Source organism: Nonomuraea sp. NPDC049421, assembly GCF_040677005.1.
GTDB lineage: Bacteria > Actinomycetota > Actinomycetes > Streptosporangiales > Streptosporangiaceae > Nonomuraea > Nonomuraea salmonea.
Genome location: NZ_JBFAQA010000001.1, coordinates 642,501 through 757,262 on the forward strand (window position 1 = coordinate 642,501; position 114,762 = coordinate 757,262).

Annotated in this window: 99 protein-coding genes and 1 tRNA gene (2 of these 100 running past the window's edge); 52 read left to right on the top strand and 48 right to left on the bottom strand. The window is 71.3% G+C overall.

Going from position 1 to position 114,762, the window contains the following annotated elements:
• Positions 1 to 556, top strand: the 3' portion of a protein-coding gene (locus AB0K18_RS02965; RefSeq protein ID WP_364908896.1) for a hypothetical protein. Its footprint begins 185 nt before the window's first position; only the last 556 of its 741 coding nucleotides appear in the window; the start codon falls outside the window, past its left edge; the stop codon is at positions 554 to 556.
• Positions 556 to 1,146, top strand: a complete 591-nt coding sequence (locus AB0K18_RS02970; RefSeq protein WP_364908899.1) for a hypothetical protein — start codon at positions 556 to 558, stop codon at positions 1,144 to 1,146. Before AB0K18_RS02965 ends, AB0K18_RS02970 begins: the two co-directional genes overlap by 1 nt.
• Before the next feature lie 408 nt (positions 1,147 to 1,554).
• Here the strand turns inward: AB0K18_RS02970 and AB0K18_RS02975 are convergent, their stop codons facing one another.
• A complete protein-coding gene (locus AB0K18_RS02975) occupies positions 1,555 to 3,099 on the bottom strand; it encodes a bis-aminopropyl spermidine synthase family protein (protein WP_364908901.1) in 1,545 nt (514 codons plus the stop codon).
• A 702-nt stretch (positions 3,100 to 3,801) separates the two neighbouring features.
• Here AB0K18_RS02975 and gltB point away from each other — a divergent pair.
• The 7 genes from gltB (at position 3,802) to pyk (ending at position 15,642) form a co-directional block, all read left to right on the top strand.
• On the top strand, positions 3,802 to 8,307 hold the full coding sequence (gene gltB / locus AB0K18_RS02980; protein ID WP_364908904.1) for a glutamate synthase large subunit: 4,506 nt from the start codon (positions 3,802 to 3,804) through the stop codon (positions 8,305 to 8,307).
• A 13-nt stretch (positions 8,308 to 8,320) separates the two neighbouring features.
• Entirely contained in the window at positions 8,321 to 9,799 is a 1,479-nt protein-coding gene (locus AB0K18_RS02985; RefSeq protein ID WP_364908906.1) for a glutamate synthase subunit beta, read from the top strand.
• 103 nt (positions 9,800 to 9,902) lie between these two features.
• Complete coding sequence (locus AB0K18_RS02990; protein ID WP_364908909.1) at positions 9,903 to 10,484, top strand: helix-turn-helix domain-containing protein; 582 nt, start codon at positions 9,903 to 9,905, stop codon at positions 10,482 to 10,484.
• Between the two features lie 150 nt (positions 10,485 to 10,634).
• On the top strand, positions 10,635 to 12,044 hold the full coding sequence (locus AB0K18_RS02995; protein WP_364908911.1) for an MDR family MFS transporter: 1,410 nt from the start codon (positions 10,635 to 10,637) through the stop codon (positions 12,042 to 12,044).
• A 141-nt stretch (positions 12,045 to 12,185) separates the two neighbouring features.
• On the top strand, positions 12,186 to 13,829 hold the full coding sequence (locus AB0K18_RS03000) for a S8 family serine peptidase (RefSeq protein ID WP_364908914.1): 1,644 nt from the start codon (positions 12,186 to 12,188) through the stop codon (positions 13,827 to 13,829).
• Complete coding sequence (locus AB0K18_RS03005; protein WP_364908917.1) at positions 13,826 to 14,176, top strand: DUF2784 domain-containing protein; 351 nt, start codon at positions 13,826 to 13,828, stop codon at positions 14,174 to 14,176. Before AB0K18_RS03000 ends, AB0K18_RS03005 begins: the two co-directional genes overlap by 4 nt.
• Before the next feature lie 35 nt (positions 14,177 to 14,211).
• Complete coding sequence (gene pyk / locus AB0K18_RS03010) at positions 14,212 to 15,642, top strand: pyruvate kinase (RefSeq protein ID WP_364366196.1); 1,431 nt, start codon at positions 14,212 to 14,214, stop codon at positions 15,640 to 15,642.
• Between the two features lie 110 nt (positions 15,643 to 15,752).
• Here the strand turns inward: pyk and dapD are convergent, their stop codons facing one another.
• The 4 genes from dapD to AB0K18_RS03030 all read right to left on the bottom strand — a co-directional run bounded on the left by dapD (position 15,753) and on the right by AB0K18_RS03030 (position 18,208).
• Complete coding sequence (gene dapD / locus AB0K18_RS03015) at positions 15,753 to 16,718, bottom strand: 2,3,4,5-tetrahydropyridine-2,6-dicarboxylate N-succinyltransferase (protein ID WP_355427818.1); 966 nt, start codon at positions 16,716 to 16,718, stop codon at positions 15,753 to 15,755.
• A 25-nt stretch (positions 16,719 to 16,743) separates the two neighbouring features.
• Positions 16,744 to 17,166 (bottom strand): pyridoxamine 5'-phosphate oxidase family protein, encoded by a 423-nt coding sequence (locus AB0K18_RS03020; RefSeq protein WP_364908920.1) that lies wholly within the window; start codon positions 17,164 to 17,166, stop codon positions 16,744 to 16,746.
• 134 nt (positions 17,167 to 17,300) lie between these two features.
• Complete coding sequence (locus AB0K18_RS03025) at positions 17,301 to 18,071, bottom strand: helix-turn-helix domain-containing protein (protein WP_364908923.1); 771 nt, start codon at positions 18,069 to 18,071, stop codon at positions 17,301 to 17,303.
• Positions 18,072 to 18,134: 63 nt separating this feature from the next.
• A tRNA-Leu gene (locus AB0K18_RS03030) sits at positions 18,135 to 18,208 on the bottom strand.
• Between the two features lie 117 nt (positions 18,209 to 18,325).
• Here AB0K18_RS03030 and AB0K18_RS03035 point away from each other — a divergent pair.
• Positions 18,326 to 18,910, top strand: coding sequence for a response regulator (locus tag AB0K18_RS03035; RefSeq protein ID WP_364908926.1), 585 nt, complete (start codon positions 18,326 to 18,328; stop codon positions 18,908 to 18,910).
• Positions 18,911 to 19,505: 595 nt separating this feature from the next.
• A complete protein-coding gene (locus AB0K18_RS03040; RefSeq protein ID WP_364908929.1) occupies positions 19,506 to 20,807 on the top strand; it encodes an ABC transporter substrate-binding protein in 1,302 nt (433 codons plus the stop codon).
• A 125-nt stretch (positions 20,808 to 20,932) separates the two neighbouring features.
• Here AB0K18_RS03040 and AB0K18_RS03045 read toward each other — a convergent pair whose 3' ends face one another.
• Positions 20,933 to 21,799 carry a hypothetical protein gene (locus tag AB0K18_RS03045; RefSeq protein ID WP_364908931.1) on the bottom strand — a complete coding sequence of 289 codons (867 nt, stop codon included), beginning with the start codon at positions 21,797 to 21,799 and terminating at the stop codon, positions 20,933 to 20,935.
• A 188-nt stretch (positions 21,800 to 21,987) separates the two neighbouring features.
• Between AB0K18_RS03045 and AB0K18_RS03050 the strand changes: the two genes are divergently transcribed.
• Positions 21,988 to 23,280: an ABC transporter substrate-binding protein gene (locus AB0K18_RS03050; protein WP_364908934.1), complete on the top strand. Its 1,293-nt coding sequence runs from the start codon at positions 21,988 to 21,990 to the stop codon at positions 23,278 to 23,280.
• 61 nt (positions 23,281 to 23,341) lie between these two features.
• Here the strand turns inward: AB0K18_RS03050 and AB0K18_RS03055 are convergent, their stop codons facing one another.
• The 6 genes from AB0K18_RS03055 to AB0K18_RS03080 all read right to left on the bottom strand — a co-directional run bounded on the left by AB0K18_RS03055 (position 23,342) and on the right by AB0K18_RS03080 (position 28,703).
• Positions 23,342 to 23,743, bottom strand: a complete 402-nt coding sequence (locus AB0K18_RS03055; RefSeq protein ID WP_364908937.1) for a hypothetical protein — start codon at positions 23,741 to 23,743, stop codon at positions 23,342 to 23,344.
• A 65-nt stretch (positions 23,744 to 23,808) separates the two neighbouring features.
• Positions 23,809 to 24,543 (bottom strand): ABC transporter ATP-binding protein, encoded by a 735-nt coding sequence (locus AB0K18_RS03060; RefSeq protein ID WP_364565006.1) that lies wholly within the window; start codon positions 24,541 to 24,543, stop codon positions 23,809 to 23,811.
• A 107-nt stretch (positions 24,544 to 24,650) separates the two neighbouring features.
• Positions 24,651 to 25,595: an ABC transporter ATP-binding protein gene (locus tag AB0K18_RS03065; protein WP_364908940.1), complete on the bottom strand. Its 945-nt coding sequence runs from the start codon at positions 25,593 to 25,595 to the stop codon at positions 24,651 to 24,653.
• Complete coding sequence (locus AB0K18_RS03070; RefSeq protein WP_364908942.1) at positions 25,585 to 26,583, bottom strand: branched-chain amino acid ABC transporter permease; 999 nt, start codon at positions 26,581 to 26,583, stop codon at positions 25,585 to 25,587. Before AB0K18_RS03070 ends, AB0K18_RS03065 begins: the two co-directional genes overlap by 11 nt.
• Positions 26,584 to 26,599: 16 nt before the next feature.
• A complete protein-coding gene (locus AB0K18_RS03075; protein WP_364908945.1) occupies positions 26,600 to 27,742 on the bottom strand; it encodes a branched-chain amino acid ABC transporter permease in 1,143 nt (380 codons plus the stop codon).
• A 589-nt stretch (positions 27,743 to 28,331) separates the two neighbouring features.
• Entirely contained in the window at positions 28,332 to 28,703 is a 372-nt protein-coding gene (locus tag AB0K18_RS03080; protein ID WP_345401541.1) for a hotdog fold thioesterase, read from the bottom strand.
• Positions 28,704 to 28,807: 104 nt separating this feature from the next.
• Here AB0K18_RS03080 and polA point away from each other — a divergent pair, with 104 nt between their 5' ends.
• The 8 genes from polA (at position 28,808) to AB0K18_RS03120 (ending at position 40,684) form a co-directional block, all read left to right on the top strand.
• On the top strand, positions 28,808 to 31,498 hold the full coding sequence (polA, locus tag AB0K18_RS03085) for a DNA polymerase I (RefSeq protein WP_364908948.1): 2,691 nt from the start codon (positions 28,808 to 28,810) through the stop codon (positions 31,496 to 31,498).
• Between the two features lie 72 nt (positions 31,499 to 31,570).
• A complete protein-coding gene (locus tag AB0K18_RS03090; protein WP_364908950.1) occupies positions 31,571 to 32,665 on the top strand; it encodes a polysaccharide deacetylase family protein in 1,095 nt (364 codons plus the stop codon).
• A gap of 192 nt (positions 32,666 to 32,857) precedes the next feature.
• The gene (gene rpsA, locus AB0K18_RS03095) at positions 32,858 to 34,339 is read left to right on the top strand and encodes a 30S ribosomal protein S1 (protein WP_355427943.1); all 1,482 of its coding nucleotides are present in this window, start codon (positions 32,858 to 32,860) and stop codon (positions 34,337 to 34,339) included.
• Positions 34,340 to 34,667: 328 nt separating this feature from the next.
• The gene (locus AB0K18_RS03100; protein ID WP_364908953.1) at positions 34,668 to 35,822 is read left to right on the top strand and encodes an epoxide hydrolase family protein; all 1,155 of its coding nucleotides are present in this window, start codon (positions 34,668 to 34,670) and stop codon (positions 35,820 to 35,822) included.
• A 92-nt stretch (positions 35,823 to 35,914) separates the two neighbouring features.
• On the top strand, positions 35,915 to 38,008 hold the full coding sequence (locus AB0K18_RS03105; protein ID WP_364909188.1) for an alpha/beta hydrolase: 2,094 nt from the start codon (positions 35,915 to 35,917) through the stop codon (positions 38,006 to 38,008).
• A 13-nt stretch (positions 38,009 to 38,021) separates the two neighbouring features.
• Positions 38,022 to 38,486 carry a GNAT family N-acetyltransferase gene (locus AB0K18_RS03110; RefSeq protein WP_364909191.1) on the top strand — a complete coding sequence of 155 codons (465 nt, stop codon included), beginning with the start codon at positions 38,022 to 38,024 and terminating at the stop codon, positions 38,484 to 38,486.
• A gap of 135 nt (positions 38,487 to 38,621) precedes the next feature.
• The gene (coaE, locus tag AB0K18_RS03115; protein ID WP_364908955.1) at positions 38,622 to 39,224 is read left to right on the top strand and encodes a dephospho-CoA kinase; all 603 of its coding nucleotides are present in this window, start codon (positions 38,622 to 38,624) and stop codon (positions 39,222 to 39,224) included.
• 53 nt (positions 39,225 to 39,277) lie between these two features.
• Positions 39,278 to 40,684 (top strand): glycoside hydrolase family 43 protein, encoded by a 1,407-nt coding sequence (locus AB0K18_RS03120; protein WP_364908958.1) that lies wholly within the window; start codon positions 39,278 to 39,280, stop codon positions 40,682 to 40,684.
• Here the strand turns inward: AB0K18_RS03120 and AB0K18_RS03125 are convergent.
• Positions 40,681 to 46,248: a TIR domain-containing protein gene (locus AB0K18_RS03125; RefSeq protein ID WP_364908960.1), complete on the bottom strand. Its 5,568-nt coding sequence runs from the start codon at positions 46,246 to 46,248 to the stop codon at positions 40,681 to 40,683. The genes AB0K18_RS03120 and AB0K18_RS03125 overlap by 4 nt on opposite strands.
• Before the next feature lie 57 nt (positions 46,249 to 46,305).
• On the opposite strand from AB0K18_RS03125, the gene AB0K18_RS03130 reads away from it, so the two are divergent.
• Positions 46,306 to 47,478, top strand: coding sequence for an SLC13 family permease (locus AB0K18_RS03130; RefSeq protein WP_364908963.1), 1,173 nt, complete (start codon positions 46,306 to 46,308; stop codon positions 47,476 to 47,478).
• Between the two features lie 4 nt (positions 47,479 to 47,482).
• Here the strand turns inward: AB0K18_RS03130 and AB0K18_RS03135 are convergent, their stop codons facing one another.
• From AB0K18_RS03135 to AB0K18_RS03165, 7 genes are all read right to left on the bottom strand, one after another.
• Positions 47,483 to 47,725 carry a hypothetical protein gene (locus AB0K18_RS03135; RefSeq protein WP_364908965.1) on the bottom strand — a complete coding sequence of 81 codons (243 nt, stop codon included), beginning with the start codon at positions 47,723 to 47,725 and terminating at the stop codon, positions 47,483 to 47,485.
• A gap of 106 nt (positions 47,726 to 47,831) precedes the next feature.
• Positions 47,832 to 48,632 (bottom strand): inositol monophosphatase family protein, encoded by an 801-nt coding sequence (locus AB0K18_RS03140; RefSeq protein ID WP_364908967.1) that lies wholly within the window; start codon positions 48,630 to 48,632, stop codon positions 47,832 to 47,834.
• A gap of 13 nt (positions 48,633 to 48,645) precedes the next feature.
• A complete protein-coding gene (locus AB0K18_RS03145) occupies positions 48,646 to 49,263 on the bottom strand; it encodes a hypothetical protein (RefSeq protein WP_364908970.1) in 618 nt (205 codons plus the stop codon).
• Positions 49,260 to 50,297: a hypothetical protein gene (locus AB0K18_RS03150; RefSeq protein WP_364908972.1), complete on the bottom strand. Its 1,038-nt coding sequence runs from the start codon at positions 50,295 to 50,297 to the stop codon at positions 49,260 to 49,262. Before AB0K18_RS03150 ends, AB0K18_RS03145 begins: the two co-directional genes overlap by 4 nt.
• Positions 50,298 to 50,765: 468 nt before the next feature.
• On the bottom strand, positions 50,766 to 51,539 hold the full coding sequence (locus tag AB0K18_RS03155) for a sporulation protein (RefSeq protein WP_364908975.1): 774 nt from the start codon (positions 51,537 to 51,539) through the stop codon (positions 50,766 to 50,768).
• A gap of 9 nt (positions 51,540 to 51,548) precedes the next feature.
• Positions 51,549 to 52,790: an SPFH domain-containing protein gene (locus AB0K18_RS03160; RefSeq protein WP_364908978.1), complete on the bottom strand. Its 1,242-nt coding sequence runs from the start codon at positions 52,788 to 52,790 to the stop codon at positions 51,549 to 51,551.
• Complete coding sequence (locus AB0K18_RS03165; RefSeq protein ID WP_364908981.1) at positions 52,790 to 54,436, bottom strand: SPFH domain-containing protein; 1,647 nt, start codon at positions 54,434 to 54,436, stop codon at positions 52,790 to 52,792. The genes AB0K18_RS03160 and AB0K18_RS03165 overlap by 1 nt, the downstream gene beginning before the upstream one ends.
• 233 nt (positions 54,437 to 54,669) lie before the next feature.
• Between AB0K18_RS03165 and uvrB the strand changes: the two genes are divergently transcribed.
• A complete protein-coding gene (gene uvrB, locus AB0K18_RS03170; RefSeq protein ID WP_364908984.1) occupies positions 54,670 to 56,778 on the top strand; it encodes an excinuclease ABC subunit UvrB in 2,109 nt (702 codons plus the stop codon).
• Between the two features lie 330 nt (positions 56,779 to 57,108).
• The gene (locus tag AB0K18_RS03175; protein ID WP_364908987.1) at positions 57,109 to 57,753 is read left to right on the top strand and encodes a PepSY domain-containing protein; all 645 of its coding nucleotides are present in this window, start codon (positions 57,109 to 57,111) and stop codon (positions 57,751 to 57,753) included.
• Between the two features lie 36 nt (positions 57,754 to 57,789).
• Here AB0K18_RS03175 and AB0K18_RS03180 read toward each other — a convergent pair whose 3' ends face one another.
• Positions 57,790 to 58,332, bottom strand: a complete 543-nt coding sequence (locus tag AB0K18_RS03180; RefSeq protein ID WP_364908990.1) for a PadR family transcriptional regulator — start codon at positions 58,330 to 58,332, stop codon at positions 57,790 to 57,792.
• A gap of 59 nt (positions 58,333 to 58,391) precedes the next feature.
• Between AB0K18_RS03180 and AB0K18_RS03185 the strand changes: the two genes are divergently transcribed.
• A complete protein-coding gene (locus AB0K18_RS03185; protein ID WP_364908993.1) occupies positions 58,392 to 59,156 on the top strand; it encodes an alpha/beta hydrolase in 765 nt (254 codons plus the stop codon).
• A 113-nt stretch (positions 59,157 to 59,269) separates the two neighbouring features.
• Here AB0K18_RS03185 and AB0K18_RS03190 read toward each other — a convergent pair whose 3' ends face one another.
• Positions 59,270 to 59,875, bottom strand: a complete 606-nt coding sequence (locus tag AB0K18_RS03190; protein ID WP_364564493.1) for a hypothetical protein — start codon at positions 59,873 to 59,875, stop codon at positions 59,270 to 59,272.
• Positions 59,876 to 59,977: 102 nt separating this feature from the next.
• Between AB0K18_RS03190 and AB0K18_RS03195 the strand changes: the two genes are divergently transcribed.
• Together AB0K18_RS03195 and AB0K18_RS03200 are read left to right on the top strand one after the other, a co-directional pair.
• The gene (locus AB0K18_RS03195) at positions 59,978 to 60,772 is read left to right on the top strand and encodes a glucose 1-dehydrogenase (protein ID WP_364908995.1); all 795 of its coding nucleotides are present in this window, start codon (positions 59,978 to 59,980) and stop codon (positions 60,770 to 60,772) included.
• A complete protein-coding gene (locus AB0K18_RS03200) occupies positions 60,773 to 61,573 on the top strand; it encodes an alpha/beta hydrolase (protein WP_364908998.1) in 801 nt (266 codons plus the stop codon).
• Positions 61,574 to 61,614: 41 nt separating this feature from the next.
• On the opposite strand, the gene AB0K18_RS03205 is transcribed toward AB0K18_RS03200, so the two are convergent.
• Both AB0K18_RS03205 and AB0K18_RS03210 read right to left on the bottom strand, forming a co-directional pair.
• Entirely contained in the window at positions 61,615 to 62,220 is a 606-nt protein-coding gene (locus tag AB0K18_RS03205; RefSeq protein WP_364909001.1) for a DUF4126 domain-containing protein, read from the bottom strand.
• 15 nt (positions 62,221 to 62,235) lie between these two features.
• Complete coding sequence (locus AB0K18_RS03210; RefSeq protein ID WP_364909003.1) at positions 62,236 to 63,141, bottom strand: phosphotransferase; 906 nt, start codon at positions 63,139 to 63,141, stop codon at positions 62,236 to 62,238.
• Between the two features lie 68 nt (positions 63,142 to 63,209).
• On the opposite strand from AB0K18_RS03210, the gene AB0K18_RS03215 reads away from it, so the two are divergent.
• Positions 63,210 to 65,579, top strand: coding sequence for an FAD-dependent oxidoreductase (locus AB0K18_RS03215; protein ID WP_364909006.1), 2,370 nt, complete (start codon positions 63,210 to 63,212; stop codon positions 65,577 to 65,579).
• On the opposite strand, the gene AB0K18_RS03220 is transcribed toward AB0K18_RS03215, so the two are convergent.
• The 3 genes from AB0K18_RS03220 to AB0K18_RS03230 form a co-directional block, all read right to left on the bottom strand.
• The gene (locus AB0K18_RS03220) at positions 65,557 to 66,327 is read right to left on the bottom strand and encodes a GntR family transcriptional regulator (RefSeq protein ID WP_364909007.1); all 771 of its coding nucleotides are present in this window, start codon (positions 66,325 to 66,327) and stop codon (positions 65,557 to 65,559) included. The two genes, AB0K18_RS03215 and AB0K18_RS03220, sit on opposite strands and share 23 nt — an antisense overlap.
• A gap of 142 nt (positions 66,328 to 66,469) precedes the next feature.
• Entirely contained in the window at positions 66,470 to 67,597 is a 1,128-nt protein-coding gene (locus tag AB0K18_RS03225; protein WP_364909009.1) for a nitronate monooxygenase family protein, read from the bottom strand.
• Between the two features lie 158 nt (positions 67,598 to 67,755).
• Positions 67,756 to 68,370: an acyltransferase gene (locus AB0K18_RS03230; RefSeq protein ID WP_364909012.1), complete on the bottom strand. Its 615-nt coding sequence runs from the start codon at positions 68,368 to 68,370 to the stop codon at positions 67,756 to 67,758.
• 140 nt (positions 68,371 to 68,510) lie between these two features.
• On the opposite strand from AB0K18_RS03230, the gene AB0K18_RS03235 reads away from it, so the two are divergent.
• From AB0K18_RS03235 to AB0K18_RS03275, 9 genes are all read left to right on the top strand, one after another.
• Positions 68,511 to 70,178, top strand: coding sequence for a CTP synthase (locus AB0K18_RS03235; protein ID WP_364909014.1), 1,668 nt, complete (start codon positions 68,511 to 68,513; stop codon positions 70,176 to 70,178).
• On the top strand, positions 70,175 to 70,834 hold the full coding sequence (locus tag AB0K18_RS03240) for an NUDIX hydrolase (RefSeq protein ID WP_364909017.1): 660 nt from the start codon (positions 70,175 to 70,177) through the stop codon (positions 70,832 to 70,834). Before AB0K18_RS03235 ends, AB0K18_RS03240 begins: the two co-directional genes overlap by 4 nt.
• Positions 70,835 to 70,849: 15 nt before the next feature.
• Positions 70,850 to 71,755: a site-specific tyrosine recombinase XerD gene (locus AB0K18_RS03245; protein WP_345401636.1), complete on the top strand. Its 906-nt coding sequence runs from the start codon at positions 70,850 to 70,852 to the stop codon at positions 71,753 to 71,755.
• Positions 71,756 to 71,872: 117 nt separating this feature from the next.
• The gene (locus AB0K18_RS03250; RefSeq protein ID WP_185073132.1) at positions 71,873 to 72,814 is read left to right on the top strand and encodes a ParA family protein; all 942 of its coding nucleotides are present in this window, start codon (positions 71,873 to 71,875) and stop codon (positions 72,812 to 72,814) included.
• Complete coding sequence (locus AB0K18_RS03255; protein WP_364366270.1) at positions 72,811 to 73,629, top strand: segregation/condensation protein A; 819 nt, start codon at positions 72,811 to 72,813, stop codon at positions 73,627 to 73,629. The genes AB0K18_RS03250 and AB0K18_RS03255 overlap by 4 nt, the downstream gene beginning before the upstream one ends.
• Positions 73,630 to 74,059: 430 nt before the next feature.
• Positions 74,060 to 74,593: an SMC-Scp complex subunit ScpB gene (gene scpB / locus AB0K18_RS03260; RefSeq protein ID WP_355432868.1), complete on the top strand. Its 534-nt coding sequence runs from the start codon at positions 74,060 to 74,062 to the stop codon at positions 74,591 to 74,593.
• A complete protein-coding gene (locus AB0K18_RS03265) occupies positions 74,590 to 76,590 on the top strand; it encodes a pseudouridine synthase (RefSeq protein WP_364909021.1) in 2,001 nt (666 codons plus the stop codon). Before scpB ends, AB0K18_RS03265 begins: the two co-directional genes overlap by 4 nt.
• A 70-nt stretch (positions 76,591 to 76,660) precedes the next feature.
• Entirely contained in the window at positions 76,661 to 77,020 is a 360-nt protein-coding gene (gene aroH / locus AB0K18_RS03270) for a chorismate mutase (RefSeq protein WP_364909023.1), read from the top strand.
• 83 nt (positions 77,021 to 77,103) lie between these two features.
• On the top strand, positions 77,104 to 78,189 hold the full coding sequence (locus AB0K18_RS03275; protein WP_364909026.1) for a prephenate dehydrogenase: 1,086 nt from the start codon (positions 77,104 to 77,106) through the stop codon (positions 78,187 to 78,189).
• A 90-nt stretch (positions 78,190 to 78,279) separates the two neighbouring features.
• Here AB0K18_RS03275 and AB0K18_RS03280 read toward each other — a convergent pair whose 3' ends face one another.
• Both AB0K18_RS03280 and AB0K18_RS03285 read right to left on the bottom strand, forming a co-directional pair.
• A complete protein-coding gene (locus tag AB0K18_RS03280; protein ID WP_355421464.1) occupies positions 78,280 to 78,474 on the bottom strand; it encodes a DUF2795 domain-containing protein in 195 nt (64 codons plus the stop codon).
• Between the two features lie 20 nt (positions 78,475 to 78,494).
• Positions 78,495 to 79,346: a glycosyltransferase gene (locus AB0K18_RS03285; protein WP_364909029.1), complete on the bottom strand. Its 852-nt coding sequence runs from the start codon at positions 79,344 to 79,346 to the stop codon at positions 78,495 to 78,497.
• A gap of 103 nt (positions 79,347 to 79,449) precedes the next feature.
• Between AB0K18_RS03285 and AB0K18_RS03290 the strand changes: the two genes are divergently transcribed.
• From AB0K18_RS03290 to aspS, 5 genes are all read left to right on the top strand, one after another.
• A complete protein-coding gene (locus AB0K18_RS03290; RefSeq protein WP_364909032.1) occupies positions 79,450 to 80,070 on the top strand; it encodes a TetR/AcrR family transcriptional regulator in 621 nt (206 codons plus the stop codon).
• A 15-nt stretch (positions 80,071 to 80,085) separates the two neighbouring features.
• Positions 80,086 to 81,450, top strand: coding sequence for a carotenoid oxygenase family protein (locus AB0K18_RS03295; RefSeq protein ID WP_364909035.1), 1,365 nt, complete (start codon positions 80,086 to 80,088; stop codon positions 81,448 to 81,450).
• A gap of 53 nt (positions 81,451 to 81,503) precedes the next feature.
• A complete protein-coding gene (gene cmk, locus AB0K18_RS03300; protein ID WP_364909037.1) occupies positions 81,504 to 82,160 on the top strand; it encodes a (d)CMP kinase in 657 nt (218 codons plus the stop codon).
• A 39-nt stretch (positions 82,161 to 82,199) separates the two neighbouring features.
• Entirely contained in the window at positions 82,200 to 83,591 is a 1,392-nt protein-coding gene (gene der, locus AB0K18_RS03305) for a ribosome biogenesis GTPase Der (protein WP_364909039.1), read from the top strand.
• 266 nt (positions 83,592 to 83,857) lie between these two features.
• Positions 83,858 to 85,126, top strand: coding sequence for an aspartate--tRNA(Asn) ligase (aspS, locus tag AB0K18_RS03310; RefSeq protein ID WP_364909042.1), 1,269 nt, complete (start codon positions 83,858 to 83,860; stop codon positions 85,124 to 85,126).
• A gap of 39 nt (positions 85,127 to 85,165) precedes the next feature.
• On the opposite strand, the gene AB0K18_RS03315 is transcribed toward aspS, so the two are convergent.
• From AB0K18_RS03315 to AB0K18_RS03325, 3 genes are all read right to left on the bottom strand, one after another.
• Positions 85,166 to 86,836 carry an MFS transporter gene (locus AB0K18_RS03315; RefSeq protein ID WP_364909045.1) on the bottom strand — a complete coding sequence of 557 codons (1,671 nt, stop codon included), beginning with the start codon at positions 86,834 to 86,836 and terminating at the stop codon, positions 85,166 to 85,168.
• Positions 86,837 to 86,934: 98 nt separating this feature from the next.
• Positions 86,935 to 87,582, bottom strand: coding sequence for an LppX_LprAFG lipoprotein (locus AB0K18_RS03320; protein ID WP_364909048.1), 648 nt, complete (start codon positions 87,580 to 87,582; stop codon positions 86,935 to 86,937).
• 59 nt (positions 87,583 to 87,641) lie between these two features.
• A complete protein-coding gene (locus tag AB0K18_RS03325; protein ID WP_364909051.1) occupies positions 87,642 to 88,100 on the bottom strand; it encodes a MarR family transcriptional regulator in 459 nt (152 codons plus the stop codon).
• 34 nt (positions 88,101 to 88,134) lie between these two features.
• On the opposite strand from AB0K18_RS03325, the gene AB0K18_RS03330 reads away from it, so the two are divergent.
• Positions 88,135 to 89,058: a cation diffusion facilitator family transporter gene (locus AB0K18_RS03330; RefSeq protein ID WP_364909054.1), complete on the top strand. Its 924-nt coding sequence runs from the start codon at positions 88,135 to 88,137 to the stop codon at positions 89,056 to 89,058.
• Here AB0K18_RS03330 and AB0K18_RS03335 read toward each other — a convergent pair whose 3' ends face one another.
• The 10 genes from AB0K18_RS03335 to AB0K18_RS03380 form a co-directional block, all read right to left on the bottom strand.
• Positions 89,059 to 89,889, bottom strand: coding sequence for a hypothetical protein (locus AB0K18_RS03335; protein WP_364909056.1), 831 nt, complete (start codon positions 89,887 to 89,889; stop codon positions 89,059 to 89,061).
• 9 nt (positions 89,890 to 89,898) lie between these two features.
• A complete protein-coding gene (locus tag AB0K18_RS03340; RefSeq protein WP_364909059.1) occupies positions 89,899 to 91,218 on the bottom strand; it encodes an MCE family protein in 1,320 nt (439 codons plus the stop codon).
• A complete protein-coding gene (locus AB0K18_RS03345; RefSeq protein ID WP_364909062.1) occupies positions 91,215 to 92,210 on the bottom strand; it encodes an MCE family protein in 996 nt (331 codons plus the stop codon). Before AB0K18_RS03345 ends, AB0K18_RS03340 begins: the two co-directional genes overlap by 4 nt.
• Positions 92,207 to 93,232 (bottom strand): MCE family protein, encoded by a 1,026-nt coding sequence (locus tag AB0K18_RS03350; protein ID WP_364909065.1) that lies wholly within the window; start codon positions 93,230 to 93,232, stop codon positions 92,207 to 92,209. Before AB0K18_RS03350 ends, AB0K18_RS03345 begins: the two co-directional genes overlap by 4 nt.
• Positions 93,229 to 94,266 carry an MCE family protein gene (locus AB0K18_RS03355; RefSeq protein WP_364909067.1) on the bottom strand — a complete coding sequence of 346 codons (1,038 nt, stop codon included), beginning with the start codon at positions 94,264 to 94,266 and terminating at the stop codon, positions 93,229 to 93,231. Before AB0K18_RS03355 ends, AB0K18_RS03350 begins: the two co-directional genes overlap by 4 nt.
• Entirely contained in the window at positions 94,266 to 95,309 is a 1,044-nt protein-coding gene (locus AB0K18_RS03360; RefSeq protein WP_364909068.1) for an MlaD family protein, read from the bottom strand. The genes AB0K18_RS03355 and AB0K18_RS03360 overlap by 1 nt, the downstream gene beginning before the upstream one ends.
• Entirely contained in the window at positions 95,309 to 96,328 is a 1,020-nt protein-coding gene (locus AB0K18_RS03365; protein WP_364909071.1) for an MlaD family protein, read from the bottom strand. Before AB0K18_RS03365 ends, AB0K18_RS03360 begins: the two co-directional genes overlap by 1 nt.
• Positions 96,329 to 96,332: 4 nt before the next feature.
• A complete protein-coding gene (locus tag AB0K18_RS03370; RefSeq protein WP_364909074.1) occupies positions 96,333 to 97,157 on the bottom strand; it encodes an ABC transporter permease in 825 nt (274 codons plus the stop codon).
• Entirely contained in the window at positions 97,154 to 97,945 is a 792-nt protein-coding gene (locus AB0K18_RS03375; protein ID WP_364909076.1) for an ABC transporter permease, read from the bottom strand. Before AB0K18_RS03375 ends, AB0K18_RS03370 begins: the two co-directional genes overlap by 4 nt.
• 136 nt (positions 97,946 to 98,081) lie before the next feature.
• Positions 98,082 to 99,473 carry an aminopeptidase P family protein gene (locus AB0K18_RS03380; RefSeq protein ID WP_364909078.1) on the bottom strand — a complete coding sequence of 464 codons (1,392 nt, stop codon included), beginning with the start codon at positions 99,471 to 99,473 and terminating at the stop codon, positions 98,082 to 98,084.
• Positions 99,474 to 99,601: 128 nt separating this feature from the next.
• Here AB0K18_RS03380 and AB0K18_RS03385 point away from each other — a divergent pair, with 128 nt between their 5' ends.
• From AB0K18_RS03385 to AB0K18_RS03400, 4 genes are all read left to right on the top strand, one after another.
• A complete protein-coding gene (locus AB0K18_RS03385; RefSeq protein ID WP_364909079.1) occupies positions 99,602 to 100,030 on the top strand; it encodes a CBS domain-containing protein in 429 nt (142 codons plus the stop codon).
• A gap of 47 nt (positions 100,031 to 100,077) precedes the next feature.
• A complete protein-coding gene (locus AB0K18_RS03390; protein ID WP_364909081.1) occupies positions 100,078 to 100,731 on the top strand; it encodes a hypothetical protein in 654 nt (217 codons plus the stop codon).
• A gap of 65 nt (positions 100,732 to 100,796) precedes the next feature.
• Positions 100,797 to 101,570, top strand: coding sequence for a cyclase family protein (locus tag AB0K18_RS03395; RefSeq protein WP_364909082.1), 774 nt, complete (start codon positions 100,797 to 100,799; stop codon positions 101,568 to 101,570).
• Positions 101,567 to 103,261, top strand: a complete 1,695-nt coding sequence (locus AB0K18_RS03400) for a thiamine pyrophosphate-binding protein (protein WP_364909085.1) — start codon at positions 101,567 to 101,569, stop codon at positions 103,259 to 103,261. Before AB0K18_RS03395 ends, AB0K18_RS03400 begins: the two co-directional genes overlap by 4 nt.
• Positions 103,262 to 103,311: 50 nt before the next feature.
• Here the strand turns inward: AB0K18_RS03400 and AB0K18_RS03405 are convergent, their stop codons facing one another.
• The 3 genes from AB0K18_RS03405 to dhaK all read right to left on the bottom strand — a co-directional run bounded on the left by AB0K18_RS03405 (position 103,312) and on the right by dhaK (position 105,357).
• Positions 103,312 to 103,686, bottom strand: coding sequence for a phosphoenolpyruvate--protein phosphotransferase (locus AB0K18_RS03405; RefSeq protein WP_364909088.1), 375 nt, complete (start codon positions 103,684 to 103,686; stop codon positions 103,312 to 103,314).
• Positions 103,687 to 103,756: 70 nt separating this feature from the next.
• Positions 103,757 to 104,380 (bottom strand): dihydroxyacetone kinase subunit DhaL, encoded by a 624-nt coding sequence (gene dhaL, locus AB0K18_RS03410; protein WP_364909090.1) that lies wholly within the window; start codon positions 104,378 to 104,380, stop codon positions 103,757 to 103,759.
• On the bottom strand, positions 104,377 to 105,357 hold the full coding sequence (gene dhaK, locus AB0K18_RS03415) for a dihydroxyacetone kinase subunit DhaK (RefSeq protein ID WP_364909093.1): 981 nt from the start codon (positions 105,355 to 105,357) through the stop codon (positions 104,377 to 104,379). The genes dhaL and dhaK overlap by 4 nt, the downstream gene beginning before the upstream one ends.
• A gap of 54 nt (positions 105,358 to 105,411) precedes the next feature.
• Between dhaK and AB0K18_RS03420 the strand changes: the two genes are divergently transcribed.
• The 5 genes from AB0K18_RS03420 (at position 105,412) to AB0K18_RS03440 (ending at position 110,985) form a co-directional block, all read left to right on the top strand.
• Positions 105,412 to 106,578, top strand: coding sequence for a cytochrome P450 (locus AB0K18_RS03420; RefSeq protein WP_364909096.1), 1,167 nt, complete (start codon positions 105,412 to 105,414; stop codon positions 106,576 to 106,578).
• 18 nt (positions 106,579 to 106,596) lie between these two features.
• Positions 106,597 to 107,346: a lysophospholipid acyltransferase family protein gene (locus AB0K18_RS03425; protein ID WP_364909099.1), complete on the top strand. Its 750-nt coding sequence runs from the start codon at positions 106,597 to 106,599 to the stop codon at positions 107,344 to 107,346.
• Positions 107,347 to 107,423: 77 nt separating this feature from the next.
• Complete coding sequence (locus AB0K18_RS03430; protein ID WP_364909102.1) at positions 107,424 to 107,636, top strand: hypothetical protein; 213 nt, start codon at positions 107,424 to 107,426, stop codon at positions 107,634 to 107,636.
• A gap of 44 nt (positions 107,637 to 107,680) precedes the next feature.
• Entirely contained in the window at positions 107,681 to 107,995 is a 315-nt protein-coding gene (locus AB0K18_RS03435; RefSeq protein ID WP_364909104.1) for a CU044_2847 family protein, read from the top strand.
• Positions 107,992 to 110,985: a trypsin-like peptidase domain-containing protein gene (locus AB0K18_RS03440; protein WP_364909106.1), complete on the top strand. Its 2,994-nt coding sequence runs from the start codon at positions 107,992 to 107,994 to the stop codon at positions 110,983 to 110,985. The genes AB0K18_RS03435 and AB0K18_RS03440 overlap by 4 nt, the downstream gene beginning before the upstream one ends.
• Before the next feature lie 183 nt (positions 110,986 to 111,168).
• On the opposite strand, the gene AB0K18_RS03445 is transcribed toward AB0K18_RS03440, so the two are convergent.
• On the bottom strand, positions 111,169 to 111,975 hold the full coding sequence (locus AB0K18_RS03445) for a serine/threonine-protein kinase (RefSeq protein ID WP_355421554.1): 807 nt from the start codon (positions 111,973 to 111,975) through the stop codon (positions 111,169 to 111,171).
• A gap of 56 nt (positions 111,976 to 112,031) precedes the next feature.
• Complete coding sequence (locus AB0K18_RS03450; RefSeq protein WP_364909109.1) at positions 112,032 to 113,279, bottom strand: MFS transporter; 1,248 nt, start codon at positions 113,277 to 113,279, stop codon at positions 112,032 to 112,034.
• Between the two features lie 66 nt (positions 113,280 to 113,345).
• On the opposite strand from AB0K18_RS03450, the gene AB0K18_RS03455 reads away from it, so the two are divergent.
• A complete protein-coding gene (locus AB0K18_RS03455; protein WP_364909111.1) occupies positions 113,346 to 114,209 on the top strand; it encodes a helix-turn-helix domain-containing protein in 864 nt (287 codons plus the stop codon).
• 76 nt (positions 114,210 to 114,285) lie between these two features.
• Here the strand turns inward: AB0K18_RS03455 and AB0K18_RS03460 are convergent, their stop codons facing one another.
• A protein-coding gene (locus tag AB0K18_RS03460; protein ID WP_364909114.1) for a DJ-1/PfpI family protein crosses the window boundary here: on the bottom strand, positions 114,286 to 114,762 show its 3' portion. It continues 156 nt past the right edge of the window; the window shows 477 of its 633 coding nt (coding positions 157-633); the start codon falls outside the window, past its right edge; the stop codon is at positions 114,286 to 114,288.

Consider the following 114,762-nt stretch of genomic DNA (forward strand, 5'->3'; position numbering starts at 1 on the left):
CTCGCCCAAGCTGTTCGACCCCGTCGCCGAGCGTACGAAGGACGGGAAGGCGCTGACGGAGAAGGAGGTGTTCAGCCAGAAGGAGCTGACCGTCTCCAAGAAGCTCAAGCTGAAGCTCGCCGCCAAGAAGCTCGACCGCGACTGCTCGCAGGCGTTGCAGGGCGCGGAACTCATCGAGCTGGCTACCGAAGCGGGCTGTACGCAGACCGCCCGCGGCCTCTACCTCAGCTCCGACGGCCGCTACGTGGGCCAGTACACGCTGCTCAACCTCAAGGACGCCCAGTCGGCGGGCGACCTCGTGGAGCAGCTGAAGGTGCTCTACCGGGGCGGCTGGGTGCAGCCCCTGACCTCCGGCAAGGCCGCCTTCCCGCCCGGCGGCTACTCCGAGGCGGGCGGCTACGCGCTCGGCCACTATGTCGGCCTGGTGTGGCTGGGCCGGGTGGACGGCGCCGAGCCCACCCCCAAGGACGACTACGTCTCGCTGACCCTCGCCCTGCGCGGGGCCGAGAAGGCGGTCTACCGTCGTGTCGTGTCGATCACGGGGCCGTCGTCCTGATGTCCCGGCGCGTGTTCCTGTCGCTGATGGCCGCTGTGCTGGTCGTGGCCGTCGCCGTGGGCGGATGGATGTGGCTGGGCAGGGAGACGCCCCGGCCGTCCGCCCTGCGTACCGAAGCGACCTCCGCCTTCTACGCGGCCATCGACAGCCGCCAGAACGACGCCATCCCGCTCACCGCCGACGAGGTCTTCCCCTCCTCCGCCGCGGCCCTGGGCACCCTGCGCCGGGTCGCGGCCGACGTGTTCACCGACTGCTCCGAGCTCCTCTCGGGCACCACGGCCGAGGGGTGCACGCAGGCGTTGCGGGCGACGTACCAGGGCGGGTCGGTGGCGGGCCAGTTCGTCATCTTCAACCTGGGCGACGGGCAGGCGGCCGACGCGCTGATGACGGAGCTGCGCAAGGACGCGTTCGTACGGCAGGACATCCCCTTCGAGGTCGCCGGCAGCAGTGCCCAGGTCCGTGCGATGGGGCATTACGTGACGGTGAGCTGGGTGGGCGGGAAGGCGTCCGCGCAGGACCTGGTCACCGCCCTCATCGCCCTGGATGGATTGGGACGGGTGGTCCAGAGCCGCATCGTGGCGGCGACGTAGGACCTGCCGGCTTCCGCCCGCACGCGCGGCTCGGGTCCGCCTGCCCGCTGCGCAATGGGCGATGGACGGGCCAGGCGGAAATGAGGCGGTGTGGGTGTGCCGCGCGATGAGGGCAGGGCAGGGCATGGCCGGTGCCGCACCGGGCGGACGGCGCTGGATGCTCAGGCCGGGGTGGCGGAGTGCTCGTCTGCTGCGTGACGGGTGCCGGGCCAGCAGCGGGGTGTCGGCGTAGCTCCGACGTGTGCCGGGCCAGCTCCGACGTGTGCCGGGCCAGACCCGGCGGGTGCCCGGCCGGGCGCGATGGGTGCCGGGTTGCTCGGGGCGGGCGTGGTGGGTGCGTCCCTTAGGGCAGGCTTGATCGCAGGTTGAGCTGTGGGTGTCCCCATGCGTGGAGTTCGGGCGGGCGGGTCAGGTTGTGGTGGTGAGGGCGGTGACCGTGGTGGTGACGGCCGATGGCAGCGCGGAGAGGTGGTGCAGCGGGGTTTCGAGGGGGGTCAGGGCGTCGGACCAGTCGGCGGCCTCGCGGATCAGGGCGCGGGCTTCGTTCTTGGTGAGGGTGGTGCCCTGGGCGCGGGCGACGGCGATCAGAGCCTCGCGCCACGTGTTCGCGATCTTGGCGTGTCCGTTGTCGAGGATCCTGCGCAGCACCGCCTCGGCCTCGGCGGTGGGCTGGGGGCGGCGTACGGCGTCGTAGGCGGTCTCGCTCGCGTCGCGGACGTCGTACACGGTGGTGAGGACTTCCGGCAGGGGCGGCAGAGCCGCGCCTATGACGCGGACGTGAGCGGCACGGGTGGCCAGCAGCAGGCGCGGGATCGCGGCCTCCAGGCCGGGTGGCACGGAGACGGCCACCCGGGTCGGCGCGGTGGCGTGGGGCCTGGCCAGCCAGGTCGAGAGCCTGACACGGGGCTGGATGAGGTCCTTCGGCCACTCGCCGACCAGCAGGTCGGGCTCGAAGCCGGCGAGTGACTCGGCCGGCGCCACCGACGGGCCCGCGCTCTCGATCGACTGCGGGCCCTGCGTGTAGATGGCGGTGGACTGGCGGGACAGCCGCGACTGCACGGCGGGGCGGGTCTTGCTGGTGGGGCGCAGGAGGTAGAGGTCGGCGGCCGAGCCGATGGCCTCCGCGCCGAAGTAGCGGTTGAAGTCGGGGTAAACCGCCTCGTAGGCGAGGTTGAGCTCGGTCAGCTCCTGCTGGACCTTGAACGCCAGCATCGGGGTGCGCTCGCTCGCCCCGTACGCCAGCAACACCCGCCCCTCGTCCCGCAGTCCCTCCACCGCGCACGCCACGAACAGGCCGATGCCCTCCGGCGTGTACGGCGGGTCGGTGAGCGCCAGGTCGTGGTCACGAGCCGAGGCGGGCAGGCCGAGCCGGAGGTCGGCCCAGCGCGTACGGACGCCGAGGCGCTGCTCGTCGATGTAGGCCAGGATGCGCTCGTCCACGTCGACCACCGTCACGTCCGTCTCCGGATGCACCAGCTTGACGGCCAGCGAGGTCAGGTCATGGTCGCCCACGCACAGCAGCCGGGTGCCGGGCAGCCAGAAGCGGGCCCCTAGCAGCAGCGCGCGCCGCAGCACGGTCTCGGGCGTGGCGGAGACGTGGTCGAGGACGTGGCGGGCGCGCGGCGCCTTGGCCACGAGGTCGGTGAGGCGGTCGAGCACGTGGACGTAGTGGGGGACGAGATGCGCCACCGGGTCCTCCGGGGGCGGCGCCACGGCGATGAGGTCCTGGTAGGCGGGCGTGTCGATGGGAGGGACGCGCATCCGGTCGCCGTCGTGCTCCAGCGTGAGCTCGCGGAGCAGGGCCTCGATGGTACGCCGCGACGTCGCGGTCTCCCTCACCAGGGCCGCCAGCGTCCACCACTGGCCGTCGCACAGCAGGGCCAGGGCGTGCCGCAGCCGCCTGCTGTCGGCCCTGGCCTCGGTGAGCAGCCGTTCCACCCCGTCACGCTCCATGACCGAACCCTATCGGTGCACCACCCCCAAGATCCCGCCCACCGCCGCCCGCCGGGTCGGAGATGGGCCGGTGAACGGGGCCGCGAGGGCTGGGCGCAAAGCGGCCCCCACAGGAAGGCCCCCGGCAGGGCGGCCCCCACAGGGGCCCGCGCTGCACGTGCGCCGCAGCGGCGACTGCGGCGCTGCTGAGGCGTGGGTGATCGGTGGCCCCCAAAGGCGGCCACCGGTGGCACGCGCGCCATACCTGTGACGGTGGTGCGCGTGGGGCGTGGGGTGGTGGGGGCCTTCCGCAGGGCGGCCACCGGTGGCAGGTGTGTCCTCGCCTGTGACGGTGGTGCCGGTGGGGCGTGGGTGGCCGGTGATGAGGTTTCGGGCTTGGGTAAGGCTGGGGCCGGAAGTGGGGGCGAAGGGACCCGTGGGGGGTTTGGGGCGCTGGGTGGGGGAGGGGGATGGGCGGGTGGGTAAGGGAAGTCGATTCGGGTGGCGGAAAACCGTGGGCTGAGCGGGAATTTCGCGGGCGGTGTCCGGGGTTTGGGATAGCGAGTTCGGATGTCGGGACGGCTCCCAAGGTTCGCAATGCGGACGCGGCGGGCACCATTCCGGCAGGGTGAGGTAACCTCTACCCACGATATGCAGCAGGGCCAACGTCGTCCCTCGCCTGTGCAGGAGTTTCAGACAGACGAAGACGACGGGAGGGATTCAATGCCTGCTGCCCACCTCGGGTTCCCCGAGCCTCAGGGTCTTTACCACCCCGCCAACGAGCACGACGCCTGCGGTGTCGCCATGGTCGCCGACGTCGCCGGTCGGCGTGATCACGGCATTGTGGTCAAGGCGCTGACGGCGCTGTGCAATCTCGATCACCGGGGGGCCAAGGGTAGCGAGCCGGACACCGGCGACGGAGCCGGGATCCTGACGCAGATCCCCGATGAGTTCTACCGGGCGAGCGTGCCGTTCACGCTGCCCGCGGCCGGTTCGTACGCGACCGGCATCGGCTTCCTGCCGTTCGACTCCGAGGCCAGGGCGGTCGCCGTCCGCCTGATCGAGGAGATCGCGGCCGAGGAGGGCCTGAGCGTGCTCGGCTGGCGTGAGCTGCCGGTCGACCGCGACCTGCCCGGCCCGAGCGCGCGGGCGGTGATGCCGCACTTCGCCCAGCTGTTCGTCGCCGGCCAGGACGGCCGTGCCGGGCTCGAGCTCGACCGGCTGGCGTTCTGCCTGCGCAAGCGGGCCGAGCACGAGGCCGACGTCTACTTCCCCTCGCTGTCCTCGCGGACGATCGTCTACAAGGGCATGCTGACGCCCGACCAGGTCGAGCCGTTCTTCCCCGACCTGAGCGACGAGCGTTACGCGACGGCGATCGCGCTGGTCCACTCGCGGTTCTCCACCAACACGTTCCCGAGCTGGCCGCTGGCCCACCCCTACCGCTACATCGCCCACAACGGCGAGATCAACACGGTCAAGGGCAACCGCAACTGGATGCGGGCGCGCGAGGCGATGCTCGCCTCCGCCCACATTCCGGGCGATATTTCGCGACTTTTCCCCATCTGCGACCCGGATGGCAGCGACACCGCCAGCTTCGACGAGGCACTCGAGCTGCTCCACATGGGCGGCCGCAGCCTGCCCCACGCCGTGCTCATGATGATCCCGGAGGCGTGGGAGAACCACACGGAGATGGACCCGGCGCGGCGGGCGTTCTACGAGTTCCACTCCACGATGATGGAGGCCTGGGACGGCCCCGCCTCGATCACCTTCACCGACGGCACCGTCGCCGGCGCCGTGCTCGACCGCAACGGCCTGCGTCCAGGACGCTTCTGGGTGACCGCCGACGGCCTGGTCGTGCTGGCCTCCGAGGCCGGCGTGCTGGACATCGCGCCGGAGGACGTCGTCCGCAAGGGCCGTCTGCAGCCGGGCCGGATGTTCCTCATCGACACCGCCCGCGGCAAGATCATCGAGGACGACGAGATCAAGGCCGAGCTCGCCGCCGAGCTCCCCTACGCAGACTGGCTGCACGCCGGGCTCGTCCGCTTCGAGGAGCTGCCCGCCCGCCAGCGCGAGATCCCCACCCACGAGGCGCTCGTCAAGCGGCAGCAGACCTTCGGCTACACCGAGGAAGAGCTGCGCATCATCCTGTCGCCGATGGCGCGCACCGGCCAGGAGCCGATCGGCTCCATGGGCACCGACACGCCCGTGGCCGTGCTGAGCGAGAAGCCGCGGCTGCTGTTCGACTACTTCACCCAGCTGTTCGCGCAGGTCACCAACCCGCCGCTGGACGCCATCAGGGAAGAGCTGGTCACCTCGCTGGCCAGCACGCTCGGGCCCGAGGGCAACCTGCTCGACCCGGGGCCCAGCTCCTGCAGGCAGCTCGTGCTGCCGTACCCGGTGATCGACAACGACGAGCTCGCCAAGATCATCCACATCAACGACGAGCACGACCTGCCGGGCTTCCACCCCTACGTGATCAGCGGCCTGTACGACGTCGCCGGCGGCGGCGAGGCCCTGCTGCGGCGGCTGGAGGAGATCAGGGCCGAGGCGTCCAGGGCGATCGCCGACGGCGCCCGCATCATCGTGCTGAGCGACCGCGGCTCCTCCGAGGAGCGGGCGCCGATCCCGTCGCTGCTGCTGACGGGCGCGGTGCACCACCACCTCATCCAGGAGAAGACCCGCACCAAGATCGGCCTGGTCATCGAGACCGGCGAGGCCCGCGAGTGCCACCACATGGCGCTGCTCATCGGCTACGGCGCCGCCGCGATCAACCCCTACCTGGCGATCGAGACCATCGAGGACCTCGTCGACAGCGGGGCGCTTCAGGCCGACAAGCACAAGGCCGTGCGCAACCTCATCAAGGCGTACGGCAAGGGCGTCATCAAGGTCATGTCCAAGATGGGCGTCTCCACGGTGGCCTCCTACACCGGCTCGCAGATCTTCGAGGCGCTCGGCCTGAGCCAGGAGGTCATCGACTCCTGCTTCGCCGGCACCACCTCCCGCCTCGGCGGCGTCGGCTTCGACGTGCTGGCCGAGGAGGTCGCGCAGCGCCACCGCCACGCCTACCCGCGGGTGGAGAACCCGCACCGCAAGCTCCAGGTCGGCGGCGAATACCAGTGGCGGCGCGAGGGCGAGCCGCACCTGTTCAACCCCGAGACCGTCTTCAAGCTGCAACACGCCACCAGGACCCGCCGCTACGAGATCTTCAAGGAGTACACGAACCTCGTGGACTCCCAGGCGGAGCGGCTGATGACCCTGCGCGGCCTGTTCAAGCTGCGCAAGGGCACGCCGATCCCCATCGAGGAGGTCGAGCCGGTCGAGAGCATCGTCAAGCGGTTCTCCACCGGCGCGATGTCGTACGGCTCCATCTCCATGGAGGCGCACGAGACGCTCGCCATCGCGATGAACAGGCTCGGCGGCAAGTCCAACACCGGCGAGGGCGGCGAGGACCCCGAGCGCCTGTACGACCCGGCCCGCAGGTCGGCGATCAAGCAGGTGGCGTCGGGCCGGTTCGGCGTCACCTCCGAATACCTGGTCAACGCCGACGACCTGCAGATCAAGATGGCGCAGGGCGCCAAGCCAGGCGAGGGCGGCCAGCTGCCCGGCCACAAGGTCTACCCGTGGATCGCGAAGACCCGCCACTCCACGCCCGGCGTCGGCCTCATCTCGCCGCCGCCGCACCACGACATCTACTCCATCGAGGACCTCGCCCAGCTCATCCACGACCTGAAGAACTCCAACCCGCGTTCCAGGGTCCACGTGAAGCTGGTCGCCGAGGTCGGGGTCGGCACGGTCGCGGCCGGTGTGTCGAAGGCGCACGCCGACGTGGTGCTCATCTCCGGCCACGACGGCGGCACCGGCGCCTCGCCGCTGACCTCGCTCAAGCACGCGGGCGCGCCGTGGGAGCTCGGCCTGGCCGAGACCCAGCAGACGCTGCTGCTCAACGACCTGCGCGACCGCATCGTGGTGCAGGTGGACGGCCAGCTCAAGACGGGCCGCGACGTCGTCATCGCCGCGCTGCTCGGCGCGGAGGAGTACGGCTTCGCCACCGCCCCGCTGGTCGTCTCCGGCTGCGTCATGATGCGGGTCTGCCACCTCGACACCTGCCCGGTGGGCGTCGCCACGCAGAACCCCGAGCTGCGCAAGCGCTTCACCGGCAAGCCGGAGTTCGTGGTCAACTTCTTCGAGTTCATCGCGGAGGAGATCCGCGAATACCTCGCCGAGCTGGGCTTCCGCTCGCTCGACGAGGCGATCGGGCACGTCGAGTTGCTCGACACGACGGCGGCCGAGGAGCACTGGAAGGCCAGTGGCCTCGACCTGTCGCCGATCCTGCACCGGCCCGAGCTGCCCGCCGGCACCGCGCTGCGCCGGCTCGTCGAGCAGGACCACGGGCTGGAGCACGCGCTCGACAACACGCTCATCCAGCTCGCCGAGGGCGCCATCGACGACGGCACCCCGGTGACGCTCGAGCTGCCCATCCGCAACGTCAACCGCACGGTCGGCACCATGCTCGGCTACCAGGTGACCAAGCGGCACGGCGGCAAGGGGCTGCCCGACAACACCATCGACATCTCCTTCACCGGCTCGGCGGGCAACTCGTTCGGCGCGTTCGTGCCGCGCGGGGTCACGCTGCGGCTGACCGGCGACGCCAACGACTACGTCGGCAAGGGCCTGTCGGGCGGGCGCATCACGGTGCGGCCGCACGACGAGGCGCCGCTCGACGGCCACATCATCGCCGGCAACGTCGCCCTCTACGGCGCCACCTCCGGCGAGGTGTTCATCCGCGGCGTCGTGGGCGAGCGGTTCTGCGTGCGCAACTCGGGCGCGACGGCGGTCGTCGAGGGCGTGGGTGACCACGGCTGCGAGTACATGACCGGCGGCAAGGCCGTGGTGCTCGGCCCGACCGGGCGCAACTTCGCGGCCGGCATGTCGGGCGGCATCGCGTACCTGCTGGATCTCAAGCCCGAGCGGGTCAACCGCGAGATGGTCGCCATCGAGGCGCTCACCGAGGAGGACGCCGAGTTCCTCAAGGAGACCGTCGAGAAGCATTTCGCGGAGACCGGTTCGCCGGTCGCCAAGCAGCTGCTGGCCGACTGGGACGCGGCGCTGGCCAGGTTCGGCAAGATCATGCCGACCGACTACAAGAGGGTGCTGGAGGCCGCCGAGGCCGCCCGCATCGAAGGCAGGGACATCGACGAGGCCGTCATGGCGGCCGCGGTTCAGGGTTAAGGGAGGCGTACCGATGGCTGACCCGAAGGGTTTTCTCACGCACGACCGGGAGCTGCCGGCGCGCCGTCCCGTGGACGTCCGCATCAGCGACTGGCGCGAGGTCTACCAGGACTTCTCCCAGGAGAAGCTGACCAAGCAGGCGGCCCGCTGCATGGACTGCGGCATCCCGTTCTGCCACAACGGCTGCCCGCTGGGCAACCTCATCCCCGAGTGGAACGACCTGGTCTACCGCACCGACTGGCAGGAGGCCATCGAGCGGCTGCACGCCACCAACAACTTCCCCGAGTTCACCGGCCGGCTCTGCCCGGCTCCGTGTGAGGCGGCGTGCGTGCTCGGCATCAACTCCGACCCGGTGGCGATCAAGCGGGTCGAGGTCGAGATCATCGACCGCGCGTTCGCCGAGGGCTGGGTGCGCCCGCAGCCGCCGGCCGTCAAGACCGGCAAGAAGGTCGCGGTCGTCGGCTCAGGACCGGCGGGCCTGGCCGCCGCCCAGCAGCTCACCAGGGCGGGGCACGACGTGGTGGTGTTCGAGCGGGCCGACCGCATCGGCGGTCTGCTGCGCTACGGCATCCCCGAGTTCAAGATGGAGAAGCGGCACATCGAGCGCCGGCTCGAGCAGATGCGGGCCGAGGGCACCGAGTTCCGCACCTCCGTCAACGTCGGCGTCGACATCACCGCCGCCGAGCTGCGCGAGCGGTTCGACGCCGTGGTGCTGTCGGGCGGCGCCACCCAGTGGCGCGACCTGCCGGTGGCCGGGCGCCGGCTCAAGGGCGTCTACCAGGCGATGGAATACCTGCCGCTGTCCAACAAGGTCCAGGAGGGCGACTTCCCCGCATCGCCCATCTCGGCCGAGGGCAAGCACGTGGTGGTGATCGGCGGCGGCGACACCGGCGCCGACTGCATCGGCACCGCGATCCGGCAGGGCGCCGCGTCCGTCACGCAGCTGGAGATCATGCCGCAGCCGCCCGCCACGCGGCCGGCCGGCCAGCCGTGGCCGACCTACCCGATGCTGTTCAAGATGGAGAGCGCCCACGAGGAGCTGGCCGAGGGCGGGGGAGCGCGCGTCTACGCGGTCTCCACCACCGAGTTCGTCGGCGACGACGACGGCAACGTGCGGGCCCTGCGCCTGGTCGAGGTCGAGGGGCCGCAGAACGGCTTCAAGCCGATCCCCGGCACCGAGCGGGAGATCCCGGCCGAGCTGGTCACGCTGTCCATGGGCTTCCTCGGGCCGGAGAAGGGCTCGCTGCTGCAGGACCTGGCCGAGGTCGCCGGTGACGGCTTCTACGACGCCAGGGGCAACGTGGCGCGCGACAAGACGTACATGTCGAAGGTCGACGGCGTCTTCGTGGCGGGCGACATGGGCCGCGGCCAGTCGCTCATCGTGTGGGCCATCGCCGAGGGGCGGGCCGCCGCCTCCGGCGTCGACCGGTTCCTGACCGGGGACACGGCGCTGCCGTACCCGATCCTGCCGACCGCGCGTCCGCTGGTCTGACCTGCTCGTCTCTTCGGAGCGCCCGCCCTCGTGGCGGGCGCTCTGCTTTTTGCACACTCTGCATGACTTGCAGAGTGTGCAAAAAATGCGTACTGTGCAAGGCATGGAGAGTCCGCAGGAGCGGCGTGAGCGCCGCCGGGCCGAGAAGCGGCAGGCCATCAGGGTGGCCGCCGTCCGCCTCGCGCTCGACCAGGGGCTCGAAGCCGCCACCGTGGAGGCGATCAGCGCGGCGGCCGACATCTCGCCGCGCACCTTCTTCAACTACTTCGCCTCCAAGGAGGAGGCGCTCGCCCCCGGCCCCATGTGGACGCCCGAGGAGTTCATCGGGCTGCTGCGGGAAAGGCCGGCGGACGAGCCCGCCTTCGAGTCGCTCAAAGTCGTGGCGCGTACGCTCGCCGCGCGGCTGCGGCCGATCATGGCCGACATGAAGCCGTTCGCCGAGCTGCGCAGGCGCCACCCCGAGCTGGCCGCCAAGGCCAGGGCCGTGGACGAGACGAAGCTGATGGAGAGCCTCTTCGGCGCCGTCAGCGGCCGTCCCGGCGTCACCAGCGCCGTGCACGCCAGGCTGCTCGTCATCGCCACCTTCGGCGCGGCCATCTCGGCCGTGCAGGAGTCGCTGGCCGGCGGCGGAGCGGTGGAGGACCTGCTCGAGGAGGCGTACACGCTGCTCGAAAACGGACTCTGACTCTCCTGAGGAAAGACAAGCGGCGACCGGGGTGGCACCCCCGATCGCCGCGGATCACTCCTGCCCTCTCGCGAAAAAGAAGCAAGGAGTCGACTCATGGTAGCGACAATCCCCCAGCGGTCCACCCCGAGACGAACACTCTGGGTCAGCATGGGGTCACTCATCATCACCCTGTTCCTGGCCGCGCTCGACCAGACCGTCGTGGCCACCGCCATGCCCACCATCGTGGGGGAGCTGCACGGGCTTGAGAGCCTGTCCTGGCTGGTCACGGCGTTCGCCCTGACCTCCGGCATCGCCACCCCGCTGTTCGGCAAGCTCAGCGACATGTACGGCCGCCGCACCCTCTACCTCGCGGCCATCGTCCTGTTCGTCATCGGCTCGGCCCTGTGCGGCGTCGCCCAGTCGATGGGCCAGCTCATCGCCTTCCGCGCCTTCCAGGGCATCGGCGCGGGCGGCCTCATGGTGCTGACCATGACCATCGCCGCCGACCTCGCCACCCCCCGCGAGCGCGCCCGCTTCCAGGGCCTGTTCGGCGGCGTCTTCGGGCTGGCCTCCATCGCGGGGCCGCTCGTCGGCGGCTACCTCACCCAGCACGTCTCCTGGCGCTGGATCTTCTACATCAACCTGCCGCTCGGCGCCGTCGCCCTGGCCGTCGCCTTCGCCGTGCTCAAGCTGCCCCGCCGCACCTCGCCGCACCGCGTCGACTGGCTCGGCGCCGCGCTCATCGCCGGGCTGCTGACCTGCCTGACCCTGCTCGCCTCCTGGGGCGGCACCGTGCACGCCTGGACCTCGCCCGTCATCATCGGGCTCGGCGCCGGCGCGGTGCTGCTGGCCCTGCTGTTCGTCCTCGCGGAACGCGCGGCGGAGGAGCCCATCCTGCCGCTGCGGCTGTTCCGCTCGGCCTCCTTCACCCTGCCCATCGTCACCGTCGTGCTCATGGCCACCGCGATGCTCGGCCTGGCGACCTTCCTGCCCATGTTCCTGCAGCTCGCGCGCGGCGCCGGGGCGGCCGACTCCGGGCTGCTGCTGCTCCCGCTCATGGGCGGCATGATCGTCGCCTCCACGTTCGGCGGGCAGCTGGTGACCAGGCTCGGCCGGTACAAGTGGCTCATCGTGGGCGGGGCCGTCTGCGCCGGGATCTCCGGGCTGCTGTTCGCCACCATGGACCTCGGCACCGGGGCGGTCGCGTCGGGGGCGTACATGGTGCTGTGCGGGCTCGGGCTTGGTGTGATGGGGCAGAACCTGCTGCTCGCCGTCCAGACCACCACGCCCGCGGCCGACCGGGGCGCGGCCACCTCGGCCGTCACGTTCGCCCGTGGCGTCGGCGGCGCGGTGGGCGTGTCGGTGCTCGGCGGCGTCTTCGCCGCCGGCCTCGCGCCGGGGCAGGCCGCGCTCACCCCCGCCGCCGTCCAGGCGCTGCCCGAGGCCGTACGGCACGCCACGCAGCTGGCCTTCGCGGACGCGATCACCGGGGTGTTCGCGTGGACCGGGCCGATCCTGCTGGCCGCCGCGGTGCTGCTGGCCTGGCTTCCCGACGTACGGCTGAGCCACCGCGACTGACACGCGCCTGAAGGGGCGAAGCGGGCTGGGGGATAGTGGTCCGCTTCGTCCACCATCAACCGAAATTTCACCACTCGGTGGCATCACTGGTTGACTGTCGGGAACATTCAGATTCTGCGGCATTCAGGCGTAGGGGGAACTATGCGGCGGCTCGCCTCTGGCATGACGGCGCTGGCCGCCGCGCTCACAATCGCGGCCTGCTCGGCCACCGCCCCCCAGCCCGGCGAGGCCGCCCGCAAACCCACCCCGCAAGGCCAGGGACAGCCCGAATACCTCGTCTTCTACGAGCACGGCCGGGGGCGTGCGGCCAAGGCCGCCGTCGAACGCGCCGGCGGCACCACCGTCGCCGACGACACCAAGCTCGGCTACCTCCTCGCCGCCGGCGGCGACGGCTTCCAGGCGGCCGTGGGCGGCGACCCCGCCGTCGTCGGGGTCAGCCCCGACCGCAGCATCGGACGTACGGCATCGAAGCCCGTCACGCGAGCACTCCCCGACGAGCAGGCGTTCACCAAGCGGGCCGGCGAACCCCTCGCCCCCCGCCAGTGGGACATGCGCATGATCGGCGCCGACCGCGCCAACGCCAAGGTCCCCGGCAGCAAGAAGGTCCTCGTCGGCGTCATCGACACCGGCGTGGACGGCAAGCATCCCGACATCGCCCCCAACTTCAACCGCGAGCTCAGCCGCAACTTCGTCACCGACCGCCCCAAGGACGACTACGGCGAGACCCTCGACGGCCCCTGCGAGGCCAAGAACTGCAAGGACCCCGTGGACGCCGACGACGACGGCCACGGCACCCACGTCGCCAGCACCATCGCCTCGCCCATCAACGGCATCGGCATCGCCGGCGTCGCGCCCGGCGTCCAGATCGTCAACATCAGGGCAGGCCAGGACTCCGGCTTCTTCTTCCTCAAGCCCAGCCTCGACGCCCTCACCTACGCCGCCGACATCGGCGTCGACGTCGTCAACATGAGCTACTACGTCGACCCCTGGCTGTTCAACTGCCGCGCCAACAAGTCCGACACCAAGAAACAGCAGCTCGAACAGCGCGCCATCATCACCGGCATGCAGCGCGCACTCGACTACGCGCGCAAGCGCGGCGTCACCCTCATCTCCGCCCTCGGCAACGGCTCCACCGACCTCGGCAACCCCAAGATCGACAAGCAGAGCCCCGGCTACCCCAAAGGCGACGAGAAGGAACGCAAGATCGACAACTCCTGCATCAACGTGCCGGCCGAGTCCAAAGGCGTCATCTCCGTCTCCGCGCTCGGCCCCTCCGGCCGCAAGGCCGCCTACAGCGACTACGGCGTCGAGCAGACCGACGTCTCGGCCCCCGGCGGCGACGTGCTCGACGGGCAGGGGGTCAACGTCACCAGGTCCATCCTCGCCGCCGCCCCGGAACACGTGCTGCGCGCCGCAGGCCGCGTCGGCAAGGACGGCAAGCCCAAGGGCGCCGACGTCGTACGCGACTGCACCGGCGGCACCTGCTCCTACTACCAGTACCTCGAAGGCACCTCCATGGCCGCGCCGCACGCCACCGGTGTCGCCGCCATCCTCATCAGCCGCTTCGGCAAGCCCGGCAAGGGCGGGCTCGAACTCGCCCCCGACACCGTCCAGGACCTGCTCTACAAGACCGCCACCCCCAAGGCCTGCCCCAGCCCGCGCGAGTACACCTACAACGCCTTCGGCACCAGCGAGAAACACCTGTGCCAGGGCGACACCGACGACAACGGCTTCTACGGTCACGGCATCGTGAACGCCTGGAAGGCGGCGACCGCGCAGCCATGATGCACCGCCTCCTCGCCGACGCCGCGATGGGGGTACATTTCGCCTTTCTCGCCTACCTGGCCTTAGGCGGCTTCCTCGCCTGGCGCTGGCGCCGCACGATCTGGATCCACCTCGCCGTCGCGGCCTGGGGAGTGCTGTCCGTCGTGACCGGCGTCGAATGCCCGCTCACACTCGTGGAAGACTGGGCACGTCGCCACGCGGGCGAGGCAGGACTGCCCGCGAGCGGCTTCATCGACCACTACATCGAAGGCGTGATCTACCCGGAGGAGTACACGAACGTGGCGCGACTGGCGGTCGCCGTTCTCGTTCTGTTCTCATACGTCGGGTACGTTCTCCGTCGTCAGTGACTGCCAAGTGGTCTGTACCAATTAAGGTAGGACTCGTGACTCGTCGCGCGAAAATCGTCTGCACCCTAGGCCCCGCCACATCGTCCAAGGAACGCCTCCGCGAGCTCATCGCGGCGGGCATGGACGTAGCACGGTTCAACCTCAGCCATGGCAACCATGACATGCACAGAGAGGTGTACGACCGGGTCAGGGAGGTGGCGGCCGACCTCGGCCGCGGTGTAGGCGTCCTCGCCGACCTGCAGGGCCCCAAGATCCGAGTCGGCACCTTCGAGGAAGGCCCCGTCAGGCTCGGCTTCGGCGACGTCTTCACCATCACCGGCGAAGACGTCCCAGGAGACCGCGAACAGGTCTCCACCACCTACAAGGGACTGCCCAACGACGTCAGCCCCGGCGACACCATCCTCGTCGACGACGGCCGCCTCGTGCTCGAGGTCACCCGCGTCGACGGCGACCGCGTCATCACCCGGGTCGTCATCGGCGGCATGATCTCCGACAACAAGGGCCTCAACCTGCCCGGCGTCAACGTCAGCGCCCCCGCGCTGACCGACAAGGACGAAGCCGACCTGCGCTGGGCGCTGCGCACGGGCTTCGACATGATCGCCCTGTCGTTCGTCCGCCGCCCGTCCGACGCCGACGTGGTGCGCAACATCATGGAGCAGGAGGCCGTACGCCTGCCGCTGCTCGCCAAGATCGAGAAGCCGCAGGCCGTCGACCGCCTCCCCGAGATCGTCGACGCCTTCGACGGCATCATGGTCGCCCGCGGCGACCTCGGCGTCGAGCTGCCCCTCGAGCAGGTGCCGATCGTCCAGCGCCGCATCATCGAGCTGTGCCGCGAGAAGGCCCACCCCGTCATCGTGGCCACCCAGATGCTCGACTCCATGATGAACTCCCCGCGCCCCACCCGCGCCGAGACCTCCGACGTCGCCTACGCCGTCATGGACGGCGCCGACGCGGTCATGCTGTCCGGTGAGACCTCCGTCGGCAACTACCCGATCGAAGCCGTCTCCACGATGGACCGCATCGCCTGCGCCGCCGAGAAGTCCTCGCTGCACGCCACCCACACCCTCGAGCGCATGCCCGAGACCACCGGTGGCGCCATCGCCAGGGCCGCCGCCGAGGTGGGCGCCATCGTCGGCGCCAAGGCGCTCATCGCCTTCACCATGTCCGGCGAGACCGCGCGCCGCCTGGCCCGCTACCGCTCGCCCATCCCGCTGCTGGCCTTCACCAGCGCGCCCCACGTACGCGGGCAGCTCTCGCTGACCTGGGGGGTGGAGACCTTCCACGTGCCGTTCGTGCACCACACCGACGACATGGTGCGGCAGGTGGAGGCGTCGCTGCTGTCGCTCGGACGGCTGGAGAAGGGCGACAAGGTCGTCATCGTGGCCGGCTCGCCTCCCGGCACCCCCGGCTCCACCAACGCCCTGCGCGTCCACACCATCGGCTCAGCGGTCTCCCACGCCCACTGACCCCCACCCACCCAGCCCCGCGGCCTGCCGCCCGGGGTTCACGGCGGCCGTTGCCGTCACGCATCGTGGTGGGCCGCCCGTTCGGCGGCCCACCAGTCATGGGCAGGGTGTCAGTCGTTGGCGTGCAGGGCCGCGTTGAGCTCGACCTTCCCGCCCTGGCGCGGCAGCGCCTCCACCGCGCCCGTCTGCGAGTTGCGCCGCAGCAGGATGCCGTTGGAGCCCGACAGCTCGGCCGCCTTCACCACGGTGCCGTCGGGCAGGGTCACCCGCGTGCCCGCCGTGACATAGAGGCCGGCCTCCACCACGCAGTCGTCACCCAGCGAGATGCCGAGCCCGGCGTTCGCGCCCAGCAGGCAGCGCTCACCGATCGAGATGACCTGCTTGCCGCCGCCCGACAGCGTCCCCATGATCGAGGCGCCGCCGCCCACGTCGGAGCCGTCACCGACGACCACGCCGGCCGACACCCGGCCCTCGATCATCGACGCGCCCAGCGTGCCGGCGTTGAAGTTCACGAAGCCCTCGTGCATCACCGTCGTGCCGGACGCCAGATGCGCACCCAGCCGCACCCGGTCGGCGTCGGCGATGCGCACCCCGGAAGGCAGCACGTAGTCGACCATCCGCGGGAACTTGTCCACGCCGTACACCGTCACCGGCCCCCGCCCGCGCAACCGCAGCCGCGTCCGCTCGAAGTCCGCCACCGGGCACGGCCCGAAGTTGGTCCACACCACGTTCGCCAGCAGACCGAACACGCCGTCGAGGTTCACCCCATGAGGGCGCACCAGACGCGCGGACAGCAGATGCAGGCGCAGGTAGACGTCGTGCGCGTCGGCCGGCGGCTCGGAGAGCTTGGCGATGCCGGTGCGCACCGCCACCACCTCCACGCCGCGCGCCGCGTCGGGGCCGGTCAGCTCGGCCAGCTCCCCGGCCTCATCGCCGGACAGCCGCCGCGTCCCCGCGGCCGGCGCGTCGCCCAGCTCGGGAGCGGGAAACCAGGTGTCGAGTACGGTGCCGTCAGCGGCGATGGTCGCCAGGCCGGTGCCGAAGGCACCGATCGAGGTCGGGTCGATAGCAGTCACGGGCCCAAAAATACCGTTCTTGAGCTCAGCCCAGAGCGCCCAGGTCGGCCGACAGCCAATGTTCGGGCCGCATCCTGAACGTCACCAGCACATTGAGATCGGAACCCTGCACATACCCCGACACGGCGTCGGGCGGCAGATAACGGGACGAGATGCGGGTCAGATCCTCCAGCGTCGTCGGCCCCGACCGCACCACAGGGCCCTCCACCGACACATACCGGTAGGTCGGGCTCGACCGCTGCACCAGCAGCGAGAACCGCCCCGCCTTCGCGATCAGCCTGGCCTTGATCGAGTCGCCGTCGGTCAGGAACCTGACCTCGCCGCCCGGGAGATAGTCGTACCAGACGGGCACCGTCAGCGGTCCCCGCCCGTCACCCGACTCGACGGCCAGACTCGCGATGTGCGCCTCCGCCAGGAACGCCTCCCGATCCGCCAGACTCAACGGCATCCCACCCCACCCCCGTATTTCATCGATCGTGCAACGGCTATTCCCGCTGGGCGGGATCCCGAAAAGTCACGACCCCACCATGCTTCACCCTTCCCTCCCTGACGCCTCCCACCCCAGGAACCCCACAGGAACGATCAGTATTTGGGCCCGACGTACCGATCGAGCACCTCCACCGCCTCCCGCCGTGCGACCGACAGCTCGTTGCGCTTGTTGTGGCGCCAGGCGACCCCGAGCAGGTCGAGCGCCGCACCGCACAGGGCGAGAATGTCCGCCGACTCGTTCCTGAACAGGTAGCGCGGGTATGCGTAGCAGCGGACGCCGCCGGGCAGTTCGCGCCGGACGCGGTTGAGCCCCCGGTAGCCGTCGGCATGCATGAGCCCGCGCACGAAACGCCCGGGATGGGTGGCGACGATCTCCTGCTGCCAGGGCATGAGGGTGATCGCGCGCTCGTGCTTCTTGCCGGGACCGTGCTGGGGGAACAGGTGCGGCCAGTGCTTGGAGTAGGAGTTGACCTCGCTGCACCCCTGCCGCTGCAGCACCCGGACCTTGTTGGTCGGCCGGATCGCCCGCATCGCCTCGACGCATTCGCCCACAAGCCCGGGCCAGCTGTCGGCGCACATGATGCGCAGGGACCAGACGCGCTTGGCGCGGTCTCCGACCCAGGAGATGCAGCCGTCGCCGAGGTAGAGGCCGAGCAGGTAGGCGTAGGTGTCGGCAGGGGCGGGGAGGTGGGGGATTGTGGCGCAGCGGGGGCACGTGCCGGTCATGAGGGAGTCTGATGCCGGACGGTCGCGCCACTCCTTGATGGCGGCGCGGCTGACTCCGGTCTGGCGGCTCGCCTCGCTTATGCTGAGCCCGGAGGCGAGCAGCCGGAGAGCCTGCTCACGGACTGCGAGATCGTACATGCGGAGAGTGTCGCAGTCATCTACGACAAAACCGCCCGGCCGGTAGCCAGGCGGTCGTGTCAGTGCCCCGGGTGGGATTCGAACCCACACTGTGCGGGTTTTGAATCCGCCTTCTCTGCCAATTGGAATACCGGGGCTGAGATCCGGGAATGTCCGGACGCATGGGGGTCCTGCGCGTTCGAATCCTAGCCTAACCAGAGGCCGGATCGATCCAGCGTGGATCTAATCTACCGGACGTCTGTACTCTTCTGCTCGTGAGTACGCAGCGGCGAGTAGTGATCGCGGAAGACGAGGCCCTGATCCGCCTCGACCTCAAGGAGATGCTCCAGGAGGACGGCTACGTCGTCGTGGGCGAGGCCGGTGACGGTGAGCAGGCGATCCGGCTGGCCGCCGAGCTGAAACCCGACCTCGTCATCCTCGACGTGAAGATGCCCGTGCTCGACGGCATCTCGGCGGCCGAGCGGATCACCGAGATGCGCATCGCCCCCTGTCTCATCCTGACCGCGTTCTCCCAGCGTGATCTGGTGGAGCGGGCCAGGGACGCGGGGGCGATGGCCTATCTGGTCAAGCCGTTCACGAAGGCGGATCTGGTGCCGGCGATCGAGATGGCGGTCAGCAGGCATGACGAGATGGTGGCGCTGGCGGCCGAGGTGTCGAGCCTGTCCGAGCGGCTGGAGACGCGCAAGCTGGTCGAGCGGGCCAAGGGTCAGTTGATGGCGCAGCATGGGTGGACGGAGCCGCAGGCGTTCCGGTGGATCCAGAAGGCGTCGATGGATCGGCGGCTGAGCATGCGTGAGGTCGCTCAGATCGTCATCGCGGACGCGGCGGACCGCTCCTGAGGCCGGAGCACCTGGGGCCGGAGCACCTGGGGCCGGAGCTCCCGGGGTCGGAGCTCCCGGGGCCGGAACTTCCCAGGTCGGAGCTCCCAAGGTCGGAGTTTCTGAGGCGGGCGTCGGTCGGGCTCCGGCGTTCCTGAGTCCGGGTCGTCCTGGTCCCGGGCGTCCAGTTGCTCGGGTCTTCCTGGTCCCGAGCGTCCAGTAGGTCCGGGCCTTCCGTGCGTCCGGGTTCCAAGCGTGCTGGAGTCGGAGGGTGCGAGGGTTCCTGCCGGTGTCCGGTGGGGGCGTTCCGTGTGGGTTTCGGGTTGCTTCCGGGTGGGTTTCGGCTGGGCGAAGCTGGGTGCCCGGGAATTGGGATGTAAGGGGCTCGTGGGGTGTTTTTGGTCTGTGTCCGGAAATATCGTCGCTCAGACCTGCCTAGCGAGTCATGTCCGTAACTCTGCTGAAACAAACCATTACTATCAGTGTTTGCGACATTACGAATTGGCATAAAAGTATCGGAAGAACTCCCCATTTCACCCCACAACGGGCAAGCTGAGCCCGGTAAACCCAGCGAAGGCGATCGTCCCTTCGTTGAGATAGGGGGAGTCTCATCTTGATGAACCGCATTGCTCCGGCCGGCCGCGTCCTGGCGGTCGCGGCCGCGGCGAGCCTGGCATTGACGGCATGTGGCAGTGACGGCGGCGACACGGCCGCGCAGGAGTCCGCCGCCCCCGCGACCTCGGCGGCCTCCTCGGCGCCGGCGGCGAAGGGCGACGGCACGCTGACGCTCGGCACGGTCCTGCCCCAGACCGGTTCGCTGGCCTTCCTCGGCCCGCCCGAGTTCGCGGGCGTGGACGCGGCGGTGAAGGAGATCAACGAGGCCGGCGGGGTGCTCGGCAAGCCGATCGACGTGGTGCACACCGACTCGGGCGACACCAGCACGAACATCGCCTCGCAGTCGGTGGACAAGCTGATCGCGCAGAAGGCGGACGCCATCATCGGCGCCGCGTCCTCGTCGGTGTCGGAGTCGATCATCGACAAGATCACGGGTGCGGGCATGGTGCAGTTCTCGCCGGCCAACACCTCGGACAAGTTCACCACGATCAAGGACGACGGCCTGTACTTCCGTACGGCGCCGCCGGACAAGCTGCAGGGCCGGGTGCTCGGTGACCTGATCGCGGCCGACGGCAACGACACGGTCGGCATCCTCGCGATGCAGGACTCGTACGGCTCGGGCCTGGCCGACCAGGTGACGGCGACGGCCGAGGCGGCGGGCGCGAGCGTGGTGGAGCGGGTCGACTACGACCCGAAGGCCGCGGACTTCTCGGCCGACGTCGCCAAGATCAAGGCGAAGAACCCGAAGGCGGTCGTGCTGATCGGCTTCGAGGAAGGCGCCAAGGTCGTCGCGGAGCTGGTCAAGCAGGGCCTGACCGCGGACAAGGTGAAGTGGTACATGGTGGACGGCAACATGTCGAACACCAACTACGAGAAGATGCCGAAGGGCACCCTGAAGGGCGTCAAGGGCACGATCCCGGGCGCCGAGGCGCCGGACGCGTTCAGGGACAAGCTCAAGGAGATCAACAAGGATCTCGACGACTTCACCTACGCCGCCGAGTCGTACGACGCGGCGAACCTGATCGCCCTGGCCGCGGAGGCCGCCAAGGACGACAGCGGCCGTTCCATCGCCTCGAAGCTGGCCGAGGTCAGCAAGGGCGGCGAGAAGTGCAAGAGCTTCAAGGAGTGCGTCGAGCTGCTGAAGGCCGGCAAGGACATCGACTATGACGGTGTCAGCGGTCCGGTCGAGTTCGACGACAACGGTGACCCGCAGGTGGCCACGATCGGCGTCTACCAGTACGGGGACGACAACAAGTACCCGAGCAAGGCGATCGAGTACCGTACGGGCAACATCGCCGGCTGACCCCCCGGTTGACCGCCTCCCCCGCGTCGCGCCCGCGGGAGGGGCGGTTTTTCCTTGCGGTTCCCACTGCCGGTTCCCACTGCCGGTTCTCACTGCCGGTTCAACTGCCGGTTCAACTGCCGGTTTCACTGCTGGGGCAGTCCGCAGGCGCGGGCGGCGTACTGGATGAGCCTGTCCTGCAGGGGTTTGGGCGGTGTGACGATGACGACGCGTTCGTCGCCGCCGTCGAGGGTGACGCGTACGGGGAACAGGAACGCCTTCTTGGCCTCGGCGAAGGCGTGGGCGTCGCAGCGGCCGGGGGTGAGGCGGATCGGCAGCCGCACCTGCCGCGCCTCCGCGTCGAGTGTGCCGAGCGGCTCTGCGTGTTCGACGATGTAGTGGGTGGTGCCGCCCATGGAGGTGAGGCGGACGAGGCCGGGCCCGCGCCGGGTGACGACGAGGTCGCCGCGCATGACCGCGTCCGGGCCTGATCCGGTCTGTCTCCACTCGGGGCCGAACTCGATGGTCACGGTCTGCTTGACCAGGTATTCCGCGCATTCGTCGCGCAGCAGCCTGGCCAGGAGGGGGTCGGGGTGCGGCACGGGGAAGGCGACGGCGCGCGGCGGCTCGCCGCCGGTGCTGACGCGGGCGACGACGGTGGCGGGCGCCACCTCGGGCAGGCGCGTGGGCAGGCCCGTGGGCAGGCAGGTGGCGGGGCCGTAGGTGAGGGGCAGGTCGGTGCGCGCGGTCTTGCGGATGGTGGCGTCGGCGCGCTGCGGCGGCAGGGTCTTGAAGGACGCCGTGACAAGTTGGACATCAGCGAAATAAACCGGTGTTTCATGAGTATTTCGGACGGCCACTTGAAGGACGTGCACCGGCTCGTCCGAACGGTATTGGGCCAGCGAGACCGTGACCCCCGGCGGCGGTGCGGCCGGCCGCGGGGAAGCCGGCGCGGCGCCGGTGCAGCCCGCCGCGAGGAGCGCCGTCACGAGGGCGGGGGTTATGCGCTTCACCAGATGCACATTAAGCATCCTTATGCAGGTCCCGTAAGTTGAGGAGTGATTACGACTCCGCATCCAAGTGCCGACAGTTCCTCGGCGCATCTGGTTGGAGCATGCGACGATTTTGTACGTTTCCTGCATTCGATCGGGAACGCTCGGCGGTGCTGACGGATCCCGGCCTGGAATGAAGGAGACACTTCATGATCCGCATTGCTCCCGTGGGACGGGCGCTGGCTGTCGTGGCTGCCACCAGCCTGGCCCTGACAGCCTGCGGTGGTGGCGGTGACACCGCCACGCAGACTTCCGAGAGTGCCGCACCGGCCTCTTCCGCTCCCGCGGCGAAGGGCGATGGCACGCTCACCCTCGGCACGCTGCTGCCCCAGACCGGTTCGCTGGCGTTCCTCGGCCCGCCCGAGTTCGCAGGTGTCGACGCGGCGGTGAAGGAGATCAACGAGGCCGGTGGCGTGCTCGGCAAGCCCGTCACCAAGTTCGACACCGACTCCGGCGACACGACCACGAACATCGCCTCGCAGTCGGTTGACAAGCTGCTTGCCCAGAAGGCCGACGCCATCATCGGCGCCGCGTCCTCGTCGGTGTCCGAGTCGGTCATCGACAAGATCACGGGTGCGGGCGTGGTGCACTTCTCGCCGGCCAACACCTCGGACAAGTTCACCACCATCCAGGACAACGGCCTGTACTTCCGTACGGCTCCGCCGGACAAGCTGCAGGGCCGCGTCCTCGGTGACCTGATCATCGCCGACGGCAACGACACCGTCGGCATCATGGCGATGCAGGACTCGTACGGCACCGGCCTGGCCGACCAGGTCCAGAAGACCGTCACCGACGGCGGCGGCGAGGTCGTCGAGCGCGTCGACTACGACCCGAAGGCGGCCGACTTCTCGGCCGACGTCGCCAAGCTCAAGGCCAAGAACCCCAAGGGCATCGTGCTCATCGGGTTCGAGGAGACCGCCAAGGTCGTCCAGGAGCTGGTCAAGCAGGGCATGCCGGCCAGCAAGCACAAGTGGTACATGGTGGACGGCAACATGTCGAACACCAACTACGAGAAGATGCCCAAGGGCACGCTGACCGGCGTCAAGGGCACCTACCCCGGCGCCGCCGCTCCCGACGAGTTCCGTGACAAGCTGCTCGCCGTCAACCCGAAGCTCGAGGACTACACCTACGCCCCCGAGTCGTACGACGCGGCGAACCTGATCGCGCTGGCCGCCGAGGCCGCCAAGAGCGACGCCGGCGTGGACATCGCCGCGAAGCTGGCCGAGGTCAGCAAGGGCGGCGAGAAGTGCACGAACTTCAAGGAGTGCGTGGACCTGCTGAAGGCCGGCAAGGACATCGACTACGAGGGCGTCAGCGGCCCGGTCGAGTTCAACGACGCCGGTGACCCGGCCGTCGCCACGATCGGCATCTACCAGTACGGCAACAACAACAAGTACCCGGTGAAGGCGCTGGAGTACCGTACCGGCAACATCGAGGGCTGAGCACCACCCGGCACTTTCAGAGAAGGGCCCGGCCGTCACGGCCGGGCCCTTTCGCGTGCGCTCACGTGCAGCCGGCCACGATCTGGTCGGCGGCGGCGCGGTACTGCTTCAGCAGCGCCACCTGGCGCTCTCTGGGGACGTCGCTCTTGGACAGGCGGGCCGTGGTGAGCTTGACGGTCTCGGCGGCCGGCCGCAGCGAGCCGGGCAGCCGGTCGGCGAACTCCCGCGTGATGCCGTGGGCCTCGGCCAGGCGGCCGATGACGGCGTCCTCGAAGTTCTGCCGGTCCTCCTGGCCTCTGGGCTCCAGCATGAGGCCGGCGTACCCGATGGCCGAGACCACGCGCGCGCACGGATCGTCGGTGGGGTCGCCGCCGGTGCTGTACTTGGCCGAGGAGGACGCCGACTCCTGGCAGCCGGCGAGGACGAGGGGCAGGACGAGCGCGACTGTCGCTAAACGGTTCACATGGCACATTGAAAGACGGGGAAGGGCTCCCATGGGAGTCCCTTCCCCGTCTCGAAAGTGATCCGTTACGCCTTCGCGAGCGTGCCGAGGTACAGCTCGATGACCTTCGGGTCGTCGGCGAGCTGCCGTCCGGTACCGGTGTAGGCGTTGCGGCCCTGGTCGAGGACGTAGCCGCGGTGGCAGATCTGCAGGCAGCGGCGCGCGTTCTGCTCCACCATGATCACGGTCACGCCCGCCTTGTTGATCTGCTGGGCCTGGATGAAGACCAGGTCCTGCAGCTTGGGCGACAGGCCCGCGGACGGCTCGTCCAGCAGCAGCACGGACGGCTCGGTCATGAGCGCCCTGGCCATCGCCACCATCTGCCGCTCACCGCCCGACAGGGAGCCGGCGCGCTGCTTGCGCCGCTCCTTGAGCGCGGGGAACAGCTCGGCCACGAACTCGAAGCGCTCCTTGAACTTCCCCGGCACCTGGAAGGCGCCCATCTCGAGGTTCTCCTCGATGGTGAGGCTGGGGAAGACGTTGTTGGTCTGCGGGACGTAGCCGACGCCCCGCGAGACCAGCGAGTGGGCCTTCATGTTCGTGATGTCCTCGCCCTTGAGCAGGACCGTGCCGCTGCGGATGTTGACCAGCCCGAACATGGCCTTCAACAGCGTCGACTTGCCGGCTCCGTTGGGGCCGATGATGCCGATCAGCTCGCCCTGCTGGACGTACAGGTCGGCGCCGTTGAGGATGTTGACGCCCGGCAGGTAGCCCGCGATGAGCTCGTCGCAGCGCAGCACCGCGTTCTCGGCGCCCGCCAGGTGGTCGCTGCGGTCGGTGACGGCCCGCTCGGAGCCCGCCGGGGCCTGCTCCTCAGCCTGCTCCTCGGTCTGCTCCTCGGCCTGTCCCTGAGGCGCTTCGTCGGCGCTCACTTCTGCGTCTCCTCTTCGATCTCGGCCTCCAGAGCCGCCTCGGCCTCGTGGAGCTGCGTCTCAAGGTCGCCTTCCGAGAGCGGCGCGTCGTGGTGGGCGCCCAGGTAGGCGTCGACCACGCGCTCGTCGGACATGATCGTCGAGGGTGGCCCCTCTGCGATCACCGCGCCCTGCGCCATGACGATCACCCAGTCGCTGATGTCGCGGACCATGTCCATGTCGTGCTCGACGAACAACACCGTCATGCCCTGCTCGCGCAGGTCCTTGACGTGGCCGAGCAGCGACTGCGTCAGCGCCGGGTTCACACCGGCCATCGGCTCGTCCAGCATGACCAGCTCCGGCCGGACCATGAGCGCGCGGGCCATCTCCAGCAGCTTGCGCTGGCCGCCCGACAGGGATCCGGCGAAGTCGTCGCGCTTGGCGTCGAGCTTGAACCGGGCCAGCAGCTCCTCCGCCCGCTCGGTGATCTCCTCCTCCTGGCCGCGCCAGAAGGCCGGGATCATGGCCCGCCAGAAGTTCTCGCCCTTCTGGTGCTGGGCGCCCAGGCGCATGTTCTCCATGACGGTCAGCCGGGAGAGCGCCTTGGTGAGCTGGAACGTGCGCACCATGCCGGCCCGCGCGACCTTGTGCGCGGGCACGCCGTTCATCGGCCGCCCGTTGAACGTCCACGAGCCCGCGTCGGCCGTGTCGAAGCCGGTGAGCTGGTTGAAGAACGTCGTCTTGCCCGCCCCGTTGGGGCCGATCAGCGCGGTGATGGAGCCGCGCTGGATCTCGACGTGCTCGACGTCCACGGCGGTCAGACCGCCGAAGCGGCGCACCACCTTGTCGACCACGAGGACGGGGTCCGGCTTGGGCACGCCGGGATCGCGGGCCAGGTCCTTGAACGCGGCCAGGGCGGCGGCCTTGCGGTCGCCTGGCGTCGTCTGGGTCTCAGCGTGCATCGATTGCTATCTCCCTCTTGTCACCGAAGATGCCCTGTGGCCGGAAGACGAGCAACAGGATGAGTCCGAGACCGACGAGGACGTAGCGCAGGGCACCGACCTGGTTGGTGTCGATGATGGTGATGTAGCCGGCGGCGACGGCCTCGCTGAGCGTGCCGTTCAGCAGCACGAGCAGCACCCAGAACAGCGCCGCGCCGACGACAGGGCCGAGCACGCGCGCGGCGCCGCCCAGGATGATCATCGTGTAGAGGTAGAACGTCGTCTCCGTGCCGAACACGTCCGGCTGCACGGAGCCGTACGCCAGGCCGTAGATGAAGCCGCCCAGCGAGCCGATGACGCCACCGAGGATGAGCGCCTGCATCTTGTACGAGAACACGCTCTTGCCCAGGCTGCGCACCGCGTCCTCGTCCTCGCGGATGGCCTTGAGCACGCGGCCCCACGGGCTCTTCATCAGCAGGAAGACGATGAAGCAGCACAGCACGATGAGCAGCCAGCCGACGGTCAGCACCCACATCGAGCGGTTGTTGAAGAACAGCGGCACGGGCCCGAGGTTGAAGCCGTAGTCACCCTCGGGGTACGGGTTGAGCGCGTAGAAGCCGTCGGTGAAGCCGCGCTGGCCGTCGGAGCCGCCGAAGACGTCCTTGAACGTCACCGAGCGGAAGACGAGCCGGACGATCTCGGCGGCGGCGATGGTGACGATGGCCAGGTAGTCGGCCCGCAGCTGCAGGGTCGGGATGCCCAGCAGGATCGCCAGGATCACCGCCCCGATGAGACCGACGCCGATGCCGATCCAGAACGGCAGGCCCATGACGGTGACCGTGACGGCCAGGCCGTAGCCGGCCACGCCCATGAACGCCGCCTGGCCGAAGTTGAGCAGGCCGGTGTAGCCGAAGTGGATGTTCAAACCGATGGCGGCGAGGCCGTACAGCACCGTCTCCACGTTGACCGCGGACTTGATGGTGGTGCTGAAGATCGTGATCCAGTCCATTCTGATCCTCCCCCGATCAGCCGATCCGCTCGCGGCGGCCGAGGATGCCCTGCGGCCGGACGAGGAGCACGATGATGAGCACTGCCAGCGCGCCGACGTTCTTGAGCTCCGGCGGCACCCACAGCGTGGAGACCTGGATGAACAGGCCGACCACGAGCGAGCCGACCAGGGCGCCGAAGGCGGTGCCGAGCCCGCCGAGCGTGACGCCCGCGAAGATGAGCAGCAGGATCTCCTGGCCCATCGTGTACTTCAGGTTCTGGGAGAGCGCGAGCATGATGCCGGCGAGGGCGGCGATGGCGCCGCCGCCGGTCCAGATGATCCTGATGACCCGGTCGACGTTGATGCCGGAGGAGGCCGCGAGCGCCGGGTTGTCGGCCACGGCGCGGGCCGCCTTGCCGGTGCGGGTGCGCAGCAGCGCGAACCCGACGATGATCAGGACGACGAGCTCGATGCCCATCGCGACCAGGTTCTTGGGCGCGGCGGAGATGGGCCCGATCTCGATGCCGGGCTGGGCGGTGTACTGCGCGAAGGACTCGGTCTGGCCGCCGAAGAAGATCAGGAAGACGTAGCGCATGAAGAGCGCGACGCCGATCGAGATGATCATCATGGCGATGATGCCGGTGCCGCGCCTGCGCAGCTGGCCCCAGAACAGGCGGTCCTGGAAGTAGCCGAGGACCGCCGCGGCGATGACGGCGATGAGCGCGGCCGGGATGAGGTGCAGCCCCAAGCCGACGTTGAAGCCGTAGGCCAGCAGCGCGCCCAGGGTGACCAGCTCGCCGTGGGCGAAGTTGGTCAGGCCGGTGGTGCCGTAGATGAGCGACAGGCCGAGCGCCGCCAGAGCGATGATCAGGCCGAGGTTGAGGCCCTCGAAGGTGAGCTGCGCGGCCTGGGCCCAGAACGTGCTGGCGCCGCCGGCGTCCTCCTGCTGCTCCTGGCCGGCCGCGCCCTTGGGCTGGAGCGCGAACAGGACGGCCGAGCAGTTGCCCTCGTAGACGGTCGGCGTACGGGTGTTGTTGCCGCCGCGCACCTCCGCGTTCTGCGGGAGGGTGCTGGGGTCGAGGGTGACCTTGTATTTACCCGCCTCCTCGACCTGAACTTCCCACGTGCCCTCGGGACTGGTGGTGACCTCCTCGACGGGTTGCCCGCTTTCGGTGGTCACGGCGATTTTCACGCCGTTCACTGGCTGGCCTTGGAGTTTGAGCGTTCCCCTCAATCCCTGGCAATCCGTCGGATCCGCGTGCGCGGGACCGGCGAGCAGGAAGATGAGTCCACTCAGAAAGGCCGTGAACGCGATCACGGCTCTGCGCAATGGTGCTCCCTCAAGTAGGTCAAGGCGGGGTTGTGCCCCTCCATCTCGACACGCGCGCATCGCAGGCACAACTGGGATGCAATGGCGGGAGCTTATTGCGGAGACGCCCGGTTCAGTATCGTTCGTCACCAATTAGTGACATGTGTGTGTCAGTGATGTGAGCAAACAACACGGCAGGTCAGGGGCTAAATCGCGGTAGACGCCTGGCATCTTGAGGAAACGATCTCGTAACGATCGTCAGATAAAGGTGGACGAGCCCGCGGGGGCGGCCGTTGGGGCCATGTCAGGCATCCCCGGCCGTACACGGGAGCACCCCGCATACGCGGGGCCGGACACGTTTTCTACTTGGCCCTCCCCGCGGGCTCTGGTGAAACAACCGTAGCGACCCGCGGGGGGCATGCGCAAAGGGTCGGACGAAGTGACGTAAGGGGCATTACGGTCAGGCGTCACGCAGCATGCAGGTGAGCCGCGAGGTGCACACCCTCCTGCCCTGCTCATCGGTGATCTCGATGTCGTACGTCGCCAGCGTCCTGCCCCCGTGCAGCCGGGTCGCGACCCCCGTCACCCAGCCCGAGCGGGCCGAGCGGTGATGGGTGGCGTTGATCTCGATGCCCACGGCGATCCGCCCGGCCCCGGCGTGCACGGCCGCGCCCACCGAGCCCAGCGTCTCGGCCAGCACCGCCGACGCTCCGCCGTGCAGCAGCCCGTACGGCTGCGTGTTGCCCTCGACCGGCATGCGGCCCACCACCCGCTCAGGCGAGACCTCGAGGAACTCGATGCCCAGCCGGTCGGCGAGCGTTCCTTCATGCATGTCGCCGAATATCGAGACGTCCATAGGGTCGGTCTGCGTCAAAGTGACGCCTCCACTCTTCCGAGCTCGGGTTTTCTGTCGGAGACGCAGACTAGGCTGCCTGTGTGCCGAAGAGTGAAGTGACCCCCAGCCGCCCGTGCCTGCTGCTGCTCGACGGGCATTCGCTGGCCTATCGCGCGTTCTACGCGCTCAAAGACGCCAACCTCATGACCACCGACGGTCAGCACACCGAGGCGGTCTACGGGTTCACCTCGATGCTGACCAACATCCTGCGCGACGAGCAGCCCAGCCACGTCGCGGTGGCCTTCGACCGGTCGGAGCCGACGTTCCGCCACGAGGAATACGCCGACTACAAGGCCAACAGGAGCGAGACGCCCGAGGACTTCCGCGGTCAGATGCAGCTCATCTACGAGCTGCTCGACACGCTGCGCATCCCGCACCTGTCCAAGGCGGGCTTCGAGGCCGACGACATCATCGCGACCCTCGCCACCCGCGCCCGCGAGCAGGGCATGGACGTCCTGATCGTCACCGGCGACCGCGACGCGCTGCAGCTGGTCGACGAGCACGTCACCGTCCTGATGACCCGGCGCGGCATCAGCGACATGACCCGTTTCACCCCCGACGCGGTCCAGGACAAATACGGCCTGACCCCGCAGCAATACCCCGACTTCGCCGCGCTGCGCGGCGACCCCAGCGACAACCTGCTGAGCATCCCCGGCGTGGGGGAGAAGACCGCCGCCAAGTGGGTGCGCGAGTTCGGCTCGCTGACCGCGCTGGTCGACCGGGTCGACGAGGTCAAGGGCAAGGTCGGCGACAAGCTGCGCGAGCACGTCGCCCAGGTGCTGATGAACCGCCGGCTCACCGAGCTGCTGCGCGACGTCCCCGTCGAGGCCGAGCCGGGCGAGCTCGAGCAGGGCGCGTGGGACCGCGAGGAGATCAACAAGCTGTTCGACACCCTGCAGATCCGCGGCGAGCTGCGCGAGCGGGTGTTCAAGGTGCTCGGCACCGGCGAGCAGGAGCCCGAGCAGGGCTTCGAGGTCGAGACCGTGCTGCTCGGCCCCGACCGGGTGGCCGGCTGGCTCGCCGCGCTGCCCGAGGGCCGCGCCGGGCTCGCCTTCAAGGGCGCCTACGGCCGCGGCACCGGCCGCATCGACGCCGTCGCCATCGCCTCGCCCGACGGCACCGCCGCCTACATCGACCCCGTCAAGCTCACCGAGGGCGACGAGGCGGCCCTGCGGGCCTGGCTGGGCGACGAGACCAGGCCCAAGGCCGTCCACGACGCCAAGGGGCCCATCCTGGCCCTGTGGGCGCAGGGCATGGAGCTGCGCGGCCTCAGCTGCGACACCGCGCTGGCCGCCTACCTCGCGATGCCGGGCCAGCGCACGTTCGCGCTCGAGGACCTCGCCCGCCGCTACCTCCACCGCGACCTGCGCGCCGAGCACGAGGACAACGGCCAGGCCGCGCTGTTCGGCGACGACGAGGACGCCCCCGCCAAGGACCTCGCGCTGCGCGCCGGCGCCGTGCGCGAGCTGGCCGACTCCCTCGAGACCTTCCTGGCCGGCCGCGGCGGCACCCAGCTGCTCGGCGACGTCGAGCTGCCGCTGCTGACCGTGCTGGCCGAGATGGAGCGGGCCGGCATCGCCGTCGACAGCGAATACTTCGCCGCCCTCGAGGCCGAGTTCGGCGCCGCGGTCAAGCACGCCGTCGAAGAGGCCCACCGCTCGGTCGGCGAGCAGTTCAACCTCGGCTCGCCCAAGCAGCTGCAGGAGATCCTCTTCGTCCGGCTCAACCTGCCCAAGACGAAGAAGATCAAGACCGGCTACAGCACCGACGCCGACCAGCTCGCCTGGCTGGCCACCCAGACCGAGCACGAGCTGCCCACGATCATGCTGCGCCACCGCGACCAGCAGAAGCTGCGCACCACCGTCGAGGGCCTCATCAAGGAGATCGCCGACGACGGGCGCATCCACACCACCTTCAACCAGATCATCGCCGCCACCGGCCGGCTGTCGTCGGAGAAGCCCAACCTCCAGAACATCCCGATCCGCACCGCCGAGGGCCGCCGCATCCGGCAGGGCTTCACGGTCGGCGAGGGCTACGAGACGCTGCTGACCGCCGACTACAGCCAGATCGAGCTGCGCATCATGGCCCACCTGTCGGGCGACGAGTCGCTGATCGAGGCGTTCGAGTCGGGCCACGACTTCCACCAGGCCACCGCCGCCCGCGTCTTCGACCTGCCGCCCGAGCAGATCGACGGCGAGCTGCGGGCCCGCATCAAGGCGATGAACTACGGCCTGGCCTACGGGCTGTCCGACTTCGGGCTGGCCGGGCAGCTCAACATCCCGGTGGCCGAGGCGCGGGCACTGAAGGAGGAATACTTCCAGGAGTTCGGCGGCGTCCGCGACTTCCTGCACGCCATCGTCGCCCAGGCCCGCACCGACGGGTACACCGAGACGATCATGGGCCGCCGGCGCTACCTGCCCGACCTCACCAGCGACAACCGCCAGCGCCGCGAGATGGCCGAGCGCATGGCGCTCAACGCGCCCATCCAGGGCTCGGCGGCCGACATCATCAAGGTCGCCATGCTCAACGTGCGCCAGGCGATCCGCGAGGAGGAGCTGGCCTCGCGGATGCTGCTCCAGGTGCACGACGAGCTGGTGTTCGAGGTGGCGCCCGGCGAGCTCGACGCGCTCACCCGGCTGGTGCGCGACCAGATGAACGCCGCCTACCGGCTGCGCGTCCCCCTGGAGGTCTCGGTGGGCGTCGGCCGTACCTGGGAGGACGCGGGCCACTAGCCGCGAAAGCCGCGCTGCGGGCGGTTCTGCATTAATCTGTGGAGCCGTCATCACCGAGCGGCCGGGAGTTTCGTGCGGTCATCAGCGTCCCTCACGCGGATCATCGTCGTCGCGAACGTGGTGGTGATCACGATCGCCGTCATCGGGCTCGCCCTCATGCCGGGCGAGCCGCGCCCGCACGCCAGGCCGCAGGCAGGCGCCACCGTCAAGGGCAGCGCCGAGCCGCCCGCGCCCACCGCGGTCGGGCAGCCGCCTGGGGTGGTGTCCACGCCCGAGTTCGCCAAGCAGGTGCGGGCCAACGAGGCGGGGCTGGTGCCGGTGCTGATGTACCACCGCATCCTCACCGAGCGGCGCGCCTCGCTCGACCGCACGCCCGCCCAGCTCAGGAAGGAGCTGGAGAAGCTGGCCAAGCGCGGCTACGTGCCGATCACCGCGGCCGAGTTCGTCAGGGGCGAGATCAGGGTGCCGGCCGGCAAGTTCCCCGTGGTGCTGACGTTCGACGACGGGCATCCCAGCCACTTCGGGCTGGGCGCCGACGGCCGGCCGCTGCCCGACACCGCCGTGGGCGTCATCCAGGACGTCGCCGCCCGGCACCCGGGCTTCCGTCCTGTGGCCACGTTCTGGATCAGCAAGGAGCCGTTCGGGCTGCGCGAGCACGACGCGCAGGCGGCGGCCGTGCGGTGGCTCACCGACCACGGCTACGAGGTGGCCAACCACACCTGGAGCCACCCCGACCTGCGCACGCTCAAGCGCAAGAAGGTCAAGGAGCAGATCGTCCGGCTGGAGCGGCTGCTGAAGAAGCTCGGCGCGCCGCCGTCCCGGACCATGGCTTTGCCGTACGGGTCCCTGCCCAAGGGGAAGAAGCCCGCCAGGACCGGCTCCTGGGACGGCACGCGTTATGATTTCGCGGGCGTGTTCCTCGCCGGGGCCGAGCCCTCACTTTCGCCGTACGCGAAAAAGTTCGACCGCGGGGCGATCCAGCGCATCCAGAGCAACGGCAAGAAGGGCGAGTGCCGCAAGTGGTGCTCCCAATACTGGCTCGACTGGCTGGACCGGCATCCCGGCAAGCGCTACGTCAGCGACGGCGACCCCGAGCGGATCTCCATCCCGGAGAAGGTTCGAGGTAATATCATCGCCAAGCGAGGGCTCCAGGTCATCGCCTATTGACGTCCCGCCGGATTGACCCCGTGGCGTTGGTCTCATATGCTGATCGCTGCGCTGTGGGCTCGCGCGCGCCTCAGACGGAGCGGGCTCGCGCTCGGTCACGTCGATGTCGTAATTCCTCGGCTTGATGCGGAAGAGGGCCTGCCGCGCATCCGCCACATCGACATCCTGTCCGCGTTCGGAGCAATTCCACACATGACGTCCAGCACTGAGGCCACCTCGAGCACCCCGCAGGTAGCGGTCAACGACATCGGGTCCGAGGAAGCCTTCCTCGCGGCGATCGACGAGACCATCAAGTACTTCAACGACGGCGACATCGTCGAGGGCACCGTCGTCAAGGTCGATCGAGACGAGGTTCTTCTCGATATCGGCTACAAGACCGAGGGTGTCATCCCCTCGCGCGAGCTTTCGATCAAGCACGATGTCGATCCCGCTGACGTCGTGGAGGTCGGCGAACACGTCGAGGCCCTCGTTCTCCAGAAGGAGGACAAGGAGGGCCGCCTGATCCTGTCCAAGAAGCGTGCTCAGTACGAGCGCGCCTGGGGCACGATCGAGAAGATCAAGGACGAGGACGGCATCGTCACCGGCACGGTCATCGAGGTCGTCAAGGGTGGTCTCATCCTCGACATCGGCCTGCGTGGCTTCCTCCCGGCGTCCCTGGTCGAGATGCGCCGTGTCCGCGACCTGCAGCCGTACGTCGGTCGCGAGCTCGAGGCCAAGATCATCGAGCTCGACAAGAACCGCAACAACGTCGTCCTCTCGCGCCGCGCCTGGCTCGAGCAGACGCAGTCCGAGGTTCGCCAGACGTTCCTCAACACCCTCCAGAAGGGCCAGGTCCGCAAGGGCGTCGTGTCCTCGATCGTCAACTTCGGTGCGTTCGTGGACCTCGGCGGCGTCGACGGTCTGGTCCACGTGTCCGAGCTGTCCTGGAAGCACATCGACCACCCGTCCGAGGTCGTCGAGGTGGGCCAGGAGGTCACGGTCGAGGTCCTCGACGTCGACATGGAGCGCGAGCGCGTCTCCCTGTCGCTCAAGGCCACCCAGGAAGACCCGTGGCAGCAGTTCGCCCGCACCCACCAGATCGGCCAGGTCGTGCCGGGCCGCGTCACCAAGCTGGTGCCGTTCGGTGCGTTCGTCCGGGTCGAGGAGGGCATCGAGGGCCTGGTCCACATCTCCGAGCTGGCCGAGCGCCACGTGGAGATCCCGGAGCAGGTCGTCCAGGTCGGCGACGAGATCTTCGTGAAGATCATCGACATCGACCTCGACCGTCGCCGCATCAGCCTCTCGCTGAAGCAGGCCAACGAGGGCGTCGGCGCCGAGGTCGAGTTCGACCCGACCCTCTACGGCATGGCGGCCACGTACGACGATCAGGGCAACTACATCTACCCCGAGGGCTTCGACCCGGAGACCGGGGAGTGGCTCGAGGGCTTCGACAAGCAGCGTGAGGAGTGGGAGCGGCAGTACGCCGAGGCCCAGCAGCGCTTCGAGGCTCACAGGAAGCAGATCGAGGAGGCCCGCAAGGCCGAGGCGGAGGCCGGCGAGGCCGCTCCCTCGTCCTACAGCGGCGAGACCCAGCCCCAGCAGGGCGGCTCCTCGTCGGCTCCGGCCAGCGGCGCGCTCGCCTCTGACGAGGCGCTCGCCGCGCTCCGCGAGAAGCTCGCGGGCGGCCAGAGCTGACGCCCCGCACCGGGCGCCGGCCGCCTGAGGCGTGACCTTCACGCCAGGTGGCGGCCATCAGCAGTGGGGAAGGCCCCGCACGGTTCTCCGTGCGGGGCCTTCCGCATGCCCCGGCCCTTCCCGGCGTCCGTCGGGCGGCGCCCCCGCTCGCAGCCGGTCGCCGGGGGCGCTTGGTGTGCGCCGGCTTCGGCGGCGGCCGGTCGGGTGGTCTCTTTCGCCGGTCCTGGCCTCGGTCGCGGCTCGTCGTGCGGTGTCCTCGCGGGGGCTGATTTCGTGGCTGCGCTAATGCGGAACGGTCCTTGCCGCGTTCGTCGTTAGCGTGCCGGGCATGGAAGAGATCACCGCTTTTCGTATCGATATCCCGCAGGCCGACCTGGACGAGCTGCGCGAGCGGGTGCGCAGGACCCGGTGGGCGGGGGCGCTGCCGGGCGGGTGGGACCGGGGCGTCCCCGTGGACCACCTGCGGGAGCTGGCCGCGTACTGGGGCGGCGGGTTCGACTGGCGGGCGCAGGAGGCCAGGCTGAACGCGTTCGCGCAGTACACCACCGTCATCGACCGGCAGCGGGTGCATTTCCTGCACGTGCGCTCGCCGGAGCCCGGCGCCGTGCCGCTGATCATGACGCACAGCTGGCCTAACTCCGTCGCCGAGTTCCTCGACGTCATCGGCCCGCTCACCGACCCGCGCGCCCACGGGCTCGACCCCTCGGCCGCCTTCCACGTCGTGGCCCCGTCGCTGCCCGGGTTCGCGTTCTCGCCGTTCCCCGAGCCCGCCGACCCGCGGCCGTGGAGCATCGACCGGGTGGCGCGCACGTGGGCAGAGCTGATGCGGCGGCTCGGCTACGACCGGTACGTCGCGCACGGCAACGACGCGGGAGCGCTCGTCACGCCGCGCCTCGCCGCCCTCGACAGCGAGCACGTGACGGGCGCGGTGATCACGGCCGGGCTCGGCGTCCCCACGGGCGAGCCCGGCGAGCTGGACGAGGCCGACCCTGAGGCGCTTGCCCTGCTGGAGGAGATGGGGCGGCGCATGGCGGGCGGCAGCGGCTACGGGCCCTACCTGGCCGCCCGGCCGCAGACCCTGGCGTACGGGTTCGTGGACTCGCCGGTGGCGCAGCTCGCGTACCTGGTGGAGCGGTTCAGGGAGTTCGACGGGTGGGAGCCGAGGGCCGAGCCCATCGACAGGGACCTGCTGCTCACCAACGCCAGCCTGTACTGGCTGACCGGCACCGGCGGGTCGTCCTCCTGGCCGTACTACGAGGGGGCGGCCGGGCTGCCCGTCGACCAGAAGGCGGTGCCCACCGGGGTCACCCACGGCGGGCCCGAGGTGCTGCGGCGGATCGCCGAGCGCGGCAACGACATCGTCTACTGGGGACGCGGTGAGAGCCCCAGCCACATGGTCGCCATGGCGGCGCCCGCCTCGCTCGTGGACGGTATAAGGGAGTTTCTCCGGATCCTGCAGCGGCGGGACGGAGATTTTACCTGAGGGTCTTTGCAAGCCTGTGACCTGCGCTGGTGCGTACTGGGAGACTGGGCGGCGCTTGGTGGCTGCGACTCTCGGGAGCGATCTGCGTGGGCATGGTTCAGCCGGTCATCAGGGCGGCGGCGGGCCTCACGACCGCCGCCGTCCTCACCAGCGCCGTCCTCGTCACCGGCGTACCGTCCGCGTCCGTGGCGGCCGTTCCCGCCACGGCCGGCGCGCTGGATCCGGCGGACGAGCGGGGCGGCGGCTTCTGGGCGGACCGGTCCGGCGAGCCGGACGGGCCGGTGCTCGGGCGGGTGCGGTGGCGGGAGTGCGGCGACGGGCTGAGGTGCGGGAAGCTGTCCGTGCCGGTCGACTGGAAGCGGCCGTCCGGGACGCGTACGGAGATCGACCTCGCCTGGCTGCCCGCCCGCGACCCCGCACGCAGCCTCGGCCCGCTGGTCGTCAACACCGGGGCGGGCTCCACCGTCCAGGACGTGCGCGCCAGGCCCGACACCGTGAGCGAGCTGGCCCGGTGGTTCGACGTGGTGCTGGTGGAGCCGCGCGGGATCGGTGACAGGGGGAGCGCGGCCATGGTGCGCTGCTCGGTGCCGCCGCCCGACCCCCGGCGGCTCCAGATCGCCTCTGGAGAGGCCGCATGGCGCTCCTACGCCCGTCACAACGCCGCCTACGACAGAAGCTGCCGGATCGCGGCCGGGCCCGCCTACGACGGCCTGACGGCCTGGCAGGTGGCACACGACCTCGACGCCCTGCGCGACGCACTCGGCCGGCGCCGGCTGCGCTACTTCGGCAACGGCTACGGGGCGGTGTACGGGCAGGCGTACCTCGAGCTGTTCCCCGGCCGGGCCGGGCGGATCTACCTGGAGGGCGTCCCCGACCACTTCCGGCCCGGCCTGGGCCGCCGCCTCATCGCCCACGCGAGGGCGGCCGAGCGCCAGTTGCGCTACTTCCGCGACTGGTGCGTCAACCACCTGGCCTGCCCCCTGGACGGCGACGCCGTCGAGGTCCTGGACGACCTCCTCGCGAACGGGGCCGGCGCCGCGGATCCGGGTGGCGGCACCCAGCGCACGGCTTCGCCCGCCGAACTGCTCCTGCCCGCCAACCCGGGCCCGCCTTCCCGCCCTCGTGACCTGACGGCCGGCACGCCCGACGGGTCCGGGCTGGACGCTCTGCTCGGCGAGACACCACTCAAGGCGGGCCCTGGGCTCGGCGAGCTGCTCGGCGGAGGACCGTCGGTCGTCGCCGGCGGTTCGGCGGGCGGGCGATCGCCAAAGGCAGGGGCAGGGGCAGGGGCAGGGTCAGGGGCAGGGTCAGGGTCAGGGTCAGGGTCAGGGGCCGTTCCCGGCCGGCGGGCGGTGGACGAGCGGCGCGTCGTCGCGGCCGTGCTCGCCGGGCTCGACCCGAAGCGGTGGCCCGAACTGGCCAGGGCGCTGGCCGCCGCCGAGGAGGGTGACACGCGGGCGCTGCTGGCGCTCGCCGGCGTACGGCGGGCCGACGCGCCCGCCACGGTCTCCCGCGCGATGCACTGCCACGACTTCATGCCCGCGGTGCCCGGCTACCGGACCTTCCTGCGCATGGAGGCCAGGCTGCGTGAGGTGGCGCCCCGGGTGGGCTGGCTGACCGGCCGCTACGAGGTCGGCAAGTGCCTGGGGCTGCGCGCCCGTCCGAGCTGGCCGCCCCACACCCCGCGGCTCGACCGGTCCCGCCTGGCCGGCGCCGAGACGTCCGCGCCGGCCGGAGGCGAGGGCCGGCCCTCCTCGGGAGACGCCGGTGACCGGCCGGCGCGGACCGGCAGCGACCTCGGGCCCAGGGTCGGCGGCGGCCAGGAGACCGGCGCCACCGGTCCTGCGGTGCCTCGTGACGACGGAAACGGCCGCCCGGAGCCGGGCCCGGCAAGCTCCGTGGCGCCGAGTGACGACGGTGACCGGGCGTCGGTGCTGGTCGGAGTGGGGCGGCTGGATGTGGTCAGTCCGCCTGCCCCGGCGGCGCGGCTGGGGCGGGGGATTCCCGGTGCGGTGGTGTTGTGGCATGGGGACGGGCATGACGCCTATCTGCTGCAGGGGGCCGGGAAACTGCGGGCCGCTTGCCTGCGGGCCCGGGTGCACGACTTCCTCGTACGCGGAAAGCCGCCCAAGGCTCGCACGTCGTGTCCCGGCGAGCTGACGGCGGGGGCCGGGCGCGGGGAGTAGGCTGCGGCGGGTGGTGATCGAGCGGGCGGTGCCCGATGACGCGGGCGAGGTCCTGACCCTGCAGCGGGCGGCCTACCTCAGCGAGGCGCAGCTCTACGGCGACCCCTACATCCCGCCGCTGGTCGAGTCGCTGGAGCAGATGCGCAAGGTCATCGAGGGCGCGGTCGTGCTCAAGGCGGTCGAGTCGGGGCGCATCGTCGGCGCCGTACGCGGGCGGCTCTCCGGCGCCACCTGCCTGGTCGGCCGCCTCGTCGTGGCCCCTGACCTGCAGGGCAGGGGCATCGGCACGGCTCTGCTGCGCGCCCTGCACGAGCAGGTGCCGGAGGCGAAGGCGTTCGACCTGTTCACCGGCCACCTGTCCGAGGGGAACCTGCGGCTCTACCGCCGGCTCGGCTACCGCGAGACCCACCGCGAGCGCATGGACGACCACCTGACCCTCATCCACCTCCGCATGACACCGGAGCCGGCGGACGGGTAGCGAGCTGCGCCGTGACGCCGGAGTCGGCGGACGGGAAGTGAGCTGCGCGTGACGCCGGAGTCGGCGGGCGGGGAGTGAAGCTGCGCGTGACGCCCGGATCTGGCCGCGTGAGATCCGGGCGATAGGCTTTTCCACGTGTTGAAGATCGGGCTCACCGGCGGCATCGGCTCCGGGAAGAGCGAGGTGTCAAAGCGGCTTTCGGCCAGGGGCGCGATGGTGATCGACGCCGACCTGATCGCCCGTGAGGTGGTCGAGCCGGGCACGCCGGGGCTGGCGCGGGTGGCGGAGACGTTCGGCGGCGGGGTGCTGCGTCCCGACGGCTCGCTCGACAGGGAGAAGCTCGGCTCCATCGTCTTCACCGACTCCGAGAAGCTGGCCGCGCTCAACGCGATCGTGCACCCGCTGGTGGGGGAGCGGGTCGCGGAGCTGCAGCGGGGCGCCGGCGCCGACGCGATCATGGTGTACGACGTGCCGCTGCTGGTGGAGAACAACCTGGCCCCCATGTACGACGTGGTGATCGTCGTCGACGCCCCCGACGAGCTGCGCATCCGCCGCCTGGCCGAACACCGCGGCATGGCGGAGGCCGACGCCAGGGCCCGCATCGCCGCCCAGGCGAGCAGGGACGAACGACTGGCCGCCGCCGACATCGTGATCCCCAACGACGGCTCACTCGAGGAGCTCGACGCCCGCGTCGCCGAGGTCTGGGACGACCTCCTGCGCCGCGCCGCCGTGGGTTGACGACATGACATCCTTCCTTGACGATCGGAAAGATCGTCGTGGAAGGATCGCCGATGCCGCGCACGTCCCCCTGGCAGGCCGCCCGAGCCACCCTGGCGGCACTCGTCACCGCCCTGAGCGTGCTCATCCCGGGGGCCCCGGCCGCCGCGGCGGCGGACTCGTTCCGTAACCCGGTCAATCCGTCCGCCGACCCCAGCCTCATCCACCACGACGGCTTCTACTACGTGGCCACGACCAGGGGCGACAGGATCGGCATCTGGCGGTCGCGGAGCCTCGCCACACTGGCGGCCGCGCCCGAGCAGGTCGTGTGGCGGGACCAGGACGGGAGCCGTGACAGGCAGATGTGGGCGCCGGCCTTCCGGCACGTCGGATCCCGCTGGTACGTCTACTACACCGCCTCGGACGGCGTGAACGCCAACCACCGCATGTACGTCCTGGAGTCGGCCGGCGACGACCCCATGGGCCCGTACACGTTCAAGGCGAAGATCGCCGACTTCGGCGAGTACGCCATCGACGGCGAGCCGATCACCCACGACGGGCGGCAGTACTTCGTCTGGGCGGGCCCGGGGCGCGGCATGGGCGGCCCCGCGCAGCTCTACATCGCCCGCATGAGCAACCCGTGGACGGTCACCGGCGGCCGGGTCGCGATCCCGGCGGACGGTGGCTGCACGGAGGTGCGCGAGGGGCCGACGCCGCTCCACCGCGACGGCCGCACGTTCCTGACCTACTCCACGTGCGACACCGGCAAGCCGGACTACCAGCTGTGGATGAAGTGCATCGCCGACGGCGCCGACCCCATGGTGGCGGCGAACTGGCGGCAGCACCCGGGCCCGGTGTTCGCCAGGAACGACGCGACGGGCGTGTGGGGGCCTGGGCACCACTCGTTCTTCCGCTCGCCCGACGGCACCGAGGACTGGATCGCCTACCACGCCAAGAACACCACCACCTACACCTACGACTTCCGCACGACGAGGGTGCAGCGGTTCACCTGGAACGCCGACGGCACCCCCGACTTCGGCCGCCCCCTGGCGGCTGGGGCCACGCAGCGGCTCCCGTCCGGCGATCCGGGCGCGGAGACGTCGGTGATCAACGACTTCGATCCGCAGGTCACGTACGCCAGCTCCTGGCAGTCCGGCTCCGGCTGCGGCAACCAGTGCTTCTGGGGCAATGATCACTGGAGCGGGCAGGCGGGCGCGACGGCGACGGTGACGTTCACCGGCACCAGGGTGGCCCTGCTGAGCGTGCGCGACCGCGGCAACGGCATCGCGGCCATCTCCATCGACGGCGGCCCCGAGCAGCGGGTCGACTACTACAGCGGGATCAGGGTGGGCGAGCAGCTCAACTACCTGAGCCCGGTGCTGCCCGCCGGGACGCACACGCTGCGGGTGCGGGTGACCGGCGAGCGCAACCCGGCCTCGGGCAGCACGGTGATCAGCATGGACCGCATCGAGGTGTTCTAGAAGGGCGCGTCGAGCGGCACCTGCCGCACCCCCGGCAGGTACGCGTCCAGCTCGCCCAGCTCGAACCGCGACATTCCGACCACGTGCCAGAACTGCCCGCCGGGATCGCCCTGCAGCTTGTAGCGGCCGTCGGGCGCCAGGGCCGCCCACCCCTCGGGCAGCCCCAGCAGGGTCGCCCGCCGCGCGCCGCCCTCCCACAGGATCACCACGCCGTCGTCGCCCGCGCTGGCCAGCAGTTCGGAGCCGGGCGCCGGGCTGAAGGCGACCGACCAGACGCGGCGGTTGTGTCCTGACAGGGTGTGGCGCAGGTCGCCGGTGGCGGCGTCGTAGACGCGGACGAGCGTGTCGTCGCCACCGGTGGCCAGCAGCGAGCCCGCCGCGCCGAACGCCGCGCTCCACAGCCGCCCCTCGTGCCGCATCGTGTGCACCAGGCGCGGCGCGTGGCCGGGGAGCAGCTCCCACACCAGGGCGCGGCCGTCGTTGCCGGCGCTGACCAGGAAGCGGCCGTCGGGGGAGTAGGAGACGGAGTAGACCCGGTCGCTGTGCCCCTCCAGGACGGCCACCCGGCGGCCGCTGGGCAGGTGCCAGACCCTGACGAGCGTGTCGTCGCAGCCGGTGGCCACGTGGTCGCCGTCGGGGCTGAACGCGATCGAGCGCACCCGCCCGCGATGCTCGGTCAGGTTGCCCGCCAGCCGCCCGGTCGGCCGGTACCACAGGCGGACGGTGTCGTCGTCGTTGGCCGTGGCCAGCAGGTCGCCGTCGGGGCTGAACGCCTCGGCCCACACGTGCTCGGTCTCGGCGTTGAGCTCGCGCTCGTAGTCGCCGGTCGAAGCGTTCCAGAAGTGCACGCCGCCGTCATTGCTCGCGGTGGCCAGCACCGGCCCAGCGGGGGAGAAAGAGGCCGAGATGAGCCGGTCGTTGTGGCCGGTGAACTCGCGCAGCCGGCGGCCGGTGCGGGGCTCCCACAGGCGTACGGTGCCGTCGTTGCCGCTGGTGGCCAGCAGCGAGCCGTCGGCGCTGAAGGCGACCGATGAGATGCGGCGGCCGTGGCCGCGCAGCGCCCGCCGGCACTGGCCGCTGTGCGGGTCCCACAGGCGTACGGTGCCGTCGTTGCTGCTGGTGGCGAGCTCCTGGCCGTCGGGGCTGAACACGAACGGCCACACCGAGCTGCGGTGCCCGGTCAGCTCGACCCTGTTGCCGTCGCCGAGCCGCTGCAGGCGTACGACGCCGTTGGCGTCGCCGCTGGCCAGGATCTGCCCGCCGGGGCTGAAGGCGACCTGGTAGACGCTGGTCGCGTGGGTGGTGTGCACGCCGCGCTCCTCGCCCGACGGCGACCACAGACGTACCGCGCCGGCGGTGTCGCCGCTGGCCAGCAGCGAGCCGTCGGGCGCGAACGCCAGCGAGTAGATGCTGCCGGTGTGGCCGGTCAGCTCGTGCAGGCGGGTCCAGGTCGCGGTGTCCCACAGGCGTACGGTGCCCGCCTCGTCGCCGGTGGCCAGCAGCCGGCCGTCGGGGCTGTGCACGGCGCGGAAGACGCTGCCGCGGTGCTCGCCGAGCGTCTCCTTCATCTGCCCCGAGCCGAGGTCCCACACGCGGACGGTGCCGGCCGCGTCGCCGGTGACGAGGGCGGAGCGGCCGAACGAGGCGGTGTAGACGGGCGCCCGGTGCCCGGCCAGCTCGTGCACGAGACGGCCGGTGGCGCTCTCCCACACGCGGACGACGCCGTCGCCGCCGCCCGCCGCCACCAGGTCGCCCGACGCGCTGAGCCGCAGCGGCCAGACGCCGTCGGGATGGCCCTCCAGGCGGCGCAGCGGCTCGCCGGTCAGCGCGTCCCACAGCAGCACGACGCCGTCGCTTGCGCCGGTGGCCAACAGCTCGCCGGCGAACGCCACCGCGTAGACGCGGCCCCGGTGCCCCTGCAGCGTGCGCACGGGCGCGCCGCCCACGCACAGCAGCACGCCGCCGTCCTCGTTGCCGACCGCGATGGTGGCGCCGTCGGGGCTGTAGGCGATCGGCTCGGGCAGGCGGCTGGTCTGGAAGTGGTAGCCGTACGGGACGCCGATGCCGGCGGGCGCGAACTCCACCTCGACCGGCTGTCCCGGCACCACGGCCGCGCCCGGCAGGTGCGGCACCGTGCCGGTGACGTCGATCAGCGTGGCGCGGTGCCAGCGGGCGCCCTCGACGGCCGCGTCGCTCAGGTCCACCTGCGCCAGCCGCGCCCCCGACAGGTCGGCGCCGCGCAGGTCGGCCCCGGTGAGCTGGGCGGCGTCGAGCCTGGCGCCGGTCAGGCGGGCGTCCTTGAGCACGGCCCTGGACAGGTTGGTGCCGACCAGCGTCGCCTCGGACAGGTCGGCGCCGGTCAGGTCGACCTCGCGCAGGTCCCTGGCCGACAGGTCCTCGCCCTTGAGGTTGGCGCCGCGCAGGTCGGCTCGGGCGGGCGTGCGCAGCCGGGCGGAGATCTTGACGGCGTTGGCGCGGGAGACGTCGTCGGCCGGCGGGTGGTTCACCCAGGCGCGCAGCGCGCGTACGTCGGAGAGGTCGCACAGGAACTCGACGGTCAGCGCCGACAGCGGCCGGCGCGACAGCAGGACCGGGTCCTCCATGGTGGCGGCGATGCGGCGGGCGATCAGCCACTCCATCACCGAGATGTGGATGAACCCGAACATGCCGTCTTCCGTACGCACCAGTAGGCTGCCCGACCCCATGCGGAACGCGGCGTGCGCGGCCGACAGCTGCCCGTCGGCCAGGTCGGTCAGCGTCTCACCGATCTCGGTCAGCTCGTCCATGCCGAGCAGCGCGTCGCCCGACTCCCACAGGCGCACCGCCAGCGCGGTCACCGCCCGCCACAGCTCCTCGACGCTGAACCCGCCGGTCGAGCCGGGCACCTTGGCCCGCCGTTCCTCGAAGGCCAGCCAGGAGGTGAGGATCTCCTCGTACAGCAGGGCGGGGCTGATCGTGTGGCGGGCCTCGGCGACCGTACGCAGGCGGTCGGCGTCGAGGTCGGCGATGAAGCTCAGCATGCGCGGGTTCTGGGCCAACGCGAGCAGGTCCTCCATCTCCCGCATCAGCGCCATGCGGGCGCCGGCCTCGGCGTCGTCGCCGAACCTGTTGGCGAGGTAGGAGCTGATCTGGTCGGGCGCGAAGTTCTCCACGCCGAGCACCCGCCGCTGCGGCAGCACGCCCACCATCTCGCCCAGCGAGGTCAGCACCTGGCTGTGCGACTTGAAGTGCTGGGTGCGGCTGGCCACCACGATCTTCGCCTTGTCCTCGGCCGCCGACAGCAGTGTGGCCAGGTGGTCGGCCGCCCGGTCGTAGGTCAGCCGGGTCACCAGCTCGTCGAACCCGTCGAACAGCAGCACGATGCGTCCCTGCCTGAGCAGGTAGCGGAACGCCTTGAGGTCGATGACCTCCTCGCCGTGGCTCGCCAGGTGCGCCGCCACCAGCGCGTCGACCGAGTGCGCCTTGTCGAGCGAGCGCAGCTCGATGAGGATCGGCGTCAGGTGGGGCAGCTCGGCCGGGATGCGGCGGGCCAGCTCGCGCAGCGCGAACGTCTTGCCGTGGCCGAAGTCGCCGAGCAGCAGCAGGAAGCGGCCGTGGTCGGCCGACAGCAGCCGCATCATCTCGTCGGTCAGCCCGGCCTTGACGGCGCTGCCGGGGCGGTCGAGCTCGCGGTAGCGCTGGGGGACGTACAGGCCGGGCGGGTAGCGGCGGTCGGTGGCGACCCGCGCGGTCTGCTCGGTGACGTAGCCGCTGAGGTCGAGCAGGCCCTGGAACTCGGTGAAGCTGCGCAGCCGCACCCCCTTGCGCATCAGCTCGTCGCGGACCGCGCGCGGCGCGGGCGGGCCCTGGTAGACCAGCTCGGCCGCGAGCCCGGCGGCGTGGGCGGTGCGGACGAAGCCGTCGGCGCTCTCCACGGTGGGCTCGCCGACGTACGCGCCGATCATGGTCTGCCGGACGAACCCGTCCTCGGGGTGGGTGACCACGAGGTGGGCGTCGAACCTGCGGATCCTGGCCCGCTCGTGGCGGGCCTCGCACACCTCGGCGATGCGGTCGAGCAGCAGCTCGACGGGGCTGGGCGCGCGCTGCTCCGGCTCGGGCGCGGGCGGCGGCGCGGGCGGCGTCTGCCCGGTGAACGTGGTCTGCGCGGCCCGCCACCTGGCCCTGAGCCGCTCGGGGGTGCCCTCGTCGGGCAGCCAGGTGCGCAGCCCGTCGGGGCCGATCTCGATCACCTGGTGCCGGCCGGCGCGCGGCGCGGCCACCCGGCCCTCGGCCGCGGTGCCGGCGCCGCCGTGGAAGAGCAGGTTGAGCCGGCGGCCGAGCAGCCGTTCGTACGTGGCGGCGTCGCGCAGCTCGGCCGGCGGGTGGCCGAGCGCGCCGAGCCGCAGCCACCCGCGCTCCTCGTACGGCCGCAGCCGCTCGGCGAACCAGGCCGCCTGCGCCTCCCCGATCAGCGCGTACGCGTCGCGCTCCAGGTGACTCATCGCCATCGTCGAGTTGAGCCCGGCCACGACCACGTGCAGGTCGGGCACCTCGAACAGGCTCCACGGCTGCCCGCCGTCGAACACCCGGTCGTCGAGCCCCTGGTAGACCTCGCCGAACAGGGTGGCGAAGTGGCGCCACTTGGGCCAGTAAGGAGGCTGCGGGCTGACGTCGTCGGCCTCGCAGGTCATGAAGTAGGCGCTGGCGGCGGCCTTGGTGACGTCGCGCGGGCCGGGCAGCAGGATCAGCCGGTGCGGCTCGAGGCCGAGCAGCAGCCGCAGGTCGGTGACGAACCTGGTGGCCTGGCCGAACTGGCCGAGCGTGCCCGACTCGGTGAGGTCGCCCGCGACGACCATGAGGTCGGGGCGTGGCATGCCGCGGTCGTGCATGGCGGTCAGGTCGGCCCAGATGCGGGCCTGCATGTCCTCGGGCGTGAACGGGTCGCCCGGCTCGGGCAGCCCCCGCCCGAAGCGGGGCCCGCCGATGTGCAGCACGCTGATCGTCTCGCGCCCCCGCCCGCCCGCGGCGGACGGCGGGAACGTGGGCGCGGTGACCGGCGTGCGCCTGGCCCTCGGCCGCTCGGCGGGCGCCGGCAGCGTCGGCACGGGGACCGGCCTGCTGGTGCCGTCGGGGAAGGCGGGCGCGGCCTCGGGCTTGGCGCGGCCGGCCAGCGCCTCTCTGACCCGGCCGAGCAGCAGCGCCCTGGCCTGGCCAGGGTCGGTGACGCCGAGCAGGTCGACCCAGGTGATCGTGGACAGCAGCCCTTCGAGCGGCACGTCCTCCAGGCGGATGGTGACGAGCTTGTTGGACGGGTTGTCGGGGTCGGCGCGCAGCGCGGCCTGCCACTCCATGCGCCCGTAGCGGGAGCCGAGGTAGTTGCGCGAGAGCACGGCGACGACGAGCCGCGCCTCGCTGACGCCGCGGTCCATGAAGTCGATGAAGTTGGTGCCCGGCACGAAGTCCCACGCCTGGATCATGGTCTTGTAGCCCGCCGCCTCCAGCTCCCAGGCGATCCAGGTCGCCCAGGCCGTGTCGGCGGGGGAGTAGCTGACGAAGATGTCGGTCGGCCTGCCGTCACGTGCCATTTCCTCAGTATCCCCTGTGGCATCGGCGATTTGCAGTCCGTGTGCGATCATCATCGGGTGTTGCGGCGTCTTGGCGTACTCGACTGGATCAGGATCGGGCTCCTGGTCCTGGGGCTGGTCTTCGTGGCCACCGGGCTGCTGCCCTGGCACGCGGCCGTCGAGAGCTTGAGCGAGATCGGCCCGCTGCTCATCTTCCTGGTGGCGATCATCGTGGTTGCCGAGCTGACCAAGGAGGCGCAGGTCTTCGACGCGATCGCGGCGCGGATGGCGGTGCTGGGCCGCGGCAACTACGCCGCGCTCTTCTTCCTCTGCACGGCCTTCGCGTCCTTTGTCACGATCTTCCTCAACCTCGACACGACGGCCGTTCTGCTCACCCCCGTCATGCTCGCCCTCGCCCCCCGCGCCCGCATCGCCGCGCTGCCCCTGGCGATGACCACGATCTGGCTGGCCAACACCGCCAGCCTGCTGCTGCCGGTCTCCAACCTCACCAACCTGCTCGGCATGCGCAAGATCGGCCTCGACACCCAGGAGTTCGCGGCCCGCATGTGGGCTCCGCAGATCGCCGCGATCGCGGTGACGATGGTGTTCCTGTGGGTGTTCTTCTGGCGCCGCGGCGAGCGCCGCGACCTGCGCTACACCCCACCGGTGCTGGAGCCCGTCGGCGACCGGGTGCTGTTCGGGGCGGCCGCGGCCGGCTGCCTGCTGTTCATCGTGCTGCTGCTGGCCGGCGCGCACGTCGCGGTGGCCGCCTGCGCCGCGGCCGTCGTCGTCGTGGCCGCCTTCGTGCTGCGCGCCCGCGAGCGCCTGACCTGGCACCTCGTCCCGTGGCAGCTCGTGATCTTCGTGACCGGGCTCTTCCTGGTGGTGCCGACGCTCAGCGGGCACGGCCTGTCGGCGCTGATGACCTGGCTGATCGGCACCGAGAGCGACCCCTACCGCACCGCCGCCGTCGGGGCCGGGCTGTCCAACCTGATCAACAACCTGCCGGCGTACAAGGCGGTCGAGACCGTCATCCCGGCCGCCGAGCAGGACCACCTGCTGGCGCTGCTGGCCGGCACCAACGTCGGGCCGGTCATCACGCCGTGGGCGTCGCTGGCGACGCTCCTGTGGTTCGAGTCGTGCCGCCGCCACGACGTGGCCGTGCCCATGCGGCGCTTCCTGCTCATCGGCGCCGGCCTGGCCGTCGTGGGCACGGCGGCGACGGTGTGGGCGCTGACCGCATTCGGGTGAGGGCTCAGGCGGCGACGGGCTCGTAGGCGCCGGCGACCGCGGCCAGCGCCCACCGCATGCGCGGGGCGTACGTCTCGGGGTGGTCGCCGGCCTCCTGCGCCACGTACGCGGCGCACCACGACGGGTCGCCGCCGCACGCGCACAGCCGCTCGTCCACGGCCGAGCGGATCTGGGAGGGCGACAGCTCGTCGGAGGGCTGCAGGGGGGTGACGAAGAGCACCTGCGCCAGCTCGGTGGTGGTGATCATGTCGGGCTCCTCTCCGCGGTGCGCCGGGTTCCGGCGTCACTTGAGTAGACCGCGCGCGGCGGCGGAACTCATCGCAGAACGACACACTGCGTACGCGCACTTCTCCTCATTGGAGGAGCGCGAGCAGCCCTGGCAGGGCGCTTGGGTGCGCCGCCACGTAGCTGCGCACGTCGGAGGCGCCCCTGACGCACTCGTCGTACGGGCCGCCGTCAAGCGCCCTGATCTCGATGCCCGCCTCCTGCGCGAGCAGCGCGCCCGCCGGCAGGTCCACCACGCCGGTGCGGTAGCCCACGATGCCGTCGATGTCGCCGCGGGCCAGCATCGCCCACGACAGCAGCGGCGTCCACAACTGCAGCACCCTGCGGGCGTGGAGGTCGAGCGCCGCCTTCAGCCTGAGCACGGTCGGGTCGTCCCTGGCGATGCCGTAGCCCTGGATCCAGGCCAGCAGCGGGCCGTGCGGGCTCGGCGCGTACGGGGCCGACAGCCGCCCGCCTGACGAGGCCAGCGCGCCCCCGCCCCTGACGGCCGACCACGTCTGTCCCGAGACCGGGTCGTGCACCACGCCGAGCTGCGGCAGCCCGGCCCGGCACAGCGCCACGCCCACCACGTACGCGGGCAGCCCGATCGCCACGTTGTTGGTGCCGTCGAGCGGATCGACCAGCCACGTCCACTCGCCGCCCGCGGAGCCGTTCAGCCCCGACTCCTCGGCGATCACCGCGTGCGAGGGGAAGGCCGTCAGGATCCGCTCCAGCAGCAGCTTCTCCGAGGCCAGGTCGAGGTCGGTCACCACGTCGCCGGCCGTGCCCTTGGCGTGCACGCGCAGCGCGCGCCTGGTGCCCTCCCTGATCAGCGCCCCCGCGGCCTCGGCGGCTTCGACGGCGACCGTGCGAGCGTGATCCAGGTCCATCGGCGTTGCCCTCTCAGGTGAGATGCGCGGTGATCAGCCGGACGGCCAGCGCCGTCTCGTCGGCGTCGAGCGGCTGCCTGGCCACGTGGTGGGCGCCGCCGCCGAGCGGGCCGAGCGACAGGTCGCGGCCACCCGGCCGGCCTCTGCCGAGCGCGATGGTGGCCGCCTCGCCGTCCTCCGGTACGACGCTGCTGTGGAAGCGGTCGGCGGCCAGCGTGTACGTCTCGCCCGGCCCGAAGACCTCCACCAGCCCCGTCGCGTGCCGCACGGTGCGGCCGGTGGGGGAGATGCGGTCGCCGTCGGCCCCGCTCACCACCTCGTAGACGCGGTGGGTGGCGTCGGCGCCCGCGTCGGCGACGACCGCGTGCACGTTGCGCACCTGGCCGTAGAGCACATGGCTCTCCAGGTCCCAGCTGTGACAGTGGATCTGCGAGGTCGTGGTCTCGGCGTGGGCCAGCGCCTTCGACCACACGTGCAGGCACACGCCGTCGCCGCCGTCGCGCTCCAGCGGCAGGCAGACGAACCCGAGCGGGTGGCGCACCGCGGTCAGGCCGGGCCGCGCCAGCTCCGCCAGGGCCCACGACCTGGCGCGCCCCTCGGCCACCGCCCTTCGGACGAGATGGCGGCTCATGCGTACGGATCCACGGCGCGCAGCGCCTTACGGGCGATGTCGACGACGTCGTGCCCGTTGTAGGACTTGGGCAGGGGCAGCCCCACACGCTCGAACAACTCCTGCACCTCCTCGGTCGTGGGCTCGTCGCTCAGCGGCACCTTCCTGTACATCTCCAGCGGCACCCGCCGCGCCTGCTCGAAGCTCAGCCGCAGCTCGGTGTCGCAGTTCTCGTAGTAGAAGGTGTCGGCGAGCGCCGTCATGGCCTTGTTGGGGTCCTCGACCGTCATGATGAGGCGGCTGGAGGACAGGTCCCAGCGGAACGTGGTCATCGTGGCCGACAGGCCGACCCCGACGTCGAGCAGGCCGTAGCGCTGCCGGTGCCAGAAGGCGGCCAGGACGGTCGCGTACGACTCCTTCCTGACCCGGTCGGTCGTCCACGTCTCGCCGGTGCCGTCGGGCGTGTCGGACAGCGAGCGGCGGTAGTGGGCGTACGTCTCGCACACCTCGAGATCGGACGGGTCGATGACCTCGACGCGTACGGTGAGGTGGCGCTTGTCCCTGCGGGCGGCGGCCACGCACTGCGGCAGCGTCACGGCCCGCAGGTAGGTGCCGGTGCCGCCCTTGAACAGCCAGCGCGTGGTGTCGCGCCTGGCCTCGGCGTGGCACTGGGCGATCTCCTGCCTGCTGCCCAGCACGCGGACGAGCTGCAGCGCGTCGAGCGCGTGGCGGGTGCTGTGGGCCAGCGTCTCGATCTCCTCCAGGCGGGCCAGCCTGATCGGCAGCTCGGCCAGCGCGCCCGAGGTGATCGTCCGCTCCACGGGGGCCTGGCGGGCCCGGTCGCGCAGCAGCGCGGTGGCCACCAGCGCCATGATGACCAGGGACGACGAGTTCACCAGCTGGGTCTGGATCTTGTCGCCCTCGCTGCCGAAGATCTCCGGCGGCATGATGCCGAGCACGCCGACCACGAAGGCCAGCGCGAGCGCGATGGCGCCGTCGGCGTTGCGCGCCGCCCACGGGGCGGTCCGTCGCAACGCCGCCTTCAACCGTCCCATGCGCCCCGCCCCGCCCGTGCCGACGATCAGTCAGTGCCCGTCGTCATGGTAACGACCGCATCTGGTGGCTGCCAGGTCACGCGGAGACGGAAACCCCTGGCCGCACGGGGATGATGCCTCGCTTCCCGCGCGGGAGCGCCCGTGGGATCCGGAAGCATGATCATGGATCCCGCCCTGATGTCGTACTACGAGCGCGGCGGTGGCTGGCCGAGGAGGGATACGAGGTCGAGGTGATCGACCCGGTGCCGCTGCACGTGAGCGAGGCCGCGGCGCTGCCCGGCGTGACGGCCCGCCTGGGCGACGTTACGGGCGGGAGGGCGCGTTCTGGCTCTACGGCGACGTCGAGGACTGGCTGGACGACGACGGGCGGCGTGAGCTGTTGCTCGACGCCGCCCGGCAGATCGAGTGCGAGCCGTCGCTGCTGGGGGCCAGCGGCCATCTGCTCGCCGTGACCCGGCTCCAGAACGCTTAGAACCAGCCGCGGCGGCGGGCCATCTGCTCCAGCCCGCGCTGCAGCGCCGCGTCCGCCGCCTGCGGCGGCTCGTCGTAGCGCACGGTGAACCGGTTGTACGCGTCATGGCTGGAGGTCAGGAAGCCGCCCCGCTTGTCGGCCTCCAGGATGACGTCCACCTGCCGCGGCCCGGCGATGAACGTCAGCTCCAGCTCGTTGAAGTGGCGCCGCCACTGCCCGCCCGCGTAATACTCGATCTCCTGGAAGAACGGCATCGTCGAGCCGTACAGCGTGCCGCGCTCCAGGTCGGCCTTCTTGAACTGGAAGCCCAGCCGGTCGAGCGCCCCGAGCACGTGGTCCTGGGCCGGCAGCGGGCCGACGTACAGCGGGTCGAGGTCGCCCTTGTCGAGCGCGCCCGCGAGGGCCAGCTCCGTCTGCACGCCCAGCTTCATGCCGTGCAGCGGATGCCCGGCGACCGCGCTGATCGGCGTCTCCCACGGCATCGCGATCTCGAACGGCTGCTGGTGCTGCGCGCCCGCCGCGAGCTGGAACGTCCCGGCCACCTGCTGGCGCAGGAAGCTGTAGCTCGTCTTGTACTCGTTGTCGCCCGACTCCACCTCGACCACGGCGGTCAGGTCGATGTGGATGCCCTCGACCTTGTAGTCGGAGTTGCCGCCACGGAAGTGGACGACGCCGCGCAGCGGCCCTCCCGGCCTGACGCTCGTGTCGGTCAGCACCGTGTCGACCTCGACGCCCGCGCCGAACGCGGCCATCAGTTTGCGGAACACCATGGGGTTCTCCTAAGCGGAAGGTGAGTGGCCATTCACGTTTCCCGCCCCCGTCCCCGAGATGCGGGGGAGCAGCTGGGCGAGCAGGAGGGTGCTGAGCGCGGAGTCCGACTGGCCCTGCTGGGTCCTGACGACCAGCGGCTGCGGCGCGTTCTCCGCGAGCTTGGCGCCCACGTCGAGGCGCCTGCGGGCCAGCTCGTACTGCAGCACGGCCCGGTTGTCCCGGTACGACTCGGCCAGCCGCCGCAGCGCCTTGGCCTCGTTCTCGGCGGCGGTCAGCTCGGCCCTGCCGCGCGCCTCGATCTCCCACGTCACGCGCTGCGCCTCGGTCTCCTGCTCCTCCAGCATGCGCGCCACGTCCTTGCGCGCGGTGTTGTAGGCGGCCTTGACCTCGACCACGCGGGCGTCACGGGTCTTCTTGGAGCGCTCGATCTCCATCAGCAGCGTGTCGATGCGGCGCTTGCGGGTCAGCTCCCACTCGCGCTCGTAGGCCGACAGCTCCTTGGCGACCTTCTCGCGGGTGGCCAGGTGCTGCTGGTACTGGTCGGGCAGCTGCACGTCGGGGATGTTCGCGCCGGTGATGCGCACGCCGTAGCGGCCGAGCTGGCGGTTGAGCGCGTCCTGCATGTCGCCGACGTCGGAGCCGCGCAGGTCGTACGCGCGCTCGGTGTTGACGCGGCGGCTGCGCTGCCTGATGGCGTCCTGCACGGCGCTGGACAGCACGAGGTCGAAGTTGCCCGCACCGATCGTGCGGACGAACGCGACCGGGTCCACGATCCTGAACTTCAGGAAGAACTCGATCGACTTCAGCGGCACGTTCTCGGCCGTGGGGCAGGCCACGATCGGCGCCGAGTACGGGATCTCCGTCGAGGTGTCCACCACGGCGTCCACCCGGTCCCACGGCAGCCACAGGTAGTGGCGGCCCGGCGGGAGGGTGCTGGTGATGGCGCCCCAGCGGCTGCGTACGCCGGTGGTGCCCTCCTCGATCTCGATGATGGCCTTGCGCCACATCGTGAGCAGCGCCAGCAGCAGGAACACCAGCGCCGCGAACGCCGCGATCAGCGTGAAGTCGGTCATCACGGCCATGCCGGCGAAGTAGACCGCCAGGAACACCAGCGTCATCCACGCGAAGCCGCGCCGGTCCTTGGGGATGACGACCGGCACGAGCTGGCCCTGCTCGCCGCCGCGCAGGAGCTGGCGGATCTCACTCCAGGAGGCCAGCGACTCCTTGATCTTCGAGAATTCCCTGCTCATCAGATGCCACTCCCAGGCTGCTCTCCGTGGTGCTTACCGCCCGGCAGCAGCCGCTCGACGGTGCTCTCGAGGTCGGCGTCGGGCTCCGGCGTGCGCGGCGGCTCCTCCACGTCGGCCGCGGTCTTCTGCAGCAGGCCGGTGATCTCCCGCTCGCGGTCGCGTACGCGGGCCGCGATCTCGTCGAGCCTGCCCCGGATGGCGGCCATGTCCTCGGCCGAGAACAACGCCGCGTCCTTGCCGCCCACGAGCTGCTGGGCGAGCACCAGGAAGTCGATGTCGGTGTCCTCGCCCACCTGCACCACCTGCGGCAGCCGGGTCGCGACGGACTCCAGCTTGGCCAGCAGGTCCTGCTGGAAGCGGTAGTCGAGGATCTCCGGCGCCTCGGCCGCCGACAGCGCCCTGATGTCCAGCGCCTGCGCCTCCAGGAGCGCGGCGTTGGCGTTGGCCGTGGACTCCGCCTCGACCAGGCGCTGCCTGGCCTGCGCGGTCGCCTGGTGGGTGGCGCGTTCGAGCGCGGTGTCCATACGGGCCTGGTAGCCGGCGATCTCCGCCTGGATGGCGCTCAGCGTCTCCTGCAGCCCGGCCAGCTCCTTGACCAGGTCACCCTCGTTCTGCTCCTTGCGCAGCTGGAGCTCGTACTCGTAGGTGTAGGCCTCCTTGGCGACGCGCACCATCTCGGGGGCGGCCAGGTCCATGCGGTACTCCTGGCTGGACGGCTCGGCGTGCGTGATGTTGACGTCGGTCAGCCGTACGGCGGGCAGGAACTGCTGGTTGAGGCTCTCCAGCATGCCGAGCGTGCTCTCGCCGACGAGATCGTAGATCTCCTCGGCCCGCTGGGCGTAGATGAGCGAGCGGGTGACCTCACTGATGGCGTTCTGCAGCTTGGACTGGAAGCCGCTGACCGAGCCGAGCACGAAGATGAACTCCGCCGGGTTCTCGATCCTGAACTGCAGGAACAGGTCCACGCTCGCCTTGACGCCCTGCTGGGTGGGCGCCTCGCTGATCGGGGCGTTGAACGGGTACTCGCGCGTGGTGTTGACGATGTAGCTGACCCGCTTCCACGGGTTGAACAGCGTCACCCGCCCGGGGTCGGCGATGTGCACCAGCTTGCCGAACTGCGTGATGAGCGCCTTGCAGCCCTCGGGCACCATCACCACGCTGCGCCGCCACCACAGGAACGCGGCGGCCAGCACCAGCACCACCCAGTAGTGGGGGCCGAAGAGTATGTCGGCGTTCGGGACGATGTTGCCGAGCGCGCCGATGAGGCCGAGCAGCACGAGGATTCCCAGCGGCACGATCACCTTGGCGGTGCTGCCCTTGGGGATCACCACCGGGGAGATGACGTGCATCCCGTCCTCGGTGAAGCTGCGGTTGACGATCTCGCCGGCCTCGTTGAGCGAGGCCGTCCTGGCTTCGATGACGGTCCCCAGTGAGGGGCCGCCGTCGCGGGCCGCGGCGAAGTCGTGCGGGTTCAGCGCGAAGCCCTGGCCACCCTGGCCACCTTGACCGCCCTGACCGCCCGGCCCTGGCTGGCCGGTGTACTGCCCGACGGCCTGGCCGACGGCCTGTCGTACGTCACCCCCTTGGGCCACCGCCTGGGCTACGCCCCGTCCTGCCTGGATCAGTGCCTCTCTGGGTCGTGACATGAAACCTTCCTTTTCCGCTACAGGCGGATTCGACCGTATCGGCTACTGCTTACGGTTCGCTTGCAATGTGATGCCATATGGGTATTGCTGGCTGTAGCGGGAGTGCGACGATCGGCGATCACCGGCGGCGTTCTTTCAGCCACGCCGGGGCTCCTTGGCCATGCCCTGCCCCGCCGTCCGGGGGAGCGGCCGCCCTGACCGTTTCTGTCGGTGGGGCCGCCTACAGTGGCAACATGCGACCGGTCACTGATTTGCAGCGGAAGGTGGCGCCCTTCGAGGTCGTCACCGAGATGACTCCATCGGGCGACCAGCCGACGGCCATCGCCGAGCTGGAGCGCCGCGTCAAGGCCGGGGAGAAGGACAGCGTGCTGCTGGGCGCCACCGGCACCGGCAAGACCGCCAGCATCGCGTGGCTGATCGAGCGGCTGCAGCGGCCCGCCCTGGTCATGCAGCCCAACAAGACGCTCGCCGCGCAGTTCGCCAACGAGCTGCGCGAGATGCTGCCCAACAACGCGGTCGAATACTTCGTCTCCTACTACGACTACTACCAGCCTGAGGCGTACGTCCCGCAGAGCGACACCTACATCGAGAAGGACTCGTCGATCAACGACGAGGTCGAGCGGCTGCGCCACTCGGCCACCAACTCGCTGCTCACCCGCCGCGACACCATCGTGGTCGCGTCGGTGTCGTGCATCTACGGCCTGGGCACGCCGCAGGAATACGTCGACCGCATGGCCCGCCTGCGCGTCGGCATGGACATCGACCGCGACCAGCTCCTGCGCCGCCTGGTCGACATGCAGTACACCCGCAACGACCTGGCCTTCACCCGCGGCACGTTCCGGGTGCGCGGTGACACCATCGAGATCATCCCGAAGTACGAAGAGCTGGCCGTGCGCATCGAGATGTTCGGCGACGAGATCGAGAAGCTCTCGACCATGCATCCGCTCACCGGCGAGGTCATCACCGAGGACGAAGAGCTCTACATCTTCCCCGCCTCCCACTACGTCGCGGGCGAGCAGCGCATGGCCGCGGCCGTGGCCGGCATCGAGGCCGAGCTGGCCGAGCGGCTGTCCGAGCTCGAGCGGCAGGGCAAGCTGCTGGAGGCGCAGCGGCTGCGGATGCGCACGACGTACGACATCGAGATGATGCGGCAGATCGGCACCTGCTCCGGCATCGAGAACTACTCGCGCCACATGGACGGCCGCGAGCCCGGCAGCGCGCCCAACACGCTGCTCGACTACTTCCCCGAAGACTTCCTGCTGGTCCTCGACGAGTCCCACCAGACCGTCCCGCAGATCGGCGCCATGTACGAAGGCGACGCCTCCCGCAAGCGCACGCTGGTCGACCACGGGTTCCGGCTGCCGTCGGCGCTCGACAACCGGCCGCTGAAGTGGGAGGAGTTCCTGGAGCGCATCGGCCAGACCGTCTACCTGTCGGCCACGCCCGGCCCCTACGAGCTGGGGCGGGTCAAGGGCGAGGTGGTCGAGCAGGTCATCCGCCCGACCGGCCTGGTCGACCCCGAGATCGTCGTCAAGCCCACCAAGGGCCAGATCGACGACCTCGTCCACGAGATCCGCGAGCGGGCCGAGCGTGACGAGCGCGTGCTGGTCACCACGCTGACCAAGAAGATGGCCGAAGACCTCACCGACTACCTCCTCGAGCTCGGCATCCGGGTCCGCTACCTGCACAGCGAGGTCGACACGCTGCGCCGCATCGAGCTGCTGCGCGAGCTGCGCGTCGGCGAGTTCGACGTGCTGGTCGGCATCAACCTGCTGCGTGAGGGCCTCGACCTGCCCGAGGTGTCGCTGGTGGCCATCCTCGACGCCGACAAGGAGGGCTTCCTGCGCTCGGAGACGTCGCTGATCCAGACCATCGGCCGGGCCGCCCGTAACGTGTCGGGCCAGGTCCACATGTACGCCGACAAGGTCACCCCCTCCATGGAGCGGGCCATCGACGAGACCAACCGGCGCCGGGCCAAGCAGATCGCCTACAACGAGGCCAACGGCATCGACCCGCAGCCGCTGCGTAAAAAGATCGCCGACATCCTCGACTCGCTGCAGCGCGAAGACGCCGACACCCAGCAGCTCATGGGCGGCGGCCGCCAGCAGTCCAGGGGCAAGGCCCCGGTCCCCGGCTTCGCCGCCCGCCAGGCCGGCCAGCACGCCAAGGCGATCGCCGGCGAGATGCCACGCGCCCAGATGGAATCCCTGATCGAGTCGCTGACCGAGCAGATGCACCAGGCCGCCGCCGACCTCCAGTTCGAGGTGGCCGCCCGCCTCCGCGACGAGATCAAGGAACTGAAGCGCGAACTCCGCGACATGCGCGAAGCAGGCGTGCAATAGGAACCCAGGCGTGAGGCGGCCCCGCACGGGGCGGCCTCACGCGAGGCACACCGCGTGAAGCGACCCCACCGGGATGCGGCGGCCCGCAAGCAGCGGCGTTCCCGTGCGGCGGAGTCTCCTTGCGGCGGTTCCCGCGTGAAGGGCGACCGTGCGGCGGTTTCACGTGCGGCGAAGTCTCTGCGCGGCCGTTCCGCTCGAAGGAGGCCGTGAGGCGAACCCCGGCGCGGCGGCCCACTGCGGTTCGTGCAGGCTCGCGTGAGGTGAGGGAGCGGCTGTGGGTGGCTCTGACCTGGGGGAATGCTTTACCTTCTGGGGGGCAGCGTCCAGGGTATGAACAAGTCGATCATCGGTGCCGTGGTCGGTGCCACGGTGCTCGCGGGAGGCTGCGGCGCCGTGACGAGCGAGGCGGAGCGACTGACCGTACGTTCCTCGCCGACCCTCGGCACGCCCACCGCCGTTCCCACCGACAGCCCCGCTGACAGCCCGACCGGCACACCGACCGGTGAGGGGACCGGAAGTCCCGCGCCGACCGACGCCCAGGCCAGCCTGGAAGGTCTCAAGCAGGCCGGGCAGGCAGCCATTGCGGCAGTGCCCGGCTCCAAGGTCATCTCCATGGAGAGCGAGGAGAACGGCCGCCGCTGGGAGGTCCAGGTCGCCGGCGAGGACGGCACCGAGCACCAGCTCGACGTCGAGGGCGGCAAGGTCGTCAACGGCCCCACCACCGAGGAGGACGACGCCGACGACAAGGCCAAGCACCGCGAGCGGTTGACCGCGGCCAAACTCGACTACGCCCAGGCCGCCGACAAGATCGTCGCCGCGGTCCCCGAGGGGCGCATCACCGAGCTGAACCTGGACGACGAGCGAGACAAGACCGTCTGGGAGTCCGACGTGATCACACCCAACGGCACCAAGCAGGAAGTCGCCATCGACGCCGCAACGGGCGAGGTCACCCGCAAGAGCGGCTCCACCTCCTGACCACGGCCCCCGAAACAAACCCCCAACCCCTCGCCCTCATTTCTCACCCTCACCCCTCGGCTTCAAGGTGGCGAGGGTGGTGTGGAGCCAGGTCAGTTCGGCCTGGGTGGTGGCGTGGGCGATGGTGAGGAGGCCCTGGCGGAAGGGGTCGGGGAACTCCTCGGCGGCCATCGGGCGGAGGCCGTCGTAGAAGAAACTCGTCGGTTGTTCCAGGAACGTCAGACGTCTTCTGAGGACGTTCGCCTGGTCCTTCGGGTCGGTCAGGTGGCGGAGGAAGGCCAGGAGCGTGAACCAGCGGTTTTCGTCGCTGATGTCGAGGTCGGCCGGGTCGCGGAGGCGGCGTTCGAGCTCTTCCTGGCCGTCCTGGGTCAGATAGAGCATGCGGCGGGGGGCTGCGGCGGCGCCTGGCTCGTCCTTTCTGAGCAGCCAGCCGGCCGTGGCCAGGCGTTTGATCGCGGGGTAGAGGGTGCCGTCGGCGACCGGGCGTACGTGGCCCATCAGGGCGGCCACCCGCGTACGCAGGTCGTAACCGTGCAACGGCTGATCCCTGAGAAAACCCAGGATGGCCAGCTCCAGCATGCTTCCGATCATACCTCGGCATCGATATATATTGAGACCGATATACGAGGAGAGCCTTCATGCACGATGCCATCGTCCACCCCGGCGGCGCCCGCATCCGCTGGGTCGAACTGCCGGGCGCGGAGCCGGCCCGCGTCTACGTTCACGGCCTCGGCGCCACCTCGGCCCCCTACTACGCGGAGGTCGCGGCCCACCCGCTGCTGCCGCGCCACCGTTCCCTCCTCATCGACCTGCTCGGGTTCGGCATCAGCGACCGGCCGCAGGACTTCTCGTACACGCTGGAGGCCCACGCCGACGCCCTCGCGGAGGCGTTGCACAAGGCGGGCGTGGAGGGCGCGTCGATGATCGCGCACAGCATGGGCGGGGCCGTCGCCATCGTGCTGGCAGCCCGCCACCCCGGCCTGGTGGCCGACCTGGTCCTGGTGGACGCCAACCTCGATCCCTATCCGGCGACGCCCGTACGCCCGGGCTCCAGCGGCATCGCCGCCTATGGTGAGGAGGAGTTCGTGTCGGGCGGCTGGAAGGAGGTGCGCGACCGGGTGGGGCCGCACTGGTGGTCCACGATGCGCCTGGCCGACCTGCGCGCTCTGCACCGTACGGCGGTCAGCCTGGCCCGGGGCAGCACGCCGGCGATGCGGGAGCTGCTGGCCGGGCTGACGATCCCGCGCGCGTTCCTGTTTCCCGAGGGTGACGAGCCGGCCGGGGCCCAGGGGCTGCGGGCGGCCGGGGTACGGGTGCTGGGCATCCCGGAGTCGGGGCACAACATCATGCTCGACAACCCCGAAGCGTTCGCGCGCACCCTCAAGACTCTCCTTCCCGCGTGAGGCGCGGGTTCCAGCGGGACGTCCTTGCATGAGGCGCGGGATCCGGCTTGATCTCCTCGCGTGAGGCGCGCGAGCCAGCGGGTTCCAGCGGGTCGGCCGCCGTCCCCGCCATGTCAGGGGAGGTCTTTGCGTTCCTGCATCGTGCGGCGGTAGAGGTCGTCGATCTCGTCGAGGGGGTCGGGCGCCTGGCGGCGGGCCTCGATCTCGAGGTCGGTGCGCTGGCCGAGGTCGGCGATGCCGGCCCCGGTGTGGTGCACCTGGTCGCTCAGCAGGTCGGCGCGCAGGCGGGCGCACATGGCGGTCAGCGTGGCCTGGTGCTGGCGCAGCCGGTCGAGGGTGGCGTGGTCGACGTAGGGGGACAGGCGGCGCTGCTGGGCGTACATGCCGAGCTGCTGGTCGTGCACGTCGGCCTGGGCGGTGAGGTCGGCGAGCAGCCGGGGCAGCTCACCGAGCCCCCAGCCCTGACGCTGGGCCTGCTCGACGGCCTGCCGGGTGAGCGTGACCTCGCGGCGCAGGTCGAGCCGGAGCCGCTCGACCTCGGCGGCGTCGCCGGTGCCCATGGCGTTGACGTGGGTGGTGATGCGGGAGGTGGCCTCCCTGGCCTTGACCGCTGCCTTCTTGCCCAGCTTGACCAGCAGCCAGATGCCCAGCCCGCCCAGAAGCAGGAGGAACGCCAGGACCACAAGGACGACGACTAGGAACTCGCTGATCTCCGCCACCTCCTGCTCGGTGCTGCTGCTTTGAAGGATAGTGCCGATCGGGCGCGCCGCGCGATGAGCGTCCCGAGCAAGCCCTTGATCGGGGGAGGGCGCTGTGCTGACATGGCGGCAGGGATCACCCTCACGAAGGGCGGGGCAGGCGTGCTGGACGGCAAGGTCGTCATCATCACCGGCGGCGCGAGGGGCATGGGAGCGGCGACCGCCCGGAGGTGCGCGGCGGCAGGCGCCCGCCTCGTGCTCACCGACGTGCTCGCCGAGGAGGGCGCGGCCACCGCCAAGGAGCTGGACGCCAGGTTCATCGCTCACGACGTGACGAGTGAGGACGCCTGGGCGGCCGTGGTGGAGGAGACCGTGGACGCGTACGGGCGGCTCGACGGCCTGGTCAACAACGCCGGCATCGCCACCGCCCAGCTCATCGAACAGCAGTCACTGGCCGACTTCGAGCGGGTCATCCAGGTCAACCTGACCGGCACCTTCCTCGGGCTCAAGGCGGTGCTCGGCGCCATGCGGGCGTCGGGCGGCGGCGCGATCGTCAACCTGTCGTCGGTCGCGGGGCTGTTCGCGCTGCCGGCCACCGGCGGGTACGGGGCGTCGAAGTGGGGCGTACGCGGGCTCACCAAGATCGCGGCGGTGGAGTTCGCCAAGGACCGCATCCGCGTCAACTCCGTCCATCCCGGGATGATCGTCACCCCCATGACGCTGCCGCTGGGCGCGGTGTCGGGGGAGGGCACGTTCCCGCTGGCCCCGGCCGGGCGGTGGGGCGAGCCCGAGGAGGTCGCGGAGGCGATCGCGTTCCTGCTGTCCGACGCCGCCTCGTACGTCACCGGCGCCGAGCTGGCCGTGGACGGCGGCTGGACGGCGGGCGAGGCCGCGCTGGCGCCGAAGAACGGAGGCTAGGTGCCGTACGCGCAGGTCGAACCCGACGTCAGGCTCTTCTACACCGACGACGGCGACGCCATGAGCGCGCCGCCGCTGCTGCTCGTGCACGGCTGGGGCACCGACTCCCACCAGTGGTCCTGGCACATCGACGCCCTCGCAGAACGGCACCGCGTCATCGCGGTGGACCTGCGCGGCCACGGCTACTCGTCGGTCCCCGCGACCGGCAACACGCCGCGCGCGATGGCCGCCGACCTCGACGCTCTGCTCGGCCGGCTCGGCATCCCGCAGGTCGTGGCCGTCGGCCACTCCATGGGCGGCCAGGTGGTCTCGATCCTCGCCGTCGAGCATCCCCGGCGCGTGCGGGCGCTCGTCACCCTCGACCCCGGCTACGGCATGAGCGCCGAGATCGCCGCCGGCTTCCCCGGCATGATCGCCGGCCTGCGCGGCAGGCGGCCGCACGAGGCCGCCGAGCGCATAGACGAGTGGTGCACGAACGCCGCCACCCCCGCCCTCATCAGACGCTGGCACAAACGCCGCCTGTACGGCATGCCGCCCCATGTGCTGGCGGAGGCGTTCGAGGCCATGTTCGTCACCGGGGACGCCATCGGGGTGCGCCCGGCCAGCGACGACTACCTGGCGCGCAGGCGGTGCCCGGTGCTGTCGATCTGGGCCGATCAGGGGCGCGCGCAGTGGGAGAGCGGGCTGCTCAAGGACCCGGCGTCGGCGGTGCTGTGCTGGGAGGGCGCGAGCCACCGGCTGCACGAGGAACGTCCTGAGGACTTCGTGACCGCCGTGGAGGGCTGGCTGCGCCGTCTCTGAAACCGCCTCTGAAGCCTGTGAAGCCGGCTCTGAACCCGCCTCTAGACCCGTCGAGGCGGGCGGACCTCTCGCCGGCGGGCGCGGGCCCGGCGTACCCGGCGGATCAGCAGCCAGGCGAGCACGGCCAGCACCAGCAGCGCGACGATCACCAGCACGGGCGCGAACACCGCGACCAGGCTCATCCCGATCGATCCTGCGTCCTCGGCGGTGCTCAGCACCGGCGCGCCGAACCCGGCCGTGCCCGCGTTGACCACCGGGCGCACGAGGGATTTGACCGCGTGGACGGCCAGCGCCGCCACGATGCCGATCAGCCACCCCGCCCACGGGTTCTCGGTCATCCACGCGGAGCGCTCGAACTCGGCGGCGGCCGCGCTGGCGGAGAAGACCACGCCGCCGGAGGCCGGGCGGATCACGGTCTGGATGGTGTCGTTGACGCTGTCGATCGCGGGCACCTTGTCCAGCACCAGCTCGGCGGCCAGGAGCACGGCGATGATCGCGAGCACGCCCCAGTTCGACAGCCAGGTGTAGCCGTCGGGCAGGCGTACGGCGTCGGTGACGTTGGCGAGCACGCCCACGACCAGGAGGGGGATGTAGGCGTTGAGGCCGGCGGCCGTGGACAGGCCCAAACCGGTCAGAGCGGCGAGCATCCCCTCAGTCTGCCCCTAGTCTGCTCGGGCCGCCTCGTCCATGAGGTCGCCGAGCGTGCGATCGGTGAACTCGGTCAGTGCCCGGTCGTACTTCTCCATGCCCCACGACCAGAAGTCGAAGTCGATGGTGTCGTTGGCGCCGTCCTGGATGGAGGCCCACAGCGTCCAGCCGTACTTGGACATCAGGCCGAGCAGCCGGGCGCGGGCGATCTTGTGGCGCAGGCGGCGGCCGTAGTAGGCGGTGACCAGCTCCTCCAGGTGGCCGGGCGGCAGGTCGGACTCGCTCCAGACGTTGCCCAGCTCGAAGCAGGCGTCGTTGTTGCCGGAGTACTCGTAGTCGATCAGCCACAGGCGTTCGCCGTCGTCGAGGATGTTGCCGGGCAGCAGGTCGTTGTTGCACGGCACGGTGCCCTCGTCCCTGACCGCCAGGCACGCCCTGATCCGGGCGACGACGGGCATGAAGTCGAGGTAGCGGGGCGGCAGCCGGAAGCCGCGCTCGCGGACGATCGCCAGATAGCGCCGCTGCACGTCGAACATGTCGAAGTCGCGGACGAACCGCGGGCCCGCGTGCAGCCGCCGGCACGCCTCGGCCACGCGGGGCAGGTTGGCCGGGTCGTGCAGGTCGGCCTCGGTGAACGTGCGCGCGCTGACGTACCCGACGACCAGGACGCCCAGGTCGGGCAGGTAGTCGTGCACCGGTGCCCCGACCCCCGCCGCGGCCGCGGCGAGCGAGTTGGCGTGCTCGGCGTCCCTGTCGATGGCCAGCAGCGTGCCGTCGCTGGCCTGCACGCGCACGACGTACGCGCCACGCGGGGTGGTGACCTTGTAGTTGTGGTTGGTGAGCCCGCCGGGCAGCTCCTCCACGGAGCGCGGCACGCCGGACAGCAAGGGGATGCGATCGAGCACCTCTGGCGCGGCCATGCTCGATGCTAGCTCCGCCGCCCAAAACGGTCTAGACCTTTTAGGGTACGCGGGTTAGCCTCGCGACCATGAGCGACTCGGCCCGCATCGTGATCATCGGCGGCGGGGTGGGCGGCGCGTCCGTCGCCTACCACCTCACCCAGCTCGGCGAGCGCGATGTGGTGCTGCTCGAACGCGACGCGCTGACCAGCGGCTCCACCTTCCACTCGGCGGGGCTCGTCGGCCAGCTGCGCGCCGACCCCACACTGACCAGGATGAACCAGTACTCCGTCGAGCTCTACCGCACGCTCGACGCCGGCTGGACCGAGTGCGGCGGCATCAAGCTGGCCTCCACGCCCGAGCGCATGGAGGAGATCCGCCGCCAGATCGGCTGGGCGCGCACGTTCGGGCTGCCGCTGGAGGAGATCTCGGTGGCCGAGGCGGTCGAGCTGTTCCCGCTCATGGACCCTGACGGCGTGGTCGGGGCCGCGTACCTGCCGACGGACGGGCAGATCGACCCGTCGCAGCTCTGCTACGCCCTGGCCGAGCGCGCCCGCGCGGGCGGCGCGAAGCTGCGCACCGGCACCCGCGTGCTCGGCATCGACGTGACCGGCGGCCGGGTCACCGGCGTGCGCACCGACCAGGGCGACATCGCCTGCGAGATCGTGGTCAACTGCGGCGGCATGTTCGCCGCCGAGATCGGCCGCATGGCCGGGGTGCGCGTCCCGATCGTGCCCATGTCGCACCAGTACGTGGTGACCGACGCCTTCCACGACCACGCGAACCTGCCCACGCTGCGCGACCCCGACCTGCTCGTCTACTACCGGCAGGAGGTGCGCGGCCTGGTCATGGGCGGCTACGAGCGCCGCTGCGCCCCATGGACCGCCGGACCTGACGCGTACGACGCGATCCCCGCCGACTTCAACGGCCGCCTGCTGCCCGAGGACTGGCCCAGGTTCGAGGAGATCTCCGACAACTCGCGCGTCCGCGTGCCCGCGATGGCCGACGTCGGCATCCGCAAGCTGATCAACGGGCCCGAGGCGTTCACCCCCGACAACGAGTTCTGCCTGGGGGAGACCGAGGTCGGCGGGTTCTTCGTGGCGGCCGGGTTCTGCGCGCACGGCATCGCGGGCGCGGGCGGCATCGGCAAGGTCATGGCCGAGTGGATCGTCGAGGGCGAGCCGGGCATGGACCTGTGGCACATGGACGTACGCCGCTTCGGCCGCCACTACCGCTCGCCGTCGTACACGCTCAAGCGGGCGGTCGAGAACTACGAGACGTACTACGACATCCGCTACCCCGGGCACGAGCGCTCGGCGGGCCGGCCGCTGCGGGTCTCGCCCGCCTACGGCTGGCACGCCGCCCATGGCGCCGCCTTCGGCGAGAAGTCCGGCTGGGAGCGGGTCAACTACTACACCGCCAACGAGACGCCCGGCGAGGACGAGCGGCCCGCCGGGTGGGCAGGGCGGTCCTGGTCGCCGGCGATCGGGGCGGAGCACCGCGCCACGCGTACGGCGGCCGGGCTGTTCGACGAGAGCTCGTTCGCCAAGATCGAGGTGACCGGGCCCGACGCCGCCGAGCTGCTGGAATGGGTGTGCGACAACCGGGTCGCCCGCGACGTCGGCGCCGTCACGTACACGCAGGCGCTCAACCGGCGCGGCGGCATCGAGTGCGACTTCACCGTCACCCGGCGCGGCGAGCGGGAGTTCCTCGTCGTCACCGGCACCGCGTTCGGCGCCCACGACCTCGGCTGGCTGCGCAAGCAGGCGGCCCGCACGAGCGCGGACGTCAGGATCGCCGACGTGACCGGCCAGTACGCCTGCTTCGCGCTGTGGGGGCCGCGCGCCCGCGACGTGCTCGCCGGGCTGACGCCCGAGCCCGCCGACCTCCCGTTCATGACGGCGCGCGAGCTCACCGTGGGGGACGTGCCGGTGCTGGCGCTGCGGGTGACGTTCGTGGGGGAGCACGGCTGGGAGCTGTACTGCTCCAGCGAGTACGGGCTCGCGCTCTGGCAGGCGCTCTGGGCGGCGGGACGGCCGCACGGGCTGGTGGCCGGCGGCTACCGGGCCATCGACAGCCTGCGCCTGGAGAAGGGGTACCGGGTGTGGGGCGCCGACCTCGGGCCCGAGACGACACCGTACGAGGCGGGCCTCGGCTTCTGCGTCGAACCCGACAAGGACTTCCTCGGCAAGGACGCGCTCGACCCCAGGCCCGCGCGCCGGCTGCGCTGCCTGACGCTGGACGACCCGCGCGCCGTCGCCCTCGGCAACGAGCCGGTACGCCTCGCCGGCCGCGTCGTCTCCCGCGTCACCTCCGGCGGCTACGGCTACACCGCCCGCGCCTCCATCGCCTACGCCTACCTGCCCGCGGACGAGAGCGCGCCGGGCGCGCCCGTCGAGGTCGAGGTGGAGGGCCGGTGGGTGCCGGGCACCGTGGTCAAGGGGCCGGTGGTGCCGTGACGCCGCTGCGTACGGAGATGCGCACCCGGTCAGGACGGAACAGGTCGAGCGCGTACTCCACGGGGACGCCGCCCGCCGCGTAGGCGGTGCGCTCGATCAGCATGAGCGGCGCGCCCGCCTCGATGCCCAGCTCCGCCGCGTCGGCCGGCTCGGCGACCACCGGCTCGAGGTGCTCGACCGCCGTGCGAGGGCGCAGGTCGTAGCGGGCGGCGAGCAGGTCGTACAGGGAGCCGGTCAGGTCCTGGTCGAGCAGTCCCGGCAGGGCGGGGAAGTAGGAGCGCTCCAGCGCGATCGGGGAGCGGCCCGCCGAGCGCACCCGCGCCACCTCGTGTACCGGCTCGCCCGCCGGGACGCCGAGCGCCACCGCGGCGGCGGCCGGCGCCGGCACGGTGGCGGCCCGCAGGATGCGCGCCTCGGCCCGCAGGTGGGCGCGGCGCATCTGCTCGGTGAACCCGGCCAGCCCCGTCAGGTCGCACTCGATGCGCGGCCCCGGCGGCGGCTCCGCCACGAACGCGCCGCCCGACCTGCCGGGCACGCGCAGCAGCACGCCGTCGCGTTCCAGGGTGGCGAGCGCCTGCCTGAGCGTCATCCTGCTCACGCCGAGCCGCCCGGCCAGCTCCCGTTCGCCGGGCAGCCGGTCACCCGGCGCCAGCTCGCCGCCGGCGATCGAGTCGAGCAGCCAGCGCTCGATCTGCACGTGCGCGGGGACGCCGGTGCCGCGCTCCAGCTCAGGCGGGGTCCCGACCACAGGCGCAGGGTACCTCTTGCCGCCGGCTTGGCAACGCCTTGGGGTGGGCGGAAAGGGCGGGGGGAGCCGCGCTCGCCCCCGCCGTCACTCAGCCGTGCAGCCGCCCCGCCGCGTCAGTCCGCTTCAAGGCCGCCCGGCCGCGTCAGTCCGCCGTGAGGCGGCCCAGGCGTTCGACCGCCTCGCCGAACTCGCTGATCAGGTCGTAGACGACGTCCCTGGCCGGGCGTACCTGGTCGAGCTGGCCGACGACCTGCCCGACGAAGTAGTTGACCAGCTCCACGGCGCCGGGCTCGCCCTTCTCCGCCGCCGCCCCGATCCGCGCCATCGCGCCCTCGGCCAGCAGCAGCTGCAGCGGCATGCCCAGCGGGCCGGGGCTCTCCTGCCCGGAGTCCCACTCCTCGGTCCAGGCCGACTTGAGCTGGCGGGCCGGCTTCCCCGTACGGGAGCGCGACCGTACGGTGTCCAGCGACGAGGCCGCCAGCAGCTTCCGCTTGACCGCCGGAGAGGTCTCGGCCTCCTCGGTCGTCAGCCAGAGCGAGCCGCACCACACGCCCTCCGCGCCGAGCGCCATGGCCGCCGCCATCTGCCGCCCCGACGCGATGCCGCCCGCGGCCAGCACGGGCACCGGCGCGACCGCGTCCACGACCTGCGGCACCAGCACCATCGTGGAGACGTCGCCGGTGTGGCCGCCCGCCTCCGTGCCCTGCGCCACGATGAGGTCGGCGCCGGCCTCGACCTGCCTGCGCGCGTGCTCGACGGTGCCCACCAGGGCCGCCACCGGCACGCCCGCCTCCCTGGCCTTCGTCACCATCTCGGGCGGCGGCGGGCCCAGGGCGCTGGCGATCAGCCCGATCCGGTGCTTCAGCGCCACGTCGATCAGCCCGGTCGCGCCGGCCGCGGTGACCCGCCTGCCCATCTCGTCGGCGGTCGCGCTCATCGGCCGGCCGGGCGCGCTGACGCCGTACTTGGTCAGCAGGTGGGTGACGAAGTCGCGGTGGCGGTCGGGGACGGCGTCCATGAGGTGCACGCGCCGGTCGTGCGCCGACGAGTCGATCTTGCCGGGGACGAGCACGTCCACCCCGTACGGCCGGCCGCCCACCCGCTCGTCCAGCCACGTCAGCTCGGTGTCGAGCTGCTCGGGCGAGTACGCGACCGCGCCCAGCACCCCGAACCCGCCCGCGTTCGTGACGGCGGCCACCACGTCGCGGCAGTGGCTGAAGGCGAAGAGCGGAAACTCGATCCCTAAACGCTCACTTATCGCGGTGCGCATGAACCGACGCTAACGGTCAGAAGGTTGTTCGGTCCATCCCCCGGAGCTCAGGTCGTGGCGTCGAACGTGACGGGTCCCTGGAGCTCAGGTCGTCGCGTCGAAGGTGACGGGTCCCTGGAGCTCAGGTCGTGGCGTCGAAGGTGACGGGTCCCTGGAGCTCAGGTCGTGGCGTCGAAGGTGACGGGCGCGTGCCAGCCCAGCTCGGGCGTGTAGCCGCGGATTCGCCTGGCCGGCACCCCGGCCACCACGCTGTGGTCGGGGAACTCGCCGCGCACCACCGCGCCGCCCGCCACCACGCACTGGCGGCCCAGCGTGGTGCCCGGCAGGATGATCGCGCCCGCGCCCAGCCAGGAGCCCGCGCCGATGGAGACCGGGCTGTTGCGCGGCCACTGCCGGCCGATCGGCACCTCGGGGTCGTCGTAGACGTGGTTCTGGTCGGTGATGTAGACGTACGGGCCGGTGAAGACGTGGTCGCCGATGTCGATGGACTGGTGCGCGACGATGTGGGAGCCCCTGCCGATCGAGCAGCCGCCGCCGATGCGCAGGACGGAGCCGTCACCGAGGTCGTGACCCGGCATCATGCCGCACGACAGCGACACCCGCTCGCCCACGAGCGTGTGCTCGCCGATCTCCATCCACTGCTCCCCGAAGATCGCGCCAGGAGGGAAGGCGATGCTGACACCGTCGCCGAGCCGGCCGAATCGATAGCCCGCGGGAGTGGACGGAGTGATCGCCCCGGCGTGCCGGATCGCCGTGTACGTAAGGTGAATCAACGCGCCCAAAGCCCGCCGAACGAGTGACATAGGGACCAAAGTTACCGCTAGGTCAAGCCGTTCGGGCATGTGAGGGGCGTTGTTTGATATCCTGAGAGCCCGTGGACACTTCGACCACACCTCGAGCCACGGGAGCCCCTTTGCGCAGCGCATCGCAAACCAAGCATCTGTTCGTCACCGGCGGTGTCGCCTCCAGTCTCGGCAAGGGGCTCACGGCATCCAGCCTCGGTCGCCTTCTCAAGGGGCGCGGTCTCAGGGTCACCATGCAGAAGCTCGACCCTTACCTCAACGTCGACCCCGGCACCATGAACCCGTTCCAGCACGGCGAGGTGTTCGTCACCGACGACGGTGCCGAGACCGACCTCGACGTCGGCCACTACGAGCGGTTCCTCGACACCAGCCTGCTCGGCTCGGCCAACGTGACCACCGGGCAGGTCTACTCCAACGTCATCGCCAAGGAGCGCCGCGGCGAATACCTGGGCGACACCGTGCAGGTCATCCCGCACATCACCAACGAGATCAAGGACCGCATCCGGGGCATGGCCGGTCCTGACGTGGACGTGGTCATCACCGAGGTGGGCGGCACGGTCGGCGACATCGAGTCCCAGCCGTTCCTGGAGGCCGTCCGCCAGATCAGGCACGAGGTGGGCCGCGACAACGTGTTCTTCCTGCACGTGTCGCTGCTGCCGTACATCGGGCCGTCGGGCGAGCTCAAGACCAAGCCGACCCAGCACAGCGTGGCCGCGCTGCGCAGCATCGGCATCCAGCCCGACGCGATCGTGCTGCGCTCCGACCGGCCGGTGCAGACGGCCATCAAGCGCAAGATCAGCCTGATGTGCGACGTCGACGAGGACGCCGTCGTCTCCGCCGTCGACGCGGCCTCGATCTACGACATCCCGAAGGTGCTCCACGCCGAGGGCCTCGACGCGTACGTCGTGCGCCGGCTCGGCCTGCCCTTCCGCGACGTCGACTGGACCGAGTGGGAGCAGCTCCTGCGCCGGGTGCACCGCCCGGCCAAGGAGGTCACGATCGCCCTCGTCGGGAAATATATCGATTTGCCGGACGCGTACCTCTCGGTCACCGAGGCGCTGCGCGCCGGCGGCTTCGCCAACGACGCCCGCGTCAACATCCGCTGGGTCAAGAGCGACGACTGCGAGACCCCCGAGGGCGCGGAGCGCGAGCTCGACGGCGTCGACGGCGTGCTGATCCCCGGCGGCTTCGGCGTCCGCGGCATCGAGGGCAAGATCGGCGCCATCCGCCACGCCCGCGAGAACAAGATCCCGCTGCTCGGCATCTGCCTCGGCATGCAGGGCATGGTCATCGAGGCCGCCCGCAACATGGCCGGCATCGAGGACGCCAACTCCTCCGAGTTCGACCCCGACACCAAGCACCCGGTCATCTCCACCATGGCCGACCAGGAAGACGTCATCGCCGGCGAGCGCGACATGGGCGGCACCATGCGGCTCGGCAGCTACACCGCCAAGCTCGGCGAGGGCACGCTGGCCAGGCACCTCTACGGCGGCAAGGCCAAGGCCGACGAGCGCCACCGCCACCGCTACGAGGTCAACAACGCCTACCGCGAGCGGCTCGAGCAGGTCGGCATGGTCTTCTCCGGCCTGTCGCCCGACGGCCGGCTGGTCGAGTACACCGAGCTGCCCCCCGAGATCCACCCGTTCTTCATCGGCACCCAGGCGCACCCCGAGTTCCGCTCCCGGCCCACCAGGGCCAACCCGATGTTCAAGGGCCTCGTGGGAGCCGCGCTCGTCTACGCCGACAGCCGCGTCGGCAGCGCCAAGGTGCACCCGTGAACGGCCACCCCAACGGCTCGTCGCCGCAGGGCGCCGCGGGCGGCCGGCTGATCGCGGACACGCCCGAGTCGTGGGACGTCGTCGAATCCCGCCACCGCTTCAAGGGCCACATCATCGACGTCGTCACCGACACGGTCAGGATGCCCCGCGACGAGGTGGCCGAGCGCGACTACGTCGTCCATCCGGGAGCCGTCGCCGCGCTCGCCCTCGACGAGCACGACCGCGTCCTGCTCATCAGGCAGTACCGCCACCCCACCCGCCACCTGATGTGGGAGCTGCCCGCCGGGATCCGCGACGTGGCGGGCGAACCGCTGGTCGAGACCGCCGCGCGCGAGCTCGCCGAGGAGGCCGGCTACCGCGCCGAGACCTGGTACACCCTGGCCGACCTGCGCTCGTCGCCCGGCATGACCGACGAGCGGGTCAGGGTGTTCCTCGCCCGCGACCTGACCAAGATCCCCGATGAGGAGAACGACTTCGTCCAGCGGCACGAGGAGATCGGCATGCCGATCGAATGGGTGCCGCTGGCCGACGCGGTGGAGAAGGCCCTCATGGGAATGATCCACAATTCCACGGCCGTGGCCGGTATCCTCGCCGCATATGCGGCATCGGTTGAGGGGTTCGCCCTGTTGCGCCCCGCCGACGCTCCGGAGGCGTGACGGAAGGACCTGTTCGTGGAGGCAGTGCTCTCCAGCTACCTCGCCCATCTCGCGGTCGAACGAGGTCTGGCTGCCAACACGCTCGCGTCCTACCGCCGTGACCTGCGCCGCTACGTCGACCACCTCCAGGCGCGCGGGCGCCTGGAGCTCGACCAGGTGGGGGAGGCCGACGTCCAGGCCTTCCTCGCCGCGCTGCGCGAGGGCGACGGCGAGCACCCCGCCCTCGTGGCCAGCTCCGCGGCCCGCGCCGTCTCCGCCGTGCGCGGGCTGCACCGCTTCGCCCTGCGCGAAGGGGTGACGGCCCACGACCCCGCCCACGAGGTACGCCCGCCCCGCCGGCTGCGCCGCCTGCCCAAGGCCATCGGCGTCGCCGAGGTCGAGCGCCTCATCGCCGCCTCCGGCCCCGACGGCGCGCCGCTCACGCTGCGCAACAGGGCCCTGCTCGAAGTCCTCTACGGCACCGGCGCCCGCATCTCCGAGGCCGTCGGGCTGGCCGTGGACGACCTGGAGGACGACCAGGTACGCCTGCGCGGCAAGGGCGGCCGCACCCGCATCGTGCCGCTGGGCCGCTACGCGCGGGCCGCGCTGGACGCCTACCTCGTACGGGCCAGGCCGGGGCTGCTCGCCCACGGCCGCGGCACCCCCGCGGTCTTCCTCAACGCCCGCGGCGGGCGCCTGACCAGGCAGGGCGCGTGGGAGGTGCTGCAGGCCGCCGCCGAACGAGCCGGACTCGACGGGATAAGCCCGCACGTACTCCGGCATTCCTTCGCAACTCACCTTTTGGACGGCGGCGCGGACGTTAGGGTGGTGCAGGAGCTGCTCGGCCACGCCTCGGTGACGACCACGCAGGTCTACACCCTGGTCACGGTCGACAAGCTCCGCGAGGTCTACGCCGCCGCGCATCCGCGCGCCCGGCAGTGATCTATAGTCTTTTGGGACGTGCGCCGCCCCCGGCGTGCCGCCTTGCCGCGTTAAGTGGTGACGCCATAGTGTCCGTCCGGACGGTCCGGTTCGGGATCGTCAGGGAGGTTCGAGCTGGTGACTGTGACGACCAAGGGTTCGACCCCGGGGACCCCCGACAACCCCTGGGGCGACACCAAGACCAACGCGCCCTCCAACGGCGTCAACCTGGGCCCGACACAGCGGCCCAGACCCGTGTTCCCCGAGCCGGTGCCCCCCGCGGTGCACGGCCCGGCGCGCGTGGTCGCGATGGTCAACCAGAAGGGTGGCGTCGGCAAGACCACGACCACCATCAATCTCGGCGCCGCGCTGGTCGAATACGGCCTCAAGGTGCTGCTGGTCGACTTCGACCCGCAGGGCGCGCTGTCCGTCGGGCTCGGCATCAACCCGCTGCAGCTCGACCTGACCGTCTACAACCTGCTGATGGAACGCGGGGTCACCGCCGAAGACGTCCTGCTCGAGACCGGCGTCGAGGGCCTCGACCTGCTGCCCAGCAACATCGACCTGTCCGCCGCCGAAGTGCAGCTCGTCACCGAGGTCGCCCGCGAGCAGGTGCTCGGCCGCGTCATCAAGCCGCTGCTGCCCCACTACGACGTCTGCCTCATCGACTGCCAGCCGTCGCTCGGCCTGCTCACCATCAACGCCCTCACCTGCGCCCACGGCGTCATGGTGCCGCTGGAGTGCGAGTTCTTCGCGCTGCGCGGTGTCGCGCTGCTCATGGACACCATCTCCAAGGTGCAGGAGCGGCTCAACGAGGACCTCGAGATCGAGGGCCTGCTCGCCACCATGTACGACGCCCGCACCCTGCACGGCCGCGAGGTGCTGGCCCGGGTCGTGGAGGCGTTCGGCGATAAGGTGTTCCACACCGTGATCAACCGTACGGTGCGCTTCCCCGACGCCACCGTGGCGGGCGAGCCCATCACGACGTTCGACCCGTCGTCGCTCGGCGCCAACGCCTACCGTGAGCTGGCCCGCGAGGTGCTCTCGCGCTGGCCCGCGCCTGCCACAATGGCCAGGTGACCGCAGAGCAGACCGAGACCCAGGGCTTCCAGGTTCATCTGGACGTCTTCGAGGGCCCCTTCGACCTGCTCCTCGGCCTCATCGCCAAGCACAAGCTCGACATCACCGAGGTCTCGCTCTCCAAGGTCACCGACGAGTTCATCGCGTACATCAAGTCGCGGGGGCCCGAGTGGGACCTCGACCAGACCAGCCACTTCCTGCTGGTCGCGGCGACCCTGCTCGACCTCAAGGCGGCCAGGCTGCTGCCGTCGGGCGAGGTCGAGGACGAAGAGGACCTGGCGCTGCTCGAGGCCAGAGACCTGCTGTTCGCGCGGCTGCTGCAGTACAAGGCGTACAAGGAAGTGGCCAAGGTCTTCGCCGGGCGGATGGCCGAGGAGGCGCTGCGCTTTCCGCGTACGGTGCCGATGGAGGAGCAGTTCGCCAACCTGCTGCCCGAGCTGATCCTCGGCATCGGGCCCGAGCAGCTCGCCCGCATCGCGGCCAAGGCGTTCACCCCCAAGCTGCCGCCCACCGTGAGCGTCGGTCACATCTACCAGCCGCTCGCCAGCGTCAAGGAGCAGGCCGCCATCCTGGTCATGCACCTGCGCCGGATGCGGCGGGCCACCTTCCGCGCCCTCACCGCCGACTGCGAGGGCACGATCGAGGTGATCGCGCGCTTCCTGGCCGTGCTTGAGCTCTTCCGCGAGTCGGCGGTCACGTTCGACCAGGTCGAGCCGCTGGGGGAGCTGCACGTGACCTGGACGGGCACCGACGACGGCGACGTCGCGGTGGGGGACGACTACGAGGAACCGGCGGAGAAACGCACTGATGACTGACGACAACCCGCTCCCCAACCCACGCCGCTCACCCGACTCCGACCCGCCCCTGCCCGCGTGGATGACCCTCCCGGGCTCCCTGGTCCAGCCGGGCGCCCCCAGCGTGGAAGGCACCGACGCCACCGAGCCCGGCGACCCGGCCGGCCCTGGGCCCGTCGACGACGCACCGCCACACGCCGAGCCGGCGGAGACGGACGCGGCCGCAGGGGAGCCGGAGGCCCCGGACGAGCCCGAGGCGCCGGCGGCTCCCTCGGCGGATGGGGTCCGTCCCCAGGCGGGGGACGGGGCGAGTCCTGGGGGCGAGGGCGTGCCGCGGGCCGGGTGGCGGGATGCCACCGAGGCCGAGAAGCCTGCTGTGGCGGCCTCCGCTCGCGGGGGTGAAGAGCCTGGGAACGCCGGTGGCGGCGGGGGCGCTGGGGAGGGGCCGTCGTTGGAGGCGGCGCTTGAGGCTATCCTGATGGTGGTTGATGAGCCCGTCGCCGAGGTGACGCTGGCTCAGGTGCTGGAGCGGCCGACGCATCAGGTGGCCGCTGCGTTGCGCGCGCTGGCGGCGGAATACACCGCCGCCGGGCGGGGTTTTGATTTGCGAGAAGTCGCGGGCGGCTGGCGCTTTTACACGCGTGCCGACTGCGCGGCGCTGGTCGAGCGGTTCGTACGCGACGGCCAGCAGACGCGGCTGACCCAGGCCGCGCTGGAGACACTCGCGGTCGTGGCCTACCGGCAACCGGTGAGCCGTGCCCGCGTCGCCGCGGTGCGCGGCGTCAACAGCGACGGCGTCATGCGGACGCTCGTCGCCAGGGGGCTGGTCGAGGAGGCCGGCACCGACCCGGAGAGCCAGGCAGTGCTCTACCGGACAAGCTCATACTTCCTTGAACGTCTGGGACTGCGGGATCTGAGCGAGCTGCCTGAGCTCGCCCCCTTCCTCCCCGACGACGTGGAAAATCTCGAGGAGACGACAAAGTGATCAACAGGCGTAGCACCCCGTCCGGTGATGGACGCGGTCGTGGACGTGCCGGCGGCTCCGGCCGTGGCGGGCGTCCCGCCTTCCGCTCCGGTGACACCCGTGGCGGCGGCACGCGTGGAGGGGACTCCCGCGGTGCCCGCGGTGGCCGGGGCGACTTCCGGCGCGACGACGACGCCCGCGGCGGAGACGACTTCCGCGCCCGGCCGTCCCGCGACTCCCTGCGCGCCGACCGGGGCGGCGCCCGCGCCCGGTACGACCGCGGCGACGGCGACCGTCGTCAGGGCCCGCGCGACGACAGGCGCAGCGACAGGCGCGATGACAGGCGTGATGACAGGTACGCCGGCGGCGACGACCGCCGGCAGCGATACAGCGGCGACCGCTTCGGCGGCGGCGACCGCGGGCGGTCCAGCGGCGGTGACCGTGGGCGGTTCGGCGGTGGTGACCGCGACCGTTTCGGCGGCGGTGACCGTGGGCGGTCCAGTGGCGGTGACCGGCAGGAGCGCTTTCGCCGCGACGACCGCGCCGGAGGGCGCGGCGACCGCTTCGACCGGAGCGACCGGGGTGACCGGGGTGACCGGGCCGGGGGACGCGGCGACCGCTTCGGCGGGGGTGACCGGTTCGACCGGGGCGGCGACCGTTACGAGCGCGGTGAGCGCTTCCGTGACGAGGGCCGGGGCGGTTACCGTTCCGACCGATCGGACGACCGGCGAGACGACCGGCGAGACGACCGGCGAGACGAGCGGGGCGCCAGTGCGTTCCGTGCGGGCCGGAGCGGGCGGCGTGAGGACGCCGGATCAAGGCCCGTGAGCTCGACGCGCGCCCGCTACGGCCGGCGTGACGGCGACGACGGGCCGGCCCGGCGCGACTGGAGCGACCGTCCCGAGCGGGCCGAACGCGACGACCGCCAGTCCCGGCCGCAGCGCTCCGGCCGGCAGGACCGTCCCGAGCGCGGCGACCGCTTCGAGCGCGGGGAGCGCGGCGACCGGCGTGACCGGCCCGAGCGTGGCGGTCGTCCTGAGCGTGGCGAGCGTTCCGAGCGGGGGCGGTTCGAGCGGAACGGGCGTCCTGGCGCGCGTACCGGGCGCAGGGACGACGTGCAGACCGTCGGCGGGGGACGGCGCGGCAGCGGCCCCGGCAGTGGGTCCGGCAGTGGGTCCGGCAGGGGCCCCGGCAGCCCTCAGCGTGACCGCGTCAAGGCGGCCAGGCAGCCGCTTCGCGACCGCGACTTCTACCCCGAGGGCTACACCGACGAGCGCGACACCACCGAGGTCCCCGACGGCGTGCGGCTGCAGAAGGTGCTCGCCCAGGCGGGCGTCGCGAGCCGCAGGGCGTGCGAGGAGATGATCGGCGAGGGCCGGGTCACGGTCAACGGCCAGGTGGTCCGCAGGTTCGGTGCCAAGGTCGACCCGGCGACGCAGGTCATCCACGTCGACGGCATGCGCATCCCGACCGCCCCCGACCTGGTCTACTACGCGCTCAACAAGCCGATCGGCGTCGTGTCCACCATGGACGACCCGCAGGGCCGTCCGTGCCTGGCCGACTACGTCGAGGAGCTGGCGCCCAGGTTGTTCCACGTCGGGCGGCTCGACACCGAGACCGAGGGCCTGCTGCTGCTCACCAACGACGGCGAGCTGGCCAACAGGCTGACGCACCCGAGCTACGGCGTGCAGAAGAAATACTGGGCCAAGGTGCCGGGGCCGATCCCGCGCGACCTCGGCCGCCGCCTCAAGCAGGGCATCGAGCTGGAGGACGGCATCGCCAGGGCCGACGCGTTCTCGATCGTGCAGGAGCACGGCCAGCAGGCGCTGGTCGAGGTGGTGCTGCACGAGGGCCGCAAGCACGTGGTCAGGCGGATGCTGGAAGAGGCGGGTCACCGGGTGATCGACCTGGCCAGGATCGAGTTCGGGCCGGTGAAGCTGGGCCGTACGAAGCCGGGCACCGTCAGGGCGCTCTCGCTGAAGGAAGTCGGCGAGCTGTACGCGGCCGTGAAGCTGTAATCTGGCCGGACGCAGGAGCCCGTGCGGTCCTTCCGCACGGGCTCTATGGCCATGGAAGGGAACGAAGCACATGGTGCGGGCGATCCGTGGGGCGATCCAGGTCGACGCCAACGACCGTGACGCGGTCATCTCGGGCACGACCGAGCTGGTCAGCACGATCATGGAGCGTAACGACCTGACTCCCGACGACGTGATCAGCGTGCTGTTCACCGCGACGCCCGACCTGACGGCCGAGTTCCCCGCGCTGGCCGCGCGCAAGCTGGGCTTCCACGATGTGCCGCTGATCTGCTGCACCGAGATCGACGTCCCCGGCGCGCTGCCGCGGGTGGTGCGCCTCATGGCCCACATCGAGACCGACCGGCCGCGTTCCGAGATGCAGCACGTCTATCTGCGGGGTGCGGTGGCGCTGCGGCAGGACATCGCCCAGTAGATTCGCCGTAAGGCAGGACGCGGCAGGCATACAGGCCGCGCGGCACCTCTCAACCGTTCAGCCCGACCATTCAGGACATCGACATGGATCTTCGTACCGTGCTCGTCGTCGGCACCGGTCTCATCGGCACCTCCGCGGCGCTGGCCCTGCGCAAGCGGGGTGTGCGGGTGCTGCTCGCCGACCAGGACGAGGGGGCCGTACGACTGGCACGGGAGCTCGGCGCCGGCGAGGAGTGGCGGCCGGGCGCCGACGCGGAGCGGGCCGACCTCGCGGTCATCGCGGTGCCGCCCGCGCACGTGGCGACCGAGCTGCTGGAGCTGCAGCGCCTCGGCGCGGCCCGCTTCTACACCGACGTGGCGAGCGTCAAGGGCGAGCCCATCCACCGGGCCATGCAGCTCGGCTGCGACCTGTCCTCCTACGTGGCCTCGCACCCGCTCGCCGGGCGGGAGAAGTCGGGTCCTGGCGCGGCCAGGGACGACCTGTTCCTGGGCCGGCCGTGGGCGCTGTGCCCCACCGAGGAGGCCGATCCCGAGGCGAAGGCGGCGGTGCTGCGGCTGATCGAGCTGTGCGGGGCCAACGCGGTCGAGGTCAGCGCCATCGACCATGACCGTGCGGTCGCGGTCGTCTCCCACGCGCCCCACGTGGCGGCCTCGGCGGTGGCGGCCCGGCTGGCCGACGCCACCGACGTCGCGCTCGGGCTGGCCGGTCAGGGCATCCGCGACGTCACGCGCATCGCGGGCAGCGATCCCGGGCTGTGGCTGGGCATCCTGTCCGGCAACGCGACGCCGGTCGCCGAGGTGCTGGAGGCGGTGGCCAACGACCTGGCCGACGCGGCGAACGCGCTGCGGGCCCTGGCCGACGGCGACGGCACCGCGACCAACGAGATCACCCAGCTGCTCAAGCGCGGCGTCGTGGGCCACGACCGCATCCCCGGCAAGCACGGCGGCCCCGCCTCCTCCTACGCCGTGGTGCAGGTGGTCATCGGCGACCGTCCCGGTCAGCTCGCCCGCCTGTTCCAGGCGTGCGACGAGGTCGGGGTCAACGTCGAGGACGTCCGCCTGGAGCACGCTCCCGGCCTGCCGCTGGGCATCGCGGAGCTGTCCGTGGAGCCCGGCGCCGCCGCCGCCCTCACCCGGGCTCTGCACGAACGCGGCTGGCAGGTCCCCTGAGACCCGTCTCGCCCGCCACCCGGGCGGGCTGTTCATGGACGCACGCCGGGCGGGTCCCCGTGAGGGGGCCCGCCCGGCGCGTTCCGGCGATCAGCGCTTGGTGATCGCCTGGCTGACGGCGTTCGGGCCGTCGTACTCGCGGTCCGGCATGGCTTCGAGAGCCTTGACTATGTCGTTGCTCGCGTTGTGCTCGCGAGCGGCCTTGATCAGGTCCTGCTTGCTGGCCGGGTAGTCGACCCCGCTCAGGTGCTTCTGCAGGTCGATCGGGTTAGGTGCTGTTGTCATGACCCTCTGATGCCCATCAATCACAATATGTAACGACTCTCCAGCAAGCGTCGGTTCCGTTCCACCGCTGGCGGGAGGCGGCGGCGTTCTGAAAGGGCCGCGGGGAGCCGGGGCAGCGCCGTACGGAGACCGCTCCGGCCCGCCCGGCCGCCGCGCAGCGCGTCGAACACCCGCCGCGCCACCACCGGCCAGGGGCGTCGCAGCACGGCCGTCAGCAGCGCGTTCCTGACGGCCAGGGCGCGGCGGCCCTCGGGGTCGCGGGCGGGCGAGGGGTGGTGGTGGGCCACGACGTCGTCCACGTACGCCAGCCCCCACCCCAGCGCCGCCAGATCCAGCGCCAGCCGTTCCTCCTCGCCGAAGAAGAAGACCACGTCGTCGAAGCCGCCCGCCTCCAGGAACGCGTCCCTGCGCACCACCACCCCGCACGCCAGGAACCCCAGCACGCTCGGCCCCGGCAGGTCGGGCTCGGTGCCGAGCGGCGAGTCGCGCATGCGCTCCGACACCGTGTCCAGCCGCTCGTCGGGGCCGACCAGCACGCGCGCGCCCAGCGCGGCGAGGCGGGGATGGGCGTCCAGCACGTCGGCCGCCCGTTCCAGTGCCTTAGGCGCCCACCAGGAGTCGTCGTCGGCGAAGGCCACGTAGGGCGTCCTGGCCAGCTCGACGCCGAGGTTGCGGCCGGGGGCGCCCAGGTTCCTGCCCGCCTCGACCACGTGGACGTCGGGGAAGTGGCGGCGGACGAAGCCGGCGGTGCCGTCGCCGGAGCCGTTGTCCACCAGGATGACCGGGCGCGGGTGCAGCGGCAGTGTACGGGTCAGTGTCCGCACCCTGTCCCTGCTGGCCACGACGACCGTGACACGCGGTTCGCTCTCCACACCCTTCGCACTTACCTGCACGCCCTCGCTTAGTCGTTGACAGGCCGCGGACGAGCGGGTAGAAAGATCGGTAACAGTGTTACCAACAAGAAACGGCGTTACCGTGAGTACTCCGTACCAGCAGGCCCAGCGCGAAGGGCAGAGCGCCGTCAGGGCGGCCGTCCTCGACGCGGCCAAGCTCCTGCTCATCAGCGAAGGGCCGGCGGCGCTGACCGTCCGGCGCATCGCGGCCGAGGCCGGCTGCTCCACGAAGGTCATCTACACGCTCTTCGGCGGCAAGGACGGCCTCAGCGAGGCCCTCTGGCTGGAGGGCTTCGCCCGGCTCGAACAGCGGCTGCTGGCGGTGCCCCACGAGGAGGGCCCGCTCGACCGGCTGATGGGCGTGCTGGGCGCGTACCGGGCGTACGCGCTGGCCGAGCCCGACTACTACCGCGTCATGTTCCTGGGCGCCCTGCCGGGCTTCAGGGCGGAGGAAGAGGCGACGCGGACGGCCAAGCACACCTTCGGCCTGCTCGTGGCGTCCGTGGCCGCGTGCCTGGAGGCGGGGGAGCTGACCGGGGGCGCGGCGGCCGAGATCGCGGACCTGCTGTGGATGGCCGTCCACGGCGCCGTGAGCCTGGAGATCATGAGCTATTTCGAGGAGGCCGATGCGTCGCCGCGCTACCGGCTGCTGTGCACCTCGGTGCTCACCCGGTTCCTGCCGGCCCACGGCCGCCGTTCCTGAGACGAGAGGGAGAGCATGATGAGCACCACGCCGTTCACCGGCGGCTTCGCCCCGGTCACCGAGGAGATCACCGCCTTCGACCTTGAGGTCACCGGCCGCATCCCGGCCGAGCTGAACGGCCGCTTCCTGCGCAACGGGCCCAACCCGCTCGGCCTCGACGACCCCGGCGCCGCCCACCTGCTCATCGGCGAGGGCATGGTGCACGGGGTGCGGCTGCGCGACGGCCGCGCCGAGTGGTACCGCAACCGGTGGGTGCGCAGCGCCTCCGTCGCGCGGCGGCTCGGCGAGGAACCGCGGCCGGGGCCGGTGCACTCCGGCCTCGACTTCGCGCCCAACACCCATGTGATCGGGCTGGCCGGGCGCACGTTCGCGACGCAGGAGGGGGGCGCGCGGCCGTACGAGCTGAGCTACGAGCTCGACACGATCGGGCCGTGCGACTTCGGCGGCGGGCTGCCCGGCGGCTACACCGGCCACGCCCACCTCGACCCGTTCACCGGCGAGCTGCACGCGATGGCGTACTTCTTCGGCTGGGACCACCACCAGCACATCGTCATCGACGACAAGGGCGTGGTGACGGAGGTCAGGAAGATCCCGGTCCCCGACGCGCCCATGATGCACGACTTCGCGCTCACCGAGCGGTTCGTGGTGATCTACGACCTGCCGGTGACGTTCAGCATGCCGCACGCCGAGAAGGGCTCGCCGCTGCCCGTCGCCTGGAACGAGGACCACGGCGCGCGGCTCGGGCTCCTGTCGCGCGCGACCGGCGAGGTGCGCTGGTTCGAGGTGGCGCCGTGCTGGGTGTTCCACACGCTCAACGCGTACGAGGAGGGCGAGGAGGTGGTCGTGGACGTCGTCCGCTACCCCAAGCGCTTCCTCGACTCCCGGCTCGACCTAGGCGGCACGCCCACGCTCGGCCGCTGGCGCATCGACCTGCGCACAGGGCGTGTGAGCGAGACCCGGCTCGACGACCGGGCGCAGGAGTTCCCGCGCATGGATGAGCGCCGCACCGGCCGGCCGTACCGCTACGGCTACACCGCCGCCACCCTCGACATGGAGGAGCGGTTCTACCCCGGCGGCAACGATCTGGAGGACATGCCCGACACGGCGTTCGACAACACGCTGATCAAGCACGACCTGGAGCGCGGCACGCAGGAGACGCGGCGGATGGGCCGCGAGGCGTTCGCGGGCGAGCCGGTCTTCGTCCCCGCGGGGGAGGGCGAGGACGACGGATACGTGCTCTCCTACGTCAACAACCCCGAGCGGGGCGCGGGCGACCTGGTGATCCTGTCCGCCCAGGACTTCACCGGCGAGCCCCTCGCCACCGTGCATCTGCCCGCCCGCGTGCCGCTCGGCTTTCACGCAAGCTGGATCGCCGACTGAGCCGGAGGCGGTAGCCTCTTCGAGGCAAGCTGAAACGTGAAGAGGGAGAGGCCGTGACCGGTCTGGTCGTCGCGATGGACGGCCCTTCGGGGTCGGGTAAGTCGAGCGTGTCGCGCGGGGTCGCCCGCGCGCTGGGCCTGCGCTACCTGGACACCGGGGCGATGTACCGCGCGATGACCTGGTGGATGCTGCGCCAGGGCGTCGATCTCGCCGATCCGGCCGCGATCGCGGCCCGCTGCGGCGAGCCGGCCGTCGTCTCCGGCACCGACCCCGACGGTCCCACCATCCACGTCGACGGCGTCGACGTGGCGGGGCCGATCAGGGAGGCCGAGGTGACCGGCGCGGTGTCGGCCGTGGCGGCCGTCCCCGAGGTGCGCGCCCGCCTGGTGGCGCTCCAGCGCGAGATCGTCGGCGCCGGTGACATCGTGGTCGAGGGCCGCGACATCGGCACGGTCGTCTGCCCCGACGCCACCGTCAAGGTCTACCTGACGGCCAGCCCCGAGGCCCGTGCGCTGCGGCGCAGCGCCGAGGTGGCGGGCTCGACGGTGGAGGCGCAGCGCGAGGCCCTGGCCAGGCGTGACACTCTTGACTCGACACGTAAGACAGACCCGCTCTCGATGGCGGATGGCGCCATCGAGCTCGACACCACCGCGCTGACCTTGGACGAGGTCATCGCGGAGGTGTTGAGACTGGTCAAAGAGCGCACCTGACCCGAAGTCCGGTGCGGGACTCACAAAGGACGAAAAATCGTGACAACGGGGGATTGGGTCGAGGCCGACCTCGACGAGCTTGAGATCGGCGAGCACGAAGACGCCACGCCGCTTCCGGTCGTCGCCATCGTGGGCCGGCCCAACGTCGGCAAGTCCACGCTGGTCAACCGCATCATCGGCCGCCGTGAGGCGGTCGTCGAAGACGTGCCGGGCGTGACCCGCGACCGCGTCACCTACGACGCCAACTGGCGTGGCCGCCGCTTCACCGTCGTCGACACCGGCGGCTGGGACCCCGACGCCACGGGCATGAACCTGCGCATCGCCGAGCAGGCGCAGGTCGCCGTCGAGCTGGCCGACGTCATCGTGTTCGTGGTCGACGCCACCGTGGGCGCCACCGACGCCGACGAGATCGTCGGCTCCGTGCTGCGCCAGTCGGGCAAACCGGTCGTGCTGGCCGCCAACAAGGTCGACAACCAGCAGCTCGAGCTGGAGGCCGCCGCGCTGTGGTCGCTCGGGCTCGGCGAGCCCTACCCCGTCTCCGCGCTGCACGGGCGCTCCAGCGGCGACCTGCTCGACGTCGTGCTCGACGCGCTGCCCGAGACGCCGCGCCTCACGTTCGAGGCCGAGCGCGGGCCCGCCCGCGTCGCGCTGCTCGGCAAGCCCAACGTCGGCAAGTCCTCGCTGCTCAACAAGCTGGCGGGGGAGGAGCGCGTGCTCGTCGACCCGATGGCCGGCACCACCCGCGACCCCGTCGACGAGCTGATCGAGCTGGGCGGGCGCACCTGGCGCTTCGTCGACACCGCCGGCATCCGCCGGCGCGACCGTGAGCTGCAGGGCGCCGACTTCTACGCCGCCATGCGCACCCGCGCCGCCCTTGAGCGCAGCGAGGTCGCGGTCGTGCTCATCGATGCCAGCCAGCCCCTCACCGAGCAGGACCTCCGCATCATCGGCCTGGTCATCGAGTCGGGCCGGGCCATGGTGGTCGCCTTCAACAAGTGGGACCTGCTCGACGAGGACCGGCGCTACTACCTCGAGAGGGAGATCGACCGCCAGCTCGTCCGCACCCCGTGGGCGCTGCGCGTCAACATCTCCGCCAGGACCGGGCGCCACCTCGACCGGCTCGTGCCCGCCCTGGAGAAGGCGCTCGACTCGTGGTCCACGCGGGTGCCGACGGCCCGGCTCAACGCGTTCCTCACCGAGCTGGTGCACGAGACCCCGCCGCCGGTGCGCGGCGGCAAGCAGCCGAAGATCCTCTTCGCCACGCAGGCGTCGGTCGAGCCGCCCAAGTTCGTGCTGTTCACCTCCGGCTGGCTGGAGGACACCTACCGCCGCTTCATCGAGCGGCGCATCCGCGAGGAGTTCGGCTTCGCGGGCTCGCCGATCGAGGTGACGATGAAGATCAGGGAGAAGCGCGCCAAGAAGGACAAGTGATAAGGTCTGCGGCAACGCGCTGACGGAGACGAGTAACCGCGGGCATCACGGCCTCAGAGAGCCGCCGGTAGCTGCGAAGGCGGCGCCGTGACCCGCCGGTGAAGACACTCCCGAGTGCGGGGAGGAAATGCCCCGCCGGCCTGACCCCCGTCATCGGGTCGTTTCGAGGCCGCCCCCTTCGCGGGGGCGGCGAAAGTGCGGTGGCACCGGGAGCTCCCTTCTCCCCCGCACTCCCAAGGGGTCATACACGTCTCGCAGGAGTTGTGATGATCTCTCGTATTCTCTCCGCGGAGCTCGCCGAGCACGCGGGACAACGAGTGACGATCGCCGGCTGGGCCCATCGCCGCCGGCAGCTGAAGTCCGTTTCCTTCCTCGTCGTACGCGACCGCGCCGGGCTCGCCCAGGCGGTCACCGGCTCGGAAGCCGTTCTGCCGCCCGAGGAGAGCGTGGTCGCGGTCACCGGCACGGTGGCCGCGAACCCGCAGGCCCCCGGCGGCCACGAGCTGGTCTCGCCCTCGATCGAGGTGCTGGCCGAGCCGGGCACGGCGCCGCCGTTCGACCTCTATCGGCCCGTGGTCGGTGCGGGGCTGCCGACCGTGCTCGACCACGCGCCCGTCGCGCTGCGGCACCCGCTGCTGCGGGCGCCGCTGGAGATCGCGGCGGCCGGCGTGGCCGGGTTCAGGGAGACGCTCGACCGGCTCGGGTTCACCGAGATCCACACCCCGAAGATCGTCGGCTCGGCCACCGAGTCCGGGGCGAACGTCTTCGCCATCGACTACTTCGGGCGGCCCGCCTACCTCGCCCAGTCGCCGCAGTTCTACAAGCAGGCGATGGTCGGGGTGTTCGAGCGGGTCTACGAGGTCGGGCCCGTCTTCCGTGCCGAGCCGCACGACACCGTACGGCACCTCGCCCAGTACACCAGCCTGGACGCCGAGCTCGGCTTCGTCCGCGACCACCGGGACGTGATGGCGGTGCTGCGGGAGGTGGTGGCGGGCATGCTGGAGTCCGTACGCCGGCGGGCACCGCAGGCCCTTTCGCTGCTCGGCGTACGGGTGCCCGAGGTGCCCGCGGAGATCCCCTCCGTGCACTTCACCGAGGCGCAGCGGCTCACCTCCTCCTCCGAGCCCGACCTGTCGCCCGCGCAGGAACGGTGGCTGTCGGAGTGGGCCGAGCGGGAGCACGGGTCGGAGTTCCTGTTCGTCACCGGCTACCCGATGTCCAAGCGGCCCTTCTACACCCATCCCGACCCCGCGCGGCCCGGCTGCTCCAACGGGTTCGACCTGCTCTTCCGCGGGCTCGAACTGGTGACGGGCGGACAGCGGCTGCACCGCTACGACGACTACGTCCGCGCGCTGGCCGCCCAGGGCGAGGGGACCGGCCCGTACGAGGGGTATCTCCAGGCGTTCCGGTACGGGATGCCGCCGCACGGCGGGTTCGCCCTCGGGCTCGAACGCTGGACCGCCCGCCTGACGGGCGCCGCCAACGTCCGGCAGGTCACCGCGTTCCCCCGCGACCTGCACCGCCTGTCGCCCTGACCCCCTCGCCTGGGGCGGCCCTCTTCGTGGGGGCCGCCCCTAGCGGCGGGCCGGCATGCGGACGGCGACCGCCGCCCCCAGCAGGCAGATGAACGCCGTGACTAGGAACATCTCGGTGTACTCGGTGTGCAGCGCCGCCCGCACCAGCTCGGTGTACTCGGCCAGTTGCCGCTGGTACGTCGCCGCGTCCACGCCGAACGGCAGCGGCGTGTCGAGGTGGGCCGTCAGCGACTGGAACCGGTAGAAACCCCACGCCGAGACGGCCGCGATGCCGACCAGCATGCCCATCATCCGCGCCACCACGACCGCGGCCGACGCCACGCCGTGCTGGTCGGGGCGGCTCACCCTGAGCACCGCCGACGACACCGGGGCGATCACCAGGCCCAGCCCCAGCCCGGCCAGTGCCAGCGTGAGATCGACCGTCAGGCCCGCGCCGGCCAGGTCGAGCGGCCAGCGGCTCATCAGCGCGTACCCCGCCGCCGCCGGGATCATGCCGGCTATCGCCACCACCCGGTCGCCCAGCCTGCGGGCCAGCAGCCCGCCGAGGAACGCGGCCACCGTCAGCGCCGCCAGGAACCTCGCCAGCACCAGCGACGCGCCCAGCTCATCGGTGCCCAGCAGGGTCTGGGCGGTGATCGGCACGAACACCATGGTGACGAGCAACGCCGCCCCCGCCAGAAAACTGACCCCGAGGGTGGCCAGCAGGGGCCCCTTACGGGCGCCGGTGAGATCGATCAGCCGCACCGGCGACCGCACCTCCCACCACACGAACCCGGCTCCGATCACGACACTCGCCACGATCAACGGAACGCCCCAGGGCGGCAGGACGGCGGCCGCCGGATCGGGGTTGTAAAGCCCGATCACGAGCAGCGCCAACGCCAACGCCAGCAACCCCCCACCCACAAGATCCACCCGCCCACCCGTGGCGACGCCAACGGGCGCGGCGCCTCCGGGAGTGGCGCCTCCGGGAGTGGTGGAGGGGCGCGCGCCGGCAGCGGGCGCGGGGGCTTCGGAGGACTCGGGGCGCGCGTGCGCGGCGGCTTCTACGGCCGCGCTGGGTGGGGGTGTACGGATGGGTTCGTTCGTGTTGGCGCTGCCCTTGACGGTCCTGGTCGGGCCGGGTGGGAGGGTGACATGGATCGCGAGTGCGGCTAGGGCGGCCAGGGGGACGTTGATCCAGAAGATGGCGTGCCAGCCGCCCAGTTCCAGGCCCGCCACCACCGTGCTGGGGATGCCGGCCAGGAGGCCGCCGTACAGCGGGCCGAGGGCGCTGCCCAGCTCCTGGGCGGCGCCCACCGCGCCGAGGGCCACCGGGCGTTCGTGTTCGTCCCACAGGTCGCCGATCAGGGCCATGGTGATGGGCAGCAGGGCGCCGCCTGCCACGCCCTGCACCGTGCGGCCGGTCACCACCATGATCTCGCCGCTCGCCAACGCCGTCAGCACGGAGCCGAGGGCGAAGGCGGCCAGGCAGGCGTGGATGAGGGGGCGGCGGCCGTAGCGGTCGGAGAGCCGTCCGAGCAGGGGCATCGCGGCGACGTACCCCAGCAGGAAGCCCGTCACGATCGGGGTGGCGCGTTCGAGGTGGTTGAGCGGGATGCCGACGTCGCCGGCGATGGCGACCAGGACGGTCACCACGACGTACGCGTCCAGCGCCGCAAGCAGCACCACCGCGCCGCCCGCGCCGAGCACCACCCGGCGGGCGCGCCTCATCGAATCCGCCTCATCGAATCCGCCTCATCGAATCCGCCTCACAGGGCCGCCTCACAGGGCCGCCTCACAGGGCCGCGTCACGTCCCGTCGCACGTGCGTCACTCCGCGGGCGGCTTGATCGTGACCGGCGCGTCGTAGTCGCTGAACGACACCGTCACCGTGCCGCCCTGCAACGGCAGGCTGGCCTTGGTGAGCCGGCTGCTGGCCTGGTCGATCCAGATCTTGCCGTTGACGCCCTGCGTGACGCCGGGGACGATCTGGCCCACGACGTTCGCGGGGAAGGTGGTGGCGACCCGGTAGGAGCCGTTCTCGACGGCCTCGACCTTGGGGTCGGTGCCGGAGGCGAGCAGCTGCGCGACGCCCTTGGTGGGCTCGAGGATGACCGAAGGGTCGTAGATCTGCGCCAGCTGCTGCCGCGTCATCTTCTGGAACCCGCCGGTGGCGCCCTTGAAGTGCACGGTGTCGCCCACGACGGCGAAGGTGACCTCGAGGAGGTTGCCCAGCGCTTCGAGCGTGATCGTGCCGTCGGCGTCGCCCTCGGCCGTGAGCCGGCCGTCGGCCTTCTTCAGCGGCACGTCCGGCTTGCCCTCGGTGGCGATGGAGAAGCTGGCCGACTTGACGGTCTTCATGGCGTCGACGGCCTTCTTCATCACGTCGGACCCGGCCGGCAGCTCTGGCCCCCCGCCGCCTGACGAGCACGCCGTCGCCAGCGCGAGGACCGCCACGATCAGTAGCTTTCTGAGCATGACCGGATGCTAGCGATCGGCGGGAGGGCGCGTGGCTCCTCACGCATATCGGTTGGGTGTCAGCGCAGCTTCTTCAGGTGCTCGACGATCGGCGCGTACGCCGCCTCGATCGCCTCCAGCTGGTCGTCGGTGAGCCGGTCGACGAAGTGCTCGCGCACGCCGCCCACGTGGTACGGCGCCACCCGCTGGATCGTCTCCCAGCCCTCGTCGGTCAGCACGGCGTAGGTGCCCCGCCGGTCGTCACGGCAGTCTTCCCTGGTCACCAGCCCCTTGGCCTCCATGCGGGAGATCTGGTGCGACAGCCGGCTGCGCGACTGGATGGTGACGTCGGCCAGCTCGCTCATGCGCATGCGGCGCCCCGGGCTCTCGGACAGGTTGACGAGGATCTCGTAGTCGTTGAGCGAGAGCGAGTGCGCGTGCAGCTCGCGATCGAGCCGGTGCATCAGCAGCTTGTGCACCGCCAGGTGCGTGCGCCACGCACGCTGTTCGGCCGGGGACAGCCACCGGGGCTCGCGCATGATCCCCAATCTAGCGCACGTAAGGTGGAACGCTATGGGCGGGAAGTCGGGAGAGAGCCTGGGGACGGTGCTCGTGGCCGGCGCCGCCAATCTCGCCATCGCCCTGGCCAAGCTCATCGCCGGGCTGATCGGCGGCTCGGCGGCCATGCTGTCGGAGGCGGCGCACTCCGCCGCCGACACCGTGACCGAGCTGCTGCTGCTGGTGGCCGTGCGCCGGTCGGGCAGGCCGGCCGACCGGCGGCATCCGTTCGGCCACGGCAAGTCGGGCTTCGTCTGGGCGATGATGGCGGCGGTGGCGACGCTGGTGGGCGGCGCCGGGTTCTCCATCACGCACGGCCTGCATGAGATCAGCCACGGCGAGGAGCTGTCGAACCTCACCCCGTCGTACGTCGTGCTGGCCGCCGCGTTCGTGATCGAGGGCGTCTCGTTCCTCAAGGCGCTGTCGCAGCTGCGGCGCGAGGCCAGGCGGCACGAGGTCAACCCGCTCCGGCTGGTGCGGGTGACGTCGGACACGGCGCTGAAGGCCGTGCTGTTCGAGGACGCCGCCGCGCTCGTGGGCCTGCTGATCGCCGCGGGCGGGCTGCTCGCCTCGCAGCTCACCGGCTCGGCGCTCTGGGACGGCGTCGCCTCCGTGATCATCGGCCTGCTCCTGCTGGTGGCGGCGCTCATCCTGATCGGCTCGAACCTGTCGCTGCTCATAGGCCAGGCCGTGCCCGAGGGCATGGAGGCCGGCATCAGGGCGGTGCTGCTGGAGCAGCCCGAGGTGGCCGACGTGGTGGAGCTGCTGACGATGGTGATCGGGCCTGGCGCGGTGCTGGTCGCCGCAAAGATCGATTTCCGGGACGAGGCCAGTGCCGCCGGTCTGGAGATCACCTGTGACGAGGTGGATCGGCGGTTGCGGGATCGGTTCCCCGAGGTCGAGCAGGTGTTCCTCGACCCCACGCCCACGCGCCGCTGATCACTCCTTGGCGGGCTTGCCGTCCAGGTCGTACTGGTCCTCCGACGCCGCGCCCAGCACCGTCACCTCGTTGATCTTCCAGGTGCCCTTCTCCTTCACCAGGCTGATCTTGAGGTGCGAGTCCTTGACGGAACGGATCGCCTCCGAGGTGTTGACCTGCTGGTCGACGACCACGATGGCGTGGGCGGTGGCCTCGTCCACGCCGGCCAGGTAGACCTCGCGCACGGTCGCCTGGGAGGTGGCCTTGAGCTTGACGATGACCTGGGCCATCGCGCCGCCGAACGCCGCGTCGTACGTCGCGAGGAAGTCGCCCGTCGCCTGGGCGGCCAGCGTGGCCCGGGTGGTCTGCAGGTTCTGGTAGTCGTAGCTGAGCAGGGCCCGGCTGAACGCGCCCGCCGCGCCCGACACCTCCACCCGCAGCGCCCGCTCGGCCTCCAGCCGGGCCGTGGCCTCCTGGGCGCGGGCCGCCGAGACCCACTGCAGCACGGCGGTGGCCGCGACGGCGACCACCAGCATCGCGCCCAGCGCCCCGAGCAGCTTGGCCCGCGTGAACCCACCCCTCGAACGCGCGTCCCGCCCGGTCGTGCCGGGTGGTTCGGGCGAGGGGGCCGCCTCGGCGGCGGCCTCCGGTTCGGCGGGGGAGTCGGTACGGGTGGAGGTCGGCTCGGCCGAGCCGGCGGGCTCAGCGGCGGAGGCGGGAGCGGGCTCAGCGGCGGGCTCGGGTGCCGCTTCTGAGACGGGCTCAGCGGTGATCTCGGGGGGCTCGGAAACGGGGTCGGTGGGAGCGAGGGGCAGGTCGTCCTGGGTGGCGGCCGGGTGGCGGGTGGTCATGGGGGCTCCTCATCGGCGGCGGGCGGCGCGGCCCGCGGTGGTCCAGCCCACGACGCCGCCGCCCGCCAGCACGGCGAGCATGATCGCGACGATCAGCGGGGCGTTGTCCAGGGGGTCGGATGTCCCGGGGCCGCCGGTGGGGGCGGCGACGGGGTCCGAGGTGCGTGCGGGGGTCTTGCCCCGATCGGGTCTCGGGGTGTCCGGGGGCGAGGGAGGAAGGGACGGCTCCGGGTCGGCGACCTCGCGGTACCGGTCGCCGGAGCGGCCGGGGCGCGGCTCGGGGTCACGGTCGGGGCAGGCGCGCAGCTTGGGCACGGTGGGCGGCCCGAGCGGGCCCGCGTACTCCTCGGCCGGCGTCGGCCCGCCGGGGACGCTGAACAGGAACTCCGCCCGCCCGTACACGGTGTCGCCGCGCCGGTCGCTGATGTCGTCGGCGAGGCTGAGCGCGGTCGGCACGATGCTCAGCAGGTGGTGCACGTTCCGCTCGGTGGCGGCGGAGAAGGCGGGCCGGTGCGGCAGCCCGGCGGCGGTCAGCAGGCAGGAGAACCCGGGCCGCGAGGCTCGTACGGCCGCGTCGAGCTGCCCGAACACGCCAGGGCCCCGGTCGAGGATGGCGTTCAGGTCCTTGCGTGAGGCCCGCAGCGTCGCGGTCACCGTGCTCAGGTCGGTGATGCCGGAGGCCAGCTCGCCCCGCTTGCCGGCCAGCGTGTGGGTGAGCCGGGTGAGCTGCACCGACAGGTCGTCCAGCACGTCGGCGTTGTCGGCCAGCGTGCCGGTCAGGGCGTGGGCGTCGTCGATGATGCGCCTGATGGCGGGCGCCCGCCCGTCGAGCGCGACGGCCAGCTCGTGCACGATGGTCTCGGCGTCCTCGGGCGGCACCGCGTTCAGCAGCTTGCCGACGCCCTCGAACAGCTTCTTGTAGTCGAGCGGCACGGCGGTCCTGGCCAGCGGGATCGTGTCGCCGGCGGCGAGCCTGGCGCCGGTGACGCCGGTGGCGGGCGGCGACAGCTCGACGTACGGCTCCCCGACGGCGGAGCGGCGCCGCACCTCGGCGGTGACGCCCTTCGGCAGCCTGATCTCCCTGTCGATGTCCAGCCCGACCACGATCTTCCCGGGCGCGAGCCGCACGTCGCCGATCTTCCCGACGCGTACGCCCAGGTAGGCGACGTCGAACCCGCGGATCAGCCCGGGGGAGGAGGCGAACTCGGCCGACACCCGGTAAGGCCGCTCGACGGCGTCCAGCCGGATGATCGTGGTGAACGCCCACACCGTCATGACGACCCCGAGCGCCACGAAGAACCCGAGGTTGAGCGTGACCCGGTTCCTCATCGCGGCGGCTCCAGCAGCCGGCGGACGGCGTCCACGGTGTCGCGTACGGGCCTGCCCGGCTCGGGCAGCAGCACGCCGCGCAGCCACACGTACGTGAGCACCTGCCCGTTGACGGTGATCGGCGGCGCGTCGATGAACTTCTGCAACCTGGCCACCAGCCCCTTCAGGTCCTGCCTGCCGCGCTGCATGGCCGTGGAGATGGCCTCCAGCTCGCGCAGCAGCGTCCGCAGCCGGGCGGCATGCCGCGGATAGACGGTGAGGTTGGCCTGCTCGGCCAACCTGGTCAGGGCGACCACGGCCTTCTTGACGTGCCTGCGGCCGTGGGCGAGCCGGTCGGTGGCGGCGGCCAGCGTGCCGGGCAGCCGGTCCAGCTCGCCGCTGCCCTCGGCCAGGTCGTCGCCGAGCTTCGCCAGGGCGTCGATGGAGGTGGCGAGGTCCTTCCTGGCGGCCGCGTAGGCGTCGGTGACCTCGGCGGTCTGCCTGATCAGCCGGTTGACCTCGTCGCCCTGCCCGGCGAAGGCGGTGGACGCGGCGTCCAGCACGGCGTTGACGTCCTGCGCGCCGAGCGCCTCGATGAGCGGCCCCGCCCTGGCGGTGACCTGCTCGATGTCCGGCTCGACCGAGGTCTCGGTGATGGTGGCGCCGTCCTTCATGTACGGCCCCGTGGCCAGGTCCTTGCCGGGCGGCGGGGTGAGCAGGACGTAGTTCTCGCCCAGCACGGAGGTCTTGGCCACGGTCGCGGTGCTGCCCGCGGGCACCCGGTGGGCCGACTGGACGGACATGGCGACCTTGGCCCGGTAGCCCTCCAGGCGCACGTCGGTGACCGACCCGACGCGTACGTCGGCGATCTGCACGCTGTGCCCGGAGACCAGGCTCTGCACGTCGTCGAAGACCGCGTACAGGGTGAGGTCGCCGGTGGTGGCGCCGAGCGTGCGCAGCGAGCAGGCCGCCGTCACCGCCGCCACGAGGATCAGGGCCAGGACGCGCCTCATCGGCCGCCTCCCCTGCGCTCGAAGGGGCAGTTGCTCAGGCCGGCGGGCAGGCACGGCACCTCGCCCAGGTTCAGCGAGTCGAACAGCGGCCGCAGCCACGCCCTGGTCATCGCGTTGAGGACGACGCGGATCTGCAGCACGTGCTGTTCGCGGTCCCAGGAGTCGATGAGCACGTCGGAGAAGTCCGCCGCGCCCTTGACCGCTCGCGCGATGGACGCGCTGTTGGCCCGGACCGTCAGCACCAGCTCGGCCAGCGTCGTGGTGGCCTGGGGCAGGCGTTCCGCGTACTGCTCGATGATCACGTCGCCGCGCCGCACGAACCCCGCCATGGACGTGACGAACCCGCGCAGCCGCCGCCGCTCCTCGGCCAGCAGCGCGCTCGCCTCGGAGAAGGCGTCGATGGCGCCCGTCACCTGACGCTCGCGCTCGTTGAGGCTGGTGGCCAGCTCGTTGAGTCCCTTGGCCAGCTCGACCAGCCGCTGGTCCTGCGCTGCGAGCACGCCGGTCAGCTCGGAGGTGCTGCTGATGGCGTCGCCGATGGTCTTCCCGCGTCCTCTGACGCCGTCGGCGAGGTCGCCCGCGACGCCGCCCAGCTTGCGGGAGTCGAGCGCCTCGGTCAGCTTGGTGAACGCGTCGAGCGCGTCGTCGATCTCCACCGGCAGGTCGGTGCGCTCCAGCGGGATCACCGCTCCCGGCGCGATGCGCCGGTCGCCCGGCTTCCATGGCGGGTAGAGCACGACGTTGCGCTCGCCGAGCGTGTTCTGCGGCGCGACCACGGCCTTGACGCCGGACGGCAGCGGCACGTGCGGGTCGATCCGCAGGTCCACCCGTACGCGGTCGCCGTCGATGCGGATGCGGTCCACGTAGCCGGCATCCAGGCCCATGACCTTGACCCGCGCCTCCTCGTACAGGGCGGGCGCCTTGGCGAAGACGGCGCTCAGCCGGTACGGCTCCGCCCCGCCCACCGTGCACCCCGACGCGAGCAGCACCCAGGCAGAGAGCACCGCGACGAGCCGCCTCATCGGTCGCCCCTCCTGTCCTTCGCCCTGTCCTTGGCGACGGCCGCGAGCACCTCCGGGTTGATCGGCCCCAGCCCGGTCGCGATCGCCTCCAGCCACGGCCCCTGGCCGCCCATCGTGGACAGCCCGGAGAACGTCGGCCCCGCCCAGGCCAGCAGCGTGTTCAGCCGCTCGTTGCCGGCGCTGAGCCGGGTGGTGATGGCGGCGTTGTCGTCGAGGACCTGGACGAGCGAGCGCTCGTGCTCCCTGATCAGGCGGGTGGTGCTGCGTACCAGGTCGCTGCCGTCGCCGAGCAGCGTGCGCAGCTCCTTCCTGCGCCTGCGCAGCTCCTCCAGCATCACCTCGACGGCGTCGACGAGCCGGCCGAGCTGGGCGTCCTTCTTCTTCAGCACGTCCATGACGCGGGCGCCGTTGTCGAGCAGCCGGCGCAGCTGCGGCTCGCTCCTGCTGACGGTGCCGGACAGGTCGCCGATGTCGTCGAGCAGCCGGGTGACGCGGCCGCGCTTGACGACGTCGAGCTTGCCCAGCTCGGTGAGCAGGTCGTCCACGGCCTTCGTGTCGAGGCGTTCGACCAGCCGGGTCGCGTCCTTGACGGCGTCGTTGACCAGCGTGGGGACGCCGGTGCGGGTCATCGGGACGCGCCGCCGCCCCTCCGGCAGCTCGTGCATGAACGGGGGCGAGACGGCTCCCGACAGCTTGACGTACCGGCCGCCGAGCAGGTTGGACAGGGCGATGTCGGCGCGGGTGCCGCGGCCGAGCCGGACGCCGTCGTCCACCCGCCAGGTGACGATCACGTGGCCGTGCGCGTAGTCGGCGCGCACCTCGGTGACCTCGCCCACCCGTACGCCGGCCACCCGTACGTCGTTGCCGGTGCGCACCCCGCCTGAGTCGGCGAACACGCCCGACATGGTGTAGCCGCCCTCCAGCAGCCCCAGGTTGCCGACCAGGAACGTGGCCACCAGCACCGCGGCGAGCGTGGTCAGCGACACCAGCCCGACGGCGTGCCGGTTGCGATCCCTGAAGGACTTGAGCGCCATCACGACCCCACCAGCAGCTTCCGCAGGTCCTTCTCACTCTGCACGCGGGTGTTGCGCAGCGGCGGCGGGGTGCGCATGCCGTACGGGCAGGGCGCGGGCCCGAGCGCCAGGCAGGGGATCGCGGTCATGAAGTAGTGGCCCCTGTTGACCGACGAGTACGCCCGCTCGAACAGCGGCGGGAAGGTGCCGACCGCCTGGTCGATGCTCTTGACGTTGCGCCTGATGCCGCCGGTCAGCCCCGACAGGTTGTCGACCAGGGAACCCAGCTCGCCGGCGTTCCTGCCGAGCACCTCGTTCGTGGTGCGCATGGTCGCCGCCAGCTCCACCAGGGCGTCGTCCACCAGCTCGCGGTTGTCGGCGAACGACTCCGACAGCGTCACCAGGTTGTCCACCAGCCGCTCGATCTGCTTGTCGCGCCTCGCGACCACGTCGCTGACCGTGGCGTAGTCCTTCAGCAGCTGCTCGATGGTCCTCCTGCGCTGCTCGACCGTGGTGGTGATGGCGTTGACGTTGTCGAGCAGCCGCGGGATCGTGCGGTCGTTGCCCTTGAGGGACTTGGCGGCGGCGGTCAGCAGCCGGTTGATCTGGTCGGGGTCGAGGCTGCGGGTGAGCGGGCCGAGGTCGCTGATCAGCTCGCCGATGTCCACCACCGACGAGGTGCGGGCGATGCGCGCGCCGGGGACGAGCCTGCCGGGCGCGGTGCCGGGCAGCAGGTAGACCACGCGCTGGCCGACGGCGTTGCGCCAGCGTACGGCGGCCTCGGTGTCGGGCGGCACGGTGATCGCCCGCTGCACCTCCAGCGTCACCTCGGCGCGGCCGTCCACGACCCTGATCGCCTCCACCTGGCCGACGGGCGCTCCGGCGATCTTCACCTGGTCGCCCTCGACCAGCCCCGACACGTCGTCGAAGACGGCGACGAGCCGGTAGCCGTCGCCGGTGCTCACCCGCGCGACCTGCACGCCGATGGCCGCGATCAGCGCCACGCACACGCCGACGAACAGCGCGGCGCGCAGCAGCGTCCAGCGGCGGCGGGCGATCTCCATCAGCGCCTCCCGTCGGTGGGGCCGCAGATGCCCACCACCAGCTCGCACACGTCGCCCGACAGGAACGCCTCCACCTGCAGCTGCCTGGTCCCTCCTGGTCCCGGCGCCTCGATCAGCTCGTTCAGCAGGTCGACCAGGGTGTTCAGGCCGCGTACGCCGTCGCCCGCGAGGCCGAGCTGGGCGTAGATGAGCGCGGCCACCCGCTCGCCCGAGCGCACCCCGGCCCGCAGGTTCCCCCTGTGCTCGGCCAGGCCGTGCGTGACCTGCCCGGAGACCGAGGTGACCTCCTGCAGCAGGGCCCGTACCTTGTCGGCCCGCCTGAGCAGGTCGGGGGTGATGACGTTGACGTCGGAGGAGATGGCGACCAGCTCGTCGCCCTTGTCGGACAGGGCGGTGCCGAGCAGCGCGCCGTCGCGCAGGAACCGCCGGGCGCGGAAGCGCTGCCGGTGCGCCACCGACATGACCGTGCCGGCGTCGCCGATCAGCTCCCGCAGGTCCTCGCCCTGCCCCTCCAGGCCCTTGGCCAGGGTGTGCACGATGACCGTCACCTCGCGCGGACTCACGGCCTTCAGGCCCCGGTAGGCGTCGCCGAGCGTGTCGGACAGGTCGAGCGGGTCCTCCGTACGGGTGATGACGGCCCCGGCCGCCAGATACGGCCCGCGCGCCTCGCCCCGCCCCGGCCGCAGGTCCACGAACTTGGGCCCGAACACCGACGCGGGCTCCACCGACGCGCTGGCCGTGCGCGGCACCCTGATCGCGTCGTCCACGTGCATGGTGACCACCGCCCTGCCCTTGGCGTCGAGCGAGACGTCGGTCACCTCGCCCACGGTGATGCCGCGGATCTTCACCGGGGAGCCGGCGTCGAGGCCCTGCCCGGCCCGGCCGAACACGGCGTCGTAACGGGTGCCGGGGACCTCGGTGGCGGTGCGCACGGCGTACAGGACGGTTCCCGCCAGCACCACGAGCATGGCGAGCGCGATGCAGAGCCGGGTGGAGAGGGAGAGTTCGCTGCGGCCCACCGCGTCACCCCGTCAGCGGGATGTTGCCGCCGCCACCCCAGAACAGGTACGACAGCAACAGGTTGAGCAGCACGATCGTGACGATCGACTGGCGGATGGCCCGGCCCGCCGCCACCCCCACGCCCACCGGGCCGCCCGTGGCGTGGAACCCGTGGAAGCAGTGGATGACGATCACCGCGAACGCGAACACCGCGACCTTGGCGACGCTGAACACGATGTCGCTGACCGGCAGATACAGGTAGAAGTAGTAGTCGTAGACGCCCGGCGCCAGCCCGAACAGCACCGTGCACATCAGCCGGGTGGCGAAGAAACTGGCGAACAACGCGATCAGGTAGATCGGCACCAGCGCCAGCAGCGCGGCCACGACGCGGGTGCAGATCAGGTAGGTGAAGGCGTTGATGCCCATCACCTCCAGCGCGTCGATCTCCTCGGAGATCCGCATCGCGCCCAGCTCCGCCGTGAACGACGAGCCGACCTGCGCCGCCAGCGCCGTCGCCGCGATGATCGGGGTGATCTCGCGGACGTTGGCGAAGCTGCCCACCAGGCCCATGAACGACTCCGCGCCGATGGCCTGCAACCCCTGGTAGCCCTGCAGCCCCACGGTCGCGCCCACGACGAAGGCCATCGTGAACACCACGAAGATCATGCCGCCGCCGATGACCGTCGCGCCGACGCCCACCACCACGTCGCTGACCTGCCGTAACACGACCTTGCCGTATTTGAGGCGGAGCACGACGTCGCGGACGCAGTAGAACAGCACTCTGCCCACGAACAGCGGCCAGTCGGACAGGGACGCGAAGCGCTCGGCGGCCCGCAGCGCCGCGGTCACAGCGACCTCGGCGGGTAGGCCAGGAAGTACACCGCGGAGATGACGTAGTTGAAGGTGAACACCAGCATGAACGTCACCACGGTCGCCTGGTTGACCGCCCGCCCCACCCCGACCGGGCTGGTCGCGCACGTCATGCCCTTGTGGCAGGCCACCCCCGCGGCGATGAACCCGAAGATCCACGCCTTGAGCAGCGTCACGTACAGGTCGGATGCCACCACCAGCGACAGCGCCCCGTCGAAGTACGCGCCCGGTGTGACGCCCTGCACGACCACGTTGAAGAAGTAGCCGCCGGCCGCGCCCGCCACGATGACCAGCGGGCACAGGCACACCGCGATCGTGCTCGCCGCCCACATGCGCGGCGTGACCAGCCGGTGGATGGGGTTGACCGACATGACCTCCATCGCGCTCAGCTCGTCGCGGATGTGGCGGGCCCCGATGTCGGAGGTCATGGCGCTGCCGCCGGCCCCGGCGATCAGCAGCGCGCTGGCCAGCGGCGCCACCTCGCGGATGAGGCCGACGAAGACCGCGCTGCCGGTGGCCGACCCGGCGCCGAGCTGCCGGGCCAGCTCGCCCACCTGTAACGCGACGGTGGCGCCGAGCGGCAGGGAGACCAGCAGTACGGGGACGCTGGTGACGCGGGCCAGGAACCAGCACTGGTCGACGAACTCCCAGAACCAGCGCCTGACGTCCCAGCTGCGGCGCAGGCCCTCCAGCACGATGACGAACAGCTCACCGACCTGGCCGAGGGCCGCGCCGGCCCGGCGCCCTACATACCCGGACCAGGCCATCACCACCTCCGCCGCCTACGGATTGGCAACCCTACTGACGGGTTGTCCAGTAGTCGATGCTCCGGTGAGAATTTGCGGAAAAGGTATGAGAGCCCGGTTCGGACTTGTCAGCCACGCACGAAACGTGTGCGGTCCACTACAAAAGGGTGCCCATCCACGCCTCGATCTCGTCGGGGTGGCGGGGCAGGCCGCCCGACAGCAGCTCGGCGCCGTCGGCGGTGATCACCAGGTCGTCCTCGATGCGCACGCCGATGCCGCGCAGCTCCTCCGGCAGCGTCAGGTCGTCCGGCTGGAGGTACAGGCCGGGCTCGACGGTCAGCACCTGGCCCTCCTCCAGCACGCCGTCCAGATAGACCTCGGCCCGCGACTTCGCGCAGTCGTGCACGTCGAGGCCCAGCATGTGGCCGCTGCTGCAGAGCGTGTAGCGGCGGTAGAGGCCGGTCTCCAGCAGCGTGTCGGCCGGCTCCTTCAGCAGGCCCCAGTCGCGCAGCCCCTCGCAGATGACGCGCATGGCCGCCAGGTGGAAGTCGCGGAAGCGGGCACCGGGCCGCAGCGTCGCGATGGCCGCCGTCTGGGCCTCGTAGACCAGCTCGTACACCTGCCGCTGCACCGCGCTGAACCGGCCCGACAACGGGAAGGTGCGGGTGACGTCGGCCGTGTAGAGCGTGTCCGACTCGACGCCGGCGTCCATGAGCAGCAGGTCGTCGCGGCGCAGCGGGCCGTCGTTGCGGATCCAGTGCAGCACGCAGGCGTGCGAGCCCGAGGCCACGATGCTGTCGTAGCCGACCGCGTCGCCCTCCAGCCGGGCCCGCAGCCCGAACACGCCCTCCAGGTACCGCTCGCCGCGCCGGTGGCCCATCGCCTGGGGGAGGGCGCGTACGACGTCCTCGAAGCCGCGCACGGTCGCCTCCACCGCCGAACGCAGCTCGCCGACCTCCCACTCGTCCTTGATCAGCCGCATCTCCGACAGGAACGACTCCAGCTCCGCGTCGCCGCCGCCCCGCTCGACCCGGGCGTCCACCGACGCGTCCACCCCGCGCAGCACCCGCGCCGGGCCCTTCAGGTCGAGGTCGCGGATGTGGGCGCACTCCACCTGGTACAGCTCGGCCGCCTCCGCCAGGTCGGGGCGCGGGCCCGCCCAGAACTCGCCGTAGCGGCGGTCCCGGTAGAACTCCTGGCCCTCCTCGCGCGGGGCGCGCGGCCTGACGTACAGGACGGCCTCGCCGGACGGCTCGATCACCAGCACGTCGTCCGACTCGCCCGCCCCCGTCAGGTACGAGTACGCGCTGTGCGGACGGAACCGGTAGTCGCTGTCGTTGCTGCGCACCTTCAGCGTGCCCGCCGGGATCACCAGCCGCTCGCCGGGGAAGCGCTGGGCCAGCGCGGCCCGCCGCTTGGCCGCCCACGGCGCGATCGGCAGGGGCGCGATGCCGGCCCGGCGCTCACCCGCCCACCCCGTCCGCATGAACGCGGCCAGCTCGTCGGTGACGGGCAGATCATGGCTGCCGGTGTTGAGCACCTCGGTCATTTTCACGGTCCCTGAGTGACATGTCGGAGTTCGTACGCAGGCAGCCTACGGGACCGCTTGACTCCGTCCCCACCCGCCTGTTTGCTCTGGACCTGGGCTTGGAACACTGAGGGACAGAGGTGATGCACATGCTCATCGGTTCGATCCTTCGGAACAAGGGCAGCCACGTGACCTGCGTGTCACCGGCCGCCACCGTGCGCGAGCTGCTCGCGGAGCTGGCCGAGCACAACATCGGGGCGGTGGTCGTCTCCTCCGACGGCGTCACCATCGAGGGCATCGTCTCCGAGCGCGACGTCGTACGCCGGCTGCACGACCGCGGCGCCTCGATCCTCGACGCCCCGGTGTCCTCGATCATGACGGCCGAGGTGACCACGGTGGGGCCCGGCGAGAACGTCGAGTCGCTGCGCCGTACGATGACCAACCAGCGCTTCCGCCACATGCCCGTCGTCGACGGCGGCCGGCTGGTCGGCATCGTGAGCATCGGCGACGTCGTCAAGAGCGCCATCGAGGAGCTGGAGACGGAGAAGGCGTCGCTGGTCGACTACCTTCACCGCTGACCGGATGGGTTGACCGGGTGGGTTGACAGGGGTGGCACGCTGGGTCCGTGACGTACGGGCCACCTCCCCCTGACTACCCGCAATATCCGCGCGCGACGAGCAGCCCGCCGATCATCGTGCTCGTCTCGGGGCTGGCCGCGCTGCTGGGGTTCCTGCTGGGAGTGTTCGTCGGATTCGGGGCCGGGTCCACGTCGCCGTCGTCGGGGGACGAGCCCGCGCCCAGGGTCACGGTGACGGTCGAGTCGAGCCCGTCGGCTCCGGCGGAGAGCAGCGCTCCCGTGCAGCCCGTCCCCACTGATCCGGCGCAGACCGTTCCCACCGGTCCCGCCCAGACCGTCCCCACCGGCCCTGCCCAGAGCGTTCCCACCGGGCCTGCGCAGACCCCGCCCGCTCAGACGCCGCCTGCCCAGACGCAGACGTCGCCCGACCAGAGCGTGCCGAGTCAGACGCAGCCGGGCGGCGGGACCCTCACCAACCCCATGTCGCTGCGGACCCTCCACGTCGGCACCGACATCCAGCCCGGCACCTACCGCACCACCGGCCCGGCCGCCGGGTTCACGATGTGCTATTGGGCCCGGCTGCGCAGCGCGAGCGGCGATGTTGTCGCGGCCGGCATGCCGACGGGCGCCGCCACCGTCACCGTCCAGCCCACGGACAAGGCCTTCCAGACCGGCGGCTGCGCGGAGTGGACGAAGTCGTGACGCGGGTGTTGGCACTGGTAGGGCGAGCGTAGGAGGATGCGCACAGCCCTACCAAGGAGGAAGACATGTCGGTGTTGCAGAGCTTCGTGAACAGCGTGCGCAGCGGGGCGATCGAGGTGATCGACCTGACCGCGCCCCTCACCGCGGAGACGCCGATCCTCCAGCTGCCCGAGCCGTTCGCCAACACGATCCCGTTCCGGCTGGAGGAGATCAGCCGCTACGACGACCGCGGCCCGGCGTGGTACTGGAACGACATCCACACAGGTGAGCACACGGGCACCCACTTCGACGCCCCCGTCCACTGGGTCACCGCCCGCGACGGCCAGGACGTCTCCCAGGTGCCGGCCCGCAGCCTCATCGCGCCCGCCGTCGTGCTCGACTTCGCCGCCGAGGCGGCGAAGGACCCCGACTTCCTCCTCCAGATCGACCACGTGAAGGAGTGGGAACGCGCCAACGGCCCGCTCCCCGAGGGTGGCTGGCTGCTCTACCGCACCGGCTGGGACGCCCGCTCCGCCGACCAGGCCGCCTTCCTCAACGCCGACGAGAACGGCCCGCACACACCCGGCATCTCCTCCGAGTGCGCGCAGTGGCTCGCCTCCGAGACGCCCATCCAGGGCATCGGCGTCGAGACCGTCGGCACCGACGCGGGCGCCGCCCACTCCTTCGACCCGCCCTTCCCCTGCCACTCCTTCCTCCTCGGCGCCGGGAAATACGGCCTCACCCAGCTCCGCAACATCGACCTTCTGCCCGTCACCGGCGCCGTCGTGGTCGCGCCGCCGCTGCCCATCGTCGGCGGCTCCGGCAGCCCCGTCCGCGTGCTCGCCCTGGTGGAACGTTGATCGTCGCCGAGGCCGTCGGCCGCGCCCTGGCCGCCTGCGGGGCCGGGACGGTCTTCGGGGTGGTCGGCAGCGGCAACTTCCACGTCACCAACGCCCTCGTGGCGGCCGGCGCGCGCTTCGTCGCCGCCCGCCACGAGGGCGGGGCCGCCACCATGGCCGACGCCTACGCGAGGATGAGCGGCCGGCCCGGCATCGTCACGGTGCACCAGGGGCCGGGGCTCACCAACGCGCTCACCGGCATCACCGAGGCGGCCAAGAGCCGCACCCCGATGGTCGTGCTGGCCGGCGAGGCCACCGAGGCGCAGTCCAACTTCCACATCGACCAGGCGGCGCTCGCCACGGCGGTGGGCGCGGTGTCGATGCGCGTCACGAGTGCGGACGAGGCGGTCGCGCAGGCGGTGCGGGCGTACCGGGTGGCGGCGGGGGAGCGGCGTACGGTGCTGCTGAACCTGCCGCTCGACGTCCAGTCCGCCCCGTACACCGGTGCGGTCGAGGTGCCCGCTCCGTCTGGGGAGACCTCGGCGGAGGTCGGTGCGTCTCAGGTCTCCTCGGCGGACGCCGCGGCGGGCGAGCCGGCCGCCGTGTCTCAGGCTTCCTCGGCGGAGGCCGCGGCGGGCGAGCTGGCCGCCGCGCTGGAGGCGGCCGAGCGGCCGGTGTTCATCGCCGGCCGCGGCGCCCGGCACGCCAGGCGCGAGCTGGAGGCGCTGGCCGAGCGCACCGGGGCGCTGCTCGCCACCTCGGCCGTGGCCAGGGGCCTGTTCCGGGGCAGCCCGTGGGACCTCGACGTCTCCGGCGGCTTCGCCACCCCGCTGGCCGCCGAGCTGATCCGCGGCGCCGACCTCGTCGTCGGCTGGGGCTGCGCGCTCAACATGTGGACCACCCGCCACGGGTCCCTCGTCTCGCCCGGCACCCGGGTGGCGAAGGTCGATCTCGAACCCGCCGCGCTCAAGACCCACGTACCCGCCGACGTCGGCGTGGTGGGCGACGTGGCCCAGGTCGCCGCCGCGCTGGCGGGCGTCGTTCCGGCGAAGGCCGGTTACCGCACGCCTGAGCTGGCCGGCCGGATCCGGGCCGAGGGGCGGTGGCGGGCGGTGCCGTACGAGGACGGCGGCGACGGCGGCCGCATCGACCCCAGGACGCTCACCATCGGCCTGGACGACCTGCTGCCTCCCGAGCGCATCGTGTCCATCGACTCCGGCAACTTCATGGGCTATCCGTCGATGTTCATGGACGTGCCGGACGAGAACGGGTTCTGCTTCACCCAGGCGTTCCAGTCGGTCGGGCTCGGCCTCGCCACCGCCATCGGCGCCGCGCTGGCCCGCCCCGACCGGCTCCCCGTCGCCGCGCTCGGCGACGGCGGCTTCCTCATGGGGATCGCCGAGCTGGAGACCGTGGTGCGGCTGGGGCTGCCGATGGTGATCGTCGTTTACGACGACGAGGCGTACGGCGCCGAGGTCCACCACTTCGGCCCGCACGACCACCCGCTCGGCACGGTCACCTTCCCACCCGCCGACCTGGCCGCCATCGCCCGCGGCCACGGCCTCGCCGCCGTGACCGTCACCCGGAGCGAGGACCTGGCAGACGTCTCCACCTGGCTCTCCGGCCCCCGGGACCGCCCGCTCCTGATCCACGCCAGGGTGACCCGCGACCGCGGCTCCTGGTGGCTGGAGGAGGCCTTCAAGAGCCACTGACACCGGGGTAGGCGCGGGCCTCTTCGTTGGGGGTGAGCCCGCGCCCGCCGTCAGAACTTGCGGTAGGCGCGGGCCTCCTCGGCCGCGGCCAGTACGTCGGTCAGGGATGAGCCCGCGCCCGCCGTCACCGCCGCCGCGATCGCCCCCTCCAGGAACGGCACGTCGGCCACCACCGCCCGGTACTCCTCGGCCACCAGCCGGGCGGTCAGCACGGAGCTGCCGATGTCGGGGATGAGCAGCACCCCGCGCCCACTGTCGACGCTGCGCACCGCCGCCTCGACGACGTCCACGCTGGTGCCGAGCCCGCCGTCGGCCGTCCCGCCGGCCGCCGCCAGCGGCACGTCCTCGCCCGCGATGCCCCGGGCAAGCGCCACCGCCTCGGCCGCCAGCCCGGCGCTGTGCGAGACCAGCACCACGCCCACCATCACAGAGCCCCGCCGCCCAACGATCGCACCGCCTCCCCGGCATCATGCCGTGAGGGGGCGCTTGCGGCGCTCATTCCACCACGCTCGCCAGCGCCTCCAGCAGCAGGGCCGCGGAGGCCGCGCCGGGGTCCTCGTGGCCGATGCTGCGCGGACCCAGGTAGCTGGCCCGGCCCCTCTTCGCCTGCATCGGGATCGTCGACTTGGCCCCCTCCCTGGCCGCGTGCGCCGCCTGCTCGACGGCCCGGCGTACGCCGACGCCGTCGCGTACGGCCAGGGACAGGGCGCGGGAGGCGGGCGCGAGCGCGTCCACCATCGTCTTGTCGCCCAGCGCGGCCTTGCCCAGCCGCTCGACCGCCACCACGCCCTCCTCGAACGCCGCCGCGAACCCCGCCAGCGTCACCGGCGACTCGGGCAGCGCCCTGCCCATCTGCCGGAACACCGACCCGTACAGCGGCCCGGCCGCGCCCCCGACGCGGCGGATCAGGGTCACGCCCGCCGTCGTCAGCACCTCGGCGGCCGAGCCGGGCGGGTCGTCGGCCAGCGCCTTGCAGACCTCGGAGAAGCCGCGGTCGAGGTTGGTGCCGTGGTCGGCGTCGCCGATCGCCGCGTCCAGCCTGGTCAGGCGGTCGCGTTCGCGGCGGATCAGCCTGGCGCTCTCCTCGAACCAGGCCAGGAACAGGTCGGTGTCCATCATCGCCCCCAGCGCAGCCCCGGCGTCTCGACCGGTGCGTCCCATAGGCGGGTCAGCGTCTCGTCCAGCAGGCAGATGGTGACCGAGAAGCCCTGCATGTCCAGGCTCGTCACGTAGTTGCCCACCAGCGAGCGCGTCACCCGCGCCCCCTTGCCCTTGATGTACGCCGCCACCTCGGCGAACACCACGTACAGCTCCGACAGCGGCGTCCCGCCCATGCCGTTGACCATGACCAGCAGGTCGCCCCGCAGCGGCAGGTCACCGTGGATCGCGTCCATCGCCACCTCGGCCAGCTCCCGCGCCGGCGCCAGCGGCACCCGCCTGCGCCCCGGCTCGCCGTGGATGCCGATGCCCAGCTCCACCTCGGTCTCCGGCAGGTCGAAGATGGGCTTGCCGGCGGCGGGGGGCGTACAGGAGGTCAGGGCGATGCCGAACGAGCGGCTGCGCTGGTTGACCTCCGTCGCCACGGCGGCCACCTCGCCCAGCGGCGCGCCCTCCTCCGCGAGCGCTCCGGCGATCTTCTCCACGAACAGCGTCGCGCCCGTGCCGCGCCGGCCCGCCGTGTAGAGCGAGTCCTCGACGGCGACGTCGTCGTTCACCAGCACGCTCGCCACCTCGATGTCCTCGACCACGTCGGCCGCCATCTCGAAGTTCAGCACGTCGCCGGTGTAGTTCTTGACGATGTGCAGCACCCCGGCGCCGCCGTCCACGCCCATGGTCGCCTCGATGATCGGGTCGGGCACCGGCGCGGTGAAGATCTCGCCGCAGCAGGCGGCGTCGAGCATCCCGTAACCGACGAACCCCGCGTGCAGCGGCTCATGCCCCGAGCCGCCGCCCGACACCAGGCCCACCTTGCCGGGCCGAGGCCCCTCCGCGCGGTAGACGACCTTGTTGCGGACCCGCAGCGCGGGGTGGGCGGCGACCATGCCGTTCAGCGCGTCGTCAACGACGGAACCGACCGTGTTGATGAGCTTCTTCATGGTCGAAACATCTGCCCGTTTTCACGACCGCGCAAGCGTCATAACGTGGGCGGGGTGGATGTCGTCTACAGCCCCTACGATCCGGCCATCAACGACGAGCCGTACCCCGTCTACGCCAGGATGCGCGCGGAAGCACCGCTCTACCACAACCCCGACCTCGGCTTCTGGGCGCTGTCCCGGCACGCCGACGTCTCCGCCGCGCTGATCGACAGCGAGCTGCTGTCCAGCGACCACGGCCCCATGCTCGACCCCGGCGCCTGGGGTCCCCACGTACGCGGCTACCTGTCGTTCGTCGCCATGGACCCGCCCCAGCACACCCGCATGCGCGCCACCGTCTCGCGCGGCTTCACCGCGCGCCGCGTCGCCGCGCTCGAACCGATGATCAGGCAGATCGTCCGCGGGCACATCGAACGGGCCCTCGAACACGGCACGTTCGACTTCGCCCGCGACATCGCCGCCAAGCTGCCGCTCGACGTCATCGCCGAGCTGGTCGGCGTGCCGCCGTCGGACCGCGCGGACATCCGGCGCGACTCCGGCGCGCTGTTCGACGCCGACCCCGCGGGCGCGATGAGCGAGGAGGGCGTCAAGGGCCTGCTCTCGCTCGGGAGCCATTACCGTACGATCATCGCCGAGCGCCGGGCCGCGCCCCGCGACGACCTCGTCTCCGTGCTCGTCGCCGACGACGAGCTGACCGACGACGACATCGTGGCGTTCCTCTTCCTGCTCATCGGCGCCGGCGCCGAGACCACCGCCCACCTGCTCAGCGCCGCCTGGTATTGGGCCTGGCGCAACCCCGGTCAGCGCGCCGCCGCCTTCGGCGGGGCGATCGACCGGTGGGCCGAGGAGACGCTGCGCTACGACACCCCCGCCCACGGCACCGCCCGCCGCCTCACCCGCGAGACCGAGTGGTACGGCGTCCGCGTGCCCGCCGACGCCAAGATGTGGCTGCTGATCGGCTCCGCCAACCGCGACGAGAGCGTCTTCCCCGACGCCGGCGTCTACGACCTCACCCGCGACACCCGCCGCGCCATCAGCTTCGGCGCCGGCCGCCACTTCTGCCTCGGCGCCCCGCTCGCCCGCCTGGAGGCCAGGGTCGCGCTGGAAGAGCTCACCCGCGCCGTCACGCCCGACTACGACATCGACGAGAGCGGCATCCGCAGGACCGCGCACGGCAACGTGAGGGGGATGGTCAGCCTCCCCACGTCCGTCAAACCCGCCTGAGTAGGTTACCGTCTGCTCATGGCTGAGATCGTGTACCCGCCGGTGATCGCCGCCGCGCGGACCCTCTTTCGCGTGCTCGACATCCGCTTCCACATGGAGGGGACCGAGCACGTGCCGCGGTCGGGGGGAGCGGTGCTGGTCAGCAACCACATCAGCTACCTCGACTTCATCTTCGCCGGGTTCGCCGCGTTGCCGTCGAAGCGCCTGGTGCGGTTCATGGCCAAGCAGGACGTGTTCGAGCACCGCATCTCCGGGCCGCTGATGCGCGGCATGCACCACATCCCGGTCGACCGGGGCGCGGGGGCCGGCTCGTACGCCACCGCCCTGCGCATGCTCAAGGCCGGCGAAGTCGTCGGTGTGTTCGCCGAGGCCACGATCAGCCGCTCCTTCACCGTCAAAGAGATCAAGAACGGCGCCATCCGCATGGCCCAGGCCACCGGCACGCCCATCATCCCCGTCGGGATGTGGGGCAGCCAGCGCCTGTGGACCAAGGGCCGTCCCCGCAAGCTGCTGCAGCGGCACGTCCCGATGACCATCCTGGTGGGCGAGCCGATGTACCCCAAGCGCGGCGAGAACGTCAACGACCACGTCGCCGACCTGCACGGCCGCCTGTCGGAGCTGGTGGACAAGGCCCAGCGCACCTACCCGGAGGTGCCCCCCGGCGTCTGGTGGCAACCCGCCCACCTGGGCGGCACCGCCCCCACCCCGGAGGAAGCGGAGGCCATGGACGCCGCAGAAGCCGAGGCCCGCGCCAATAAGGAGACCTGATCCGTCACTCGCCTGCCGCTGGCGCCGGGTCGAATGGCGCGGGACACTGAGGCGAGGCAGGGCAGAGGAGGGCGCGTATGGAAGCCCGGCAACCCCCACCTGAGCAGCGCGAGGACGGCGGGCAGCCTGCGCCGGCGATCCGCCGGGCGGCGTCTGCCATCGACGGCCGGTTGCCGGCCGCCGTCCTTGCAGCGCTCGCGGCCCGCGATGACCTCGATCCCGAGAACCCGCCCTCGCCCGAGGACGGCAGCGCCGCAGTGCCGTCACCAGAGGGACAGCAGGCGCCGTAACAGGCCGTTATCCCGATCCCGGCCGAGCGATCCCGGAGGGGCCGATGAACATGCGGGCGGAGCACGGCGAGGTCATTCTGGTCGAGTTCGGCCAGCGCGGCGGGCTGCGCCAGGTGGCGTTGAGCGCGCCCGAGGCGGTAGAGCGTTCCGCCGAGGCGATCGAGCAGGCCATGGGCACCATCAGGGGCATGGCCGAGCGGGTTCGCGAAACCGTCGCCGGTCTTGCGGTGTGTCCCGACGGCGTGCAGGTCGAGTTCGGGATCAAGTTCGACGCGGAGGCCGGAGCCGTCATCGCCAAGGCGGGCGTGGAGGCCGCGGTGACCGTGACGCTCACCTGGGGACCGGGCGGGCCATCATGAGAGGCGGGCTGGACGCGCCGCGCGTCATCCTCCAAGACGTCAGGCAGTTCACCGTCCAGATCAGGGACCCGGCGGGCGAGCGGGTGCTCGGCACTGGCGTGGTGATCTCCCGGCAGGGTCTGGTCGCCACCTGTGCCCATGTCATCCGCGCGGGCGGCCTCGAGCCGCGGGCCAGCCGCCGGTGCCGGGTCACCGTCTACCTCCCCTCGATCAATCGCGGCGCAGTCTCCGCCGAGCTGCGTTCCGCCTGGGTCGTCGCCAGCTTCTCCGACTCCGATGACGACCTGGTCTGCCTGCAACTGGACGGCGAGTTGCCGCTGCCGCACCAGCGCGTCGCCGTGCTGGGCGGGGCGCGCGATTCGGCGTGGCACACCTTCAGCAGCTACGGCTACCGCGAGCTGGGCGACTACCTCGGAGCATGGGCGCGCGGGATGATCCTCGGCGAGGTGGAGCCGCCCGCCGGCCGCCGGCTTCTGCTCGACCCCGTCCAGCTCGAATCCAAGAACATCGACGCCGGAATGAGCGGCGCGGCGGTCCTCGACGTCGAACGGAACCTGGTCGTCGGCGTGGTGGCGGAGACGTGGGTCGCCGAGCCGGCCGGCAAGGACCGCGACACCGCGTGGGCGGTCAACGCCGGGTTGCTAGAGCTTTCGCCACTCCGCATAGACCTGCGGGACGACCCGTTGCCGCTCGTCCACGCCGAGCCGCCCCTCGTCCAGCCCGCGCTCGCCGAGCGCGCCCGCCCTCGCGAAGGGGCCCGGCATATGGACTTCGCGCCCCTACCCCTCGCCGAATGGGTCGGCAGGGACCTCCTGCTGTCGGAGCTGACGGAGTATCTCGGTGAGCAGCGACACCTGGTGATCAGCCTGGTCGGGTTCGGCGGCGAGGGGAAGACGAGCATCGCCAGGAAGTGGGTCGAGGTGCTCACCGCCGCTCCGCCCGGTGGACAGCGGCTCAGCGTGTTCTGGTGGAGCTTCACTGAGCGCGCCAGCGCGGACGACTTCCTCGAAGCCGCGCTCGACTTCGTTAGCGGCGGCGCCATCGCGCCGGGTGACCTGCCCGATGGCCGGGCCCGCGCCGAGTGCGTGGCGGGTCTACTGAATGCTCACCCGTTCCTGTTCGTCCTCGACGGGCTGGAGGTCATGCAGCACCAGGGCGGCGACGAATACGGCTCCGTCAAGAGCGCCGACCTGCGCGACTTTCTCACCTTCTTCGCCACCCCCGACCACCGCTCCACCTGCCTGATCACGACGCGGGCCCCCGTCTTCGACCTCGTCCCCTACGTCACGCACCGTCAGGTCGACGTGGACCCTCTGGACACCGATCAGGGCGTCGAACTGCTGCGCAACCTCGGTGTCTTCGGCCCCGACGCCTCGCTGCGGCAGGTCGTGCACGACTGGGGCGGGCATGCGCTCACGCTCAGCCTCGTGGCGGCGTACCTCACCACCCGGCACCACGGCGACGTGCGCCGGGTCACCTCCCTACCCACGCCCGACCCCCACCTGCCCAGGGATGTCCTCGTGCGCAGGGTGCTCCAGGAGTACAACGCCTCGCTCTCGTCCGAGGAGCGCACGTTCCTGGAACGCTACAGCGTCTTCCGTACGCCGATGCCCGATGAGGCGCTACGGCTCATCCTGCCCGAGGCCCCGTGGGCGGAGGCGGACGAGGAGTGGCAGCAGGCCAGGACAGCCATCTTCCGCCACCTCCTGGCGGCCAGGATCGTGCGCAGGGACACCTCCGGCCGTACGCAGATGCACCCGCTCGTCCGCGACTTCTTCGTCCAGCAGGCCGCCTCGGACGACGCGCGTCGTGCGCTGCACCGCAGAGCCATGGAGTACTACCTGTCCACCTCGCGGCCGGACGTCTCCCGCCACACGCTCGAGGACCTCGAGGACGTCGTGGAAGCGGTGCACCACGCGTGCGGCGCCGGGTTGCACGATCACGCCTGCGACCTCGTGCACGAGCGGCTGTACGAAGGCGACCGCGGACTCCTCACCCGGGAGCTCAACGCGTACGAGACCGCGCTGGCCGTGTTCGCGGACTTCTACCCCAAAGGTGAGTTGTCCCGGCATCCCCTCGTTACCGACGGCACGTCGCGGGGCTGGATCCAGCACGAGGTCGCGATGTGCCTTCAGATGCTGGGGCGGCTGCGGGAGGCGGCCATGGCCACGCGGCGGGCCATGCAGGCATTCAAGGCCGTCGGAGTCTGGCACGACGCTGCTGTGAGCTGCCAGAACATGGCCGAGCTGTATCTTAGCCTCGGTGCCCTGCCCACCTGCGGGCCGCTCATCGCGGAGGCGTACGACCTCGCTCACCGCGCCGGTGACGAGGAGGACGTGCTCGTCGCGGAGACCTTGCGGGGGGCGCTTGCATATCTCGAAGGCCGTACCGAGGAGGCCGGCACGGCGTTTGCCGAGGCCCTGCGCATCGCCCGCGAGCACACCCCCATCCCCGCGCTCTACAGTTCGAGCGGCATCCGGTACGCCGACTACCTCCGGCGGCTCGGCCGGACGGACGAGGCGCGGCGCGTCCACGAGGTGAACCTCGAAGTCTGCCGGGCGGCGGGTTGGCGCGGCGACGAAGTCGGCTGCCTTACCGGGCTCGGCGACCTCGCACTCGAGAGCGGCGACTCGGACGGGGCTCGCCACTGGTATGACCTGGCCGAGCGCATCTCACGCGGCATCACCCGGCGTGACGTCCTGATCGGTGCTCTCCTGGGCCAGGCCAGGTGGCGCCTGCGATTCGGGCCGCCGGACAAGAGCGGCCTCCATGACCTCCGGCAGGCACTCACCATGGCCGTGACGGGCGGCTACCGGCTGGCCGAGATAGAGGCCCACTTGCTCGTCGCGGAGACATACGTACGGGCGGGCGACCAGGAACCGGCCTGGGAGGCCCTGAACCAGGCCGAACACATGAGCATCGAAGCCGGCTACCACTGGGGCCGACAATCCGCACAGGCTCTCACAACCCTCCTGGACCGCAACCCCTGACACCCCACGCCTCGGCAGGTACAGCCGTGGTGCTCCGGCTCAAGCCAGGCCCGCAGCAGAGGGTTCGGTCGCTCTTGAGCAGCAGCACGCGCCTGTGCTTGCTCCACCGGCTGTAGCTGGGGCGCGTGGCTTTTGCTTCGCCTCGGCCGCGAATGGTCGGGCCGAGGCGGTGGTGGCTTCGGGTCAGATGGCGGCCTGGTAGGTGCTGGCGCGCATGCCGGCCAGGAGACCTGCCGTCTGGTCCAGGCTGAAGCGGCGGATCGGGTCGTGGTGGAGGAGGCCCTCGATCAGGGGGCGCATGACGCCGGCGCGGCGCGGTGGCGGGTAGGGGCCGCTGCGGGCCATGCCGAGCACCGTGGCGGCGTCCTGGCCCGGGTAGGGCGGCTGGCCCTCGATGGCGCTGTAGAGGGTGGCGCCGAAGGACCACATGTCGGCCTCCTTGCTGGCCGGCCCTCCGTGCAGCCGCTCGGGCGCCATGAACGCCGGGGTGCCGCGCAGCCGCCGCGAGGTGGTCATGCGGATGTCGCCCTCGGCGGTCGCTATGCCGAAGTCGGTGAGCACCACCCGGTCGCCCGTCAGCATGACGTTGGCGGGCTTGACGTCTCGATGCAGCACCCCCGCCTCATGGGCGGTGCGCAGCGCCGCGAGCAGGTGCTGGCCGATGGCCGCCACCGACTGCGCGGGCAGTGTGCCCACCTGTGAGAGCAACTGGTGCAATGAGAGCCCGTCGAGGTATTCCATCACGATCCAGAGCTTGCCGCTCTCCTCGATCAGGTCGTGCACCGTGACGATGTTGGGGTGCGTCAGCCCGGCGGCCATCCTGGCCTCGCGGAGCACCCTGCGGCGCACCATCTCGACCTCGCCGGTAAGGGTCAGCTCTTTGAGCGCCACCGTGCGGTGGAGGAGCTGATCGAACGCCCTCCAGACGACTCCCATACCCCCACGACCGGCCTCCTCGTTCAGGAGGTACCGTCCGCCGATCTCCCGCATACCATCCCCTCAAGCTCGGGGATAATCATGTCACCTCGGCACAGGCTCTAGGGTGCCTAACGTGATCCGGATATGTCGGAAAGTGTAGGTGCGCTGGTCAGAGGCTCAGAAATTTGATCTGACAAAGCGCGCCACAACAGCCCGACAGCGAACAAACATACTCCAGTCGCGCCGGTGAGGACGGCAGGAAGCCCGGCGAATTCGGCCACGACGCCTCCGAGCGCCGCCCCCAGCGGCATCGCGCCCATGCCGACGAGCCGGTATGCCGAGTTGACCCTGCCGAGGAGCTCGGCCGGGATCAGCCGCTGCCGCGCCGAGATCACCAGGACGTTGCCCGCCGCGCCGAGCACGCCCCAGAGCACGGCGGTGGGATAGAGCGTCCACGCGGACGGCACGAGCACGGGCACCAGGAGCAGCAGGGCGCTGACCAGCCAGGCGCCCAGCAGCGTGCGGAACTCCCCGAACAGCCGCGCCGCCCGGCCCGCCAGCAGCGACCCGGCCACCGCGCCGACCGCGAACGCCGTGGTCATCAGGCCGTATTGGGCGGGCCGCAGCCCCATCGCCGACTCCTCGCCGACGGCCCAGAGCACGAAGACGCCGAAGTAGGCCGCGTTGGCGAAGTTGAGCGCGCCGGCCGTGAGCGCCAGGCCACGCAGCACCCGATGTGCCCCTAAGAACCGCAGCGCCTGCGCGATGTCGGCCCGCATCGGCCGGTCGCGGGCGGCCGGGGCCGGTGCGTACGTGCCGCGCATGCCCAGCAGGAGCAGGCCCGCGGCGGCGTACAGGACGGCCGGGGCGCCGAACAGGACGGCGGGGACGACGGCCACGAGCAGGCCCGCCAGCGGGGCGCCCACGAAGTCGTTGCCGATCATCTGGGCGGTCGAGACGCGGCCGTTGGCCCTCGTCAGGTCGGGACCGGAGACGGTCGTCGGCAGCACGGACTGCGCCGAGAGGTCGGCGAAGACCTCGCTCGCCCCGGCCAGCAGCACCGCGGCGAGCAGCAGCCAGAGGTTGAGCAGCCCGGACGCGGCCGGCGCGGTGACGCCGGCCAGGATCGCGGCGCGCACCAGGTTGGCCCGGACCATGACGCGCCGCCGGTCGGCCCGGTCGGCGACGGCGCCCGCGTGCAGCGCGAGCAGCAGCCACGGCAGCGTCGCGGCGGCGCCGACCAGGGAGACCAGGGTGGGGGAGCGGGTCAGCGAGACGGCCAGCAGCGGCGCCCCGACCTTGAGCAGGCCGTCGGCCAGGTTGGACATCGCGGTCGACGCCCACAGGAAGCCGAACGAACGGCCCAGACCCGCCATGGTGCCCTCCGATAGTGTGTAAGGGAAAGTGTGCACAGGATTCTTTGCAAAGATAGGTTTGCACAAGTGACGAGCAAGCGCTACTCGGCGCGTACGCTGGACGCGAACGCGCTCAAGTCGTTCGCCCACCCGCTGCGGCTGCGCATCTACGAGCTCCTCGACGAACACGGCCCCTCCACCGCCACCCGTCTCGCCGGCCTCCTCGGCCAGAACACCGGCGCCACCAGCTACCACCTGCGTGAGCTGGCCCGGCACGGCATGATCGAGATCGTGGCCGGAATGGGGCGCGGCAAGGAGAAGTACTGGCGCATCACCCCAGGCGGCTACTCCTACGGCGACCAGCCCGCCGACCCCGACGCGGCCGGCGCGCTCGAGTTCCTGCTGGACGACCTGATCCGCCAGCGCAGCGCCGAGCTGGCCCGGTGGCGCGAGGTGGCCGACCGTGCGCCGGCGGAGTGGTACCAGGTCAGCGGCTTCGGCCGCCGCTCACTCCGCCTCACGCCCGAGGAGACGGGGCGCATGCGGGACGAGGTTCTTGAAGTGCTCGAACGCTACCGAGCGGTCTCGGACGGGAGAGCCCGATCGCTCGGTGCCGAGATCGGTGCTGAGGGGAGTGCTCAAGGTTCAGCGAGTGCTGGAGGCCCGCTCAGTGCTGACGACGGACGTGGCCCGGAGGTGACCCAGGCCGGGGAGCCGGGTGCCGCGGGCGACTCGGCGGGTTCCGGGGCGATGACGGGCGGCTCCGGTGGGGTTGATTTCGCCGCAGGGCCGGCGGGTACGGCGGGGCCTGGTGAAGATGTCGCAGGGGCGACGGGTGCCGTAGGGGCCGTTGGATCCGCCGCAGGGTCCGATCGGTCCGGGGGAGCGGTGGTTGGGCATGTGGTCGTGCACTTCGACGTGTTGCCCATCGGGGCGGTGCAGGAAGGCTGAGCGTCTGTCGCGCGATGGCGGCCCAGGGTGAGCGTCTGTCGCGCGATGGCAGCCCGGGGGATCGCCGATGGTGGTGTCAGGGGGTTTGGGTCAGGAGGTGGAGGGCGCGGTCGGGGATGCCTTCCGGGGCCGTCCCAAGACTGCCGGCCGTGAACGGGGGCTCGGGGTCGTACTCGATGGCCAGCTGGACGCTTTGGGCGGTTTCCTCGTCCACGGCCTTGCCCACCAGCGTGAGGGCCATGTCGATGCCGGCCGACACGCCCGCCGCCGTCACGATCTTGCCCGTGTGCACCACCCGGGTGCCGACGGGTTCGGCGCCGTACTGCTTGAGGAGGTCGAGGAGGGCCCAGTGGCTGGTGGCGGGCAGGCCCTCCAGGAGGCCGGCGGCGCCGAGCAGGAGCGAGCCGGTGCACACCGACGTGGTCCACCGGGTGCGCTCGTGGGCCTGCCTGATCCAGTTCACCAGGGCCTCGTCGGAAAGGGCGTCCAGGGTGCCGGTGCCGCCGGGGACCATGATGACGTCGGGGGCGGGCACCTCCTCGTACGAGGCGGT

Excerpts from the sequence above, each read along its gene's own strand:
- AB0K18_RS03145 (WP_364908970.1), bottom strand. The coding sequence starts at position 49,263 with ATGAGCCGCCATCTCGTCCGAAGGGCGGTGGCCGAGGGGCGCGCCAGG.
- AB0K18_RS03185 (WP_364908993.1), top strand. The coding sequence starts at position 58,392 with ATGCACGATGCCATCGTCCACCCCGGCGGCGCCCGCATCCGCTGGGTC.
- AB0K18_RS03450 (WP_364909109.1), bottom strand. The coding sequence starts at position 113,279 with ATGGCGGGTCTGGGCCGTTCGTTCGGCTTCCTGTGGGCGTCGACCGCG.
- AB0K18_RS03120 (WP_364908958.1), top strand. The coding sequence starts at position 39,278 with ATGCCGCGCACGTCCCCCTGGCAGGCCGCCCGAGCCACCCTGGCGGCA.
- AB0K18_RS03215 (WP_364909006.1), top strand. The coding sequence starts at position 63,210 with ATGAGCGACTCGGCCCGCATCGTGATCATCGGCGGCGGGGTGGGCGGC.
- AB0K18_RS03425 (WP_364909099.1), top strand. The coding sequence starts at position 106,597 with ATGGCTGAGATCGTGTACCCGCCGGTGATCGCCGCCGCGCGGACCCTC.
- AB0K18_RS03175 (WP_364908987.1), top strand. The coding sequence starts at position 57,109 with ATGAACAAGTCGATCATCGGTGCCGTGGTCGGTGCCACGGTGCTCGCG.
- AB0K18_RS03315 (WP_364909045.1), bottom strand. The coding sequence starts at position 86,836 with ATGAGGCGCGCCCGCCGGGTGGTGCTCGGCGCGGGCGGCGCGGTGGTG.
- gltB (WP_364908904.1), top strand. The coding sequence starts at position 3,802 with ATGCCTGCTGCCCACCTCGGGTTCCCCGAGCCTCAGGGTCTTTACCAC.
- AB0K18_RS03375 (WP_364909076.1), bottom strand. The coding sequence starts at position 97,945 with ATGGCCTGGTCCGGGTATGTAGGGCGCCGGGCCGGCGCGGCCCTCGGC.
- AB0K18_RS03340 (WP_364909059.1), bottom strand. The coding sequence starts at position 91,218 with ATGAGGAACCGGGTCACGCTCAACCTCGGGTTCTTCGTGGCGCTCGGG.
- AB0K18_RS03445 (WP_355421554.1), bottom strand. The coding sequence starts at position 111,975 with ATGCGGGAGATCGGCGGACGGTACCTCCTGAACGAGGAGGCCGGTCGT.
- AB0K18_RS03295 (WP_364909035.1), top strand. The coding sequence starts at position 80,086 with ATGATGAGCACCACGCCGTTCACCGGCGGCTTCGCCCCGGTCACCGAG.
- AB0K18_RS03205 (WP_364909001.1), bottom strand. The coding sequence starts at position 62,220 with ATGCTCGCCGCTCTGACCGGTTTGGGCCTGTCCACGGCCGCCGGCCTC.
- AB0K18_RS03100 (WP_364908953.1), top strand. The coding sequence starts at position 34,668 with ATGGAAGAGATCACCGCTTTTCGTATCGATATCCCGCAGGCCGACCTG.
- AB0K18_RS02995 (WP_364908911.1), top strand. The coding sequence starts at position 10,635 with ATGGGGTCACTCATCATCACCCTGTTCCTGGCCGCGCTCGACCAGACC.
- AB0K18_RS03020 (WP_364908920.1), bottom strand. The coding sequence starts at position 17,166 with ATGCCGTTGAGTCTGGCGGATCGGGAGGCGTTCCTGGCGGAGGCGCAC.
- AB0K18_RS03135 (WP_364908965.1), bottom strand. The coding sequence starts at position 47,725 with ATGATCACCACCACCGAGCTGGCGCAGGTGCTCTTCGTCACCCCCCTG.
- AB0K18_RS03150 (WP_364908972.1), bottom strand. The coding sequence starts at position 50,297 with ATGGGACGGTTGAAGGCGGCGTTGCGACGGACCGCCCCGTGGGCGGCG.
- AB0K18_RS03125 (WP_364908960.1), bottom strand. The coding sequence starts at position 46,248 with ATGGCACGTGACGGCAGGCCGACCGACATCTTCGTCAGCTACTCCCCC.
- AB0K18_RS02985 (WP_364908906.1), top strand. The coding sequence starts at position 8,321 with ATGGCTGACCCGAAGGGTTTTCTCACGCACGACCGGGAGCTGCCGGCG.
- AB0K18_RS03225 (WP_364909009.1), bottom strand. The coding sequence starts at position 67,597 with ATGCGCACCGCGATAAGTGAGCGTTTAGGGATCGAGTTTCCGCTCTTC.
- AB0K18_RS03080 (WP_345401541.1), bottom strand. The coding sequence starts at position 28,703 with ATGCATGAAGGAACGCTCGCCGACCGGCTGGGCATCGAGTTCCTCGAG.
- AB0K18_RS03000 (WP_364908914.1), top strand. The coding sequence starts at position 12,186 with ATGCGGCGGCTCGCCTCTGGCATGACGGCGCTGGCCGCCGCGCTCACA.
- AB0K18_RS02970 (WP_364908899.1), top strand. The coding sequence starts at position 556 with ATGTCCCGGCGCGTGTTCCTGTCGCTGATGGCCGCTGTGCTGGTCGTG.
- AB0K18_RS03180 (WP_364908990.1), bottom strand. The coding sequence starts at position 58,332 with ATGCTGGAGCTGGCCATCCTGGGTTTTCTCAGGGATCAGCCGTTGCAC.
- AB0K18_RS03395 (WP_364909082.1), top strand. The coding sequence starts at position 100,797 with ATGTCGGTGTTGCAGAGCTTCGTGAACAGCGTGCGCAGCGGGGCGATC.
- AB0K18_RS03440 (WP_364909106.1), top strand. The coding sequence starts at position 107,992 with ATGAGAGGCGGGCTGGACGCGCCGCGCGTCATCCTCCAAGACGTCAGG.
- AB0K18_RS03405 (WP_364909088.1), bottom strand. The coding sequence starts at position 103,686 with ATGGTGGGCGTGGTGCTGGTCTCGCACAGCGCCGGGCTGGCGGCCGAG.
- AB0K18_RS03385 (WP_364909079.1), top strand. The coding sequence starts at position 99,602 with ATGCTCATCGGTTCGATCCTTCGGAACAAGGGCAGCCACGTGACCTGC.
- rpsA (WP_355427943.1), top strand. The coding sequence starts at position 32,858 with ATGACGTCCAGCACTGAGGCCACCTCGAGCACCCCGCAGGTAGCGGTC.
- AB0K18_RS03350 (WP_364909065.1), bottom strand. The coding sequence starts at position 93,232 with ATGAGGCGGCTCGTCGCGGTGCTCTCTGCCTGGGTGCTGCTCGCGTCG.
- AB0K18_RS03275 (WP_364909026.1), top strand. The coding sequence starts at position 77,104 with ATGGATCTTCGTACCGTGCTCGTCGTCGGCACCGGTCTCATCGGCACC.
- AB0K18_RS03320 (WP_364909048.1), bottom strand. The coding sequence starts at position 87,582 with ATGCTCAGAAAGCTACTGATCGTGGCGGTCCTCGCGCTGGCGACGGCG.
- AB0K18_RS03380 (WP_364909078.1), bottom strand. The coding sequence starts at position 99,473 with ATGACCGAGGTGCTCAACACCGGCAGCCATGATCTGCCCGTCACCGAC.
- AB0K18_RS03065 (WP_364908940.1), bottom strand. The coding sequence starts at position 25,595 with ATGCACGCTGAGACCCAGACGACGCCAGGCGACCGCAAGGCCGCCGCC.
- aroH (WP_364909023.1), top strand. The coding sequence starts at position 76,661 with ATGGTGCGGGCGATCCGTGGGGCGATCCAGGTCGACGCCAACGACCGT.
- AB0K18_RS03195 (WP_364908995.1), top strand. The coding sequence starts at position 59,978 with ATGGCGGCAGGGATCACCCTCACGAAGGGCGGGGCAGGCGTGCTGGAC.
- AB0K18_RS02990 (WP_364908909.1), top strand. The coding sequence starts at position 9,903 with ATGGAGAGTCCGCAGGAGCGGCGTGAGCGCCGCCGGGCCGAGAAGCGG.
- AB0K18_RS03155 (WP_364908975.1), bottom strand. The coding sequence starts at position 51,539 with ATGGTGTTCCGCAAACTGATGGCCGCGTTCGGCGCGGGCGTCGAGGTC.
- AB0K18_RS02975 (WP_364908901.1), bottom strand. The coding sequence starts at position 3,099 with ATGGAGCGTGACGGGGTGGAACGGCTGCTCACCGAGGCCAGGGCCGAC.
- AB0K18_RS03355 (WP_364909067.1), bottom strand. The coding sequence starts at position 94,266 with ATGGCGCTCAAGTCCTTCAGGGATCGCAACCGGCACGCCGTCGGGCTG.
- AB0K18_RS03040 (WP_364908929.1), top strand. The coding sequence starts at position 19,506 with ATGAACCGCATTGCTCCGGCCGGCCGCGTCCTGGCGGTCGCGGCCGCG.
- AB0K18_RS03330 (WP_364909054.1), top strand. The coding sequence starts at position 88,135 with ATGGGCGGGAAGTCGGGAGAGAGCCTGGGGACGGTGCTCGTGGCCGGC.
- AB0K18_RS03280 (WP_355421464.1), bottom strand. The coding sequence starts at position 78,474 with ATGACAACAGCACCTAACCCGATCGACCTGCAGAAGCACCTGAGCGGG.
- AB0K18_RS03360 (WP_364909068.1), bottom strand. The coding sequence starts at position 95,309 with ATGGAGATCGCCCGCCGCCGCTGGACGCTGCTGCGCGCCGCGCTGTTC.
- AB0K18_RS03005 (WP_364908917.1), top strand. The coding sequence starts at position 13,826 with ATGATGCACCGCCTCCTCGCCGACGCCGCGATGGGGGTACATTTCGCC.
- AB0K18_RS03430 (WP_364909102.1), top strand. The coding sequence starts at position 107,424 with ATGGAAGCCCGGCAACCCCCACCTGAGCAGCGCGAGGACGGCGGGCAG.
- dhaL (WP_364909090.1), bottom strand. The coding sequence starts at position 104,380 with ATGATGGACACCGACCTGTTCCTGGCCTGGTTCGAGGAGAGCGCCAGG.
- AB0K18_RS03325 (WP_364909051.1), bottom strand. The coding sequence starts at position 88,100 with ATGCGCGAGCCCCGGTGGCTGTCCCCGGCCGAACAGCGTGCGTGGCGC.
- AB0K18_RS03335 (WP_364909056.1), bottom strand. The coding sequence starts at position 89,889 with ATGACCACCCGCCACCCGGCCGCCACCCAGGACGACCTGCCCCTCGCT.
- AB0K18_RS03345 (WP_364909062.1), bottom strand. The coding sequence starts at position 92,210 with ATGAGGCGCGTCCTGGCCCTGATCCTCGTGGCGGCGGTGACGGCGGCC.
- AB0K18_RS03210 (WP_364909003.1), bottom strand. The coding sequence starts at position 63,141 with ATGGCCGCGCCAGAGGTGCTCGATCGCATCCCCTTGCTGTCCGGCGTG.
- AB0K18_RS03435 (WP_364909104.1), top strand. The coding sequence starts at position 107,681 with ATGAACATGCGGGCGGAGCACGGCGAGGTCATTCTGGTCGAGTTCGGC.
- AB0K18_RS03025 (WP_364908923.1), bottom strand. The coding sequence starts at position 18,071 with ATGTACGATCTCGCAGTCCGTGAGCAGGCTCTCCGGCTGCTCGCCTCC.
- AB0K18_RS03050 (WP_364908934.1), top strand. The coding sequence starts at position 21,988 with ATGATCCGCATTGCTCCCGTGGGACGGGCGCTGGCTGTCGTGGCTGCC.
- AB0K18_RS03140 (WP_364908967.1), bottom strand. The coding sequence starts at position 48,632 with ATGGACCTGGATCACGCTCGCACGGTCGCCGTCGAAGCCGCCGAGGCC.
- aspS (WP_364909042.1), top strand. The coding sequence starts at position 83,858 with ATGATCTCTCGTATTCTCTCCGCGGAGCTCGCCGAGCACGCGGGACAA.
- uvrB (WP_364908984.1), top strand. The coding sequence starts at position 54,670 with ATGCGACCGGTCACTGATTTGCAGCGGAAGGTGGCGCCCTTCGAGGTC.
- AB0K18_RS03160 (WP_364908978.1), bottom strand. The coding sequence starts at position 52,790 with ATGAGCAGGGAATTCTCGAAGATCAAGGAGTCGCTGGCCTCCTGGAGT.
- AB0K18_RS03105 (WP_364909188.1), top strand. The coding sequence starts at position 35,915 with ATGGTTCAGCCGGTCATCAGGGCGGCGGCGGGCCTCACGACCGCCGCC.
- AB0K18_RS03165 (WP_364908981.1), bottom strand. The coding sequence starts at position 54,436 with ATGTCACGACCCAGAGAGGCACTGATCCAGGCAGGACGGGGCGTAGCC.
- dhaK (WP_364909093.1), bottom strand. The coding sequence starts at position 105,357 with ATGAAGAAGCTCATCAACACGGTCGGTTCCGTCGTTGACGACGCGCTG.
- AB0K18_RS03070 (WP_364908942.1), bottom strand. The coding sequence starts at position 26,583 with ATGGACTGGATCACGATCTTCAGCACCACCATCAAGTCCGCGGTCAAC.